General features: G+C 62.3%; 52 protein-coding genes. 24 read left to right on the forward strand and 28 right to left on the reverse strand.

The window, feature by feature from the left end; translation table 11 throughout:
- Nucleotides 1–98 precede the first annotated feature (98 nt).
- Nucleotides 99–3221 carry a PVC-type heme-binding CxxCH protein gene (locus IAE77_RS14335; protein WP_294227622.1) on the reverse strand — a complete coding sequence of 1041 codons (3123 nt, stop codon included), beginning with the start codon at nt 3219–3221 and terminating at the stop codon, nt 99–101.
- Nucleotides 3218–4735: a hypothetical protein gene (locus IAE77_RS14340; protein ID WP_294227623.1), complete on the reverse strand. Its 1518-nt coding sequence runs from the start codon at nt 4733–4735 to the stop codon at nt 3218–3220. The genes IAE77_RS14335 and IAE77_RS14340 overlap by 4 nt, the downstream gene beginning before the upstream one ends.
- A gap of 35 nt (nt 4736–4770) precedes the next feature.
- Here IAE77_RS14340 and IAE77_RS14345 point away from each other — a divergent pair, with 35 nt between their 5' ends.
- Nucleotides 4771–5655: a polyphosphate kinase 2 family protein gene (locus IAE77_RS14345; RefSeq protein WP_294227624.1), complete on the forward strand. Its 885-nt coding sequence runs from the start codon at nt 4771–4773 to the stop codon at nt 5653–5655.
- Nucleotides 5656–5708: 53 nt separating this feature from the next.
- Here IAE77_RS14345 and IAE77_RS14350 read toward each other — a convergent pair whose 3' ends face one another.
- A complete protein-coding gene (locus tag IAE77_RS14350; RefSeq protein WP_294227625.1) occupies nt 5709–8624 on the reverse strand; it encodes a PVC-type heme-binding CxxCH protein in 2916 nt (971 codons plus the stop codon).
- Nucleotides 8625–8889: 265 nt separating this feature from the next.
- On the opposite strand from IAE77_RS14350, the gene IAE77_RS14355 reads away from it, so the two are divergent.
- On the forward strand, nt 8890–9180 hold the full coding sequence (locus IAE77_RS14355; RefSeq protein ID WP_294227626.1) for a hypothetical protein: 291 nt from the start codon (nt 8890–8892) through the stop codon (nt 9178–9180).
- Between the two features lie 91 nt (nt 9181–9271).
- The gene (locus IAE77_RS14360; protein WP_294227627.1) at nt 9272–10885 is read left to right on the forward strand and encodes an acyltransferase family protein; all 1614 of its coding nucleotides are present in this window, start codon (nt 9272–9274) and stop codon (nt 10883–10885) included.
- Here the strand turns inward: IAE77_RS14360 and IAE77_RS14365 are convergent.
- Nucleotides 10848–12308 (reverse strand): hypothetical protein, encoded by a 1461-nt coding sequence (locus tag IAE77_RS14365; RefSeq protein WP_294227628.1) that lies wholly within the window; start codon nt 12306–12308, stop codon nt 10848–10850. The genes IAE77_RS14360 and IAE77_RS14365 overlap by 38 nt on opposite strands.
- 28 nt (nt 12309–12336) lie before the next feature.
- Nucleotides 12337–13764, reverse strand: coding sequence for a Gfo/Idh/MocA family oxidoreductase (locus IAE77_RS14370; RefSeq protein ID WP_294227629.1), 1428 nt, complete (start codon nt 13762–13764; stop codon nt 12337–12339).
- Between the two features lie 158 nt (nt 13765–13922).
- Between IAE77_RS14370 and IAE77_RS14375 the strand changes: the two genes are divergently transcribed.
- Genes IAE77_RS14375 through IAE77_RS14385 form a run of 3 tightly spaced genes read left to right on the forward strand, consistent with a single transcriptional unit; the run spans nt 13923 to nt 17007 of the window.
- Nucleotides 13923–14879 (forward strand): ABC transporter substrate-binding protein, encoded by a 957-nt coding sequence (locus tag IAE77_RS14375; RefSeq protein ID WP_294227630.1) that lies wholly within the window; start codon nt 13923–13925, stop codon nt 14877–14879.
- A 26-nt stretch (nt 14880–14905) separates the two neighbouring features.
- On the forward strand, nt 14906–16303 hold the full coding sequence (locus tag IAE77_RS14380; protein ID WP_294227631.1) for a histidine kinase: 1398 nt from the start codon (nt 14906–14908) through the stop codon (nt 16301–16303).
- Nucleotides 16300–17007 (forward strand): response regulator transcription factor, encoded by a 708-nt coding sequence (locus tag IAE77_RS14385; protein ID WP_294227632.1) that lies wholly within the window; start codon nt 16300–16302, stop codon nt 17005–17007. The genes IAE77_RS14380 and IAE77_RS14385 overlap by 4 nt, the downstream gene beginning before the upstream one ends.
- Before the next feature lie 180 nt (nt 17008–17187).
- On the opposite strand, the gene IAE77_RS14390 is transcribed toward IAE77_RS14385, so the two are convergent.
- Nucleotides 17188–42585: an autotransporter-associated beta strand repeat-containing protein gene (locus IAE77_RS14390; RefSeq protein ID WP_294227633.1), complete on the reverse strand. Its 25398-nt coding sequence runs from the start codon at nt 42583–42585 to the stop codon at nt 17188–17190.
- Between the two features lie 392 nt (nt 42586–42977).
- Between IAE77_RS14390 and dnaG the strand changes: the two genes are divergently transcribed.
- Together dnaG and rpoD are read left to right on the forward strand one after the other, a co-directional pair.
- Nucleotides 42978–44834, forward strand: a complete 1857-nt coding sequence (gene dnaG, locus IAE77_RS14395; RefSeq protein ID WP_294227634.1) for a DNA primase — start codon at nt 42978–42980, stop codon at nt 44832–44834.
- Between the two features lie 133 nt (nt 44835–44967).
- Complete coding sequence (gene rpoD, locus IAE77_RS14400; protein ID WP_294227635.1) at nt 44968–46734, forward strand: RNA polymerase sigma factor RpoD; 1767 nt, start codon at nt 44968–44970, stop codon at nt 46732–46734.
- A gap of 12 nt (nt 46735–46746) precedes the next feature.
- Here the strand turns inward: rpoD and IAE77_RS14405 are convergent, their stop codons facing one another.
- The 9 genes from IAE77_RS14405 to IAE77_RS14445 form a co-directional block, all read right to left on the reverse strand.
- Entirely contained in the window at nt 46747–47097 is a 351-nt protein-coding gene (locus IAE77_RS14405) for a gamma-glutamylcyclotransferase family protein (protein ID WP_294227636.1), read from the reverse strand.
- Nucleotides 47094–47792 (reverse strand): hypothetical protein, encoded by a 699-nt coding sequence (locus IAE77_RS14410; protein WP_294227637.1) that lies wholly within the window; start codon nt 47790–47792, stop codon nt 47094–47096. Before IAE77_RS14410 ends, IAE77_RS14405 begins: the two co-directional genes overlap by 4 nt.
- A 42-nt stretch (nt 47793–47834) precedes the next feature.
- The gene (locus tag IAE77_RS14415) at nt 47835–48560 is read right to left on the reverse strand and encodes a MauE/DoxX family redox-associated membrane protein (RefSeq protein ID WP_294227638.1); all 726 of its coding nucleotides are present in this window, start codon (nt 48558–48560) and stop codon (nt 47835–47837) included.
- 68 nt (nt 48561–48628) lie between these two features.
- Entirely contained in the window at nt 48629–50575 is a 1947-nt protein-coding gene (locus IAE77_RS14420; RefSeq protein ID WP_294227639.1) for a heavy metal translocating P-type ATPase, read from the reverse strand.
- A gap of 71 nt (nt 50576–50646) precedes the next feature.
- Complete coding sequence (locus tag IAE77_RS14425; RefSeq protein WP_294227640.1) at nt 50647–51087, reverse strand: hypothetical protein; 441 nt, start codon at nt 51085–51087, stop codon at nt 50647–50649.
- Complete coding sequence (locus IAE77_RS14430) at nt 51084–54221, reverse strand: efflux RND transporter permease subunit (RefSeq protein ID WP_294227641.1); 3138 nt, start codon at nt 54219–54221, stop codon at nt 51084–51086. The genes IAE77_RS14425 and IAE77_RS14430 overlap by 4 nt, the downstream gene beginning before the upstream one ends.
- 4 nt (nt 54222–54225) lie before the next feature.
- The gene (locus tag IAE77_RS14435) at nt 54226–55338 is read right to left on the reverse strand and encodes an efflux RND transporter periplasmic adaptor subunit (RefSeq protein ID WP_294227642.1); all 1113 of its coding nucleotides are present in this window, start codon (nt 55336–55338) and stop codon (nt 54226–54228) included.
- A complete protein-coding gene (locus IAE77_RS14440; RefSeq protein ID WP_294227643.1) occupies nt 55335–56540 on the reverse strand; it encodes a TolC family protein in 1206 nt (401 codons plus the stop codon). Before IAE77_RS14440 ends, IAE77_RS14435 begins: the two co-directional genes overlap by 4 nt.
- Nucleotides 56541–56646: 106 nt before the next feature.
- A complete protein-coding gene (locus IAE77_RS14445; RefSeq protein ID WP_294227644.1) occupies nt 56647–57096 on the reverse strand; it encodes a hypothetical protein in 450 nt (149 codons plus the stop codon).
- 96 nt (nt 57097–57192) lie between these two features.
- Between IAE77_RS14445 and IAE77_RS14450 the strand changes: the two genes are divergently transcribed.
- Nucleotides 57193–57690 (forward strand): hypothetical protein, encoded by a 498-nt coding sequence (locus tag IAE77_RS14450; RefSeq protein ID WP_294227645.1) that lies wholly within the window; start codon nt 57193–57195, stop codon nt 57688–57690.
- Nucleotides 57691–57692: 2 nt separating this feature from the next.
- Here the strand turns inward: IAE77_RS14450 and IAE77_RS14455 are convergent, their stop codons facing one another.
- The 4 genes from IAE77_RS14455 to zwf are packed head-to-tail and all read right to left on the reverse strand — an operon-like array spanning nt 57693 to nt 62371.
- Nucleotides 57693–58874 (reverse strand): 3-dehydroquinate synthase, encoded by a 1182-nt coding sequence (locus tag IAE77_RS14455; protein WP_294227646.1) that lies wholly within the window; start codon nt 58872–58874, stop codon nt 57693–57695.
- A gap of 56 nt (nt 58875–58930) precedes the next feature.
- Nucleotides 58931–59797, reverse strand: a complete 867-nt coding sequence (locus IAE77_RS14460; RefSeq protein WP_294227647.1) for a UbiA family prenyltransferase — start codon at nt 59795–59797, stop codon at nt 58931–58933.
- Between the two features lie 3 nt (nt 59798–59800).
- Complete coding sequence (locus IAE77_RS14465) at nt 59801–60811, reverse strand: glucose-6-phosphate dehydrogenase assembly protein OpcA (protein ID WP_294227648.1); 1011 nt, start codon at nt 60809–60811, stop codon at nt 59801–59803.
- Nucleotides 60812–60829: 18 nt separating this feature from the next.
- Entirely contained in the window at nt 60830–62371 is a 1542-nt protein-coding gene (gene zwf, locus IAE77_RS14470) for a glucose-6-phosphate dehydrogenase (RefSeq protein ID WP_294227649.1), read from the reverse strand.
- A gap of 290 nt (nt 62372–62661) precedes the next feature.
- Here zwf and IAE77_RS14475 point away from each other — a divergent pair, with 290 nt between their 5' ends.
- The 3 genes from IAE77_RS14475 to msrB all read left to right on the forward strand — a co-directional run bounded on the left by IAE77_RS14475 (nt 62662) and on the right by msrB (nt 66623).
- Nucleotides 62662–63297: a sigma-70 family RNA polymerase sigma factor gene (locus tag IAE77_RS14475; protein WP_294227650.1), complete on the forward strand. Its 636-nt coding sequence runs from the start codon at nt 62662–62664 to the stop codon at nt 63295–63297.
- Nucleotides 63298–63413: 116 nt separating this feature from the next.
- Nucleotides 63414–65957: a bifunctional serine/threonine-protein kinase/formylglycine-generating enzyme family protein gene (locus IAE77_RS14480; protein WP_294227651.1), complete on the forward strand. Its 2544-nt coding sequence runs from the start codon at nt 63414–63416 to the stop codon at nt 65955–65957.
- A 69-nt stretch (nt 65958–66026) separates the two neighbouring features.
- Nucleotides 66027–66623, forward strand: coding sequence for a peptide-methionine (R)-S-oxide reductase MsrB (msrB, locus tag IAE77_RS14485; RefSeq protein ID WP_294227652.1), 597 nt, complete (start codon nt 66027–66029; stop codon nt 66621–66623).
- 13 nt (nt 66624–66636) lie between these two features.
- Here msrB and IAE77_RS14490 read toward each other — a convergent pair whose 3' ends face one another.
- Together IAE77_RS14490 and IAE77_RS14495 are read right to left on the reverse strand one after the other, a co-directional pair.
- A complete protein-coding gene (locus tag IAE77_RS14490) occupies nt 66637–67182 on the reverse strand; it encodes a hypothetical protein (RefSeq protein WP_294227653.1) in 546 nt (181 codons plus the stop codon).
- A gap of 30 nt (nt 67183–67212) precedes the next feature.
- On the reverse strand, nt 67213–67740 hold the full coding sequence (locus IAE77_RS14495; RefSeq protein WP_294227654.1) for a DUF5069 domain-containing protein: 528 nt from the start codon (nt 67738–67740) through the stop codon (nt 67213–67215).
- Nucleotides 67741–67865: 125 nt separating this feature from the next.
- On the opposite strand from IAE77_RS14495, the gene IAE77_RS14500 reads away from it, so the two are divergent.
- The 5 genes from IAE77_RS14500 (at nt 67866) to IAE77_RS14520 (ending at nt 77022) form a co-directional block, all read left to right on the forward strand.
- A complete protein-coding gene (locus IAE77_RS14500; protein WP_294227655.1) occupies nt 67866–68513 on the forward strand; it encodes a sigma-70 family RNA polymerase sigma factor in 648 nt (215 codons plus the stop codon).
- 69 nt (nt 68514–68582) lie between these two features.
- Complete coding sequence (locus IAE77_RS14505; RefSeq protein WP_294227656.1) at nt 68583–72164, forward strand: PVC-type heme-binding CxxCH protein; 3582 nt, start codon at nt 68583–68585, stop codon at nt 72162–72164.
- Nucleotides 72165–72261: 97 nt separating this feature from the next.
- The gene (locus tag IAE77_RS14510; RefSeq protein ID WP_294227657.1) at nt 72262–73179 is read left to right on the forward strand and encodes an alpha/beta hydrolase; all 918 of its coding nucleotides are present in this window, start codon (nt 72262–72264) and stop codon (nt 73177–73179) included.
- Nucleotides 73180–73260: 81 nt separating this feature from the next.
- The gene (locus IAE77_RS14515; protein ID WP_294227658.1) at nt 73261–74391 is read left to right on the forward strand and encodes an aminotransferase class V-fold PLP-dependent enzyme; all 1131 of its coding nucleotides are present in this window, start codon (nt 73261–73263) and stop codon (nt 74389–74391) included.
- Nucleotides 74392–74433: 42 nt separating this feature from the next.
- Nucleotides 74434–77022, forward strand: a complete 2589-nt coding sequence (locus IAE77_RS14520) for a VWA domain-containing protein (protein ID WP_294227659.1) — start codon at nt 74434–74436, stop codon at nt 77020–77022.
- A 1-nt stretch (nt 77023) separates the two neighbouring features.
- Here IAE77_RS14520 and IAE77_RS14525 read toward each other — a convergent pair whose 3' ends face one another.
- The 3 genes from IAE77_RS14525 to gpmI are packed head-to-tail and all read right to left on the reverse strand — an operon-like array spanning nt 77024 to nt 79400.
- Nucleotides 77024–77344 carry a phosphotyrosine protein phosphatase gene (locus IAE77_RS14525; RefSeq protein WP_294227660.1) on the reverse strand — a complete coding sequence of 107 codons (321 nt, stop codon included), beginning with the start codon at nt 77342–77344 and terminating at the stop codon, nt 77024–77026.
- A 3-nt stretch (nt 77345–77347) separates the two neighbouring features.
- Nucleotides 77348–77827, reverse strand: coding sequence for a hypothetical protein (locus IAE77_RS14530; RefSeq protein WP_294227661.1), 480 nt, complete (start codon nt 77825–77827; stop codon nt 77348–77350).
- A gap of 22 nt (nt 77828–77849) precedes the next feature.
- Nucleotides 77850–79400, reverse strand: a complete 1551-nt coding sequence (gene gpmI, locus IAE77_RS14535; protein ID WP_294227662.1) for a 2,3-bisphosphoglycerate-independent phosphoglycerate mutase — start codon at nt 79398–79400, stop codon at nt 77850–77852.
- A 155-nt stretch (nt 79401–79555) separates the two neighbouring features.
- Between gpmI and IAE77_RS14540 the strand changes: the two genes are divergently transcribed.
- Nucleotides 79556–80968, forward strand: coding sequence for an N-acetylmuramoyl-L-alanine amidase (locus IAE77_RS14540; RefSeq protein WP_294227663.1), 1413 nt, complete (start codon nt 79556–79558; stop codon nt 80966–80968).
- Here IAE77_RS14540 and IAE77_RS14545 read toward each other — a convergent pair.
- Both IAE77_RS14545 and ribD read right to left on the reverse strand, forming a co-directional pair.
- Nucleotides 80965–81504 carry an HAD family hydrolase gene (locus IAE77_RS14545; RefSeq protein WP_294227664.1) on the reverse strand — a complete coding sequence of 180 codons (540 nt, stop codon included), beginning with the start codon at nt 81502–81504 and terminating at the stop codon, nt 80965–80967. The genes IAE77_RS14540 and IAE77_RS14545 overlap by 4 nt on opposite strands.
- The gene (gene ribD / locus IAE77_RS14550) at nt 81501–82571 is read right to left on the reverse strand and encodes a bifunctional diaminohydroxyphosphoribosylaminopyrimidine deaminase/5-amino-6-(5-phosphoribosylamino)uracil reductase RibD (RefSeq protein ID WP_294227665.1); all 1071 of its coding nucleotides are present in this window, start codon (nt 82569–82571) and stop codon (nt 81501–81503) included. The genes IAE77_RS14545 and ribD overlap by 4 nt, the downstream gene beginning before the upstream one ends.
- A gap of 96 nt (nt 82572–82667) precedes the next feature.
- Here ribD and IAE77_RS14555 point away from each other — a divergent pair, with 96 nt between their 5' ends.
- From IAE77_RS14555 to IAE77_RS14565, 3 genes are all read left to right on the forward strand, one after another.
- A complete protein-coding gene (locus tag IAE77_RS14555) occupies nt 82668–83663 on the forward strand; it encodes a type II secretion system F family protein (protein ID WP_294227667.1) in 996 nt (331 codons plus the stop codon).
- Nucleotides 83664–83794: 131 nt separating this feature from the next.
- Nucleotides 83795–84880: a recombinase RecA gene (gene recA / locus IAE77_RS14560; RefSeq protein ID WP_294227669.1), complete on the forward strand. Its 1086-nt coding sequence runs from the start codon at nt 83795–83797 to the stop codon at nt 84878–84880.
- Between the two features lie 41 nt (nt 84881–84921).
- A complete protein-coding gene (locus tag IAE77_RS14565) occupies nt 84922–85365 on the forward strand; it encodes a hypothetical protein (protein ID WP_294227671.1) in 444 nt (147 codons plus the stop codon).
- 4 nt (nt 85366–85369) lie between these two features.
- Here the strand turns inward: IAE77_RS14565 and IAE77_RS14570 are convergent, their stop codons facing one another.
- Complete coding sequence (locus IAE77_RS14570) at nt 85370–85840, reverse strand: RNA pyrophosphohydrolase (RefSeq protein ID WP_294227673.1); 471 nt, start codon at nt 85838–85840, stop codon at nt 85370–85372.
- A 15-nt stretch (nt 85841–85855) separates the two neighbouring features.
- Nucleotides 85856–86371 carry a peptidoglycan endopeptidase gene (locus IAE77_RS14575; RefSeq protein ID WP_294227675.1) on the reverse strand — a complete coding sequence of 172 codons (516 nt, stop codon included), beginning with the start codon at nt 86369–86371 and terminating at the stop codon, nt 85856–85858.
- A gap of 91 nt (nt 86372–86462) precedes the next feature.
- Here IAE77_RS14575 and IAE77_RS14580 point away from each other — a divergent pair, with 91 nt between their 5' ends.
- The 3 genes from IAE77_RS14580 (at nt 86463) to IAE77_RS14590 (ending at nt 90894) form a co-directional block, all read left to right on the forward strand.
- Nucleotides 86463–87389 (forward strand): ThuA domain-containing protein, encoded by a 927-nt coding sequence (locus IAE77_RS14580; RefSeq protein WP_294227677.1) that lies wholly within the window; start codon nt 86463–86465, stop codon nt 87387–87389.
- Nucleotides 87390–87467: 78 nt separating this feature from the next.
- Nucleotides 87468–89510, forward strand: a complete 2043-nt coding sequence (locus IAE77_RS14585; protein ID WP_294227679.1) for a carbon starvation CstA family protein — start codon at nt 87468–87470, stop codon at nt 89508–89510.
- 148 nt (nt 89511–89658) lie between these two features.
- A complete protein-coding gene (locus IAE77_RS14590; RefSeq protein WP_294227681.1) occupies nt 89659–90894 on the forward strand; it encodes a PQQ-binding-like beta-propeller repeat protein in 1236 nt (411 codons plus the stop codon).
- Nucleotides 90895–91698 lie beyond the last annotated feature (804 nt).

A 91698-nucleotide genomic window follows, 5' to 3' on the forward strand; every position in this document is an offset into this window, starting at 1 on the left:
CTTCCGTCATGCAGCCCAGGGTTCGCAGAACCCTGGGATTCCAGCCAAGAAGCCCTGTTTCTCAAGAGCGAACCCCAACGGGGTTCCGTCCATTGCCGCTACCTCCCCAATCCCGCGAGATACGCGATCAAATCCCGCAGTTCCTCCCGCGTCATATTCATGATCAGCCCCTCGGGCATCAGCGAGCCAGCCTCCTGCTTCTCCGCGATCTGCGCCGCTGTGAACCGGCTCGTCTGACCGCTCGCCAGCTCTCGCAACTGCATTTCGCCCCCCGCCTCGCTCACCTTGTAGCCTTGCAGCTTGCGACCGTCCTTCAGCGTCAACGTCGTCGCCACATAGCCTTCTTTGATCTGCCGGTTCGGCCACACCACGGCCTCAATCAAAAGCTCAACGGGCACACCACGGCCCACCGCATCGAGTTCCGGCCCCACGATGCCGCCCTGCCCGCCGATCTTGTGACACGCGATGCAGCCGGACAGCGGCGCATTGAAAACGGCGTTTCCCTTCACCGCATCGCCATGCGCCTTCACCTCCGCCGCCAAAGCGTTCACCCAGGCCGCGTCATAGGAGGGCACCACATTCTTCACGCCCAAAATCTTCCCAAACGCCGTCGTCAGCACTGCATCACCACGCCCGGCTGCCGTGAGCGTCGTCATCGCCAGCTTCGCCGCTTCCGCCGAGCACGGCTTTTCGTCCAAGGCATTCGCCAGAGCGCCCAGAGCCGCTTCACGCGACAAAAGCGGCACCAGCCACGCCCGCATCGTCTCCGCATCAGCGATGCTCGAAAGCGACGCCGCAGCCAGTTGCCCCGCCACCACCGGCTTTTTCTCCGCCAGCACCGTCAAAGCCGCCGTGCGCACCGCCCACAACTGTTTGGCATCCTTCGCGAAGCTCTCAAACGTCTCCACCGGCTCGCTCATTCGCGACAGCGCCATCAATGCGGGAGCGCGGACGCCCTCGTCCGCTTTCAATGACTGGCGGAGGAGGGCCTCCGCACTCCTGAGCTTCCACGCGCCCGCCAGCACACACGCCAATGCCTTCTGCGCTGCGCCGCCGCTCTTCAACAACTCCAATACCATTGCCTCGCCGCCCTCTGGCATCTTCCCGGCACGCTGAGCCGCCGCTGCGGCCAAATCCTCCAGCACCGCCTGATCCTTCACGCCCAGCTTCAGCGCCATCAGCATGTCACCCGGCTCGCCTTTGCGCACCAGCGCCGCCACCAGCCCACGCCGCGTCTCAGGCGACATCGACTCGCCCTTCTGCGCCAACATCGTCCGCACCACGCCCAGCAACTCCGCGCTGCCCTCCTTCTCCACCAAAAACGCCAGGTGCTTCGGCGGCAGCGAGTTCAAAATCTCAAACGGCGGCTTCTTCCACTGCGGTGCCGTCGCATGCACCGCCAGCCACAACGCTCGCTCAATGAAACTGTCCATCGGTTTGTCGAGTACCTTCAAGGCCACTTTGATGGCCTCGGGTGATGGAACCTTCGCTGCTGCGACAACGGCTTCGAGGCGGACAATCGGTGAGTTATCTGCAACGATAATATCTAGCCATCTTAAAGTGAGTTCTGCACCACCTCCACCACCAAGTGAGTGAACCATGTATGGGCGACCAATGTAAAAATTGCCAAATCCCATCAAGGTGTAATCAAAGGCCCATTCTTCTGCAATTTCATCGACCCTGCGTTCAGCAACCCCGATCTCCTCCTGATTACCTTTCCATGACGGAGTAACATTCCCGAACTCAGACTTGTCCATGGTCGCAATTCGTGCCGATTCGACAGAAAGCTCCCCTCTAAAAATTTTCTCAGTGAGCAGTCGCTGAGCCTGATAACTCAGCCATCGATCTTCGCATCGCAGGAGTGGAGCGAGTTGCTTGCCAGCAACTTCTGCTATTGCTGAGTTGCCCTTCACAAGCCCTTTCCCCTTCGCCACCACCCGCCAAATCCGCCCATGCGTCGCATCCCGATTCGGATGCCGGAAGCTGGCCTGATAGTGGCCGATGATCGGGTCATACCAGTCGGCGACGTAGAGCGCGCCCTCGGGCCCAAAACGAATGTCGATCGGCCGGAAGGCGACGTTGTCGCTGGTGATGAGCGCGGGCTGCTCCACGGCCTCCATGCCGCTGGCGAATTCGCTGTGCGGGATGAGCTTGTGGCGATACACCGCGTTCTCAAAGAAGCCGCCGGTGATGACTTCCTCCTGCATCGACTCCGGCCAGTGCGTGTTCCCCACGATGTCCACGCCGCAGAACTTCCGCAGGCCGTCCGTCTTGATGATCTGGCCGCTGTAGGGCAGTTGAAAGCGCTCCAGCAGGAAATGCGGGATGCCGTGGCGATTGGAAACTTGCGAGTCCTCTTCCAGCGAGGTGCTCACCTCCATCGGCCGCGCCCAGAACATGCCCGCCGCGCCTGCGACCATGATCGGCTGGCCCCATTTCGTGAAGGCCGTGCCCCAGGCGTTCGCCGGCATGCCGGTCGGATACGGATTCAGCCGGCCGCTCTTCGGATAGCAGTGCCAGAAGCCCGCGCCGTAGAGCGTCTTCGTGCCATGCACCGTCGTCACGCGTGAGTAGCAGTGCAGGCCCTGATGCATCACCAGCGCGCCATCGGGTGCCCAGATGAAGCTGTTCAGGCACTGATGCGTGTCCCCCGTGCCGAAGCCGCTAAAGACCACCTCGCGCCGGTCCACGCGATCATCGCCGTCGTCATCGTGCATCAGCCAGAGCTTCTCGCCCTCGCCGACATACACCGAGTGGCCATTCGACGACTTCACACCCGGATCACGCGGTGCCAGTTCCAGGCCCATCGGCTGGCTCAGTCCGCCGGTGAAGACCGTGTTCTTGTCGGCGCGACCATCGTGATCCGTGTCCTCCAGAATGATGATCTTGTCGTCCGACACCGTCCCTGGCTTCGCCTGCGGGTAATCGCTCGTTTGCAGCACCCACAAGCGCCCGCGCTCATCCCATCGAATCGCGATCGGATTCGGAATCCCGTCCGCCTCGCTCGCAAACAAGTTCACCTCGAAGCCATCCAGCACCTTGAACGATTTCAACCCCGCCTCCGGCGAATGATCCGTCGGCGGCTCACCGACCGAGATGCCCTTCTTCGCCGACTGCTGCCCAAAGGCGATGCCCACCGAGAGGAGCGCGGGAACTCCTGCCCGCCACAAAGCACTTCCAACTGCGGGCAACAGTGCGCGCGCTCCCTTAAGGTACTTCATGGAAGCTTCCCTCCCAGATCGTTCGCCAGTTTCCATAGCTCGTTCTCCTTCGCTTCGATCAGCGGTTTGAATTGCTCCACCTCACCCGGAAACCAGCGCTGCGTCGGATCGGTGTGATCTCGACTGCTCGGCTGTGCCGTGCGGTCTCCATGCAGAAATGCCCAGTTCGCCGGACGCCAGTAGCGATGCCACAGCCCGTTCTTCTCGCCGATCAATGTCCTCAATCGCTCATCCGGGGCTTTCGCATCGCCACCCCAGAGCTTCGCCACACGCATCCCGAGCTGTGCCGCGCCTGCGACAGTCAGAGTCAGTCCATCACGAGTCGATCCCGGCTTCAAATCGCCATCTTGAGCCGCAAACAACGCCCCATGTGCCTTCGCGACCTCCGCCATCAGCGCCGCATACTTCTTCAAAGTCGCGTTGTGCTTCGACAACTCACCTTCGAACGAGGGCGGTTCCAGCAGCACCAGTCGCGGCGTCACTTCCGCACACAACGTCACCAGTTTCTCCAGCGCCGCACGAAACTCCGCCAGTCCGGCCTCGCCGCGCTCCAAGCACTCCTGCCGCCCAAACATCAGCATCGCCGCGGTAGAACCAGAGCGCACGAGTTGCTGCTTCAAGCCACCAAAGTTCATCGGACGATCCTGTCGAAACACCGTGTCCGCCTCCCAGGCCAGACTGCGGACCTTCACGCGACTGCCGGGAAACTGCGTCAGCATCAGCGCCTCCATCGTCCCCTCCTCCATCATCGCCACCGCCTCCGTGCCACCGAGCACGGCCACGACTTCCTCCGTCATCAGCTTCATCGAACCCGTGAACGGCTCCAACTTCGGCTTCAAACCTGTCATCGGTGCCATCGCCGCGAGTTCGAGAATTTCCGGACGAGTCAAAGCGCGATTGTAGAGCCGCAGATTGGCGATCTGGCCTCGTTTGAGAACTCCAGGCAGCAGAAACTCCGCCTTTTTGAGTTCGATGGTTCCGGGGGCCTCTCTCCATGCCTGCACCTCGACTCCATTGGTCCACAGACCCGACAACGGTTGTCTGACGTCACGTTTAATGTTGACCACAACATGCTGCCAAGCCTTGGCAGCGTCGAACGACGGCGCAGGAATAATCGTGGGATTCCATTCGCGTCGAAACAGGAGGCCCCTCTCCGGCGGCGCATCAAAGCGGAGGAAGAAACTCTCATCCACCGTCATCCAGAGAAAATCCAAAGCATGATCGCCTCCAGGATAACCTTCCAGACGCAGCATGAACGAAACCGCAAAGTCTCCCAGTTTCATTCCATCGGCTGGTTTTGGCAGTGCCAATGGATCATCAAGTAACATCGGCATCAACTCATCCCACTTCGCCACCAAGCCCGCCTGCAAATCCGACACATCACCACTCACCTGCGCCGTGACGCTGCTGGTGAGCAGGAGAGTGATCCCGAGGAGGCAACGATTGAGCATATAGCCGACAAAACTCGCACCGTGGCGGCCTTCTTGCAGTTCGTTCTGTTCATCGTCGGGCAATGCTGTTATGCCTGACGTGTTCCCCTTTCTCCCTCATGAAGCTCAAGATCGATCTCGAACAATTTCGCGTGCCCGATGGCAAACCGTTTCGCATCAAGAAGGCGAAGACCAAGGTGAAGGATGTCTATCAGGATGACGCGCACTACGAATCGCTCATCGCCGAGTTCCGCACGGAGATCGACGACCTCCAGCAGAAGATGTATGCGCAGAACCGTCAGGGGCTGCTGCTGGTGTTTCAGGCGATGGACGCCGCCGGGAAGGACAGCACGATCAAGCATGTGATGAGCGGCGTGAACACTCAGGGAGTCGAGAGTCACGCCTTCAAACGGCCCACGGACGCGGAGCTGGACCGTGACTTTCTCTGGCGCACGACGCGTGTGATGCCGCCACGTGGCCGCATCGGCATCTTCAACCGCAGCTACTACGAGGAGGTGCTCGTCTGCCGCGTGCATCCGGAGATCGTCACCCGGATCCAGCGTCTGCCGGCTGAAACGACCAGAAATCTGAAGAAACTCTTCGCCGACCGTCTGAAGGACATCCGCAACTTCGAGTCCTACAGCCATCGCAACGGCATCCGGGTGGTGAAGTTCTTCCTGCACGTGTCCAAGGCGGAGCAGAAGAAGCGTTTCCTCACCCGCATCGACACTCCGAGCAAGAACTGGAAGTTCGAGGAGGGAGATGTGAAGGAACGCGGCCACTGGAAGAACTACATGGCCGCCTATGAGGACGCCATCCGCACGACCGCCACGGAGGAATGCCCCTGGTATGTCGTTCCCGCTGACGACAAGAAGAACATGCGCCTCATCGTTAGCGCCGCGATCCTGGCCGAGATGAAGACGATGAAGCTGAGGTATCCAGAGCTGCCGCCGGAGCAAAAGAAGCACCTCCAGGCCGCAAAGAGAATGCTGCTCGCGGAGTGAGCCTAGCATGGGCTTTCCAGCCCGTGATCCGGACACGGACAGGAATGTCCGTGCTACTTCAAGCTCCGCAGCCACGCCACGAGGTCCAGAAGCTCGCTTTCAGGCATCGTCTGGTCGAGCCCCATGGGCATGAGGCTGGTGATGAGGGTCGTATCACCAGAGATCTGCTGATGCGGGATGTTTTTCTCCTGACCGGCGATGTCGAGGACGAGGAGGCCTTCGGCGGTGTGGGATTTAATGACGCCGAGGGTCTGCTGGCCGTCGCTGGTTTCGATGATGTGGGCCTCGTAGTCGCGGGCGAGAGTGTTCGACGGGAAGAGGATGCTTTCGAGCAAGTCACGCTCGGTGCGGATGGTGCCGATGTGGGAGAGGTCGGGGCCGATGGCTCGGCCGGTGTCGCCGATCTTGTGGCAGGCGATGCAGGTGCCTTTGCCGGCTTTGAAGTGTTTTTCACCATTCGCGGCGTTGCCGCTGGCGATGACTTTGTCGGCGAGGGGGCCGAGCTGGCGCTTTTTGGCCTCGGTGGCGGCCACGGCGGTGTTGTAGGCGGGCAGGATAATCGTCTCAAAGATCTCCGGCGGCAGATCCGCGAGAGCGGTGCGGTATAAACTCTCCTGCTGGCTGGCGATGGCCGGATTCTTCGCGATCTCGCGGGCGAGCGACTTCACGATCTCGACGTCTTTGTGACGCTTGAGCAGTGGCAGCAGCGTTTTGAGCTCCACCGGGCCCACAGTGGCAAACAGCGGCGCGATTTTCTCAACCTGTTCCTTCGGCATCGGCCCGGCTGCTAGCATGCCTGCAGCCTGAATCTTCGCTGCGGAAGACGACGCGGCATCGGCGAGGACGTTTTTGACCATGTCGAAAGTCTCACCGTTGAGTTTGACCGACTTCGCCGAGTCGAGTGCCTTCAAGCGGATGGAAAGCGGGCGCTTCGTGTCGCTAGCGATGGCTTGGAGCGCATCATCAAAGTGCGGCGATTTCAGTTTCTTGATGGCGTCGAGAACGAGCGGCGTGGGAGCGTCGGAGAGGAGTTTGTCGAGCAGGGGGAGCCAGGCGTCGTTGCTCACACCTGCGGTTTGAGTGGCGAGGATGTTTAGAGCGGTTGATACCTGTCCCTTTTCATGGCCTTCCAGCATGTAAGTGAGGTCTGATTGCAGCTCAGAGTCAGCAAGCGAGGAAGCAATCAGACTTTCGAACCGTTGTTTGTTGCGCAGGCTCGGTGAACGAAAATGATCCACAATTTTTCTGGCTAGCTCTGTGCCGAGTTTCGGATCACGCTCCAAAACCGTGAATGAAGCTTCGATCAGAGGCTCCGACAAAGAGGATAGCCCTCCCAGTAAATAATCCTTGAATCGATCTGAACGGAGACCAGCGGCGTCTGCCACTAACAGGATGCGAGACATGTACCGATCGGATCCTGCGTCCCCCCATTTGATAATATAATCTGGACTTTTGGAGTTGGGATCGCTGTGTCTCAACCAAGCGCTAAAAAAGTAGCCGTCGATGTTGTTACGATACAGTCTTGCAGCAGCGAGTGTAACCGCGTGCTGCAATGATGAATCAAGCTGCGAGGCGAGCAACTTTTGCATTGCCAAGTCTATTTCTGGGCTGGAGGTCGGTGACTGTGCCAGTAATTGACACGCTCTGATGCAGACATGCGGGTTGGATGAATTGAGCTGGGCGACGATTGATTTGAGATCAGTTTTGCCAACAGAAGCATCCGCGCTTCTGGAAGCGAGCGGGGCAGCATTCGGTTTCTTCGGCTTGATGCGGTACACGGCACCGAGGAGGTCGGATTTCGCCATCAAGCTGCTCGGGCAGCCGATGCGGAACCAGCCACCGGTGTCGATGAGGAGGAGGGAGCCGTCGCGTGGGTCCTCCATCACGTCGGTGAGGTGGATATCAGGGTTGTGGAGTTTGAGAAATTCGTTTTCGACGGCCTTGTAGGTGCTGCCGCTGGGGGTGAGCTCCATGCGCACAAGGCGCTGGGTGTTGAAGTGAGTCACCATGAGGTTCTCGGTTCTTGGTTCTTCGTTCTTGGTTGGATAGCTCCTCCAGAAGCAGCAGCCGCTGACGGCGACGTGGCCGAAGTTGTACATGACGGGCATGGTTTCGAGCGTGCGCGGGAGGTGGGCGATGGCTTTGAGCTGGTCGCTGCGCTCGTAAACGCCGCCGTAGAGCCAGTGGATGATCGTGTCGCCGCGGGGCTGGGTGTAGTAGAGGTTTTGCACGCCGATGATGTCGCCGCTGCGGGTGAAATCGACTTCGACGGGGTTGTCACCGCAGCCGAGCGAGTGCCAGGCGACGTCGCTGCCGTCCGGTTTGCAGCTCCAGATGCCGCAGGCGAGCGAGGCATCGACGGGTGTGCCGTCTTTCTGCTTCACGTCGTGGCCTTTGCGGCCGTGGCACCAGTAGAGGCGGCCGTTCGGATGCAAAAACGGGCCGTGGATGTCGGCGGCATTGCCGGTGTAGTCGAAGCCGGTGACGACCTCCTCGCGCTTGTCGGCCACGCCGTCGTTGTCGGTGTCCGTGAGCTTCCAAATCGACGGCGGGGAGCCGACGTAGAGGCTGCCATCGAGCCAGCACGCGCCTTGGGGAAAGGTCATCTTGTCGGCGAAGATGGTGCTCTTGTCGAAGGCACCGTCCTTGTCGGTGTCTTCGAGCATGAGGACGCGATTCGGCGGATTCTCTTCGAGCTGCTTTTTGTTCCAATTCACGCCCGTGGCATCGCCGACGAACAGACGCCCTTTGTCATCGAGGCAGCCCATGATCGGATGCGTGACGAGCGGCGACGCGGCGGCGACCTCCAGCGTGTAGCCGTCTTGCAGGTCGTGCTTGGGCAAAGCCAGCGTCGATTTGCCCGTGACGACGACGGGGCGCCTAGCGCTGTCTGGAATGGTGTTGCCTTTGTCCGGCGGCAGATCGGCGGCGAGGGCGGGGAGAGCGAGGAGGCAAAGGAAACGGCGCATGGAGCCAATACGGCATGAAGTGCTGCAAACTATGCGGCCAAGGCGGTTTTGGCCCCTCACCCCAGCCCTCTCCCCGAAGGCTATGATTGATAGTAGTCACGTCCTCGGTGGGGAGAGGGAGATGGCTGTCAGGCGGCCGCAGCGCGATTCTCGTCTTCCACGGAGAGTTCATCTCGACGCGGCTGAAAAGCTGGATTGACCTTGTTTGAGCGCATCACATAAACTTCACCTTATGACGACAACCTTTCCGACCGAAGACATGAGAATGGAGCGCAGCGCCGCATTGGTGCGGATGCGTCAGCATCAGCGTCGGGAAGAGATTCGTCTGCGTCGTGAAATGGACCTGCCGATCTGGCGTGACTGGATGTTCTGGCTGGGCGTTTTCCTCTTCGGAGCCAAGGTCAGTCACGACGGCGTGGTGATTTCACCACCCGCATGGTCTTTGGGGATCATCATCATGATCGTGGCTCTGGACCGTGTCTCGCGCCGCCGGTCACGGGCCGCACGAGAGCTGGAGGAGCTTCGCAAGGGCGACGGGTTGCTGCCAGACAAGTAACCTGCCGGTGCTTGGGACCGTGGCATAAGCCGGAGAGGAAGCGCACGAAGCACGCAACCAACGCTGCGCCTCGTCGTTTACCCCGCTTTTCATGGAAATCCCGTCCACCTCCGCCCGCCGTCATGATCTGGATGCTTTGAGGGCGTTTGCGATGCTGCTGGGGATCGCCCTGCATGCGGCGCTGTCTTTCGCGGGCGGGCCGTGGATGGTGCAGGACTCGCGCACGAGCGGTGTGTTTCATCTGCTGATCAGCGCGGTGCATGGCTTTCGCATGCCGCTGTTTTTTGTGCTGAGCGGTTTCTTCACGGCGATGCTGTGGCGGCGGCGCGGGTTGCGGGCGCTGGTGAACCATCGCTTCAAGCGTGTTTTCCTGCCCCTGGTGCTCGGCACGGTGACGATCGTGCCGCTGATGCACGTCATCGGGGGATTTGCGATGAAATCCGCCGCCCGGGAGGCAGGCTCGGGCCCCATGACCCTGTGGAAAGCCGCCGCGGCCGGCCAGACGGAAGAGACGGCGGGCTTCATCGAGCGAGGAGCCGATGTGAACGCGCCCGATCCTGCCATGGGCGTGACGCCGCTGACCTACGCGACATTGTTCGGGCATGAAAACGTGGTGAGGCTGCTGCTGGCACGTGGCGCCGATCCTCGGCTCACCAATCGCGATGGCGGCACCGCGCTGCACTCGGCGGCGTTTCTCGGACGGGCGAACATCGCGCGAGAACTGCTGAAGGCGGGAGCGGATACGACGATGACGAATGAACGCGGTGAAACGGCGCTCGACGCGACGCTGGCGGACTGGGAGATGACGCGGTTCATCACGCAGATGCTGAAAATCCCGGTGGAGGAGAAAGCGCTGGCGCAAGGTCGCGATGAAGTCCGTGCCTTGCTCGGCGGCGGTCCGGTGGAGCCGAAACGGCGTCCACTCCTCGGACTGTGGCTGTTTTTGACGCGCGCACCGATTTTCAGCCACCTGTGGTTCCTCTGGTTCCTGTGCTGGATGGTGGCTGGATTCGCCGTGTGTGCGTGGATTGCCAGACGGATTGGCTGGCAGGCAAAATATCGCGGCTGGGTAGCCTCAAGCTGGCGGCACGTATGGCTGCTTCCACTGACTTTCGTGCCCGCGTGGCTCATGGGCCGTGCGTTACCTGTTTTCGGCCCTACGACGTCCGCCACACTGCTGCCGCCGCTGCCGCTGCTGGCCTATTACGCGGTGTTTTTCGGCTTTGGCGCGTTGTATTTCGACAGCGGGGATGAAGAGGGCCGTCTGGGCCGCCGCTGGCGGTTCACACTGCCTCTAGCGCTGCTGCTCGTGTACCCTGCGGGACTGGCCGCGACCCACGGCGGGCCGCAAATGCGCCTCATCGCCATCATTCTCCAAGTGATCTACGTCTGGATGATGAGCGCGGCCATGATGGGCCTCTTCCGCCGGTTCGTGGCCCAGGAGCGGCCGTGGATCCGCTATCTGTCTGACGCGTCGTATTGGATGTATCTCGCACACCTGCCGCTGGTGCTGGCCGCGCAGGTGTGGATGCGGGAGTGGGCACTGCCTGCGGGTGTGAAATTCATCCTGATCTGCGCCGGCGTGTTTCCGCTGCTGCTGGTGAGCTATGAGCATCTGGTGCGCTACACGTGGATCGGCGCACTGCTGAACGGGCGGAAGACTCGCACTACAGCCGCCGCACTTCCTGCACCTCAAGACCTGTGAGCTTCCATTCGCCGTTGTTGGGCGTGATGGTGACGCGGGCGTTGTAGATGTTCACGCGGGGATGGCTGTGGCCCCAGTGGCCGACGATGCCGCGGGCCATCCAGTTGCAGTCAGCCACGAAGCCTACGCCCTTGGGATTGCGATCCACCTTGTCCACGTTCGCGGAGAATTCAGCGATGGTCACGCGGGTGCCTTCGCGGCCTTCGAGCGTGAGAGCCTGGATGGTTTCGAGGTAGAGTTTGCGCAACAGCTCGCCATCCACACTGCGGGCGAGCACGTCGTAAACCTCCGACTCGCTGTGGTGATCGAAGGCGCGATACACATTCCGCAGCAGCGGCGTGACGATCTTCCGCGCGTCCTCCACCTGCGTGATCTCCGGACTGGCGGAACCGGTCTCGATGGGGATCACGAGCAACTGGCTCATCAGCACCGCGCCCAGCAGCCAGACGGCGGCGTAAGGCAGGCTGCCGCCGGGCAGCTTGTGATCCTTGACCTTGAGGTAGATGTAAAACACCAGGCCCATGACCAGCCACACGATGCCTCCCAGCGGCAGACGCATGGGCTGGGGCACCTCAAACTGCGGCACCGAGGCGAGCGGCGCCGGACGTGGGAGGCGGCCTTGATTGCGCCAGCGATAGTGTTTCACGGCGGAGTGAATCTCGCTGTTCTCGCTCGCCGGGCCGAAGAAGGCGCGCACCGGCAGTTTTGTGACGCCTGGAATCCAGCCCTTCCAGGTGACATCGAGTTCCTGCGGCCCAGGCGGCGTGGCAAACTCCCAGATGAAGCCGAGCATGGCCTGATTGAGCGCCACGTCCTCGTCGTCCTTCATCGGCAGGGTGTTTCCGGGCACACCCTTGATCACCGCCACGACCGGCTGCGGCACGGGCAGCGGACCATCGCCTGCGGAGAGCTGGCACCACTCCGCCGCCCGAGGAGCCGCCTTTTCAACGAGCTCCTGCTGCTGCTGCGGAGTCAGCGCCGCAGGCGGCGTCTGGCCGGGCGAAAGCCACTCCAGCATCGAAGCCGCATCGAACAGCACTTCAAAGCGCGTCTGATAGGGCTCCACATAGAGGTAAGCCTGCGCGACAGGCCCGGTGAGCAGCACGGAAGCTTTTTCCGGCAGGGGCGGAGGAACGGGCGCGGTCGGAGCAGCCGGTGGTGCCGGCTCCGCCATCTTTGGCTCCTCGGCCCTGACGGGAGCCGCCTCTTTTGCCGGTGCGAGCGAGGGCAAAGTCTCCAGCGGCTTGAGCGGCCCGATCTTGATGGTCTCGGCGGGCTGTTCCGCCGGCGACTGCGCCCGGATGACGGCGGCCGTCAAAAGCAGGAGGCAGAGAAGCAATGACGAATGTCGAGCGACGAATGACGAATGGCGGTGACTGGTCACAGCTCGTTCGTGTTTCCGATGGTGGGAGGCCTTGGTCATTCGGCGTGCGTGTTTCGTCGTTCCAAGCTCACAGCGTCCACGGTTTGCGCCATTCCTTGGAGAGCAGCTTGGAGGCGGCGGCGTTGTCGGCGATGGTCTCGGTCTTCGGATCCCACTTCAAAGCCGTGCTGCCGCTGCGGAGGGCGATGTTTGCCAGATGGGCGATGCTGATGCTGCGATGCGAGACTTCGATCGGCGTGGCGGTCGGTCTGCCGTCGTAAATGCAGGAGAGGAAGTTGTCGGTGTGATCCTTGCTCTCGTAGAGGTGGATCTCGTCCTTTCCAGCCTTGTCGCGGAGGATCTCCGGGCTGCTGGAGGTGATCTTGCCACGATTGACATAGATCCACTTGCCGTCGTCGCCTTCAAACATGACGCCGACGTGGTCGAAGGGCTTTTTGCCGGAGGGAGCGCCCAGAGAGGCCTCCACTTCGGGCATGAGCTTGTGATCCGGGCTGGCCACGTGCATGACGACGCCGTTTTCATACACGCACTCAAAGGTGAACGCGGTGGCGGTGTTGTAGAGCGCGTCCTTGTTCATCGTGCCGGAGACGTTTTTGATCTCGACAGGGCCGGTCAGGTCGGTGCCCATGCCCCATTGAGCGATGTCGATGTGATGCGCCCCGAAGTCGGTGATCATGCCGCCGGAGAAGTTGAAGTTGTGACGCCAATTGAGCGGCAGAAGCGCCGGGCGGTAGTCGATCTGCTCCGCCGGGCCAAGCCACATCTCATAGTCGAAGTCGGCAGGCGGCGGCGCGGGATTGATCTGATCGGCCATACCGTTCCAGTTGGAATGACCGCCGGGCAGTCCGACGCGCACGCGCTTCAGCTTGCCGATGCGGCCGTTGCGAACCTGTTCGCAGGCGAGGCGGAAATACACGTCGCTGCGCTGCTGGCTGCCCGTCTGCCAGGTGATGCCAGCCTTGGCCACTTCATCGCTCATGAGGCGACCTTCGGCGATGTTCAGCGCCAGCGGCTTCTGGCCGTAGATGTGCTTGCCTTTGCGGGCGGCATAGACGGCCATGTAGGCATGCCAGTGGTCGGGTGTGGAGACCTGCACGGCGTCGAGGTCTTCCTTTTCCATCATCTCGCGGAAATCAGCATACGCGGTGCAGACTTTGGCCGGTTTGTTGGCCGCCTTTGAGTAGTGCTCGTCGATGATTTTCTTCCCTGCCTCACGACCGCCGGTTTCCTTGCCGTCGTAGCCGTAGTGGCCGTATTCCTTCATCGGATCGGCCACGGCGATGACCTGGCACTTGTCGTTGTTCAAAAAGGAAGGCGTCCAGTCGCCGGCGATGGTGCCCCAGCCGATCGCGCCGACGGTGATGCGCTCCGAAGGTGCCGGACGGCCGCCTTTGCCCAGAGCGGTGGCCGGAATGATGGTGGGAAAGCCCAACGCGGCGGCACTGCGGGCAAGAAATCGACGACGGGACGAGGTGAAAGGCTGGCTGGTTTGCATGGTGGTGGTGTTATAACGAACGCCCCGGGGCGAGGCCAGCAAAGAAATCTGCGGCATGAAAACCGCTGTATGGCGCGACATGAACGTGAATCGAGGTGGACACACGGTGCCCATCTGGCGCATGATGTCGAAGAAGTGCGATGGATGACCGCAAACCCATGATCAAACAAACCGCAGTGCCGTTGTGCGCTTTGCTGATGATGCTGGGAGTGGTGCTGATTCCGCGGGATGCGGTGAAGCCGCGGATGAAGGTGGCTCTGAGCGTGTGGCCGGGTTCGGAGCCGCTGGTCCTGGCCCGTGACAGCGGAATGTTGAAGGGACAGACCCGAGTTCTGGAAATGCCGTGGGCATCCGCCGTGACACGCGCCTTTGATGACGAAGTGGTGGACGTGGCGGTCATGACCCTGGATGCCGTGTGCCTGCTACGGGCCGAAGGGCATCGCCTGAGAGTGCTGCGAGTGCTGGACCAGTCCACTGGCGGCGACGCGCTGATCGCCCGCCAGCCGATCAGCACCTTGAATGAGTTGCGCGGCAAGCGGGTGGGCGTGGATTTCCAAGGGACTGGAATGTTTCTGCTGATCAATGCCCTGGAACAGGCCGGAATGACCCTGCGTGACATCGAGACCGTGCCGCTGATCCAGCCCGAGATCGAAAGCCTGTTTGCCAAGGGCGACATCGACGCCGCAGTGGCCTCAGAGCCATGGCTGAGCCAGGTCAGCACGGAAGGCACGAGCCGTTTGTTTGATTCGAAGGCACTGAAGACGCCGATCTACCGCCTGCTGGTGGCATCCGAGCAGGCGGGGGGGCAGTTCCAGCCTGAGATTCGCGCATTGATCAAATCCATGGAGGTGATGACCGCCCGTTTGCGCAGCGGCGGCCGGTTCGAAGGCGCAGGCGCGGTGTTGCAGCGGCAGAAAGTCCCGCTGCCGCAGTTCATCAGCGGCCTGGAACGGTGGCACGCGCTGAGCACCGAGGAAAACATGGCACTCATGGCAGGCGAAAAGCCCCGGCTGGAGGAGCTGGCCCGCGAAGTGGCGGCGCAGTTGCTGCGGCACGGGCTCATCCCGGGCCCGCTGCCGGCGGAAACTTGGATCGACCTCCAATTCCTCCAATGAGCACGACGATGAAACCCGCGCGATCCATGACAGGACGCATCACCCTGATGATGCTGATGTTCGGCGTGGTGATGATCGTGGTGAACCACTGGTGGACACGCACCTGGATGACGGAACGGCATCTGGAGAGGCTGCGGGCGGAGGCTGCGGAGGCTGCCAGCCCGCTGTCCGGCATCATGCAGCACCTGTTGCGTCGTAAACAGGAAAGGGCGGCGGAGCTGGAGATGTCCTATGCGGCGCTGTCCCCCCGTGTCGATCTCGGCCTGGTGTGTGACCGCAACGGCAAGGTGAGATTCTCCACGCAACTGCAATGGCGCGGCCTCAACATCCTGCAGACGCCCCTGGCGAAGGACTGGCCGCAGATCCGGAAGGTGCTGGACGCGGAGCGGTCCATCGATGTGTGGGGCGCGGACCAGCAAAGCCTGGTGGTGGCGTCCCGCTTCTACGAAGGCTACGACGCGGCGAGCAAGGGCGCGGTGGTGATGCGGTATGACTACACCCACGAGCTGGAGCAACTGCGCAGCGACTCCGTGCATGACTTTCTGGCGCATGTGGGCGTGCTCGGGGCGCTGTGCCTGCTGCTGTGGCAGGCGCTGGACACTCTGTTCCTGCAACGGGTGGCCAAACTGCTGGAATGCTTTCGCGGAGCCTCCTCCAAGGGCGGCACGCCGGCGACACTCGACGGCAGCGACGAGCTGGCGCTGATCTCGCAGGAGTTCGCCGACACGGTGAAACAACTGCGTGAGGCCGAGAACATGCTCCTGGAGGCCGCGGAGGAGGAGCGCCGCCGGGTGGGCAGGGAGCTGCACGATGACCTGTGCCAGCGGATCACCGCCACGAAACTGAAGGCCGAGGTGGTGCATGAGCTGGTGCCGCCGGAACGACAGCAGGAGTCCGAGCTGACACGGCAGCTCGCGGAAGAACTCACGGAGTCCGCGGTGATCGCACGCAGCATCGCGCGCGGCCTTTCTCCCGTGGGACTGGAGCAGGACGGCCTGGCTGACGCGCTAGAAGACGTGGCGCTGTTCGTGCGAAAGTCCTACGGCGTGCGCTGCACGGTGGAATGCGATCGCGTGGACCGACTGCTGACGGACAACGCGCAGGAGCTGCTCTTCCGCATCGCGCAGGAGCTGGTCGTGAATGCCAGCAAGCATTCGAAGCCGGCCAGCATCAGCATCGAGGTCAAGGTGCTGCCGGATCATGTGAGCCTGGAGGTGGCGCATGATGGCAGGCCCTTCGAGGAGGCCCCAGCAGGCTCCGGCAACAAGGGAATGGGCCTCCATCTCATGAAACAGCGGCTGCTGACCCTGAACGCCAGGCTTCAGCGGCAGGTGCGTGCCGGCACCCCGGAAATCTCCATCGCCGCGGTACACATTCCGCCAAACCGTGCGAATAATCCCGCCACCACTTCCCCACCACCATGACCAGGACAGCCACCTCCCTTCCAGCATCCTCGGCTTCAGACAAACCGTGCATCCGGGTGGCCATCGTGGACGACCATGCGATGATGCGCGAGGGCCTGAGGCTGTTCATCGACCAGACCGGCTACATGCGCTGCATCTGGCTGGCCGGTGACGCGGCCGAGGCGGTGCGCATGGTGGGCGAGAACGCTCCCGACGTGCTGATCGTGGATCTGACGCTGCCGGACCGCTCCGGACTGGAGCTGATGAAGGACCTGCGCCAGTTGTGCCCGCAGATGCCCATGCTCGCAGTGTCGATGCACGATGAAAAGCTCTACGCGCAACGGGCCCTCAAGGCCGGTGCCCGTGGCTACGTGATGAAAAGCTCCCCGCACAAAGTGCTGGCCGGGGCGATCCGGCGCGTGCTGGCAGGCGGCATCGCGGTGAGTGATGAAATGTCCGACGACATCCTCAAGACCTTCGTCACCGGGGCTCCGGCCGCCACATCGACCAAGGACGGCATTTCTGAACTCAGCGACCGGGAGTTTGAGGTGTTCCGCCTGATCGGCGCCGGCCGAAACACCGGCACCATCGCCGAGGCACTCAGAATCAGCGCCAAGACGGTGGACGTGCACAAGCTCAACATCCGCACCAAGCTGGGTCTCAAAGATGGCAACGATCTGACCTATTTCGCCATCCGCTGGGTCGAAGGGCAGAAGAACCGCTGACCCCGGATTCCGAGCTTCCACGGGGCGGGAACGCCCCGGCTACCCGGCTACGCGGAACACCCGAAGCAGTGCTGAAGCCCCGTGTGATCGAGATCTCCGCGGTGATACTCCGACAAACAACAGGGGCTGGTGAAATCACCAGCCCCTGAGTCTTTTTGAATTTGGCGGACCTTGTGCGGATCAGATGCCATTCCGACGGCGACGGCGGAAGAACAGCCCCAGGAGGCCGAACAGCACGAGGAGCATGCGGGATGGCTCCGGAACCACGACCAGGATGCCGTAGGTCGAGAACGCCGAGGTGTCCCAAGCGAAGTTCAGACTGGTCAGGTCAGGAAGAACGAAGTCGCCGAACACACCGCCGGAGGTGAATCCGGTCCCGGCATTGAATCCGGACGCCGAAACGGAGCCCCAGTCGAGCAGGTTGAAGACCTGGCCGTAGCTGTAGGTCATGGTGCCGTTCTCGATGACCTTCACCGTGCCATCCAGCGTCATCGCACCTGTGACATTGATGAAGTCATGGTTCGTCGTGGCCGTGGGAGCCACGTTCCAGGTGCTCAGTGCCGTCGATTCCGCGGCGAACAGGGTGCCGGCATCAGCATAGTCGGTGGAGTTATAGACATAGTGTCCATCCACGAAGGTGAGAACATTGCTGTTCGTCGAGGACGAGATCTGCAGTTCGGTGGTGGCTCCGGAGGTCAGGATCAGATCCTTCGTAGCAATGGTCGTGCCGACAGTGAGGCTGCCGTTTTGATTGATGCCGGTCGCAAAACCGTCTCCAGGACGCAGTGTGGCGGTGCCGTTGATGGTGGTGCTTCCCAGCACCGTTCCCGTGCCGCCGAGGATGGCGGAGTTGTTCACGTTCACCGCTCCCGTGCCGGTGGTGGCACCAGTGCTGGCATTGTCACCCACTTGGAGAGTTCCCTCATCGACCGTGGTGGCACCGGTGTAGGTGCTCGCACCAGCCATCACCCAGGTGGCGGAGCCGTTCTTGGTCACGGAGGTGGCACCGCCGTTGTCGGTCACGGGAGCCGCGAGCGTGTTGCCATCGATGTTGGTGCCGGTGAGGGTCACCGACCGGGCACCCGAGCCGCTCATCGTCACGCTCGTGCTGGTGAACACCATCGCGCTGCCGCTCGCGCCTGACGCATCCAGCGTGGCACCAGCCGTGCCGATGGAGAAGCTGCGATCCGTGGTGCCGTTCGAGGCCCCGGTGCCGATGTAGCTGAGCGTGCCACCATTGATGACCAGATTGGTGGCGGCGCTGGTCGAATCACCAATGCTGCTGGCCTGGCCCCCATTCGCCAGTTTCGTGACCTGGAGTGTGCCGGCGCTGATCGTGGTGGAACCCGAGTAGGTGCTGGTCGCGGCGGTGAAACGCAGCACACCGGCACCCGTTTTGGTCACACTGTCTCCAGCGCTGCCCGCGCCATCATCGATCGTGGCGGTCACATCGACTTCGGCATTGGATCCAATGACCGTGGTGCTGTCGCCAACGTTGAAGGTGCGGTTGACAGCGCCTGGAAGTGCGGTGCCGGCCGCCGTGCCGCCGAGGGAGAGGCTGCCGGAGATGACGGCACCATCGGGATTGTTGGTGGCATCATAGATCACGCCGCCGGCCATGAGAGTGAGCGTGCCCGCACCGGTCTGCACGGTGGAGACGCTGCTCGTGGCCCCAGAGATCGTCAGGGATGCGATGCCATCGTTGAAGCCGTTCAGATTCAAGGAAGCCGTGGCACCGGAAGGATTGAGCGTGACCACCGTGCTGTCCGGCAGGACGTTGTTCGCGGCGGAGGTGATGCCGCCAGCCGTGATGGTGGTGGAACCACTGTAGGTGTTCGGGCCGCCGAGGGTCAGCGTGCCAGTTCCCTGCTTCACGAAGTTGAGCGCGGAACCCACGTTGTTGGTGATGGCACCACCAAAGGCGGTGTTGCTCGCGTCGCCGACCGTCAACGTCACGGTGCCCGTGGTGAGGGAACTGGTGATCAAGCCGCCGGTCGTGCTGCTGTTTCCAGCCAGGGAGGCGACGGTCGTATTGACGCCGTTGAGGTCGAGCGTGCCACCGCTGCTGACAGTGAGAGCGGAAGCAGCCGGGATGCCCACCGTGGTGCCGGTGGCGATCTTGAGCAGGCCGCCGCTGACGGTGGTGGCGCCAGCATAGGTGTTGCTCAGGCCCGTGCTGCCGATCACCAGAGTGCCGTTTCCAGCCTTGCTGATGCCGCCATTGCTGACCACACCACCCAAAGTCGCCGTGACCTGCGGGCTGGTCACGGTGATGGTGCGGACGGCGCCACCGAGGTCCACCGTGCCGTTCAAGGTGATGTTGTGGGTGGTGGTGGTGCCTCCGAAGGTGAAGTTGCCATTCACCACCACGGCATTGGCCAGCGTGCGGGCAGCCGTTCCGGCAAGAAGAGTGGTGCCGCCGGCGATCGTCAGCGTTCCCGTGCCAAGCGGGCCGCTGGTCACCGTGCCGCCCACCGTGTTCGGGGTGGAGTCGAGGTTCACGATGAGCGAACCAGCGTTGAGTTGCACACCATCCGTGAACGTGCTGGCTCCCGAGAGGACCAGCGAGCTGGTGCCCGCCTTGATGATGCCCGCGGGCGTGCTGCTCATCGTGTTCTGAATCACGCCGCTCATGATGAGGCCCATCGGAGAGCTGCCATTGACGGTGATCGTCTTGCTCTGGCCGTTCAGCTCCAGAATCGAGGCGATGGTCGGCGTGGAGGCATAGTTGTCATTCGTGGCGGTGATGGCGCCGTTGATGAGGATGGTGCCACCCGTGACAGTCGGTGTGGCGGTGCCGCCGAAGTTGTTGAACGTGAGGGACTGGAACGTGTTCTGGGTCAGCAGAGTCAGAACGCCGCCTCCATTGATGGTGATGTTGCTGGTGGATGCGATCGTGCCATTCATGGCGCTGACCTGCGTGGCATTGGCGTTGTTGAGGATCAGATTCCCCGGCACCTGGATGCCACCGAGCTGTGTCGCGGTGCTGCCGATGTTGAGCGTGCCCTGATTGACCACCGTGTCACCCGTGTAGGTGTTGGAGAAGTAGGGCAGCGGCGAGGAGAAGCTCACTGCCGAGCCGTTGGTGATCGCGGCGATGGTGGCGGTCGAGAGGGTGACCACGTTGCCACTGATCGAAGCGATCGTGGTATTGTTGGCGATTCCCGGGGCGGTCACGGGCATTCCGACGGCGAGACCGGACGCGCTGGCGACCGTGATCGTTGTGGCACCGCTGGCGGCAGCCGCGCCGAGCGTCGTGGCGACGTTGGCGTTGTAGTTCGCGATCGGCGCTCCGAAGATCAGGTTGTTCGCACCATGGGTGGCCGTCGCATTGACCGCGGCTCCGGTGGTGGCGTTGACCAGGGTGATCGTGGTGCCGCTGATGGTGCCGACCACCGTGTTCTGCGGGATGCCGACGCCCTGCACATACATGCCCGCCGCGATGCCGGCAGCCTCGGCGGTCGTGGCCATCGTGATGGAGCTGCTGCCACTGGTGATGGAGGCGATCGCCGTGCGACCGATCGCAGGCGTCACACCGTAGTAGGCGTTGGCAGCGCCCGTGGCGCTCGCATTCTGAGAAAGAGTGATGGTGTTGCCATCGACGATGCCTGCGACCGTCGTTCCCGAAGGAATGCCCGGGCCCTGGACCGGCTGACCGACGAACATGCCGAGGCTGGAGAGCACCTTCACGGTCGCGCTGCCGCTCGTGGTCGAACTGATCACCGAGCGCTCCACCGGAGCCGTGAACGAGGCAGCGGTGACCGCGCCAGTGGTGACGGACGACAGGGTGATCGTCGCTCCGATGCCGCTGCCGGAAACGGCGGTGACATAGGTGTTGGCAGGGACGCCGGTGCCGGTGACCAACTGGCCGACCACCAGACCTGTGGCCGTGTTGAGCGTCAGTGTGTTGCTGCCGCTGGTGTTGGTGACCGAGACGTTGGTCTGGGTGGCGATCGGCGCAAAGAGCAGCGTGGCGGAGCCGTTGGCGGTGGCATTGGCCGAAAGCGTGACCGTGGTGCCGGAAACGCTCAGCACCGTGGTGTTGGCGGCCAGCGTGCCGGTGCTGCCGACCGCGGTGGTCACCACCATGCCAGGATAGACATTCGTGCCGGCAGGAACCGTCACCGTCGCGGAACCGCTGGTCAGCGTCTGATTGGCGAACACCTGCGTCGTCGGTGCCGTGAAGGTCTGGTCAGCGTTCGTGCCAGTGCCGGTGCCGACATTCTGGCTGATGGTGAAGGTCGTGCCGCTGTTGATCTGCGTGACAATGGAGGACGCCGGGATGCCCATGACCGTGGCTGCGAAGCCCATGCCCACCACCATGCCGGGAACGCCGGCGGCACCGGTGCTGTTCGCGCCAGCAGATGTGATCAGAGGATTGGCGGAGGTGGTGGAATCGAACTCGATGCGAGGTTCCGCGCGCAAGGTCACGGTGGCCCCGCCAGACTTCACAAAGTTCACCGCACCGCCGCCGTTGTTCTCAAGACGGCTCAGAAGGAGGGTGCCACCGTTGTTGGCGAACATGTACATCGTCGAATTCGCCGCCGTGCCGGCCGTCATGCGTCCATTGAGGAAGTTGACGCCGACGCCGTTGTTGTTGGTCAAAATGCCGCCCGTGGCGATGGTGACCAGTTGATCCATCGAGCGCATGGTCAGTCCGTTCGCCGTCGTCGCGGTGTTGGTCGTGTTGCGGAAGGCCCACGAGTTGATCGTGCGGCTGGTGATGTCCGACACGCTCCCTGTCGTGCTGATGTTGTCGGCTGCGACACCGGCGGTGATCGCGTTGGCGGAATAAGCTCCGAACGGCGTCTGTCCATTGTTGCTGAAGCCCAGGTTGCCCACGCCGAAGGCACCGGTGATCGGATCCACGGTCGAGCGGTAGCTGGCCCAATCCGCGCCGTTCACCACTGCCCAGCCACCAATGATGCTGTTGGTCAGTGTCGGTGCCGAAGTGATGACGATCTGAGGATTGGCCGCCTGGTTGAGCATGGCGGTGTTGGATGCGTTCACCAAGGTGCTCACCGGACCGCCAAGATTGCCGCCGTTCGTCGTGAAGTTGATGGTGGATTGAACTGCGTTGCCACGGGTCAGGCTGGGGATGGTCAGCACCGAGCTGGAGCCGGAGGCTGAGCCCGTGCCGAAGATCTGGTTGAGGATGACGTTGGCACCACCGTTGATCGTCACCGCGCCGAGCGTCTGGGTGTCGTTGATGTCAGCCGCCAGGAAGGCCAGCGTGCCGCCCGTGAGGCTGATGGCATTCGAACCGACGCGGGAGGTGCTGACAATGCCCAGACCGGTGTTGTCCAGGGTCAACTGGCCGAACGGCACGTTGATGGTGCCCGTGACCGCCAGCGTGGCGCTGTCGCGGAGGACAAGCGAGCCACCACGGATGGTCAGATTGCCGGTGCCGAGGTTGTTGCTGGCGCTGACGAGTGTCAGGCTGTTGGAGCCCTGCTTCTCGAAGTTGATGTTTCCGCCGGAGATCACACCGGAGAAATTGATGGCGGTGTTGTCCTGAACGACCAGCAGGGTCGCGGTCGAGGCATTGCTGTTGGTCACCGTGCCAGCGCCATTGGCATAGGTGTTCAGCGTGTTCTGCGTCAGCCTCCGAACGGCCTGGGAGTTGCCATTCAGGTCAAAGGTGCCGCCATTGACATTGAGATCGGCGACCGTGGCGACCGTTGCAGTCGGAACGACCAGGAGCGGGTTCAGTCCCAGGCCCGCGCCGAGCTTGAAGGTGCCGTTGTTCACGGAACTCGCTCCTGTGTTGTAGCTGCGTGCATTGAGCGTGGCCGTGCCGTCCTCGGACTTCACGATGCCGCCAGTGCCCAGGATCGTGCTGCCCACGGTGAAGGTGGTGGAGCCACCGATCACATGGAAATGCACCGGATTGGCCGCGCTGGTGATCGAACCGCCGGCGATGCCGGTGTTGCCAGCATTCGCGATGATGCCGCCGCTGCTGATCGTGAGCGTGTTCAGGGCGCCGTTCAGGCCATGGAGCTGGCCGTTCGGGCTGTTGGTGGCCGTGAGGCTGCCGCCACCGAAGTAGGAGAAGCCGCCGCCGCTGTTGAGCGTGAGGCTCTGGATGGTGGTGGCCTGCTGGATGATGTTGGCAACGGCGCTGACGAAGTTGGCGGTGCTGGTGGCGCCAAATGTGATGCGCTGGGTCTGGGCACCGCCGGTGGTGGCCGCGCTGAGGGTGACCGTGTTGCCGGAGATGCTGCTGATCAGGCTGTTGGCGGCGATTCCAGTGCCGCTGACGGCCATGCCGACGAACAGACCCGAAGCGTCAGCCACCTGGAGGGTGGTGGAGTTGTTCATCGCCCCGAGAAGGACCACACCGGTCCCTGTCGTGGAGGAAAGCAGGCTGCGGTATTCAGCAGCGGTCAGCAGACGGTAGCCGTTGGCGTCGTGCGTCACAAAGCCACCCGTCGCATTGCTGGAATCAATGCCCAGGATGTCCGGACGGATGCCGTTGGTGACGGAATTGGCCACGGCCGGGTTGGTGCCCACCAGCGTCGGCGTGGAGGCGATCACATTGACGCGATTCGCCCCAGCAGCGCCGCCGCCGAGCGTGCCACTGCCCGCATTGAGGATGAGGGAGCCGTGGTTGGCCGAACTCTGAGCCGTCATGGTGCCCAGGCTGATGCGGGTCTGGTTGCCCGTGTTCTGGGTCAGGTTCCACAGGCTCTGGCCGGCCACGTTGGTGACGGTGTTGAGCGTCTCCACGATGGCCGCCGAACTGCTGCCCTGGTAGTTGAGGACACCGCCACGATTGTTCAGCACACGGTCCGCGCTGCCGCTCTGGATCGAGCGGTTGCCGCCGAGACGGTCGGCAAGCGCATTGGCACCATTCAGGGTCAGGACACCGCCTTCACCGAGGTTGGTGGTGACGAAGCCGAGCTTCCCGGTGGCCTGGTCGAGCACGACGGCGTCTCCCAGGATGGTGAGAGTGCTGAGCAGGTTGCCCGAGCTGTCACCAGTCAGCGTCCAGTCGCCGGAACCGATCTTGGTCACACTGAGCAAACCGGTCGTGTATTCACTGGTGAACGTGCCCGCGAACGTTCCTGCGGAGCTGTTGCCGGTGACGAGCGTGCTGCTCGCCTGGGGATTGAAGTTCTTGATCACGGAATTGCTCACCCCGCTGATGGTACCGATGGCGGTGTTGTTATTACCGCGCATGTCCAGGATCGTTCCTGCGTTGGCGAGATTGATCGTCGTGTTGGCATAATTGGACGCGCCGCCGCCTGTGTTGGTTCCCAGCACCAAGGCTCCAGCGTTGATGTTCACCGCCAGGATCTGGTTGCTGTAACCGCCGAGCTGCAGGACGCCCGGTCCTTCCTTGTTGATCGTACCAGTGCTGGTGATGTTTGAATTGATGGCCAGGCCGATCTGCTCATTCGACTGACCGGCCGTGCCCTGCACAGCGGTGAGTCCGCCCGCCACCTGCGCCACCGTGATCGTGGCGGTGGAAGGCAGGCTGAGGCGGCCATTGAGGGTCGGAATGACCCGGACGTCATCCAGAGAGGTGGCGCTGATCGTGTCCGCCGTGTTCGTCAGGGTGAGTGTGCCGCTGCCGGTGAGCACCGCCGCGCCGCCGCTGATGCCGCCCTGCGAATTGAAAACCAGCTTCGAAACCGTCTCATTGAAGCCATTGAGATCCCAGGCCGTGCCGCCACGGACAGTCACCACCGCTGTGTCGGCGATCTGCTGGCTGCCGAGGTTGCGCACCGTGGAATTGGCCACCGTGCCGGTGTCAACACCGGACGCATCACCGCCCGTGAGAGTAAGATTGCCCGTGATGGAATTGCCGGAGCCGGTCTGGTTGTCCAGCAGCAGGATCACGCCATTGGAGAAGGCATTGCCGCTGTAGGTGTTCGCATTTGTCAGGCGGATCGCGGCACCACCGACCGTGCCGCCGGAGGTGAAGACCGGATTCGTGGTGCCGGTGATATCCGCGTTGACCGTCAGTGTGTTCGCTCCGTTGTGGATGAAGAACTCGCTGGCGTCGGAGGTGATTTTACCACGCACCGCCGTGGAACCGATGGTCCTGGCGGCATTGTCTGAGCCGGAAAGCAGGCCGCCTGCGGCGAGCGTCAAAGTATCGCCCGCAGCAGCGAAGTTCACCGTGGAAGCGGCTCCATTGAGAGTCAGCGTGTTGATGGTCAGACCGCCGGAGGGAACGACCTGTGTTCCATTGAACCGAACGTTGCTCGTGGAAGTGGCGGCGGCCAGGGTGGTCGTCTGCTCGAGCAGATTCAGGCCGCGAATGCCTCCAACGGCTTCATAAGTGGCAAACTCCAGATTTCCACCGGCCGTGGTGCCATTCGTCGTGTTGACGAGCGCCCAGGCTCCCAGGATGCCGGCTGTGTTGGTGGTCAATGCGGTGTCCAACGCGTAGAAGAACGGATTCGCGCCGACAACGCCGGAACCGGAGACAAAAGTGATCGTCGAGTTGGCTGTGCGGGTGAAAGCACCTCCGAGAACGACTGTGGCCTGGCCGACACCGGTGTTGCCGGGGTTGGCGCGGATGATGGAACTGCCGCCAACGAGCGACAGATCGCCAAGCGTCACCGATGCGACAGTGCCGGAACGGCTGATGAACTCAAACGCTCCTCCATCGAGTTCGAATGCCACATCGTCGGAGATACGATTGCCCATGCCCTGGATGCCTGAGTCATCCCAGCGCAGGAGGGAGTTGCGGATGCTGATTGTGTCACCTGCCGCCATGCCGGAGAGCCGTCCTTGATCGACCAAAGCTGTGATGCTTCCCATCAGTGTCAGGTTGCCCGTGAACTGATTGTTGTCGCGCATGGTGAGCTGGGTGCCGCCGGTCTTGATGAAGTTCAGCGCACCATTGATCTGGCCGGTCCAGTCACGGGCAGCGTTCACCGTGGTGATGAAGGTGGCCAGGCTGCCGCTGTTGTTGATGATGCCGCCGCTGCCCACGGTGCTGTTGCGGGAGAGCAGGTCGCCGAAGATCTGTGAGTTGCCGTTGAGTTCGAGGACGCCACCAGCCGTGATCACCAGAGCGTCATCATTGTCGCCCGTGGTAGTCGCGTTGATGGTGGAGGTGCCAAAACGGTAGAACAGCGCGTTGTTCGGTGCTGCATCTGCGATCTCCAAGGTGCCCAGGTTGATCGAGGTGGTACCGGTGTAGTGGTTGCCGCTGGTTGAAGCGAGAACCAGCTTGCCATTGCCAGCCTTGGCAAGACCGCCGGTGGTCGGAGCCACGCGGCCGCCCAGAGGGACGTCCAGCGTCAGCGTGGTGGCGGAATCATAGGTGTGAATGCTCCATGGTGTGGTGGCAGTCGTGGTAGTGAGAGTGCCTGTGCCGGTGATGGACGAACTGGTCTTCGCAAGGATGCCGCCGGATTCAATCTGGAGGTTGCGGAAGGCATTCACGGTGAACGGCCCGGTGCTCTCAAAAGTGAGCGAGTTGATGCTGTTGCTGGTGATGCCAGTGACGGCAGCGCCCGAGTTCAGGGCACCGGTCACGCGGACGTTGTCATTGTCGCCGAAAGTGGTCGCCATCTCCGTGGTCGGATTCAGCGGGCGCAGCCCGTTTGAACCGGCGTCATATGTCAGGAACTGGGTAGTGGTGGACGTTCCCGTGCTCGTGGAGGAAATGTCGCCCACGGCCCAGGGGAGCACACGCATTTCGATGCCGCTTGTGTCCGCCTGCCCCAGGATCGTCTGGAAGTTCGTCGGCGCGGTCAGCGTGGCGAGGATGATGTTTGTGTTCGTCGCACCGGTGCCCTGCCCGAGCGCGTCACCACGGACAAACGCCGTGGCGAGGTTCGCGCGTGCGAAGGTGCCCGTTCCCTGGGTGGTGATGCGCAGATTGGCTCCGTTGTTGTCGAGTGTGATGAGATTGTGGCCGGTGTTGAAGCCGATCTGCACGTCGGTGGCCAGTGTTTCGTTCACGGCGGTGCTGGCGTTGCCCATCAGTTCCAGATGCCCGCCATTGAAGGTGAGCGTGCGGCCGCCCAGGCGGACGCTGCTGGCAGTTCCGCTATTATCGAGCGTCAGGCGTGTGTCAGGCAGGAGCAGGCCGCCCGAAGCGGTGAAGGTGCTGTTGTTCAAGGTGATGGTGCCCGCGTCACCCAAGGTGCCGGCGCCGCTGGCGATGATGCGGCCCAGATTGATCGTGGTGGCGTCGTAGGTGTTCGCAGCCGTCAGGGTGATGGTGTTGTTGCCGACCTTGGTGAGCGTCTGATTGCCGCTGATCACGCCGCTGAAGGTGATTCCCCCGCCCTGCGTGACACCGCTGAGAGCATTGACATAATTGCTGCCAATGCTGGTGGCAGCGCCGAGGGCAACGGTGCCCGTCCATGTGGCTGCCGTCGTTGAGGTGTTGATCACCGCTCCCTGTGAACTGACGGTGCCGTTTCCAGTCAGGGTGCCAGAGCCGCCGTAGCCAGTGCCAGAGACGGTCAGGCCCTCACCGGTGATGGTCTGGCCATTCAGGTCGAGAACTGCGCCGCTGACAATCGTGGTGGCCGTCGCGGTGGCGCCAAGCGCACCTGCGTCGCCAAGCTGCAAGGTGCCGAGGGCGACAGAAACCGGCCCCGCAAGCGTCGCGGCATTGTTCGCACCCAGAATCATCGTGTTCGTGCCCGTCTTGGTCAGGGTCGAGCCTGCGGCGGATGTGATCGTGCCGCTCAGCGTCATGTCGCCATAACCGCCGATGGAGGTGCTGCTTCCCAGCGTCAGCGCTCCGGAAAGTGTGACGGCGGCAGCGTTGCTGTTCCACAGGGCGCCATTGAAGTTCGTGGCCAACGCGGCATGTCCCGCGCCGTTGAGCGTCAGCGCCTTGCTGATCGAGAATCCGTTCACGTCCAGCATGCCGGAGGAAGCAGCGGCGAGGTTGGTGATGGCGCCGCCTGCCGTGGCGTTCTGGGAGATGGTGATCTGCGACGCACTGTCCACGCTGACGATGTAAGCACCTGCGGGAATGTTCGTGCCGGTGACCGCCATGCCCTGCTGGAGGGTGGTAGTGGAGGTGATGCCGGTGATCACCGCCGAACCAGCGACTGTGGTGCCATTCTGGGCGGCCACCGCGGCATTGCTGACAGTGACGACACCTGAAGGCAGCGCACCCTCGTGATTCAGCATCACGGTGCCGCCCTGGATGGCCAGATCACCCGTGAAGGTGCCCGCTGTGGCATTGTCAGCGCCAAGGATGAGGGTTCCCTGGCCGGTCTTGATCAGAGCACCGCTCGCACCGACGCCTGTGATCAGGCCCGTGCCGCTCTGGGTGATGGCACCGATGAGATTAAGCGTGCCGGCGCCGGAAGTCGCCATGTTCGTGGTGGCGAGGATGACTCCCGTGCCAATCGTGGTGGGAGCGGCCGAGCCGAACCAGCCGGTGCCAAAGCTGCCGTTGCTGCCGTTGACGATGTTGAGCACGGAGCTGTTGCCCAGCGTGAAGGTCTTGGAAGGATCGATGACCGCACCGAACTGCGTGCCAAAGGTGTCGATCGTCGCCGTCGTGCTGGCCGCGAGCGAGTAATCGTTGTTGATGATGGCCGCGCCGTTGAAGCCGTTCGATGCCGTCGGAGCCGCCGTGGTGTAATACAGCTTCGCCGATGAAACCGTCTGCACGGCGTTGCTGGTGTCGGGACCGGAGTAAAGCAGGCGGAAACCACCGCCGGACGCCGCATTGGCAGCCTTGTACACGATGGAGTGGTAGCCAGCGGACAGGGTCGTGGTGACGGCCGTCGCATCGGTGAAGCCGTGGCCGAAGGTGTCACTGGAGATGGCATTGCCGTCGATGTAGAGCGTCATGCCATCGTCCGAGCCGGAGCGGAAGGTGTACTGCCCGGCCGTGGTGACTTCCAGGAAGCCGGAGTAGGCGGCGGTGCCGTTGACGAAGGTGCCCGACGTGCTCACAGGACGGTTGGACATGCCGCCATCGGCGATCAGATTCGCGACAAAGCCGGAAGCGGAGAAGCCGATGCCTGCGGACTGTGTGGAGACAACTGCCGCCGGAGCGGTTCCCAGCACGGAGAAGGAGCCGTTCAATCCACCGCTGGAGTAGCCAAAGCTGAGCATGTTGGCCTCGGTCAGCACCGCCGTCTGCACACCCAGCGGATAGCTGCCGTTCAGGACGATTGGATTCGTGGCGAGAGGGGTCGTCGTCCCGATGGACACGAGGTCAGGGAACACCAGGCTGCCCTGGCCGACATTGATGGGCTTGTCACCCGAGTAATTGAACACCACTGCCGTCGAACCGGCAGCCACGTTGATCTGCGGCACGGCACCGCCGGCAGCGTCACCACTGACGTTCAGGAGGCGCAGGACGTAGCCGTTGGCGCTGCTGACGTTGAGGATCTGGCCGCCATTGATCGTGATGTCCGCCACTTCGACGGTGTTGAAGGAGTTCGCGCCGTTGTTGCCGACAAAGAGGTTCGCTGTGGCCAGCGATCCGTTGATCACGATGTTGTTGGCGTATTGAATCAGGCCGTTGCTGCCCGTGCCGCTGTTGGTCAGGGCCAGAAGGCCGCCGTCATTGATCGTGGCCACCGTTCCGGTGAAAACAGGAGCCGTGCTGCTGCCGTTGAGGCCGGCGAGAGCCAGCGTTCCCGCATTGACGATGACACCGCCGGTGAAGGTGTTGTTGTTGCCCAGGATCAGGGTGCCCAGACCTTCCTTGGTGATGCTGTAGCCGTTGCCAGCGTCATGCAGGAGCATGTTGAGGGACAGCGTGGCTTGCGGTGCCTCCACGTTCACAGTGGTATTGCCGGTCAGCACGGAGGTGACGTTGTTGCCGTTCAGAGCCAGGCTGTTCAGGCCCTTGTAGGTGATGGTGGAGCCTGCGAGCGTGACTTCATTCTGCAGCGTGAAGGCACCCGTGGAGGCCAGATACGTGCCTGCGGCACCGATGGTCAGCGCACCCGTTCCCACAGGGCCGTTCGTCAGCCCGGTGACCAGGCCGGTGACGGCGTCCCGCGTGCCGGTGCTGCTCGCACCGATCGCGAGCCCGCCAGCCTGCACATTGACGCCACCGCCAAACAGGCTGGCGCCGGAGAGCTGCAGCAGGCCGTTGCCAGCCTTGATCAGGCCGGTGGTGCCCACGTCAACCGAGCTGCTGATCGGTGCGCTGATGTTCAGCGTGGGGGTGACATTGGCCACGGTGGTGTTTCCGTTCACCGTGACAGGATTGATCGTGAGAGTGCGGGTCGTGCCATTCAGATCCACAGCCACGCCACCCGTGCCTGCGCCTGAGATGGTGGAAACAGTACCCACGTTGCTGGAACTAGCGGTGATGTTGCCATTCAGGGTAAGGATGCCGGTGCCCGTGGTGATCTGCGGGGCAGTGCTGCCGCCGTTGTTGTCGAAGAGCAGTCCAGAAACCGTCTGGCTGAAGTTGTTCAAGCTCAGAGTGGCATACTGGCCGCGGAGCACTGGCGTGATGCCAAAGTGAATCTGGTTGCTGGCTTGCAGGCGGACGGTGCCGCCGTTGATGATGAGAGAGTCAGCGACATTGGCCGCGAGCGGGATGGCAGAGTTCCCGGTGCTGCCGTCCGCACCGACGACCGCGAGATCCACGAAACCGTTGCTGGCTCCATTCGTGGAGTTCACGACAGTGCCTCCCGTGTAGCTGTTCTGTCCATTGGTGATGCGGATAGTGCCCGTGTTGTAGCCTGTGAGAAGCACGCGCAACGCGTCAGCCCCATTGTCCACGATGCGCGAATTGAAAGTGAGAGGGTTTGCCGTGGCTGCCGTGACCACGACGTGAAGATCATCCGCGACACTGTCCGACGTCCCGCCCGCAGTGAGCCTGCCGTTGTCCACCGAGGCACCGAAATCCACGTTGAAGTTGCCCGTCTTGATGATCTGACCAGCGGTGAGATTCATCGTGTCGGTATTGGCGGCGAAAGTCAGGGTCTGCGTCACGCCGGAGTTCAACACCAGGGCGTTGAGGTTCAGTCCTCCAGCAGGCAGCGCCGGGATGGCCGTTCCCACCTTGTAGTTGCCCGTGGGATTGCTCGCGGTCGGGAGCACGGTGCCGTCATAGCCCTGATAGCCAGGCTGGTTGAGCGGGGCAAGGCCTCCTGCGGCATTGCCGGAAGTGGGAGCCACATAGCTCACCAGATCCGCGCCGCCATTGTTGATCCACGGAATGATCCCGTTGATCATCAAGCTGGTCCCATTGGCGATGATCAAGCGGCTGGCGCTGCCCATCTGTCCGGTGGGATTGTTGATCAAAAGCATGCCGCCATCGGAGGTGTGCGTGAGATTGCCAATCGTCAGCACCGTGGATCGAATCGAGCCATTCGCGCCATTGGTCACCTGGATGTTGCCGCCACCGGCACCGATCGTGACATCGCCCAGGGTCTCGGTCACATTTGCCATGTCGCGTCCGTTCAGGATGAGCACGCCATAGGATTGCAGGGTGATGTCGGCCGCGTCATTCACCCGGTCGGACATTTCCATCGTGCCGGAGTTGGTGATGGTCAGCCCGCCGCCACTGAGGATGATTTCATCAGTGCCGGAAATCTTCCCCTCATCGGTCAATGTGAGGGTCGCCCCGTTGATGAGTGTGGTGCCGGTGTAGGTGTTGTCACTGCGCCAGGTCGTGCTGCTGCCACCGGATTTGTTGAAATACAAGCTACCCTGGATGCTGCCGCCCCAGTCGCCTGTCGCATTGTGGGAGGCGATGAAAAGGTTGCTGCCGGTGACGATCCCGCCAGCTCCGGCGAATGCGGTGGCGTTCGGAGAACGCAGTTCGCCGGTCATCTGGGCATTGGCGCCGAGATTGAGCGTCGCTCCCGGTCCAACGGCCAGCAACTGGCCGTTCGTGCCGCCCTGCACACCCTGCCAGAGGGTGTTTTCCCCGCCCGCCAGCGTCACGGTGCCGCCCAGAATGGTGAAATAGTTCGCGCCCGTGGTGAAGAACTGTTTTGTGTTAAAAGTCAGATTACCGCCGAGGCCCTTCGTGACGTTGCTGGAGTTCCACATCGCAGCGTTCACAGTCAGATCAGCGCCGGTGTCCACCAGCAGGCCGCCTTCCACCGAGGTGTAGGTGATGGCCGTGGCGGCTGTCGGCACCGTGATCGATCCAAGGAAGATGGCCGGAGCGGAGTTGGTGGCGACAAGGGCCGCGCTCCCGATGGTCTGGCCTGTGCCGGTGGCGAGGATGTTTCCAGAGGTGAGGGCAAGCTGGGTGCCGCCGGACGTGGCGAAGACGACATCGGTGCCGTTGCCGGTGATCTTGAGGGCGTTGATGTTGCGCAGGTTGAGACCCGGATTGCTCAGGGCGCTGGTGTCGCCAGAGACGAGGTAAGTCGGAAGGGCGCTGTAAACGCCGGAGACGTTGGAGGCATTGAGGCCGTAGGCGGTGCCGCCATTGACGTTGGTGAATGTCAGATCCGTGCCCGCACCAGTGCCATCGGAGGCCGTGTAACCGGAGAAGGCCGTGATCGCCGGTGTGGAGCCGCCATAGGTGGCGAAGTTCGTGCCGCTGGCATCCTTGACCACAGCGCGCTGGATGATGCCGGTGGTGGCCGGGGTCAGCGTCGGCGCGGTGGTGAACACGATGCGGTTCGTGGAGGAGTTCAGCGTCTGATCGCTGGCGAAGGTGAGCACGGAGCCGCCGTTGACCACGTTGGAGGCCAGACTCGCAAACGTCAGTGTCGCGTTGGCCGTGCCTGTATTGTTCAGCGTGATGGTGTTCGCGCCCCAGGTGGACGTAAGAGCGCCAAACGCCTGCGTGGAGCCCGAGGTTTCGTTGGCCGTGAACGTGAACCGGCCTGTGGCGAGGTTCATGGTTCTTCCCGTGCCGCCAAAGCGGGCCAGCGACGTACCCGTGTCATCGACATTCAGCAGGCCGTTGTTCTGCACGGTGATGTTTCCGCCGGTGGCCGTGAACTGGCCGGCTCCGCTGACATTGAAGCTGCCCTGTGTCACGGCGATTGCCAGACCCGTGGTCTGCGCGGTGGTCCAGTTCAGCGAACCGGTTCCGATCTTGGAGATCGTCACGCCCGCCGTGCCGATGCTGCCATTGATATTGATGACACCTGTGCCCACGGCGTTGAAGGTCGGGCTGTTCGAGAGACCGAGACCGCCGATGTTCAAGGTGGCGCCATTGGCGGCGCCGAAAGTGACCCCGACGCTGGCCGTGTTGGTGATCGCTCCGCTGATGGTGTTGGACCCGCTGGAGGAGAAGACGCCACCGGTGTTGTTGATTCCCGTGGGTGCTCCAGCGCTCGTCGCCGCCATGTTGATGGCATTTGTGAGCGTGATCCCGCCTTCCAGCCAGAGTGCCGCACCCGCGGCCGCAGCACCTGGATTCAAGATGATCTGGCCGGAGCCGAGGTCATTCGCATTATCAACAACGATCAAGCCACCTGCGATGGTCGTCGTGCCCGTGCGCAGAGTATTGTCCGCGTCGATGCGCAAGGTGCCGAGGTCGTTCTTCTGCAACGCGTTGCCTGCGCCACCGGCGAAGGCAGTGGTCAGAGTCAAGGTGGCTCCAGGAACCACATCAATGCCCACGGTGGCTGCGTTGAGATTGAAGGTGCGGGCGGTGGAGAAAGTGCTGGTGGCACGGAAGCCCTGGGTGCCGCTGTTGGCGCTGAGACGGATCACGTTGCTGGCATCCCCTAGTGCCCCGTCACTGCCGGCGGCGATGATGCCACCGGTCACGTCGATGACGGTGCCGTTGCCACCGAAGCTGTTGGTGGCATTTCCCAGCTTCATGGTGCCGTTGCCCGATTTGGTGAGCACCACGGCACCCGCTGTGGTGGATCCCCCAGTGACCTGGCCGCTGATCACCATGGAATCGACCAGATTGGAGACCCTGGCACCCCCGGCGACATTGAAGACCGGCGCTGATCCGGCAACCACGGGTGTCAAGGCCACCGCACCGGTCACATCCAGGCCATATCCGTTGTTGGCGGTCAGAACGACGCCATTGGACACATTGGAAATGCTGGCGGGAGTGATGATCTTGTTCACGGCCTGGTTCCAGAGCGCCGACTGGCCTGCACGGCCGATGATGAGGCTTGGCGGAGAGGTCAAAGTGAGGGCTCCAATCGAAATCACATCATTCTGCACGTCGCCATCGCCATCATGGAGGATGCCGAGGGTGCCGCCGTCGTTCAGCGTGATCGGAATGGCCGACATGCCCATGAGATTGACCGTCAGGCTGCCCAGCCCGGTCTTGGTGATGCTGGTGATGGACGACGCGTTGGTGAACTGGCCCACAAGCGCGGCGGTCAGGTTCGGATTGTCCACCGTGATGCTCAGCGCACCTGTCGGAGTGGTGATGGTGCCATTGAGAGTGGCAGTCACGTTTGTGCCGGTCGTTGTGTTCCGGAAAATCGGTGATCCTTGGAAAACCACCGGGTTGAAGATGGTGCGGGAGGTGTTGTCGAGGAACAACGCATTGCCTGAAGCAAGGGTGAGCGCTCCTGTGCCGAGCGGGCCGCTGGTCAGGCCATTGGCGGAGACCCCGGTGCCGGCGGTCACGCCCGTTGGCACACTGCTGGCACCCAGAACAATGCCGCCGGAGGCACCCGTGGTGGTCACGCCGCCGGTGAAGGTGTTCGCGCCGCTGAGTTGCAGAAGGCCATTGCCGCTCTTGATGATTCCAGCCCCGGTGCCTGCCAGGACCGCGCTGATGTTCAGGGTCGGCTGGTTGATGGTGTAAACCTGCGTGCCGATCTGGATCGGGGCGATGCTGAAGGTGTTCGAGCCGGAGGGCAGATTGATCGTGCCGTCCTGGATGATGGCCGTGTTGGCCGCATTGGCGCTCGTGGCGGTGATGGAGCCGCTGGTGAGGTTCAGCACGCTGGTTCCCGCCGTTCCCAGGTCGAGTGTCGGAGCGCCTTCACCACCGACGTTGTTGATCGTGATGCTGTTCAACGTGTTGGTGTGCGCACCATAGGTGAAGGTGACACGGCCGTTGATGGTGAGATCGGTGGTCGCCGCGACAGCCCCGGCGGCAGTCGTGGAGTTTACTGTGACACCGGTGCCAGTAACACCGCCATTGATGGTCAGACCACCTGCTGGAATAACCACATCGCCTGCCGTGGTCGGGCTGATGTTGACGGTGCCCTGATTGATGACCGTGCCCAGCGAATAGGCATTGGGAGCTGTCAGGGTGAGGGTGCCCGCACCTGATTTGACAAGCTTGGTGGCACCGGAGATGACCGAGTTGATCGTGGTGGTGCCCTGGTTGTTGTAAACCACCAGTTCACCGATGCCGCTGGTCAGAATGCCGCGGATGGCCGTGGTGCCGATGTTGGTGGCGTTGTTGACGTTGGCACGCAGGAGACCGCCCAAGGCCAGATTGAGAGTGTCACCGGCGTCCTGGAAGTTCACATCCACGGTGAAGGCTCCACTGATGCGCAGCAGGTCGGTGGTGGTGATGCCGGAACCCAGCAGCATGGACGAGGCGGAAATCGCATTGATGTCCGTGATCGCACCACTGGCGAAGACGCCGGTCAGCGGCGCCACGTTGCTGCCATTGATCCCTTGAGTGGTGTAGGGAGTGAAGCCCGCCATGCCGATGGCGCCCAGGCCATAGGCGCTGTTGTAGGCGGCAAAGTTGTCACCGCTGTGAATCGCCCATGCGCCAAGGACATCCGTGCTGTTGAGGACCGTCGGAGCAGCCGTGAAGAAGATGCGGGAATTGTTACCCTGCGTGCCCAAACCCGTGCCCCCAGAGGTCAACGTTGAACTCGATGTGAAATTGATGGTGGTGCCGTCCGAGTGGGAGAGGCTGGCAAAAGTGGCCTCCGCAGAAACGAAGGCACCCGCCGTTCCCGTGCCGCCGGTGGCCACGATGACGGTGTTCGCTCCCTGGGCGGAGGTCAACGCCCCGAAAGTCTCCGTGGCATCGGTGTTCACGCGGCCCTGATATTGCAAGATACCGCCACGGAGGTTGATGCCTGCGGCGTCTCTGAGACGGTTGTTGTTCTGGATCACCAGGCTGGCGCTGTTGTCGAGGATGAGGGTGCCGTAATTGACATCCACGCCGGTGATATTGAGCAAAGTGCCGTTGTCACGGAGGCTGGTGGTGCCGCCCAGGATCGTGAGAGCGCCGGTGACTGAGCTGGCATCAGACAGCACCAAAGTGCCGCCGCCGACACGACCCAGGTTCATGGTCCCGGTGATCTGGCCGCCAAAACTGCCACCCCCATTGGTGACAAACAGCGGAGTTCCTGTCGCATTCGTGAGTGTGCCGGCAGTGCCAGGCAGTGCCGAGCCGAAGCTGCCGAACGCGCCCGCATACTGGATGTTTCCATTGAGGTTCAATGTGGCGCCGACATCGATATTCACAGCACCCACGGTGCCGGTGCCTGCCGCAAAGAGGGTGTTCAGACCGCCAACAAGCTTGAGCGTGCCGCCGCTGACAGTGGTGGTCGTGTTATGGAAGGAGACCGTGTTCAGGTTCATCTGACCGGCGCCGGTCTTGTGAATCGTGTTGGTGAAGGAAGCGTTGACATCCAACGTGGTCGTCGGGTCCACCTGGATGAAGCCCTGGTTGGTCTGGATGATCTGCGCAGCGGTGATGGTGTTGTCGCCACCGGTGTTGAGGATGTTCGAGGAAGTCAGCGTCAGAGTTCGGCCTGCCGTGCCAACAGTCAGTCCGTCCCCGTCAATCTTGATCGCGTTCAGCGTGCGGTTGCCAGTGAGGGCGGCGTTGGCGGTCACCTCCAGGGTGTCAGTGCTGAGAGCGGCGTCGAGGTTGTTCGAAACATTGTAGCCTGTGAACACCTGGAGACCGTTGCTGTTCGCAGAGACGCCGTCATGGTTGTAACTGACAAAGTCACCCGCGATCATCACCCGGGGAACGATGCCGCTGGTGGCGGGAGAGATGCCAAGACCGGTGGCAGTGGTGAAGAAGATCTTGTTGTCCACACCCAGGCCGTTAACACCAGAGACATCAAGCTGGGCGGTGCTGCCAGTGAAGGTGACGCCCGAGAAGGTGAGGCTGTTGTTGCCGCTGCCGCTCATGTTGAGGCTGCTGGCACCAGTGACGGTCAGGGCTCCGGCGGTCTCGCTGGTGGTGTTTCCGATGAAGTCCAACGTGCCGCCGGCCATGGCGATGGCACCGGTGTTGAAGAGACGGTCATTGTTGTTGGTCACAGAGTTGTCGAGGCGCAACGCTCCCTCGGCGTTGGTGGCAAAACTGCCGGCCGTCCAGGCGCCGCTGGCTCCCGAGAGCACGATGGTGCCGCGGTTGACGGTGAGAGCACCCGTGGCGTCGTTGGCGTTGGTCAGAGTCACAGTGCCTGTGCCGGACATGGCGAGCCCTTGAGCTCCGGTTCCGGTCGTCACCTTGCCCGTGATATCGGTGTCGCCCGAGCCGGTGAGCGTCAGGGTGGCAGCGGCGCTGTTGGTGACATTGCTGGAGATGGTGAGCCTGGCCCCGCCGGAGAGATTGTTCATCAACAGGCGGCTGGCGCTCATCGTGGTGGTGGCAGCACCGAATTCGATGCTGTTCGTGCCGCTGATCTCCGGCACGTTGTCTCCGATGGTGATCTGGTTGGTGATCTTGCTGGCACCAGTGAGCGCAGTGCTGGCCTGAAGGACGCCGCCATGAAGGGTGAAGTTCGGCGAGCTGAGAGCGTTCACCGCGCCGAGGATGACAGTGCCCTGGCCGAGCAGGTTCGCGGTGCCAGTGTAGCTGCTGGCGGCATTGAGGGTGACGCTGCCGCTGTTGGAAAGGCGGATGTCGAGCGAGGTCGGAGAGGCCGCCGCGCTGTTCTGGATGGCTCCGCCAAAAATCGTGGCCCCCGTTCCCCGGATGCTCAGAGTGCGTGCGGTGGTGTCACTTTGAAGGCTGAGGAAGCCATTGGTGATGTTCAACGTGGCTCCTGCTTCAAGAGTGTTGCTGATCGTCCACGGGTTGCCGGAGACACCACGCAGAGCCTGGGTGCCCAAGGTGATGCTGTACTGGCCGACGAACTGTGCCTGCGTGTTCGCGGCGATCTGGGTGATGTTGTTGATCGTCAATCCGGCGCTGTTGGTGGCGAAGATGCCGGCGTTGGAGATGGTCAGGACGCCAGTGGAGATGGCGCTGCCACTGGAACCCGTCGTGGTGCCTGCGATGCCGAGGAAACCGGAGTTGACGTTGGTGCCGCCGGTGTAGGTGTTCGCGCCGCTGACCACCCAAGTGCCACCATCGGTCTTCTGCAGGGCAAGCAGGCTGGTTCCGTTGTCCGTCAGATTGGCGGATATCTCGTTCCGGTCAGTGTTCCAGCCGCGCAATTCCAGGAAGTAGGTGAACGCCCCGGTGTTGCTGTTGGTGATGTTGGTCAGCACCAGGGGCCCGGAGCCGGAAGCGTCAATTCGATGAGTCTGGCTGGCCGAAAGCGTGGTGGCCAGCGAGATCGGACGCGTGGCGGTCTCCCCGGGGCCCGTGTAAACCAAGGCGTTCAGTGTCGCGTTGGAGTTGAAGATCAGCGTTCCACCGCTGGCCCCGAGGGAACTGGCGGTGGTGCCGGTGGCGTTTCCAATCGAGGAAACGATCAGGCCGCCAGCGGTGATGGTGGTGTTGCCAACATAGGTGTTCGAATTGCCGAGATAGAGCGCTCCGCCGCCAGTTTTTGAAAGGTTGCCGCCTGTCCCACCACCGATGACACCGGAGATGATGGCGAAATCGAGACCGGTGTTGCCATTGTCATCGACCTGGATCGTGCGGGCGGCGGTGCCGAGGTTGATGTTGTTTCTCAGTTCGACATGCGCAAGGGCTGTGGAGGAATTGAGGATCAGAGTGCTGCCGGTGGTGGGCGCGGTGCCGAGGGTGAAGGTGGCCGTGCTGCCGCCGGACTGCAGATCCACAATGAGCGGAGCGGTGCTGGCAGCGAAGCCGAAGGTGCCCGTGGCATTGATGGTGCTGGTGCCTGCGGTGGCGGTGAGGGTACGGTTGAAGGTGCCGCTGGTCTGCACCAAGCCGCCATTCATCGTGATGTGCGAGCCCGTGCTCACGCCGATGCCTTCCACAAACTGGAGCGCACCGCCTGTGATGGAGGTGGTCCCCGTATAGGTGTTCGGCGTGGAGGAATCGGGATTGAGAATCCAGAGGCCGGTCCCTGCCTTGGTCAGGGAGAGCGCCTCGTTCGCGTTTGGATTGTTGATCAGACGGAGACGCATCACGTTGTCGCCGATCGAGCTTCCCTGCAGCGTGATAAGGCGGGTTCCCGAGCCGCTGAAGGCCACGGCGGCTGTGTTGCTGAAAACGAGGGAGGCATTGTTCGCCGCGCCGGCGGCAGTGACGATCTCATTGCCATAGGTGGGGCTGGAATCGATGGTGCCCGCCCCCGCCAGGGTGAAGAGGCGGTTGGTGCTGACCGACTTGGCCCCGATCGTGTCGTAAATGGCCGTGGAGGAACCCACGTAGGTCAGTGTGCCGCCATTGAAGATCAGACTGGCCGCGTTGGTCGCATTGCTGGTGGCGTCACCCTTGCCGATGCCGCTCGCGACACCGATGTCGGCGAGATTGTTCACCTGGAGCACCAGATTGCCTGCTGTGGTCTTCGCCAACGTGGTGCTGCCCGTGTACGTGTTCAGGCCGCTGAAGGCGAACGTCGTGGTCTGCCCGGCGGTATTGTTCGCGGTGGCCAGGCTCACATTGGTGACACCGCCTCCTGAACCATTCTCAATGATGCCGGAGAAGACCCCGGCGACGCCGTTGGTGGTCACGCCGTTGCCAACGCTCAAGGTGGAGACACCTCCAGCCGAGCTGGTCACCAGCCCGGATCCATTGAAAGCGCCCACCGCCGTGCCAGTGGACTGGCCGAAAAGATCAAGGGTGCCCCCCTGGCGGATGACCAGGCCCTGGTTGTTGGCACCCAGTTTTCCACCGCTGCCGATGCGGAGGATGCCTTCATTGATGGTGATGGCTCCCGTCTGGGCATTGCTGCCGCTTGTCAGGATGAGGGTGCCCGCACCGCTCTTCGTAAGGCCGCCGGTGGTGGTGCTGGTGATGGGTGCCTGGATGTCGAGGGACGCCCCGTCAACCACGCGAACCACGAGATCGCCCGAGCCGCCCGAGGTGACACCGGTGCCGCTGAGAACGCCACTGCCGCTGGACTGGATGATGCCGCCCGGCGTGTTGGCCGCCGTCTGGATGGTGAGCAACCCGGTCTGGGTGATGGTGTGGCTGCCAGCGATCTTCAGGGAGGAGACGGTGAGGGCCGCTGAGCTGGTGCCGCCGGAGACAAGGTTATGGCTCGCCGCCGTGAGCGCGGCACCAGCAGTGACGAAGCCGGCGTCTGGAGTGCCGGCCGGAGCATACACAGGTGCACGGAGCGTGGTGCCAGCGCCCGAATAAGCGAAATCGCTGCCGCCATAGTAGAGGCCCGCGTTCACGAAACCGGACGTGCCGGTGATGTTCACCGTTCCAGTCGTCAACACATTGGCGACGGCTCCCGCCGTGCGGGTGCCGAAGGAACCGAAGGTGAGCGCTGCCGAACCTCCGGATCCAGGCCGCACATCGATCACTCCACTGCCGGCAGTGAGGGTGAGCGCACCAACGGCTTCCGTGCTCGCGTTCGCCCCGTCACCGAAATACTGGAAGGTGCCGCCTGCCACCTGGTTGCCACGCAGGGCGTCCACATTGAACTGGATGGCTCCAGTGGCATCGAGGACATTGCGTGAAGATCCCGAGAACGTGTCCTGGACCCGCAGGGTGCCGCCTGTGACAATCGTGTTCCCAGTGTAGGTGTTGGCACCGGACAGCACCCAAAGGCCATTGCCGGACTTCTGCACGGTGGTGGCGGCCGTGTTGTTCGGAATCACTGCGGAAATGGTGTTCGCGTCCTGGTTTTCACCACCCAGGTAGAAGTTCTTGGCCGCCGTATTGCCAACGGTGAGGTTCGGGACCACGAGAGCGGAGGTGGCCGTGCCAGCCTGGTTCGCCAACAGGATGCTGACCGCGTTGTTCAGATTGAGAGTCTTGTTGGTCCAAGTCTCGCCCGCGCCGGTGGTGGTGTCCCCGATGAAGCTCAGACCACCACCGCCAAAGACGACCTGGCCGGAGCCGGATGCCTCATTGAGCACCTTGAGTGTGCGGATCACCAACATGCCATCGTTCACATTGGTGGCTCCTGTGTAGTTGGATGACGTGCCCGAGGCTCCTTGCAGCATGGTCAGCGTGCCGGAACCCGCCTTGGTGAAAATATGCGCGCCAGCACCATTGCTGTTGATGCGTCCGTCGATTGTCATGTTCCCGGTGGCCGTGGCCGTGAACGTGCGGGCCGTGCCGTCGCCGATCTGCACGACGCCAAGGAAGTTGAACAGGCCGTTCGAGTTGTTCGTCAGCGCGACGTTGTTGTTGCCGTTCCCGCCGACGCTGGTGGTCGAATTCGTGCCGATGGTAATGCCGTAGCCATTGCGACCGTTCAGGGTGAAGGTGCGGCTGACGCCATTGAAGGCAAACGCACCGAAGGTAATGTTTTGGTTGAGCTGGGTGCCGTCGAAGCTGCCGATGGCGTGGTCGGCAAGAAAGGTCAGATTGCCGTCCATCGTGGTGCCTTTGGCGCTGAAGCCGCCCGTGTCGGCCGGGGCCACACGCAACTCCAGCGTGCCGCCGTTACCGCGAATGGCGCTTGCCGTGGTTCGGAACCCCAACGCAGATGCAGTCGCGACACGCACGGTGCCGGAGTCAATGCGCACCTCGTTGTCAAAGGTGTTGTTGGCGTTCTGCAGCCACAACGTGCTGGCGTGGAGGTTTCCGGTCTTGTAAAATCCGTTGGTGGCCGCCGCACCGAGCTGGGTCACGGGTGCCTCGAAAATGAAACTGCCGTTGCCGTAAAAGATGTTCGACTGCCCGCCGCCCAGAGTGACCTGCCCGGTGAAAGTCTGGATGCCGGTGGAACTGATGACACGGTTCTCCGCCACGGCGCCCAGCAGAACATTGCCGGAGAAGGTGTTGAAACCGTTGACGACCAGCGCCGCTCCGACGTTTTGAGAGCCGCGCCCCCCGATGCTGAGGTTGCGATCAAAGGTCGTGGTGGCGAGCTGACCAGGACTGTAATAGAGCGTGCCCCCGCCAAACTGCAGGCTGCTGATGCCTGTGACGGCCACCGTGCTCGTCCCCGTGCCGAGTTGCCCCATGTTGGAGATGAACACCGTGCCGTTCTGCACCGCCATGGGACCGGTGTAGCTGTTCGAGTTGTTCGTGAGCGCGAGGTTCCCGGTGCCTGTTTTGATGAAGCCCTCCGCGCCGGCGAGGATGGCGCTGATGGTTGCCTTGTTCCCGGGCCCGTTGACCTCGATGACCGGAGAAAGATCACTGGTGGTGGCGAGCGTCAGTGTCTCGGTGCCCGTCGGCGTGATGGTGTAGCCTCCGCGATTGAACCGCAGTCCTCCAGCAATGATGCCCTCTCCCAAGGTCACCATGCCTGCGTTGCCGGTGAAAACCGCCAGGTTGTTCAACGAGTTGTTCCATGCCGTGAGCGGATTCGTGCCATCCCACCAGTTGCTGGTCGAAGTGTCCCACGTGCCAGCGCCGCCCAGATTGAGCCCGCTGGTCGAATTTCCAGTGTCAGAAGCATCAGTGTCCCAGTAAAACGTGGCTCCGCGTGTTTGGACGGCCCAGAGGGGGAACAGAAGCATCAGAAGAGATGCGACCGGGCGTCCGGCGCGACGGCGCAGACAATTGAGCAAGGGGCTGGATTGATTCATCGGTTGGCTGGCTGGCTGAGGCTGGTGGGAGACACGACTGACAGCGCCGGAATGCAGTGGCGGGAGCTGCAAAAAAGACGGCTGGTCAATCGCTCTCCATTTGAGCTAAAACCTTGATTTAGAGCCATTGGACGAACTCTTGCAGTTGGGTAAGCAGGCCCGGTTTCGGCCGATAAAATGATCCTTTGTGACTGATAAAGACTTTATTTATCACCCATGCCACCAGCATGCCTCTCTCCCCCTTGACCAGGCCCCCGAGACCACCTTTAGCACCGCTCGTTTGATCGGTTGCGGCCCGCGCACGGCTCAACACACTCGCCATCATGCCGCGCATCCCGGAGGAGACCATCCAGCAAGTTCTTGCCGCCACTGACATCGTGGCGCTGGTCGGTCGTTCCGTGAAACTGCGGAAGGCAGGCACGAACTACCTCGGCCTGTGCCCGTTTCACAACGAACGCACGCCGTCGTTCAATGTCAGCCCCTCGCGCGGCACCTACCACTGCTTTGGCTGTGGTGCGGGCGGTTCTGCAATCCGCTTTGTGATGGAGCACGACGGCATGTCGTTCATCGAGGCCGTCAAACGCCTCGCCGACGCGGCAGGCATCCGCGTGGAGGAGGAAGTCTGGGATGCGAACGCCGAGGCGGAGGCGAAACAGCGCTCCCTGCTGCTGCGGGCGAATCGAGAGGCGGCGGAGTGGTTTCACCTGCTGCTGATGAAGCACAAGCTGGCTGCTCCAGCCCGCGACTACCTCAAATCTCGCGGCATCAACGCCGAGATGGCGAAACGCTGGCAGATGGGCTACGCGCCGCAGAGCACGACGTTTTATCGCGAGTGGATGGCGCAGAAAAAGCTCCCGGAACGCGTGATGGTGGACGCTGGCATCTTCGTGCAGCCTGTGGAGGACGACCACGGCCAGATCGGCCGCGCCTACGCCCGGTGGAGGCATCGCCTGATGTTCCCGATCCGCAATGACAATGGCGATGTCATCGCCTTCAGCGGCCGCATCCTCGACAAGGACCAGAAAGGCGGAAAATACGTCAATTCTCCCGAGACGCCGGTCTTCACGAAGAGCCGCGTGCTGTTTGGCTTCGACAGGTCGAAGCGCTTCATCTCGAAGGCCGACCAGGCCATCATCTGCGAGGGCCAGATCGACATGATCATGGTGTTTGAAGCTGGATTGCAGAACGTCGTGGCCGGACAAGGCACGGCCTTCACCGAACTGCACGCCAAGATGCTCAAACGCGTCTGCAACGAGGTCGTTCTCTGCTACGACAGCGACAATGCCGGCCGCGAGGCCACGGAGAAGGCCTTCCGCATCCTCTCGCCGCAGGGCATCAACGTCCGCGTGGCCGCCCTGCCGCAGGGCGAGGACCCGGATTCGCTGATTCGAAAGGACGGGCCTGATGCGCTGCGAACCATCGTCTCCGACGCGCCTGAGTTTCTGGAGCACCAGATCCGCCTCCTGCGTGGCAGTGCGAAGGGGAACAGCATGGTCGAACGCGTCCGCATGGCCGAGCAGGTCGCCAGCGCGATCAGCATCTTCACAGGCGTGGCGCAACGCGTCGCCGCCGTGAACAAGGTGGCCAAACTGCTCGAGATCACCGAGGAACAGCTCAACGGCATGGTGAAAAAGGCGGCGGCGGAGCAGAAAGCCGACGCGAAGAAGCCAGAAGGCAAAAATGGCACCGCCAACGTGGCGGACGAGGCGCGGAAGCTGCTCGCCTCCCAGCACAAGACCGCCGTGCTGCTCTGCCAGATGGCTTTGAACGATGCCGAGGTGCTCCACTGGCTGCGGGAGGCCGATTGCGAGGACATGCTCCGCGAGGTGCCGGGCACGGAGTTGCTCGCCCTGCTGGCACGCAGCCGTTACAACCCGCTGGATGACACCTCCCAGCTCGTTTTCATGACCGGCCTCGAACGCCACGAGGAGGCGGCCTTTGCGAAGCTGCAGGCACAGCCCCGGCCGCCGGGCGGGCTGGACGATGCGAAGCAGGCGCTCTACACGCTGGAGATCGCACGCCTGCAAAATCTGATCCAAAGCACGCAGGCGAAACTGCGGCAGGCAGGCCTTTCCGAGGCAGAGATGGAGCGGCTCCAGCAGCAGGTCGTGGAACTCACCGCCCAGAGGAAAGAATACCTTGACCGCATGAAGGGCAACCCGAATAGTCCGCCTCCCTGACCGACGCAGCTCCCGGACCCCCGTGGCATGTATGGCCGTCCCCAAAAAACATCACAACGGTTCCCACTCTTCAGCCTCAGCGAGCAACGCAAGTGCCCCCCGTGTCACTGCGGGCGCAGGGGGTGAGCAGCCCGTGAAGCGCGGTCGTGGTCGTCCCCGCATTCATCCGCCGAAGGAGAAGCCCGCTGTCGTGCTCGGACCTGACGGACTGCCGGTGAAACGCCGCCGCGGACGCCCGCCGAAGGGCGGCTATGCCGGCGGCATCACGCAACTGGCCAACACCACCTACGACGACATTCATTCCCCGGATGTGCAGGCCCGCCTGCGCGAGCTGATCCGCACCGCCCGGGAGCAGGATCACCTCACCTGGGACGACATCAATGACGCCCTCCCGTCAGGCTTCGTCACTCCAGACCTGATGGATGCCCTGATCACCCGCCTGCGTGCGATGGAGATCAAGATCATCGACGAGGCCGAGGTCGATGGCATCACCGGCCGGGCCGCCGCCGCACGAGGGCGTCCTGCGCCTGAGCGCGACGCCGCCTCCCGCGCCGACGTGCTGGACGATCCGGTGCGCATGTACCTGCGCCAGATGGGCCAGGTGCCGCTGCTCACCCGCGAGCAGGAGATCCAGATCTCCAAGCGCATCGAAAAGGCCGATCTCAGCATGCGCCAGTGCCTGCACACGATCGGCTTCATCGGTCATGCTTATCTCCAGTTCGCCGAGGCTCTGAGCAATGGTGTCGAGCGCTTCGACCGCCTCGTGAGCGACCGCAAGATCGACGAGCGCGACCTCTACTTCAAAAAGCTCAAGCCGTTGCTCGAACAGGCACGGGCCACGCACGAGAAGACCACGAAGGCCTTCGTCGCCCTGTGCAATGCCGGTCCGCGCAAACAAGCCGCCTGTCAGGAGGAGTTCGAATCGCTGCGCTCCTCGTTCTTCCGCCTCTGCGAGAAGTTCTACTTCAAATCGAAGATCGCCGAGGACTTTGTCACCCTGCTGCAGCAGCGCCTCGTCGAACTCGGCGGCCTGGAGAAACACCAGCGTGAGCATCCACGCAGCGAGGCTCCGAAAGAAGCCATCCGGGCCTTCGAGCGCGAATCGTGGATGACGGCGGCCGACTACCGCACGCTGATCACCGACACGTTGAAGCACGTCAGCGACTCCACCCGGGCCAAGACGGAAATGATCGAGGCCAACCTGCGTCTGGTCATTTCCATCGCCAAAAAATACACGAACCGCGGCCTGTCCTTCCTCGACCTCATCCAGGAGGGGAACATGGGCCTCATGCGTGCCGTGGAGAAGTTCGAGTATCAGCGCGGCTACAAATTCAGCACCTACGCCACGTGGTGGATCCGCCAGGCCATCACCCGCAGCATCGCCGACCAGGCCCGCACCATCCGCATCCCGGTGCACATGATCGAGACGATCAACAAGCTGATGCGCGTGCACAAACAGCTCCTGCAGGAGCTCGGCCGCGATCCGACGCCGGAGGAAATCGCGGAGGAGATTCACCTGCCCGTCGAACGCGTGAACGCCGTTCTCCGCCTCTCCCAGCAGCCCGTCTCCATGCAGGCCAAGGTGGGCGAAAGCGATGGCGACAACGAATTCGGCGACTTCATCGAGGACAAAGAAGCACGCGATCCGATGGAGCTCACCGCCATGAATCTGCTGCGCGACAAGCTCAAGGACGTGCTCGACACGCTCAATCCGCGCGAGCGCGAGGTTCTGGAGCAGCGCTTCGGCCTCGGCGACGGTGCCGGCCGCACGCTGGAAGAAGTCGGCAAGCAGTTCCAGGTCACCCGCGAACGCATTCGCCAGATCGAGGCCAAGGCTTTGCGCAAACTGCGCCACCCCACGCGGATTCGCAAACTGGGCGGCTTCTTCGGCGCCAGTTGATCTCCGCTTGCCTCACCAGCACGCGCCCACATCCCGCCGTCCTTCGACACTGCGCAGGTAGAGATAGCCTTCGACACGTTGATCTGCGAACTCGCCTTCAAGTTCCACCGGCACGCGTTCGTATTCGCCGCCGTCGATGTCCTCCAGCACATCAAGTTTCGCCAGACCCGTCAGATCGACGTCCCAGACCTCGCCCACGATGGCAATTCCAGGCTCCGACCGGATCATTCCGGGATAACCACCGAGGTCAAACAGGCGATAGATCGGTTTCGTGCGCGCTTCAGCGATGAACCGCTGCTTTTCGATCCAGCCGTGGTTCTCGCGACCCCGTTTCAGCGTGCCATAGACAAACACAAGCGTCATCCCAGCACATCCTCCCGGTCGCTGAGCCATCCAGGCAGGCCGTAGCGCTTCTGCACCAGTTCCTCGGCGCGTGCTGCAATCTGCGGCGGCAATTCCTCGACCACCGTCACCTCTTTCGCGATTCCAGCGGCCCAGCGGGTCCAAAAATCCGGCGGCATCACGACTTGCTGCACGCTGCCTTGATGCAGCAGGCCCAGCTTGCCCCGCCGCTGCCCTGCCCCGGCGATTTTCACCTTTCCACGCACCACGTCATGCAAGGCGGGCGCCACAAAGCAAAACGCGTCCTCGATCAAATCATCCGGCCCGGCCAGACGGCAGCCGGCCATCCCGGCGGCATTCAGCCCTTCCGCCAATGCGGCGTGGATGAGCTCATAGCTGTCCAGCGGACGCGTCTGCGCCCAGGCGTGGGCCGCAGGCACGATCACTGAATAGGTTTCATCGTTGTCGTGCAAAACCACGCCGCCGCCGGTCCAGCGCCGCACCACCGGCCAGCCGGGCAGTGCATCGCCAAGTTTCGTCAGGTTTTGAGCGTAACCGATCGACACTGTGGCACGATCCCAGTCATAAACGCGTACCACTGGCGCGTCTGAATTCTCCAGCCAGGCCTGATCCACCGCCATGTTCCACGCACCGTCATGCGGAACCGGGTCCAGGTGCAAAATGAGGCGGTCAAACAGGGGCGCGGAGCGAATCACGCGACATCATCGCTTGCATTCGGCTTTGACGCAAAAAACATCTCAATGCGCGAGCAAGAGAGCCGCCACAGCCATGGCGAGCATCAATCCGTCCTCCACAATGGTGACGGTGGACATGGGAAGATTGAAGACCGTGCCCAGGCAGGCGCAACGGATCGATTGCTTCGACAGCACCGCCTTCAACACCCCGGTCAGACTCACGGCCATGACAACGGCGGTCACGCCATTCACCACCTGCGGCTGCCAGTCGGCCAGATAAGCCAGCCCAAGGGCCAGTTCGATGAAGGGATAAACGATGCCGTAGGCGGGCACGGCCCGCGCCACGAGGTCGTAACTGCGATACGCGTCACTGAAGCCGCGAAGATCGAGCATCTTGAAAAATGAGAACGCCACAAAGAAGCCGCCCATGAACAGCCGCATCGCCGTCATGGCCTCAAACCGGCCGCTGGAGGCCATCACCACGCCGATCACGCCCAACAGGTAGGCCAGGAGCAGCAACAGCGGCCGGTAGGTCTGCGCACCCTTCTCCGGTTCCCCGGCAGAGGATTTGGGATGTGCGTCGGCCACGTGATACTTCTCCAGCGGCTTCAGCCAGTCGTTCATGCCCTCGTCATCCAACGATTTTCGCGTGCTGATCCGCGCTTCCGGCGGTTTGAGCGTCACCTCCGCCTCCGTGATGTCCGGATGCTCCAGCAGACGCCGCGTGATCTTCTCCACGCACTTGGCGCAGGAGAGACCGGCCAGGGGGAATGTTTGCGGGACAGCCATGGTTTCAGGCAGGTTACGAATAGAAAGCGGCACCTGCATGCGGATGATGCCGCCGTCAGAGCGGCTCCTCATCGCAGCAGCCGCAGGGCGTTGGCGATGACCAGCAGCGTGGCTCCGGTGTCCGCCAGAATGGCCAGCCACAGGCTGGTGTGGCCGGTCAGCGCCAGGAGAAGGAAAACCGCCTTGATGACCAGGGCGAAGGCCACATTGAACTGAATGACCCGGAGCGTGCGCCGGCCGAGCACCACGGCGTCTGCCACGCGGGTGAGATCATCCTGCATCAGCGCCATGTCCGCTGTCTCGATGGCCGTGTCACTGCCGATGGCTCCCATAGCGATGCCGACGCTGGCCCGTGCGAGCGCCGGGGCATCGTTCACGCCATCGCCGATCATGCCGACGTGATGATGCACGGCCATCAGCCGCTGGATGTGCCCGATCTTCTGTTCCGGCAGCAGATCGCCATGCGCCTCGTCGATTCCCGCCTGTCGTGCGATGGCATCGACGGTGCGTTGGTTGTCACCGCTGAGCATGACGACGGGCGACACACCGGCCTCATGCAGCAAGGTGAGCGCGCGGGCCACCTCCGCACGCACGGCGTCGCCGATGGCGAAAATGGCGAGCACCGTTCCCGCGCAGCCATCATGCGGCGTGTGGCCGAGAATGGCGAGTGATTCGCCACGCGACTCGATCTCCGCGAGCCTGGCCTCGATCTCCGGGCTGCACACACCGAGGCCATGCGCCATCGTGTGATTGCCGATGAAATGTGGGTGGCCGTCAATCACCGCCGTCGCTCCACGGCCGGTCACGGATTGAAAGCTGGAAACTTCCGGCCATTCGATCTTCCGCTGTTTCGCGGCCGTGATCACCGCCTGGGCCAGTGGATGCTCTGAATGCGCGTCGATGGCAGCGGCCAGACGCAGCGCTTCATGCTCCGTGAGGCCCAACGGAATGACGGCGGTCACCTCCGGCCTGCCATGCGTGATGGTGCCGGTTTTGTCCACGGCCAGCGCCCGCAGCTTTCCCACGGCCTCCAGATAGGCACCGCCTTTGATGAGGACGCCCCGCCTCGCGAGCGCGGTGATGCCTGAGACGATGGAAACGGGCGTGGCGATGACCAGCGCGCAGGGACAGGCGATCACCAGCAGCACGAGGGCGCGATAGGCCCAGGCGGACCACGCAGCGTCGGTGAGCAAGGGCGGCAGCACGAACACCAGCAGCGCCACGATGAAAACCGCAGGCGTGTAGATGCGTGCAAACCGGTCGATGAAGCGTTGCGTGGGCGCTTTCTGCTCCTCCGCCTCCCCCACAAGCTGGATGATGCGTGCCAGCGTCGATTCCGTGGCCTTTTTCGCCACTTGGACGACGAGCGAACCTTCGCCGTTGATCGTCCCGGCGAAAACACCGTCACCGGCCTGTTTTTCCACCGGCACAGACTCGCCAGTGATGGGCGCCTGGTTCACGCTGGAGCTGCCGCTGAGCACTTTTCCATCCAGCGGGATGCGTGCGCCGCTGCGGATGCTGATTTCCGAGCCCACGGCCACTTCAGCCGCCGCCGTCTCGGTCACTGATCCGTCAGCACCACGCACGAGAGCAGTCTCCGGGGCGAGTTGGAGCAATGAATCAATGGCACGTCGGGCGCGGCCCGCGCTCCAGGACTCCAGCAACTCCGAAAACGCGAAGAGGAAGACCACGGTGGCGCCTTCCGCCCCTTCCCCGACCAGCCAGGCGCCCGTCACCGCCACGACCATGAGCAGGTTCATGTCGAGGCGCCGGTCTTTCACCGCGTTGAAGGCCGGCGGCACGACAAGCAGGCCGCCTGCGAGCGTGGCGAGGGCGAAACAGCCCTCGTGCAACGCTCCGGGTCCAAGATTGAGCCAGCGGAAGGCCAGCCCGATGCCCAGAAACAAGCCCGACGCCACCACCAGCGCCTTTTGCGGCAGCGACGTCTCATCATGGCCATGCTCGCAGGAGCTGCATGGCCGTGAATGAGGGTCGTGGCGGCGCTCTGTGCTCATCCCGGTTCAAAGCCAGTTCGTCGCCGCCTGACCGGATGGGCTGGACTATTTTATCCCGGACTGCGGCAGCATCACTGCTTTCCTTCCTCCTTCTTGCACTTGCACAGCCATTCCGGCTCCTTGCATTCCTCGCAGGTGGCGGTGTTGTATTCAAAACGCGCGGTGATCGTCTTTGAGTCCGGAGTGTTCTTGTATTGCAGGATCAGCCACTCGCCTGCCTTCACCAGAGGCAGGGCAAACCCCTTGGCATCCTTCTCCACAGCGAGTTTTTGCGGCGAACTGCGATCTCCCGTCGTCGCTGTGAGAGTCTGCTTGTCCGTCGCCACGGGTTTCATGTCCTTGTCGAGGAGAGCGATGTGATACTTGCCATCTTTGACGGTGACCTCGCCATGCATGGTCTCGTCCTTGCTGAATTCGAGGATGCGTCCGCCGTTCGGGCCGAGTTCGACGCCTTCATGGCCGAAGGCGAGGCTGCTGATGAGTGTGACGAGGAGGATGAGTCTGGTTTTCATAGGGTGTGTGTTTGGACGTGTTTGAGGGCGGCCTTCCGGCCAAAGAGGTAAAAAACAGCAGGCGTGATCATGAGGTCCAGCAGCGTGCTGCTGACGAGACCGCCGACGATCACCACCGCCACGGGATGCAGAATCTCCTTCCCGGGCTCGTTCGCGGCCAGCAGCAGCGGGATCAGGGCGATCCCGGCGCTCAGCGCCGTCATCAGCACCGGCACCAGCCGTTCCAGCGTGCCGCGCACGATCATCTGCCGCGTGAAGCCTTCGCCTTCATGCCTCATCAGATGCAGATAATGGCTGATCATCATGATGCCATTGCGCGCAGCCACACCGCCCACGGCGATGAAACCGACGATGGTGGCGATGCTGATGTTGTCGATGAGCAGCCAGGTCAGAAACAGCCCGCCCATGAGCGCCAGCGGGATGTTCAGCATCACCTGCAGGGCCAGTGACAGGCTGCGGAAGTAGCCGTGGAGCAGAATGGTCACAGCAAGCAGCACGAGCGTGAAATAAAACGCGATTCGCCTGGCCGCGGCCTCCTGCGCCTGGAACTCGCCCTCAAATCGGATGAAGTAGCCCTCCGGCAGCCGCAGCTTCTCGTTCACCGCCGCCTGCCAACGCCGGACAATGCCTTCCAGATCGCGCATGGAGCTGTTCGCGCTGATCACCATGCGGCGCTGGGTGTTTTCGCGATTGATGACATTCGGCCCCCTGCCCTCGCGGATGTCGGCCACCAGACGCAGCGGGATGCGCTGGCCGCTGTCGGTTTCGATCAGCAGGTCCCCCAGTTTCTCCGGCGAATCACGCAGGGCTTCAGGCAGGCGAAGCACTAGATCGACCGTGCGCTGGCCTTCACGCAACTCAGTGACGGTCTTTCCACCGAGCAGAGCCGAGACTTGCTCATTGAGCGCTCCAGGCTGCACGCCGTAAGCCACCGCACGCTCCCGATCGACTTCGATTTTGATCTGCGGGATCGAGACCTGCGCCTCCAAGATCACATCTGTGAGACCGGGGATGGTTTTCGCGATGTCACGCACTTGAGCGCCCCTGTCACGCAGCACGGTCAGATCCGGACCGAAGATCTTCACCGCGATCTTCGCTGAAACGCCGCTGAGCATGTGGGACAGACGATGCCCGATGGGCTGGCCGATGTTCAGGAAGGTGCCGGGGATTTTACCCAGCTTCTCGCGGATCTCGGCAAAGACGGCCTCCCTCGGCCGTCCTCCTTCGTGAAACTCAACGTCGAACTCATTCACGCTCACAGGCATGACGTGATCATCGCGTTCGGCACGTCCGGCCCGGCGGCCGACGCTCTTCACGCCATCGATGTTTTGCAGCAACTGCACACCGACCTCGCCGATCTCATTCGATTGCGCCAGCGAGGTGCCTGGAGCACTGGCCAGCGAGATCGTGGCGCTGCCTTCATTGAATGCGGGCAGGAATTCCTTTCCCATGATCGGATAAAGCAGCAACGATCCGACCAGCAGCACGCCCGCCAGTGCGATCACGAGCAATGGGGCTCCGAGGGCCAGTTTGAGGAAAGTGCGCTCCACGAACCACTTCATGCCGCGCACGACAAACGAATCGCGATGTTGGAGTGGAGCCTTCAGGCGATCTGGGGCGTCGTCGAATCGGCTAAAGCCTGGACTCCAACTTAACAAAAGAGAGCACAGAACGGGAATGACCGTCAGCGAAACGACAAACGACGCCGCCATGCTGGTGATCGTGGCGATTGCAATCGGCGTGAACAGGTGCCCTTCGATGCCTTCGAGCCCGAAAAGGGGCAAGAACACGAGAATGACGAGAACCGTGGCGTAGAGGATCGAATTCCGCACCTCGCCGGACGCGCTGGCGATGATGTCGAGCCGGATCTTGGACGGACTCTCCCTCAACCGACGCCAGACGTTTTCCACATCCACGATCGCATCGTCCACCACCATGCCGATGGCCACAGCAAGGCCACCGAGCGTCATGGAATTCACGCTGACGCCGAACGCTTTGAAGGTCAGTATCGTCACGGCAAACGAGAGCGGCATCGCCATCAAGGTGATGAAGGTGGTGCGCAGATTCAGCAGGAACAAAAACAGGATGATCGCGACCATGATCGCACCATCGCGGATGGCCTCCTCCAGGTTCCCAATCGCATGCTCGATGAAGTCCCCCTGCCGGAACAAGATCTCCGCACTGACGCCCGGTGGCAACGTGGGACGCAACTCGGCGAGGGCTTCCTCGATCTGCCGGGTGAGTTTGAGCGTGTCAAAACCGGGCGCTTTGTCGATGCTGAGCACCACGCCCATCGTTCCGTTGACGCTGGCATCGCCACGCATCGTCTGCACTCCATGAGCAAGTTGCGCGACATCACTGATGAGCACCGGACGATCACCCACGGTCTTGATCACGGTCTTGGCGATGTCTTCCAGCCGGGTCGTCATGCCGAGATTGCGCACCATGATCTCCCGCGGACCGGCCTGGAGATAACCACTGGTCGCATTGCCAGCCGCGCGACCCACCGCAGCCTCGATCTCATCAAAGGTGACGCCAAAAGCCGCGAGCCGGTTGGGATCCGGCTGCACCTGGATCTGTTTCACGCCACCACCGATGGTGAGCACCTCCGCCACCCCGCTGATGCTTTGCAGGCGACGGCGGATCGTCCAGTCCGCCAGCGTGCGGAGGTCCATCGGCGGAACCTTGCCATCCTCGCTGCGCAAGCCGACGAGCAGGATCTCGCCCATCAGCGATGAGACCGGTGTCATGCCCGGTTTTGCGCCCTTCGGCAGCGTGTTCAACGCCGCCTGCAAACGTTCCTGCACAAGCTGCCGCGCCCGATAGATGTCCGTGCCCCAGGCGAACTCCGCGAACACGAGCGACAGGCCCACATCGGAGTTTGATCGCAGGCGGTCCAGCCCGCCCACGCCCTGCACCGCGGCCTCAATGGGCTGGGTGACCAGCGTTTCGACTTCCTCCGGCGCCAGGCCCGGCGCTTCGGTCAAAAGCGTCACGGTGGGCTTCGTCATGTCGGGAAGCACCTCGACAGGAAGCTGCGTGAGCGTCTGATAGCCGAACAGCAGCGTCGCCAGCGCCGTCATGAGAACGAGCGGCCGGTGATGCAGCGAGAAACGGATGAGCGAGTTCAGCATGGCTTCAATGGGCGGCAGCTTTGCGGTTCAGGACCATGCTCACGATCAACAGCACCAGCAGCAGTCCGGTGGTGCTCGCAAAAAACGTGGTCAGCATGTTCCAGCGGCCTGCATCGTGATCGTCATGCTCATGGCCCTCGTGACCGGCCGCAGCGATCTGCTCCTTGGTCATCTCAGTGCCGTCTTCATTGTGCGGATGACCGTGTGCCGCATCCATCGCCTCTTTGAGCGAGACACTCCCCTTCCCCGCAAAGCCCAAAGAGTAGGCACCACGCGTCACCACCTCATCCCCTGGCAGCAGACCCTGGAGCACCTCGGCAAAACGGTCGTTCTGCGCCCCCAGCACCACGGGCACTTTGACGAAGGCGTGCTTCAGTTCGTAGTCCTTGATGTAAACGAAGTGTTGCGACGCATCCCCCTGCACCGCGGAACGCGGGATCGACATCACGTTCTCACGGTGGCTGACGACGATGCTGAATTCCGCCCGCATCCCCGGCCGCAGCAGAGCCTCCGGATTGGCCACGTGGAAAGCCGCCTCGATTGTTCCTGTCGTCTCGTCAGCCACTGTCGCGATGTGGGCAATCTTGGCTTCAAACACGCGCTCTGGCAGCGCATTCACACGGATGTGCGCCTGCAATCCGGCGGCCAGCCTGCCTGCGAGGTGCTGCGGCACGCTGGCGACGGCTTCCACCGTCTCGAGATTGACGATTTCGATGAGGGAACTGTCCGGTGTGACCGGCTGTCCCTGCACGATGTCCACTTTCGACACCATGCCATTGATGGGAGCCTCCAGCTTGATCACTGGCGGCGGATCTCCCGGCTGGCGGCTTTCCACCCAGGCCACCTCGGCCCCCACATCGACCTGCTGATGCGGAACGACGAGAACGGAGAAGGCACGCCCGGGAATGCGGCTGCTGACGATGGCTTTCTTCCCAGGAAGCACCTCGATGTGCCCGAGGGCGAAGACGGTTTCCTCGAACGAGGTCTCCTCAGCCTCGGCGAATTCGAGCCGCAGGTGCTTCACGCTCGTTTCATCGAGAATGACGGTGTTCGCGGCACGATCAGGCTCGGCGGCGGCGATGAGGAGCGGAGTGAGTAGAAAAAGGAACGGCTTCATGGCTGCGTGGCCCCCGTGGCGGATTCGTAGCGGATGCGGGCGAGGTGGAAGTCGCGCACGGCATCAAGCGTGGCGGCTTCGAGCTGGAGGCGCTGATCGCGGGCGCGGAGGACGGTGAGGAGGTCGGTCTGACCGGACTCGTAGGCTTTTTCGAGCTTGCCAGTCTGCTCGATCACGAGCGGCAGCAGTTTGTCTCGCGTCTCGCGGGCCAGATCCACGTTGGCCTGCATCTCCTTGCGTGCGGTATCGGCCTCGCTGGCGATTTGTTTGCCCAAAGCCACCGTTTCGAGCCTCTGACGCCCGGCGGAGGCGTTCTTCTCAGCGATCTCGCCTTGATTGCGGTTCCAGAACGGCAGCGGAATCGAAACGCGGAAGCCGATGTAGCCCGTGCGCTGGTAATTCGAGCCCTGCACGTGCTGCTGCTCCGGGCCGCCGACAACGCCGACACTCACGTCCTGCAGGCGCTTCGACCGCGCGAGCTCGACATCCGTCTGCGCGGCCTGCGTTCTCGATTGGGACAGGCGGTAGTCCGCACGTTGCTGCCAGGGAATGAGCCCGGGCATCACGAGTTCTGGCAGACCACCGGTGATGGTCAGATTTTCCTGCGGTGCGATGCCGAGCATCGGCTTCAACTGGCCGAGCAGACGAGCTCGTTGCGTGTCGAGCTTCTTGCCCTCCACGATGAGACGTTGCGCATCGAGCTGCGCCTGGGCGGCATCCAGCGGTGAGAACTCGCCCTTCTCCGCACGGTTCCTGGCGAATTCGGACAGCTTGGTGGCCAGACCGCCCTGCTGCTGGCGCAGTGCCCGCTGCTGATCGAGCGCGATCAGCTCCACCGCAAAGCCTCGCGCTTCGGCAATGAGACGCCGTTCAACATCACGCACCTCCAGCTCGGCGGCAGCGACGAGCTGTGCCGAAAGCTGTTTCTCCAGGCGCAGACGGCGCGTGACAGGAAAGGACTGCTCGAAGGAGAACTCGCCAGCCGTCGGACTCAGCCGGCTTTCCGTGCGATAGTCAAAGCCGAGCCTAGGATTGGCGAGGCGGCCGCTGCCGAGCTGCCGCCCGCGAGCCTCCTCGATGGTGAACCAGGCTGCTTTGAGCATGGGATGATGGCTGCGGACGCGGGCGGGGATTTCAGCCAGCGGCAATCCGGCCGCGAAGCCGGTGGCGGGCAGACAGGAAAGAAGAATGAGGCGCAACATGGCGGGAAAGAGTGAGGAATGCGGGACAGGCAGGCATGGCGGTGCGCCACGCGTGCGATTGCGTCAGAACCGCCGGAAATCGTGTCCGGCGGCGGCTTCCCGCTTCTCAAACCCTCAAGGAGATGACCTGCGCGATCCTGCGCGGCCATTCGTGAGCCGGCAGGCTTCGTCGTGGCGGCGTTTCAGGCGCACGACGCACGCCAGCCAGCGCCAGACGGCAGCTTTTCTCCAAAACAAGCGTTCCGATCACATCAAACTGCGGAGAAATGTCCGGCGTGGCATCCTGCTGATGCTTGGCGACGAGCGAATCCACCACGGCCGCATGTTCGTGCCGGTCGCCAACGTCCTCCTCATCATCGTGAGCCGGTGCGGGCTCATGCTCCTCCTCATGGCAGGCGGCAGAATGCGGTCCATCGCAATGATCGACCTGGCTGAGACGCTCCACCCCGCCGCAATCGCACATGAAACCGCGATGCAGGCCGAACGTCTGCGCCCAGCCAATCGCGAGAAGCGCGAGCAGGCCGAGGACAAGCCGGTGATGGCGGAGACGAAGCATGGCGGCAAGCATAGTCCACATCGACGGTCTGCCGCAAGCTTCGATTCAATCCAGCCCGCCGGACAGTTCGCCCGGACGTCTCACGTAATGGGTGACATGAGCAGCTTCCGCCTCCGCCCGCACTTCACGCACCGGCTGGACATGAACGTCGAGCAGGCCCGGTCATGGCTGGAGAGCGGCATGCGTGAGCACGCGGAACGCTGCGAGGTGAAAAGCTTCCCCGGCTACCTCAGCCTGCGCATTCTGGAGTCAGAGCAGCATTACTGGTCTCCCCAGCTTCAGCTCAGCCTCGATCCTGATGGGGATGGTGCGCTGGTCACCGGCACCTACGGGCCGAACACGAACCTGTGGTCCTCATTTGTGTATGCGTATCTGATCCTGGCCTCGGCGGCGCTGTTCTCAGGCATCCTCGGCATGTGCCAGTGGTGCATCGGCCAGACGCCGTGGGGCCTGTGGATTCTCGGCCTCGCCCTGACCATCGCCGCCGGGCTCTACATCTCCGCCCAGATGGGGCAGAAGCTAGGCGCACAGCAGACTTTCCAGCTCCATTGCGTGTATGAGGCCGCCATCGGCCGCGAAGTCGCCATCTCGTGACGTCACTCCTGACGCTTCTTCAATTCGACGAGCGCATTGAGGATCTTCACGCGGTTCATCTCATGAACCTCGATCTTCTCGCCGATCTTCGGCACCAGAGTCACGGTCAGTTCACCGCCCAGGTGCTCGCGGAATTCTTCGAGGCCTTCGAGGATGACCGGTTCGCCGCTGCGACCGTTGTCGAGCAGGTGCGGCGAGTAGGTGGCGAATCCGATGCGCTCGATGAGCTGGAGCACGCGTTCGCAGGTTTCGGCATCCAGAATGCCCTGCATGCGTGAATAGACGAGATCGACGGCCATGCCGATCGCCACGGCCTCGCCATGGCTGACGGAGAACTTCGAGATCTGCTCCAGTTTGTGCGCGGCCCAGTGGCCGAAGTCGAGCGGGCGGGCGGAGCCGAGCTCAAACGGATCGCCACCCGTGGCGATGTGCTCCACGTGCAGTTCGGCGCTGCGTTGGACGACTTTTTCGAGTGCTTCCTGCTTCAGCGCGGCCAGATCGTCCGCCATGGCTTCGATTTGCTCGAAAAAGACGCCGTCACGGATGAGCGAGACCTTGATCGCCTCGATGATGCCATTGCGGCGTTCGCGAGGTGGCAGCGATTCGAGGAACGCGAAGTCGTTCACCACCGCGTAGGGCACGGCGAAGCTGCCGATCCAGTTCTTCTTGCCGAAGAAGTTCACGCCGTTCTTCACGCCGACACCGCCATCGCCCTGCGACAGCGTGGTGGTGGGGAAACGCACGTGCCGGATGCCGCGATGCGCCGTGGAGGCGGCAAAGCAGACGAGATCCAGCACCGCACCGCCGCCAATGACGAAAACGTAGCTGTGACGGTCGAGCGCGGCCTCATTCATGGCGTCCCAGCAGCATTCGACGAGGCGCAGGTCGTTTTTGCATTTTTCCCCGCCAGGAATCACCACCGGCATGTCCACCAGCGTGAACGCGTCGGCATGCGCCTCGCCGTAACCCACGATGTCATCCAGCAGGTCACGATTGGCATTGGAGACGGCCTCATCGACGAACACGAGCACGCGCGGGCGCTTGTGCGGATGGTCGAGGGCGATGAGATCGCGGAGGGTGTTGTTTCGCGCCACAAAGACATCCCGCGAAAACAGAATGCGGTGCGTGTGTTCGAGCCTGATTGTCTTCTCCAGCATTAACGGGGATCGGTTCTTTGCCTGCAAGACGGTTGGAGGTCAAAGGGAAAGGCCAAACGGGACGCCAAAGCGCGTTCTTGCGCTCACGTCGCGGCGATCCAGCGCTGCCAGAGGCGCAGCAAGGGAGCCAATGCAGCAAAAGCCAGGGCCAGAGGCACGGAGACCGCGGCGACAGCCAGGGCATCCACAACGGCAATCCCCGCCAGCAGAAGGCCGACCGCCCGGCCGATGTGAGGGCCGCCTCGGCGCAAAGTGTTGAGCGCATGAAGCACCCACAGGGCAAAGACAATGAGGATGAGATACTGCCACTCGTCCCCCCCTCCAATCACCACCCTGGTCACACAGAGGACGCCCGGCTGAATCAATAGAATCAACGCGGTCAGTGAGGAGAGGAGCGGCAGCACGCCCTTCTGCTTGTGCTCCAGCCTTGCCGCCAGGGTGATGCCCACCACGTAACTTCCCAGCGCCAGAGCAGCCATCAGCACCGCATAACCCGGCTGTCCAGGCACGGAGGAAGCCGCTGAAGCAGCCATCAAGTAGAGCAAAGCACGGCAGGCGCCCATCACCAACACGGAGCCCGCCCAGGGCTTGTGATACAGGTCATAGAACAAAATGGCGGCCACCAGACCGAGTGTAGTCCCGACTTGCGCTCCATGGAGGCAGGCGATGACAATTCCCGCCGCCAAGAAGCCCCCACCGACGCTCCAGGCCATTCCCAACCCCACCTGCCCTGCCGGAATCGGCCGCTCTTGGCGATGCTCGCGGTCGAATTTCACATCCGCCGCGTCATTGAGGATCATGCCGCCGGTGTAGAGCAATGAACCCGCGAAGATGAGCCAGTAGAGGCGTGCATCCGCCCACTCACCGCCTGCGAGCAGCCATGCGGCGGTCACATTCGTCCACACGGTGGGCAGATTCGAGATGCGGGCGAGCTGGAGCCAGGGTTTCATCCGTCACTTCAGCATGGCACGGATGAGCGGGAGCATGCCCGAATAGAGCGTGCTGCCACCACGGCGGGAGAGCTGTTCGTTGACCAGCTCGGCATCACTGTCCGCATCGGCAGGGAGGAGTTCCTTGTGCTCGTGCTGGCCGCAGGAGGTGCAGACGTGAACAAAGGACGAATCGCAGTCGCGCCGCACATCGCCACGCACGCCTTCTCCTTCGAGAATGAGGCGTTGCAGGGCCGGCCCCGTGTCTTTTTCGATCAATTCGAGCTCCAGCGACATGTCGAGCCGGCGGTTGATCCACGCGGCGAGGAGCAGCGCGGTCATGCGCTGGCCTTTGAGATGCGTGATGGTCAGTTTGCGCAGCTTGGAGAGGTTTTGCAGCGCATTGGCATCCTGGAAGCATCCAGCCAGGGCTGTGCGCATGAGGTGGGAGCGGGTCCAGGCGAGGTCACGGACATCAAACCGGGCGGTCTCCTCACCCAAGGCGGCCAGGAGCGCGTCGAATTGAGGCGCGGGGTCGCTCCAGCGGGCGGAATCGATGATCAGCGTGTCGATGCGGGAGTAGAAGCGCTCGTGGAAGTGCTTCGTGATGTCCGCCTGCCACCACACGACGAGCGGGAGGTCGGAATTGAGGTGGGCGAAGACGATGTTCTGCACCTGCGTGGCATCGCCGCCTTCCAGCACAAAGCTGATCTGCTCGCTGCACACGGCCTGCCTGCCGTGATAGGGACGGCAGAGGGCCTGAATCCAGGCGCGGGCACGCGGCGGCTGCGCCTCAGGCAGCGCCAGGATCAGCAGGGCGCGGCAGGAGTGCTCCGCCGCGACGCGGTCGAGCAGGGCGTTGTCATCAGCCAGCACGGAGCTGTCCTCGGTGTAGATCGCCAGATTGATGAGTGAGGCGCGGGTCTTCGCCTCGTCGTTCTCCCACAGCTTCTTCAACTCGCTTTCGATGCGCGAGATGGGCGTTTCCAGGCCGAGGCGGCCGAGGTCGGAGTCTTTGAGTGAGGACGCGGCCATGATCGTCTGCATTCCAGGTTAAAGGAGCCGCCATTCGCGGCCGTCCTGCCGGAGCAGGTCGTCCGCTTCCTTCGGCCCCCAGCTTCCCGCCGGATATTCGCGCATGGGCGGTGGATTGTCCGTCTTGTGCCAGGCTTTTTCGAGCTCGTCGATGAACTTCCACGCGTTCTCCACCTCGTCGCGGCGGGCGAAGAGCGTGGCATCACCGGCCATGGCGTCGAGGAGCAGGCGCTCATAGGCCTCCGGGCTGGCCTTGCCGAAGCTGCTGCTGTAGCGGAAGTCCATCTTCACCTGCTGCATGTTCATCGCCTGCCCCGGCTGCTTGCACAGGATGCGCAGGGCGATGCCCTCATCCGGCTGGATGCGGATGACGAGGGTGTTTTCGCTGTTCTTGATGAGATTGTTCGTGGCGAAGGGCACCTGCGGCGGCTTTTTGAAGTGCACGCTGATCTCGGTGGCCTTCTTCGGCAGTTGCTTGCCCACGCGGATGTAAAACGGCACACCCTGCCAGCGCCAGGTGTCGATGAACAGACGCAGGGCGACGTAGGGCTCCGTGTTTGACTGCGGATTCACCCGGTCCTCCTGCCGGTAGCCCACACGCGGCACGCCATCGACGCTGCCGGCGGTGTACTGGGCGCGGATGACGTTTTTGCCCACGGCTTCGGGTCCGATGAGGGGCCTCAGCGCACGGATCACCTTCACTTTCTCATCACGCACGGAGTCGGCGCTCAGATCGGTGGGCGGCTCCATCGCCACAAGGCTGAGGAGCTGGAAAAGGTGGTTCTGCACCATGTCACGCAGCGCACCTGCGGTGTCGTAGTAGCCACCGCGACCGCCTTCCATGCCGAGATTCTCGGCACAGGTGATCTGCACGTGGTCGATGTAGCGGGAGTTCCAGTTCGGCTCGAACAACGCGTTGGCGAAGCGCAGCACCATGATGTTCTGCGCGGTCTCCTTGCCGAGATAGTGGTCGATGCGGTAGGTGTCTTTCTCCTCGAAGGTCTCGGCCACCACATGGTTCAAAGCACGGGCGCTGGCCAGATCCTTGCCGAAGGGCTTTTCACACACCACGCGCGCCCATTTGCCGCCGACGCCTTCATTCAGCCCTGCGGCACGGAGCATCTCCAGGATCGATTTGAAGGCCTCGGGAGCGGAAGCGAGGTAGAACAGGCGGTTTGCCGGAGCACCACGTTCCTTGTCGAACTCGTCGAGCAGGACGCGCAGTGACTTGTAACCGTCGAGGTCCTCGAACTCGCTGCGGTGGTAGTGGATGCACTGCGAAAAGCTGCTCCACAGTTCCTCGTTGTGGCCCTGGCGGCTGTTTTTGCGGTTCCCGGCCTCCAATTCAGTGCGGAACACCTCGTCCGTCTTGTCGCGACGGGCGAAGCCGACGACCTTGAACTGCGGCGGCAGGTCGCCACAGGCGGCGATGTTGTAAAAGGCCGGGATCAGTTTGCGATTCGTCAGGTCACCGGTGGCACCGAAGATGACCACGGTGCAGGGCTCCGCACGGTGGCGGGAAATGAGGGTTTCTTGGAAGGGATTTTCCAGATCGGACATGGTTTTGAAGCAAAGCTCGCGCCACCATTGCAGCGCGTGAAGCCAGACTAGCCTCTCGCCTCGTGATGGCAACCTGCGATGCGCCACGCCACCTCCGCGTTGGATGAAATCACTTCATCGCGCGGATGAACAGCGCCGATCACGGACCCCGCCGCAAAATGCACGGCTCTATCGCCGAATTTCGCAGTGTCGCGGAGGTTTCAATGGTTTGACACGGCCGCTCAACCGCTGACAATCAGCGCCCGATGAGCAAAGCGGCGCCAGAACCCGAGATCCAGGTCCCGGAAGACGTGAAAAAAGAAAAGGGCTTGTGGGAGAAAACCCGCAAAAGCCTGATCGAGCGTCTGAACAACTGGGAAGACCAGCGCACCTGGAACGAGTTTTACCAGACTTACTGGCGGCTGATTTTCAGCGTGGCCACCAAGGCAGGCCTGACCCGCGAGGAGGCCTTTGATGTCATCCAGGAAACGATCATCGCCATCGCCCGCCAGGTGCAGAAAGGGCAGTACGATCCCCGCGCCGGCTCGTTCAAGGCCTGGCTGCTGCAAATGACGCGCTGGCGCATCCTGGATGTCTTCCGCGCCCGCAAACGCCAGCCTTCGCTGGCCGACCAGGGCAATGCGGACACGGAAGACACCAGCACGCAGATCGTGGACCGGCTGTCCCAGGACAAGGACAACATGCTGGAGAAGATCTGGGACCGCGAGTGGCGTGACAACATCACCGCCGCCGCGCTCGAACGCGTGAAGGCCAAGGTCTCGCCCCGTCAGTTCCAGATTTTCGACTGCTACGTCATGAAAGGCTGGGGCGTGAAGAAGACGTCCGAAGCCCTCGGCATCAACGCGGCGCAGGTGTACCTGGCCAAGCACCGCGTCGGCGCTCTCGTGAAGAAAGAGGTGCAGGCGCTCGAAAACACGATGCTGTAGCGCAGGCGGCGTCCGGAAAGGCGGCCCTGGGGCATGCACGCGAGTTTCAATGCCCCGAACGGATTGCTTGAGAAGGCCGTTTTTGATGGGAGACTTCCGCGCGTTTGAACCAGCCCATGCCGGCCGGCTTCAACCAGCGCACCTCCCACGCCAGCCTCATGAGCGATCCTGACGCCCTGCCAGCCGCACTTCCGCACTCGTCCGTTCACGCCGACGCAGCGGATCACGTGCCTGCGGCCCAGGTGGTGGAAGACGTGGATCACCGGGACTCCACCCGCAGCGTGGAACTGCCCGCGCCTCCGATCTCCCCACCGACGGTGAAGCCGCGGGCGAAAGCGCAGCGTGAGAAAAACGGGCCGCCCTCGCACCGCGATGACATCGTCATCCCCGACTACACGCTGCTGAAACGCATCGGTTCCGGTGCCTACGGAGAGGTCTGGCTGGCACAGAGCGTCACCGGCGCCTTGCGTGCCGTGAAAATCGTCTGGCGTGAGGACTTCGAGCTCACGCGCACGTTCCATCGCGAATTCCAGGGCATCCAGCAGTTCGAGCCGATCTCCCGCGGTCATCCCTGCCTCGTGCACATCCTGCACGTGGGCTGGAATGAGGAACGCGGCTTCTACTACTGTGTGATGGAGCTGGCCGACGATGCCGAGGACGGCGCGAACATGACGGATGTGCAGACCTACGTCCCGCGCACACTCGGCACGGACATGAAGCGCCACGGACGCCTGGACCCGTTCTTCTGCCGCGACGCGGGCGTGTACATGGCCGACGCGCTGCATTACATGCACAACCACGGTCTCACGCATCGTGACATCAAGCCGTCGAACATCATTTTCGTCGGCGGCGTGTGCAAACTGGCCGACATCGGCCTCGTCGCGGCCTTTGGCGAGCGCACCTTCGTCGGCACCGAGGGTTTCGTGCCGCCAGAAGGCCCCGGCACGCCGCAGGCGGACATCTACAGCCTGGGCAAGGTGCTCTATGAGATGAGCAGCGGGAAGGACCGCATGGAATTCCCGGAAGTGCCCGACAATCTCTCCGATGAGGAGTGGCCCTTCTGGCTGGACCTCAATCGCGTGATCTGCCAGGCCTGCGAATGCGATCTGGACCGCCGGTTTGCCACTGCGGCGGAGTTTGCCGAGGCTCTGCAGCACGTCGGCGACAAGAAACCGGAGAGCTTCATCCGCCGCTTCAGCCGCGCGGCGATCTTCACCACCGTCGGTTCATTTCTCCTCGCCAGCGGTCTGGTCATGGCCAGACACCAGCGTGAATGGGCCTACACCATCCCGGTGCCGGTGAAACCGCCGCCCGTGCTACCAGCACGGCCGCAGCCGCCCACCCCGGGCAAACCGTGGCAGAACCGTCTCAAGCAGTGGTTCACCTTCAAAGGAGACCGCCACGTGGCCGATCTGCCGCTCGATGCCCTGCTCTTTCGCAATTTCCTCGACGCCACCTATCGTGCCGCCGAGTACGAAGTGACGCCGTTCACACTCCCGGACAAGACCGTGCTCTACGCAGCGGTCATTCCCGCGCCCGAGGCGGATGCCTTTTGCTCATGGATGACGGCCGCCGAGCGGCAGACGGGCCGTCTGGGCGCCGGTCACGAATATGTTTGGCGCACGGCCAACGTCCCGCGGCCTCCAGGAGCCTCTGCTCCAAAGCAGGGTCACAGCGCCATCCGCTGCGAGATCGTCAGCGTGAAATTTGGCAGCCTGAACATCGCCAGCACGCCTTCCGGAGCCGATGTTTACGACGGGGAACGCCTGCTGGGCCGCACCCCGCTGGCACTGCCCAAGGTGCGTGCCGACAGCTTTGACTACGAAGTCAGTCTGCCAGGCTACAAGCCCGAACACGTCAGCGGAAAGCTGAAGGAGAAGCAAAGCATCAGCTTCAATCTGCGCCTGAAGGCCACCGGCGCGGTCGTTTTCGGCAAAGCCTGGCAGAACAGCCTCGGCATCAAGTTTGTGCCGCTCGGAAAGGCGATGCTCGCCAGCACCGAGACACGGCGCAAAGACTTCGCTGAATTCGCGAAGGCCACAAATCAACCGCCCGTCGATGGCCGGGTGCTCGATGCCGGACCGGACATGCCTGTGACGATGGTGAACCGCTCCGAGGCGGAACAATTCTGCCGCTGGCTCACGGATCGTGAGCGTGCGCAGGGTTTGCTCGAACCTGACCAGGAATACCGCCTTCCGAGCGACGACGAATGGAGCATGGCCGCCTATCTTTCCCGCGAGATCGGCGCCACGCCGGCCGACCGCAACATGCGCATCGAAGGCATCTACCCCTGGGGCTTCATCTGGCCGCCACCAGTGAAGTCAGGCAACTTCCTCGACAAAGCCGCCGACAACACCGCCAAGAAGGCCATCCCGGGCTACAACGATGGTGCCGCAGGCGCGTCCGCCGTCGGCTCCTTCCGTGCCGATGGTCGTGGTCTGTTCGATCTCTCCGGCAACGTCTGGGAATGGGTCTCCGATTCATGGAAGGACATTCCCGACCAGGGAGTGCTGCGGGGCGGAGCTTACACCACGGCGGAACGCCAGGAACTGCTCGCCTCCTATCGCCGCCAGTCCGCCGCCGCCGACCGTCACGTGGACGCCGGATTCCGCATTCTCCTCTGGAACATCGGTCAGGCAGCTCGTGCGGATGAAGATTGAGCCGCCGGGGCCATTGCGGGAATAAGCAATCTTCGCCCGCCCTCCCACGTATCAGATGCTCCCAACGCCATGAAACTCCGTCTCGCCCTCTTTTCCGCCCTCCTCGCCGCCTTCTGCATCGTAAAGGCCGAAGACAAGCCCAAAACCGATCCCAAAGCCATGCCCCAGCCCGAAATTGTGAAGACCGATGACGAATGGAAGAAGCTGCTCACCCTCGAACAATACGAGGTGACCCGCCAGCGTGGCACCGAGCGCCCCTTCGGCCACATTTACGAGGAGTTCGAAAAACAGGGCGAAGGCACCTACTACTGCGTGTGCTGCGGGGCCGAACTCTTCACCTCCAAGGAAAAATTCCACTCCGGCTGCGGCTGGCCGTCATTCTATGACTCGTCGAAGGCCAAAGGCGTTCTCGAAAAGCCCGACAACAGCCACGGCATGCGCCGCGTCGAAACCGTCTGCAAGCGCTGTGGAGCGCATCTCGGCCATGTGTTTGAAGGCGAAGGCTTCAAAACACCCACCGACCGCCGCTTCTGCATCAACGGCATCGCCTTGAAGTTCGTCCCCAAAGGCGGCGAAGCTCCGAAACTCCTCGAAGTCAGCTCAGATGCCGTCCAGAAAAAGAAAGACGAAGTCGCCAAGGAAGGCGGAGTCGAGGTGAAGAAGTGAAGCTGATTCCGGCTCAACGTCTGATGACACCGTAAGCCGTCGCCAGCAGCACGACCGTCACTCCCATCAGCATGTAAACCCAACGTGCTGGTCGGGTTCGCATCAGCGGAGTCAGACGGATGACATCCTGATAGTCCGCGCTGAATACTCGCCGCGTTTTTGCGCTGAGGAGGTAGCGAAGCACTGCTGCGTGGATGATCACATCGGCCATGCCTCGCGGAAAACGGGCAAGGCCCACCAGGATCAGAAATGCCAGCCCGAGGCATGTCCCTCTCCACGCCCATGGTTTGAGAAAGCAAAGCGCCCCTCCGAACAGCAGCGGCAGCGCCGTTGCTGCCACCTTGAACGCCGACAGCCTGAAAACACCAAAGACATCGCTCAAGATGCGGCCCATCATCACTTGGGCCGCCACATTCAGCACCCCGGCGAACACGATGAGCACGCCCACAGCTTTCAGGTGAGACTCCGTGGGCAGGTTTTCCCGCCTGATCCGTGCTGCGTCCGGATCATCCTCCAGCACCTGAGATCTTGGCGCTGCATACGGATTGAGTTCGTCCATGGGAAAGCAGCTCCGGCTGCACGTCACGGATCAACCCTTCCCCGTCTTCACAAAGTCGATGATCTTGCGGTCATCGTCGCTCGCAGCCCACGTCACTCGCAGAAAATCAGCCGGGTGAATCTGGTGCTGGGTGAAAAAGGCACGATCTCCGCCGCAGCCATACATCGTGTCCGGATCCATTTCGCCCTTCAGCTTGGCACGTGCCTTCACGATCAGACGCGGCAGCCATGGAATCCCGTCCACAGCGGCCGGTTTGGGCGGCAGTTCGCTCGGCGGCACCGTTTTGCCGGTGAATTTCCCCTCCATCACCACCTTGAAGTAATCACGACGCACCGCAGCCACGAGCAGCGCCGTCTCCAGCGTCGGCCCCTCCGCTCCGTAGCGGCAGTGATCGTCCACAAAGTCGAAAAACTCCTGCGTGGTGTGCCCGATGGAAGCCAGAAAAGCCTTGTCGGCCTCGGTGAACCATTTTTCGGCCCGTGTGTCGCCTGCGCGGTGCAGTTTGGCGCAGCGTTCGAAGAGTTCGCGGAAGGTCGTGTCCCAGGTTTGATCGTTCATGGCCGTGGATGCTAGCGGCGGCATCTTGCACGTCAAACAATCGCATGCGCAACCATTCCGGGCCGCATGAGTTTACAGCCCTCATGTTTCCCGCTAGCATGGCGGTTCCCTTTCCCGCCTTTCGAATGCCCCAACCGGAACGGATCGCTCCCACACCGCCCGCGACTGCTGATGCAGACGCGGTCGATGAGTCGTCCGACCAGGAAAACGTCCGCCTCATGCTCCGTGTGAAGGAGGGCGACATGAAAGCCTTCGAGCGGCTCGTCGAACTGCACCAGAACGCCATCGTCGGCACCGTCGCACGCATGCTGAACAACGTGGACGACGCGCACGACATCGCGCAGCAGGTCTTCATCCGCGTGTGGCGCAGCGCCCCGCGTTACGAACCCACGGCGAAGTTCACCACCTGGCTCTACACCATCACCCGCAACCTCGTCTTCAACGAGACACGCCGCCGTTCACGCCGCAAGGAAGTCAGCATCGAGCAGGAGAACGAGGACGATCCGCCGAAGCACTACGCCGACCACAGCGTCCCCGGCGCGGACGAAAACCTTTCCAAGGCCGAGTTCCACGACGCCCTCGACAAAGCCATCGCCGCGCTGCCGGAAAAGCAGCGCATGGCCGTCATCCTTCGCGGCCGCCAGGACCTGCCATACGAGGAGATTTGCGGCATTTTGAAGATGTCGCTGCCCGCCTTGAAGAGCCTCCTCTTCCGCGCCCGCAATGACCTGCGCAAACACCTCGCCAATTTCCTCGGCGAAGACGTGGGATAGGAGCGCGGACGCCCTCGTCCGCAAAAATGGCTTGGCGAACAAGGCTGCCCGCACTCCCATGGGCGCACCATGCGCCTCCTCAGCCTCCTGTTCCTCCCCACGCTCGCCCTCGCCGCGCCGAAGCCTCTCTTCCGCTCGCCGGTCATCGACACGAAAACGCCGAACCACAGCGTGGACATCGACGTGTCGCTCGACGGCGCGAAGGAGCTCTTTCTCGTCGTCACTGATGCCGGAAACGGCTTCACCGCCGATTGGGCGGATTGGGCGGAGCCGCGGCTCGTGCTCGCGGATGGCAGTGAGAAAAAACTCACCGAGATCGAGTGGAAATCCGCGCAGTCCGGCTGGGGCGGCGTCCGCGTTAATGCCAACGCCGAGGGCAAAGAGCTGCGCAGCGCCGGAAAGGGCATCGAATACGGCCTCGGCACGCACGCGAACAGCGTCATCGCCTTCAACCTGCCTGCGGGCACGAAGCGCTTCAAAGCCCGCGGCGCACTCGATGAAGGCGGCACGAAGCAGGGAAACAGCAGCAGCGTCACCTTTAGCGTCTTCACCGAAAATCCCGGCCCCATCGCCGCCAGCGACAATAACACCGCCGCGCACGAGCCGGAAAACGCCACGCAGCAGCTCGACGTGCATCCCGAGTGCATCGTGCAGCTTTTCGCCAGCGAGCCCATGATGCTCTCGCCCGCCAGCATCGACATCGACCACCGCGGCCGCGTCTGGGTCTGCGAGGTCGTGAACTACCGCAAGCACAACGGCGAACGCGCCGAGGGCGACCGCATCCTCATCCTCGAAGACACCGATGGCGACGCGAAGGCCGACAAATCCACCGTCTTCCATCAGGGCGCGGACGTGAACAGCGCCCACGGCATCTGCGTGCTCGGCAACAAAGCGCTCATCTCCTGCGGCGACGACGTCTTCTGGCTCATCGACGACAACGGCGACGACAAAGCCGACCGCAAAGAGCTCATGTTCACGAAGATCGGCGGCGCTCAGCACGACCACGGCATCCACGCCTTCCACTTCGGCCCCGATGGCCGCCTCTACTTCAATTTCGGCAACGCCGGCAAACAGCTCTGCGACAAGGACGGCAACCTCATCACCGACATCCACGGCGTGAAGTGCACCAATCAAAACAACCGCCCCTACCAGCAAGGCATGGTCTTCCGCTGCGAACTCGACGGCAGCAACGTCGAGCTGCTCGCCTGGAACTTCCGCAACAACTGGGAAGTCGCCGTCGATAGCTTCGGCACCCTGTGGCAGAGCGACAACGATGACGACGGCAACAAAGGCGTGCGCATCAACTACGTCATGGAGTTCGGCAACTACGGCTACTCCGACGAAATGACCGGCGAAGGCTGGCAGGTCCCGCGCATCGGCTGGGAAAGCGAGATCCCGCAGCGTCACTGGCATCAAAACGACCCCGGCGTCGTCCCGAACATGCTTCTCACCGGCGCAGGCAGCCCCACCGGCATGCAAGTCTATGAAGGCGATTTGCTCCCCAGCATCTTCCACGGCCAGCCCATCCACTGCGATGCCGGCCCCAACGTCGTCCGCGGCTACATCACCCAGCCCGACGGCGCCGGCTACAAAGCCGAGATCGTGAACCTTCTCGACGGCAGCCAAAACCGCTGGTTCCGCCCCAGCGATGTCGCCGTCGCCCCCGATGGCTCTTTAATTGTCGCCGACTGGTATGACCCCGGCGTCGGCGGCCATGGAATGGGCGATGTCACGCGTGGAAGGTTGTTCCGCGTGACGACGAAGGCCGGTTTGAAGTTTCAGGTTCCAAGTTTCAAGTTGGAGACGGCTGAAGGTGCCGTGGAGGCTTTGAAGTCTCCGAATGAGTCCGCGCGGTATCTTGCGTGGCAGGCTTTGAAGAAGCTGGGTGGCCGCGAAGCTCTCACCAAGCTCTTCGAGGACGTCAAAGCTCTTCCTCATCACCGGGCGCGTGCGCTGTGGGCTTTGCAAAGTAATTCAGGGCTTCAGCCCGCTAACCCGTCCAAAGGCCAAAACGCCAACGAATCGGCCTCATCACCCGCCGACGAGCTAAAGCTCCAAAGTACATTGGCTGCCGCCCTCACCGACAACGATCCCAACCTCCGCATCACCGCCCTCCGCGCCGCCCGCCAGCTCTGGCAGCAAAAACAGCCTGAGAAGCTCCGCGAAGTCATCCTGAGAGCCCTGTTCAAAGACGAAGGTGATTCAGTAGTAGCACCAGCATCTCTGGCTCGTGAGACAGCTATCGCTCTTCGTTTTGATCCAAGTGAAGATGCCAGCGGCATCTGGGTTACACTCTGGCGGAGAGCAAAAGTGGAAGACATATTTATGTACGAAGCACTGGCGATCGGAGCAGCCCTTAGCTGGAAGCAAAGGATTGATTTGCTAGGAATTCCTCACATGACAGGAAAGGGTGATGAGAAGCAGCTACATGCCATCTTAGCGCGATCCAGACTGCCTGAATCTGCTGAATTCATTTCAAGCATGCTGGATGGTTCGAACGACCAAGAAATAACAGCGCTTGTCGGAACATGGGTTTCAGCCAACAAACTGCACCTCCTCCGCGCCCTCCAACTCCTCCAATACCACCACCGCGAAGAAGTCTCCAAAGCCGCGCTGACCATCTTCCTCAAAGCAGACCCCGAACCGGCTCTCGCGGCCACCGCTTTGCTCGACCGCAATGCCATCGCTTCGAATCCAGAGGCCAAGACGCGGTTGGAGGCGCTTTTGAAGCCGGTGATCGGCAAGGCGGACTTTGTGGCCTTGGTCGAAAGGCTCAACCTGACGGGGTTTGAGAAGGAACTGCTCGATTTCATCAGCGCGAACCCGAACGCGCCGGAGTCGGTGAACGCGGCGCGGCTCATCGCGGCGAATCGCGATGGTGCGCTGCGCTTTTTGAAGGATGCGGACGCGAAATCGGCCAAGGCGCTCATCGCGGCGCTGGGTCGCGTGAGCGATCGCGCGGCGGTGGCGGTCATGAACCAGCATTTCTGGCCGGAGAAGCGCGAGGACGTGCGCCGCGTGCTCATCGACGCCCTCGCGCTCAGCGGCGAAGGTGGTCGCGCCATCCTGAAATGGCAGTCGGAAGGCAAATTGCCGCCGCAGTTCAAAGATCAGGCCGCTCTCGCGCTCAGTCGCAGCACCGATGCCGGTTTGCGCGATCAAGCCGCCCGCGAGCTTCCGCTGCCCGCGGCGCAAGGTCTGGCCAATTTCCCCAAACTGCCCGAACTCCTGAAGCTGAAGGGCGATGCCGCCAAAGGCCAGGCCATGTTCATGCAGGCCGGTTGCGTGGCCTGCCATCGCGTCAAAGGCCAGTTCATCGACTTCGGCCCCGATCTCACCCAAATCGGCGCGAAACTCAGCCAGGACGGCCTCTTCACCGCCATCCTCTACCCCAGCGCCGCCATCGAGCACAGCTTCGTCGGCCAAAACGTGACGACGAAGGAAGGTCAAGCCGTCATGGGCTACGTCGTGAGTGAAACGGATGCCGAACTCACGCTCCGCATGGCCGGTGGAGCGTCCACCACCGTCAAAAAGGTCAATATCGTCAAGAAGGAGGAGCTGAAGGACTCTTTGATGCCACCCGGCCTCGCGGGGGCGATTGGTCCGCAGGGTTTGGCCGATCTCGTGGCGTGGTTGCAGCAATTAAAGTAGCCTTGTTGCTGTGCAACAAGGCCGCGCCTGTTCCACAGGAACAGGGCAACTTTGATAGCGCAACATCTCCCCTTCCCCCATCGTTTCACCACGCACCATGCGCCTCATCCTTCCGCTGCTCTTCGCCCTCTCACTTCCCGCCGTCGCTCAAAGGGCCGGGAAAACGAAAACCCCGATCAAACTGACCGACGCCGAGGTCGCGACGAAGGAAGTCGTTTACAAGACCACGCCGCAGGGTGAGCTGAAGCTGCACGTCTTCTCACCCAAAGGCGAAGTCCAGATCGCTGCGCTGCGTCCGTGCGTCGTGTTTTTCTTCGGTGGCGGATGGAAGAGCGGTTCCTACCTGCAATTCGTGCCGCAGGCCGAATACCTCGCCAGCCGTGGCATCATCGCCATCAGTGCCGACTACCGCATCGCGAACATTCACAAGACCACGCCGGACAAGGCGGTGGAGGATGCAAAGAGCGCCATCCGCTGGGTGCGCGGCCATGCGACCGAGCTTGGCATCGATCCTGACAAGGTCATCGCGGGTGGCGGCTCCGCAGGTGGACATCTCGCCGCCTGCACGGCGCTGGTGAAAGCCTACGACGCCGAGTCCGATGACAAGTCCATCTCCGCAAAGCCGAACGCGATGGTGCTCTTCAACCCCGCCATGAACATCGCCACGCTTTTCAAGCAACGCGACACCGGCGACAGCCCGATCACGCTCGACATGGCCGAGGCCATCACGCCGAACAATTTCGTCAGCAAGGACACGCCACCGGCCATCCTGTTCTTCGGCACCGCCGACAAACTGAAGGCTGGCGGCGACGAATACATCAAAAAAGCCCGCGAACTCGGCCTGCGCGCCGAGATGTGGGCAGCCGCCGACATGCCGCACGGCTTCTTCAACCGCGCGCCTTGGATCCAAGTAACCGCGAAGAAGATGGACGAGTTCCTCATCTCCCTGGGCTATCTCGGCGGAGATCCGACGATCAAACTGCCGGAGAACGCGCCGGAGTTGAAAGCCGAGTAGCGCTGGGTGCTTATGGAGTGGCGACGATGCGTCGCCTTTCCCGCCTTGCTTTGGCGACGATTCGTCGCCATTCCATAGCCCATGCTCACCGACACCTCCCGCGCCGCCGATTTCCCCAGCCTGAAAGGCATCCATTACCTCAACACCGCCGCGGAGAGCATCCCGCCGCTGTGCGTGAACGAGGCGGTGACCGAATACATGCACCACAAGTCGCTCGGCATGCGCGGGCGCGACTTCCACTTTCCCCGTGTCGAGGAGTGCCGCGAGATCACCGCGAAGCATCTCGGACTGACCACGGACGAGGTTTCCTTCTGCTCCTGCAGCTCCGAGGCTTACAATCTGCTCGCGTCCGCGCTCGATTTGAAACCTGCAGACGAGGTGGTCGTCACGGATCTCGACTTCCCCGCCGGCGCCACGCCCTGGCTCACCGCACCGGAGCATTCGCGCCCTGTCTCGCGTCTGTGGCAGAACCGCGATGGTGCGCTGAACCTCGTCGATCTCGCCTCGCTGCTGAATGAGCGCACGAAACTCGTGCAGGTCAGCCTTGTGAGCTTCTACAACGGCCACCGCATCGGCTACGCGAAGCTGCGTGACCTGGTGCGCCTGCACGCACCGAACGCCGTGCTCGCCGTCGATGTCACGCAGGCGCTCGGGCGAGTCGTGCTGGATTGCCAGGACGCCGACATCCTCATCTCCAGCACGCACAAATGGACGCTCGGCATCCACGGCGGCGGTGTCATCGGCATTCCAAAGAAATCCGCCGCCCGTCTCACCACGAAGGCTGGCGGATGGTATCACCTGAGCAACGCTTTCGATGCTGATCGCTTCGAAAACGCCCGTGTGAAGCCAGGTGCGCTCAGTTTTTCTGTCGGAATGCCCAGCTTTGCCGCGCTCTACGCGCTGAATGCCTCGCTGCGTTACCTCGATCAAATCGGTGTGGCAAAGATCGCCGCACATGCCGATCCGCTCGTCGCACGAGTGCATGCGGGCTTGAAGGAACTAGGCATCGCGCCGCTGTGCTCGGCACAGCCCGACAACCCGAGCGGCATCGTCGCCTTCCGTCACGAAAACACGACGAAGATCAATGAGGCGCTGCTGGCGCAAAACATCCACGTCATGCACCAGGTCGGGCGCATCCGCATCGCCCTCCACGGCTACAACTCTGCGGAGGATGTCGAGAAGCTGCTGGCGGCGTTGCGAAGCGAGCTCTAAAAGTGATTCAGGGCATTCCTGCCCTGAATCGCAAACCTGACCTTGGACTGGGAATCACCAAAACTCCTTCTGCTCATCCTGCCGGCGCTAGCGCTGCTGCTGTGGATCGAGTCGCGTTCGTCCCATCCGCTGTCGGGTCTGCGGAAGCGGCTCTTGCTGGTGGCACGCGCCATCGCTGTGATGCTGGCCATCGCCGCCCTGGCGGGTCCCGCACGTGTGACACAGACGGGACGCAAGGCGCTGGGCATCATCATTGATGCCAGCCAGAGCATGGGCGCTGAAGGTCTTGCCAAAGTGAACGACGAAGCCATGCGCGTGCGTCGGGCTCTAGGCAGTGACATCGACTCCTTTGTGGTGCAGCTCGGCGTGCAGCCGGAGTTGATGCCTGAAGCAAGCACTCCGGCGATGCGGGCGGATTGGCAGAAAAAAAACGGTGGAGACAGCCACTACGCTGCCGCCATCGAGTATGCGGAGGCGATGTTTCCGCCTGGCGTGAGCCGGAACATCCTCATCATTGGAGACGGCCATGAGACACGCGGCAGTTTGCTCACCGCCGCACGCGAAGCGGCCGTTTCCGGCATCAAACTGCATGCGCTGCCCGTTTCCGGTCCGCGCAGGCCGGATGCGCGCATGATCGCGCTGACGCCGAACCGCACACGCTTGTTTGAAGGCGCCAGCTTGAGCCTGAAGGCCGTGTTTGAGAGCACCGTCGCAAGCAGCGGCACGCTGAAGCTCTACGAGAACGGCATCGAGGTCGAAAAGCGGCCCGTCACGCTGAATCCGGGCGCTTCGCAGGAGATCAGCTTCACGCGCACGCCTTCCACACGGAACACGTTTCAATATCGCGCTGTGCTCGAAGGCATCCAGGGCGACACGCTGCCTGGAAACGACAGCGCGCTGGCGATTGTCGATGTGCGCGGACGTTTGCGGCTGCTTTACATCGAATCCGACGCCGGTGAGGCCCGTTACCTCATGCAGGCGATGGAAAAGGAGGGCATCGAGCTCGATCTGCGCCAGCCGGGCAATCTCGCCATCACCTTTGATCAGCTCAGTGGTTACGATGGCGTGATTCTCTCCGACGTTCCCGCGCATCAACTGGGCGATCCGCTCATGAATGCGCTGCGTGATTACGTCGATAAACTCGGCGGCGGACTCGTGATGCTTGGTGGGCCGGGTTCGTTCGGCGTGGGCGGCTATTATCGCACGCCCATCGAGGAAGTGCTGCCTGTGCGGCTCAAAGCACCGGATGAAGAAGAAAAGCAAAGCGCTGCTGTCGCCCTCGTGATCGACCGCTCCGGCTCGATGGCTGGCGAAAAGCTCGAAATGGCCAAGAGCGCGGCGATTGCGACGGCGGAGGTGCTGGGCCATAACGATTCGCTCGGCGTGTGGGCCTTTGACTCCGATGCGCATGTCGTCGCACCGATGACGCGACTGACTTCAACGAACGCGGTGTCAGGTCAGATCGCCGCCGTGGCCTCGGGGGGCGGCACGAACTTGCAGCCCGCGTTTCAACTCGCGCGCGAGGCGCTGCTGCGCACGAAGGCACGTGTGAAGCACATGATCATCCTCACGGATGGTCAGACTGCGGGTGCAGGCTACGAGCAGCTCGCCGCTCAATGCCGCGGCGAAGGCATGACGATTTCCACAGTGGCGATCGGCGAAGGCTCGCACGTGGCGCTGCTGCAGGCCATCGCCTCCAGCGGCGGCGGACAGGGCTACACGACGCTCGATGCGAGCGGCATCACGCGCATCTTCACGCAGGACACGCTGATGCACACCGGGCGCATGATCCGCGAGGAGCCGTTCACGCCGGAGTTGAAGGAAAAACAGCCGATTCTCGCCGGATTCGAGAAGTGGGACTCACCGGCCTTGCTCGGCTACGTGAAGACGACGCGCAGGACCTCCGCACAGGTGCCTCTCGTCACCGAAACGGGCGATCCGCTGCTCGCGCACTGGCGATTCGGCCTCGGCAAGGCCACTGCATTTACTTCCGATGCAAAAAGCCGCTGGGCATCGCTCTGGATCGCACGCTGGAAAGATTACGGCCGCTTCTGGTCGCAGGTGCTGCGTGAAACCGCCCGTGCGCCGCAGGGACGACTCATGGATTTGTCCACACGCATGGATGGCGATGACGCGCGCATCAGCGTCGATCTTCTCGCCGATGCAGGGACACGCGCCAACAACGCCGTCGTCGAGGCGGAGGTGTTTCACGTGGCTGCGGACGCCCTCGGTGCGGCGATGAAGCCGGTGCAGAAGCTCACGCTTCGCCAAACTGCGCCTGGAACGTATGAAAGCAGCTTCCAGCCAACGCAGACCGGCATTTACCTCATCCGCGCCCAATCAGGCGCCGAAATGGTGACCACCGGGCTCGTTCACAATCCATCATCGGAAGCCAGCCTTGGCACCGTGAATGAATCGCTGCTTCAAGAGTCCGTGAAGATCACCGGCGGGGATTACCTGAGTGATCCCAAGCGATTGCCGAACCTCGAAACGACCAAAGCCATCCAGCACGAGGAACTGTGGCCTTCTCTGCTCATGTTGATGCTGCTCATTTTCCTCATCGACACCGGCATCCGCCGCTGGGAGCACGTCGTCGGCCTGTGGCAGTTGATCCCGCTGAAGAGAGCCTGATTCACGCCAGCAGCGGCTCCACGCTGGCCTGGATCAGCTCGATGAGCGCCGGGTCCATGAACTCATAGTCATCCGGGATGTCCAGCACCTCGACGCGAAGGTCGTGAAACACCTCCGGGAAGTCCTCCCGCAGCTTCCGTTTATGGGCGGCCTCCATGACGAGCACCAGATCCGCCCAGCGCAGCAGCTTCTCCGACACCCGCCGCCTTGCCGAGGCACTCACGCCCGCACTGCGCACCTCCACCCGCGGATCATTTTGATACACCGCCTCCGCCGTCGGGCTGCGCCAGTGGTTGCGGGAGCAGAGGAAGAGGAGACGCATGGTTTAATCGGGCTCAGCTTCAAACGGCTGCCATTGGAATTCGATATCGTCTGCCTCGATTAACCATCGTGCACCGGAGGTCCATTCGATCTCATGCAGCAGGTTTCCATTCGTAGAGAGTCGGAACTCGTCATAGCGCCAGTCTCCCAAGCCTCCATTCAACTCCGACGCATGGATGTTAAAGCTTATCAAACGAGGGTAACGCAGCAAAAGCTGTCCATCGTGGTAAGCGCCCAACAGCGTAAGCACAGCGGAGTTGTCACGCTTCGGGCCAGATGCGGTCGCCCCCTCGGTGATTTTGAATTCTTGAAGCCAGGCGTCGTGCGGACAGTGATGACAACGGAAGTCATACCACTCGGCCGACAACGCGAGCTTCATCGCGCCCGGTGGCATCCGGTCGCGAACAGATTCGATGTACTCCTCATATCGCCTCCAATATCCTTGGAAGTCCTTGTCTCGTTGCTCGGAGAGAAGAAAGGACATGGAGACGACGCGAGGTGGCTGCTTACTTCCTGACCAACAAGCTCTTCCCCGTCATCTCCGCGGGCTGCTTCACGCCGAGCATGTCGAGCAGCGTGGGCGCGATGTCGGCGAGGATGCCGTTGTGGACGGTGTAGTTCGCGGCGTCGGCGGCGACGTAGATGCCGTGGACGAGGTTCGTGGTGTGGGCGGTGTGCGGGGAGCCGTCGGCGTTGCGCATCTGCTCGCAGTTGCCGTGGTCGGCGGTGATGAAGAGCTTGCCGCCGAGTTCGAGCACTTTTTCCACGATGAGCTTCACGCCGAAGTCGATGGTCTCGCAGGCATGCACGCCGGCCTCGACGACGCCGGTGTGGCCGACCATGTCGGGGTTGGCGTAGTTCATGATGACGGCGTCGTATTTCTCTAACTGGCGCAGCACTTCAAAGGTGAGGTCCGGAGCGCTCATCTGCGGCTTCTTGTCGTAGGTGGGCACTTCTTTGGGCGAAATGGCCAGGTAGCGATCCTCGCCAGGATTCGGCTCCTCGACGCCGCTGTTGAAGAAGAAGGTGACGTGCGGGTATTTTTCCGTCTCGGCCGCACGAAGCTGCGTGAGCCCTGCGGCGGCGATGGTTTGCCCGAGGTTGTTGCTGAGGCTTTCGGTGCCAAAAATCACACGAGCGCCGAGATCGACGTAAGTCGCGTCATACTCGGTGAGCGTGTAGTAACCGGTCTTCGGCGTCACTTCGCGGTCAAAGCCGACGAAATCGGCCTTCAGGAAGGCCTCGCTGAGCTGGCGGGCGCGGTCGGCGCGGAAATTGAACCACAGGATGACATCGCCATCGCGGATGCGCTGCTCGTTGGCATTGGAAAAAATCATCGGCTGCATGAATTCATCGCCGCGCGGGTCTTTCGGATACGCAGCCTGCACGGCGGCGCTCGGCAGATCCGTGCGCACTTCACCGCGACCGAGCACGATGGCATCCCAGGCGAGCTTGTTGCGCTCCCAGCGCTTGTCGCGGTCCATCGCGTAGTAGCGACCGATCACCGTGGCGATCTTCGCGCCGCTCGGCTTCAAATCGGCTTCCAGCTTCGCCATGTAGGCCGCACCGCCGGTCGGCGAGGTGTCGCGACCATCGGTGATGGCATGCACCATCAAATCGGTGACGCCCGCAGCCTTCGCGGCATTGCACAAAGCGGCGAGGTGATCCTGATGCGAATGCACGCCGCCATCGCTGATGAGGCCGAGGAAGTGCAGGCGCTTGCCTTTCGCTTTCTCGAAGGCTTCCACGAGCACGGGCATCTTTGCCAGCTCGCTATCGCGGATGCTCTTATTGATCCGGGTGAGGTCCTGATAGACGATGCGGCCCGCGCCGAGGTTCAGGTGACCGACTTCGCTGTTGCCCATCTGGCCTTCCGGCAGGCCCACGTCTTCGCCGCTGGCGCTGACGGTGCCGCGAGGATACGTGGCATAAAGATGATCATGAAACGGCGTCTTCGCGAGCAGCGTGGCATCGCCATTGGCTTGAGCTAGAGCTTTGCCGCCGGGATTGATACCCCAGCCGTCGCGGATGATGAGAACAACAGGTTTTTTGGCCATAAGAAACGGGATGTGTCTGCGCTCCATCCCCTAAATCCCCCGGAGAATCAAGGTCAACAGCGCGAAAGACAAGGCCGCTCAGAACGTTTGCGCCGGGGCCCGACCCGGACTATAAAAATGGCAGTCATTCCCCCGACCTTCGTCGCCCATTCGTCATGATCATCGGACCGCATTCCAAAATTCCCCGGGCTGCCATCGCCATCCTTGTGGCCGCCTTGGGCACCGCGTCGGCTGACATCACCCATGCCGAGGACGGCAAGCCGGGCTTCTTCAAGAAGCTTTTCGGCGGCGGCAAGGAGGAAACTCCTCCTGCGGCAGAGACGAAACCGGCCCCGAAGCCTGCTCCTGCCACGAAGCCGAAGTCTGAACCGGCCAAGACCACCTCCACGAGCGGCAAACCACCACGAGTGATCATCACCACCACCGGCGGCGGCGCGAAGAAGAAGGTGGAGCTGAACAAGCCGGCGACTTCAACTTCATCCAAAGCCACCGCCAAGACCCAGCCGCAACCGCAGCCGAAAACCGAGCCGGTCAAAGACGTGACGTCCACGGCACGCCGTGGCGAAGGCGAGTTCAATTCCGATGCTGGAGACCGGTCCTCCTCCAGGTCCGAGGCAGTGACGGTGCTTCCTGCCAACGGCGGCTGGCAGATCGTGAAGATCGGCGGACGCGACTACGTGACCGCCGAAAGCATCCGGAATTTCTACAATCCGGTCTATGGCTTCAACACTTTCCGGCTGCAGGGCACCCACTTCTGGCTGGGGTCCTCCAAGCTGATCCTGAAGGCCACTGTCGGTTCCCAGGAGATGCTGATCAACAACATCAAGTTCATCCTGAGCTTTCCCGTCCAGGAGCACAACGGCCAGGTGCTCTTCTCCCGGCTCGACCTGTGCAAGCTGATCGACCCCGTGCTGTATCCCAGCCACATCCAGAACGCTGAATACTTCGACACGGTGGTCATCGATGCCGGCCACGGCGGTCACGATGCTGGCGCGCGTGGCGTCTATGGCTACGAGAAGGACTTCGCCCTCAAAATGGCATCCGCCGTGGGCGCCGCCTGCAAGGCCCGCGGCTTCAAGGTGGTTTACACCCGCAGCACGGACACCTTCATCACGCTCGGCGGCCGTGTGGCGATCGCCAACCAGACGCCCAAGAGCATTTTCCTCAGCTTCCACTTCAATTCAGGTGGTTCCGCCGCCACGGGCATCGAAACCTGGGCGCTCACCCCGCAAAACGCCGCCGCCACGATCTCACGCGGCGGTGGCTTCAACGCCAACGGCGTCACTGGGAACAAGCAGGATTCGGCGAACATCGCGCTAGCCACCGCCGTGCATGCGAGCGTGATCAGCCGCTTCAAGTTCGTGGATCGCGGCATCAAACGTGCTCAGTGGAGCGTGCTGACCGGCTGCAAACGCCCGGGAATTCTCTTTGAGGGCGGTTTCGTCACCAACGGCCAGGAATGCCTCCTCGTCGCCTCGGATTCCTATCGCCAGCAGGTCTCCGCCGCGATCGGCGACGCCGTGGTGAACTATCGCAAAGCGCTCGAATCGGCCATGGCGAAGCGCTAAACCGCTGGAAGCCGCGCCTCCAGCAGCGCTGCGAGTTGCGATGTGTCTTCGAGGGTGACGTCGGCGGCCACTTTCGGCTCGTGGTGGCTCAAGATGCGGACTGTGCGAGGCACGCCGGCGTTGACCGCCATCTGGACGTCGCGGTCGTGATCGCCGATGAGCCAGCTTCGGCTCAAATCAAGGCCGTGGTCCGTTTCGGCACGCACAATCATCTCCGGGCTCGGTTTGCGGCAGGTGCAGGTGCCGGAGAGGTGGGTGCAGGCATAGATGCCATCGAAAGCAGCCTGATGTGCCGCCAGTTCCGCCTGCATGCGGGCATGAATGTCGTCCAGGGCAGCCTGCGTCATGAGCCCCTTCCCCACGCCTTGCTGACTGGTGACGACAATCGTTGCGTAGCCCCTGGCTTTGCACAAAGCGAGCGCCTCGACGATTCCCGGTGCGAGATGAAAATCCTCCCAGCGCAGCACGTAGCCCGCGCCGGGCGACACATTCACGACGCCATCACGGTCAAAGAAAACGGCGGGGCGTCCATTCATGAAGAGGATGAGGTTTCGCCCGGCCAAAGCGGAAAGCCATGCACGAGCACGTTGTCCCCCATCGGCCGGACGGTGACGTTTTGGAGCTCGACGGAATGTGGAAGCTGGGGACCGGCCAAGGATGGACGACCGCCACCGCACAGCAGCGGCGCGATGTACCAAAACACCTCGTCCACCAGGCTTTCCCGAAAGGCCTGCCCGAGCACGATGCCGCCGCCTTCGATCAAAACAGCCATCACACCGCGTTTGCCGAGGTCCTGGAGCACTTCAGGCAGATCGACGCCATGCATGACCAGCGTGCGGTCTTTGAACTCATCGGTCAGCAGGTGCGAGTGCGGCGGAATGTCGCCACTGCGGGTCAACACCACGCGCCAGGGCTGCACCTTCCCGCTTCCAGAGCTGCCATCACGCAGATTGAGCTGCGGATTGTCCTTCCGCACGGTTTCGGCACCCACGATGATCGCATCCACGCGCAGCCGGAGCCTGCGGCCATGCGCACGGGCGGCGTCGCTGGTGATCCACTGGCCTTCACCGGCCGGCCGGGTCAGCCGGCCGTCGAGGCTCTGGCCTGCCTTGGCAATGACATAAGGAATCCCGGTGGTGATCCACTTGGTGAACGGCCGGATCAAGGCCTTGCACTCGGTCTCCAGCACTCCGGCGACGACTTCGATGCCTGCGAGCAGGAAAATGTCCCGGCAGCGGCCTGCATGCCTGGGATTGGGGTCATGCGCTCCATAGACAACACGTTTGATCCCGGCGGCTTTGATCGCCTCTGTGCAGGGCGGCGTGCGTCCATGCGTGCAGCAGGGTTCGAGCGTGATGTAAATCGTCGAACCCGGCAGCAGCTTCGCGTTCACCTGCCGGGCGTCTCGGATCGCCTCCACCTCGGCATGAGGATTGCCTGCTTTGCGATGAAATCCCTGCCCGATCACCTTCCCCTGCGCCACAATGACCGCGCCCACAGGCGGATTCGGGCTCGTGAGACCGACACCACGCTGCGCCTGGTCGAGAGCGAGATGCATCCAGCGCTGGTCTGGCGTCTCGTTTTTGTCAGAGGGCGGCGGCATGTGGGAGGCAGGCACCATAGGCACGGCTTCGCGGTGGAGAAGCAAGAAGTTTGTGCTCGCCCTCCTGAGAGCGGCGGCGTTAGTTTCACGCGCAGCATGAAACTTTCGGAAAAAGCCCTGCTCTACCGCGAACTGGCCAAGCTGGTGGGCTCGGATTTCCACCTCGACCGCTCGATCAACCTGCTGCTCAAACAGAAGCCATCTCACGCGCGGCAAACCTGGCTGCTCGGACTCCAACGCGGGCTCAGCGAAGGCAAGAGCGTGACCGAATCGCTCACCAGCGAATGTGGCAGCTCCACTGGTGCCCTGGAACTCGCCCTCATCGACGCCGGGGAGCGCAGCGGACGTCTTGCGGATGGCTTCAGGCATCTCGCTCGTTATTTCGAAGCTTGGGACGTGGCGGTGCGCCAGGCGCTGGGTGCAACGCTTTACCCGCTGGTGCTCGCTCACCTCGGCATCGTGCTGCCGGAGTTGCCCGCCATCGTCACCGCCTCGCTGCAAGGCGAGCCGTGGTCGCTGCGGGCGGTTTTCATGCCGCTGGCCGTGCTATGGCTGATCTTGTTGAGCTCCTTCCTGCTCTGGCGCTGGCTGTCACGTCTGGGAGCCACATCGGCTGCGGTCGATGCCTGGCTGGGTCGCATCCCGCTGATCGGCAGCGTGCGCAGGCATTGGGCGCTGGCCCGCTTTGCCCAGGTGTTTCACGCCTGCCTGCTCGCCTCCATGCGCATGACGGAATGCATGACTCTCTCCGGTGCCGCCTCGCACAGCGGCGTCCTGCGCCGAGCGTCGCAGGATGCGGCGCAACGGATCGCAGCCGGTGCCACCATCGCCGGGGCGATGGCAGATGTGCATGGTTTCCCGCTCCTGTTCGTGCATGGCATGGCCACGGCAGAGGAAACCGGCACGCTGGACCACGAAATGAACCGCTGGGCCGCCGCCGAGACCATCGAGGCCGGAGATTCCATCCAGCGCGCGGCCTTGTGGCTGCCAAAGATCGCCTACGGCATCGTGGTGCTGTATGTGGCTTATCGGATCATCGACATGGTGGCTGGCTACTACGGCGGCATGCTGAAACAGATCGACGCAATCTGATCTCCGGCGAAAAAGCCGCAGCGGAGGGCAAATAAATCGCGTCCGACCGTGAAAATGCTTTACCCTGCTGCCGAATTGCGCTTTCTGTTCGCCCGAACAGCTTTCATTCACCACCCAACACCACTCCCACCATGGCCAGAGCCCCCAAAGAATCCGCCGCAGAGCCGAACACGAACAAAATCGCCGAGGCCCGCGCCCGGAACCTCGATCTGGCCATCCAGCAAATCCAAAAGGACTACGGCGAAGGCGCCATCCTCCGCATGGGCGAGGAGCAGAAGACCGACATCGCGGTCATCCCCACCGGAAACCTGCTCATCGACCAGGCACTTGGCATTGGCGGCTTCGCCCGCGGCCGTATCATTGAAATCTACGGGCCGGAATCGTCTGGTAAAACCACGCTGACTCTCACCTGCATCGCCCAGGCGCAGAAAGCCGGCGGTCTGGCCGCCTTCATCGACGTGGAGCATGCCCTCGATCCCAATTACGCACGCCGCCTTGGGGTGAAAATGGACGAACTGCTCGTCTCCCAGCCCAGCAGCGGTGAGGAAGCCCTGCGCATTTGCGAGACGCTGGTGCGCTCCAATGCACTCGATGTGGTCGTCATCGACTCCGTGGCCGCCCTGGTCACCCGCCAGGAACTCGAAGGTGAAATTGGCGACAGCACCGTGGGTGCGCAAGCCCGCCTGATGAGCGCCGCCCTGAGAAAGCTGACCGCCATCATTTCCAAAGCCCGCACCTGTGTCATCTTCACCAACCAGATCCGTGAGAAGATCGGCGTCATGTTCGGAAACCCCGAAACGACCCCGGGCGGCAAGGCGCTCAAATTCTACGCCAGCGTGCGCGTGGACATCCGCCGCATCGGAGCGATCAAGACCACCGACGGCACCGTCACCGGCAACCGGACGAAGGTCAAAGTGGTGAAAAACAAGCTCGCACCGCCTTACACCGAGGCTGAGTTCGACATCATGTACAATGAGGGCATCAGCAATGTCGGTTCCCTCCTCGATCTGGCGATGGATTTTGACATCCTGCAGAAACGCGGCTCGTGGATCAGCTACAAGGGCACCCAGCTCGCCCAGGGCCGTGACGCCGCGAAGGAAGTCCTGCGCAACGACGCCACCGTGTATGGCGAGATCGAGGCCGCCGTGAAGGAGAAACTGGCCGAAAAGAAGGGCGACCTTCCTGCGAAGAACGGCGCTTCCGGCTCGGATGAGTGACCCGGCCGCCGCCAGCCTCCTCGTTTGACTTTCGCTGCGCCGTGCGCCTCCTTCCGCGGTCACTCTCCGCGATTCGTATGGCTAAGCACGGCCAGCAAAAGCAGGAATCCTCCGCGAACGATGCCCAGTCGAAGAGCGGTGGCAGGCAGGCTGTCGTCGAGCTCTGCGAGGTTTCGACCCGTGGCTTGGTATTCTGGACGCGGCATCGATTTGACATCGGAGCCGAGGTCCAGGTCCGGATTCATCGTTCCACGCTGCCTGCGGCACTGCAAAACGACGCTGGCAAAACGGAGGAATGGGTCACACTGAAAGGCCTGGTGGTCGAATGCCCGGGCCGGCGGCGTGAGGATGGATCATCCGGCTTCCAGGTGTCGCTGCTCATCGAGGACATGGCCGCCGCCTGTGCCGGGAAACCCACCGTCCGCTCCACCATGCGCTGGATCGAGACGCCGCTGCCCTGGATGAGCCGGTTTGGCCTGAACTGAGGCCTCAAACGAACTCGACGCTGAAAAAGTCGAGCATCACCTGCCGGTAAACGCTCCGCTTAAATTTGGGCACCCAGTCCAACTGAAACTCGGACGGCTTGATCCATTTGAAGCTCGCGAATTCGCGATGCGTGGCATCCAGGTCGAAATCCTCGTCAGCGCCGGCAAAACGACAGAGAAAGTAGGTCTGCTCCTGGCCGCCGTAGATGCCGTATTTCAGCCGTCCTTTGGCAAAGGCGTAACGGTAGCCATCACGGCGCTGCACAATCTCCAGCAAGCCACGTTTCACGCCGATTTCCTCCTCCAGTTCGCGAAACAGGGCTGTCTCGGCATCCTCGCCTTCGTCAATGCCGCCCTGCGGGAACTGCCACGCGCCTTTGATGTTGATGCGCTCCGCCACAAAGATGTCTCCATTCGCCCGCTGGAGGATGGCGGCGACGTTCGGTCGATAGACGATGGCTTCGGCGGGAATCATGACGTTTTCAGCAAATCACAGGCCAGACGGATGACGCATCGTGTAACCCTTGGTCGGTCGCGAGCGGCTGCTCCAGCGCGGGCCGTCACTCGTCCGGTCATTGTATCCCGTGTCCAGCCGCAGGCCGGCGATGGTGATGAAGACATGGCCCTTGCGGGCATACACGGTGATCCACTTGCCTTCTCCACTGCGGCCAAAGCCGCGGAACGCGCCTGAGACGGTCGGTTCATCCAGCTTTCCGGCCGCGTGCAGCACATACGACACAGTACCGGAGCAGTCATAGGCGCTGTCTTCAAAGCGGCCGTGACCGCCGCCACGGCGGTAAGGCTTGGTGCAGATGCGGTTCCCGGCGGAGATCGCACGCAGGACATCCGCGGGGGCGTTCGCAGGCGGCACAGCCCTGCCGCCGATGATGATCGCCGTCTTCCCCGGCGCATACTTGTACTCCCACCGGCTGCCCGCTTTGGAACCGCACTGGCACAGCAGCACACACAGCACTGGCAGCAGAAGAAAAACGGGAGGTCGGGACATGGGCCGGCCATCGTACGCACGGCGTTGGAAATGACAAGGCGCGCAACACCGTCTTGCCTTGTTTTCAAAGTACCGCCAGAATCTCCGTCCCATGTTCCGCCGTCTCGCCGCCCCACTGCTCCTGGCTGCCGCCGTTTGCGCAGCCGCCTTCTCCGCCCCGTCCGCCAAGCGCAAGATCCTCTTTTTCACGAAATCCAGCGGCTACGAGCACAGCGTCATCTCGTGGAAAAACGGCCAGCCAAGCCACGCCGAAAAGGTGCTGCTGGAACTCGGAGCAAAGAACGGCTGGGACTTCGAGTTCTCGAAGGACGGCTCCAAGTTCAGCAAGGACTACCTCGCCCAGTTCGACGCCGTGTTCTTCTACACCACCGGTGATCTTTGCAGTGAAGGCACCGACAAAAACCCGCCCATGTCCCCTGAGGGCAAGCAGGCGCTGTTCGACTACGTGAAGGCCGGCAAGGGTTTTGTCGGCACGCATTCCGCCAGCGACACCTTCCACACCAACAACGAGTCGCAGAAAGGCCCCGACCGTTATGTGAACCATGGCGACAAGGCCGATGCGTATGTCCGCTTCCTCGGTGGCGAGTTCATCAAGCACGGCAAGCAGCAGGACGCGAAGAACACCGTGACCAACGCGAAATTCCCCGGCTTCGAGAAAGTCGGCGCGACCTACGGCTTCATGGAGGAGTGGTACTCGCTGAAGGACTTCACGCCGGACATCCACGTCCTCAGCGTGATCGATGCCCCGGCCATGGAGGGCAAGGAATACGAACGCCCCGCTTACCCCAGCACCTGGGCACGCAAGGAAGGAAACGGCCGCGTCTGGTACACCGCCATGGGGCACCGCGAGGACGTCTGGACCAACCCGATCTTCCAGGACATCCTCATTGGCGGTATCAAGTGGGCTCTTGGCGATGTCGAGGCTGACGTTTATCCGAACCTCAAGGAAACCGCGCCCGGCGCGATGACCAACCCGCCTTACGTCGCCCCGCCGCCGCCGAAGCCTGAAAAAAAGTAGTCCAGTTGCGCCGCAACTGGTCCTTCTAAATCACATCAAACCTCCAGTTGCAGCCCAACTGGACTACTCTTCAAGCTCATGCCCAAACCACTGCAAATTCTCATCTGGATCGCCATTTCCGCCCTCGGAGCCGGCGCTGTCGCCTTTTCCGCGCTTCACAAAGGCGAAACCATCAATGCGCTCTGGCTCGTGGTGGCTGGTTTGTGCTCGTTTGCCGTGGCGTATCGCTTTTACAGCAAGTGGCTCATGACAAAGGTGCTCGTGCTCGACTCGCATCGTGCCCCGCCCGCCGTGACGCACAAAGACGGCAAGGATTTCGTACCGACGAACAAGTGGGTTGTCTTCGGTCATCATTTCGCCGCCATCGCGGGACCGGGACCGTTGGTCGGGCCGGTGCTTGCGGCGCAGTTTGGTTATCTTCCGGGCATGCTGTGGATCTTGATCGGTGCCACGCTCGGCGGTGGCGTGCATGACGCCATCGTGATGTTTGCCAGCATCCGCCGCGGCGGCAAGTCCGTGGGCCAGATGCTGCGTGAAGAGGTGAATCCGGTCGTTGGCATTGTCGCGATGGTCTCCATCCTCGCCATCATGACCATCCTGCTCGCCGTTTTGGGCCTCGTGGTCGTCAAAGCGATGGCGGAGAGCCCCTGGAGCCTCTTCACCATCGCCATGACCATCCCCCTGGCTCTCATCATGGGCGTGGCCCACACCATGTTCAAAGTCAGCGTCCGCAATGTGACCATCTTCGGCATTGTTGGACTTCTCGTCAGCGTGTGGGCCGGCAGCCGGCTCCATGAATGGGGCATCGAAGGCTGGTTCGACCACAAAGGCGAGTGGCAGGCCAAGGCGATCATGATTTATGGCTTCGCGGCCTCCGTGCTTCCGGTGTGGATGCTCCTCGCGCCGCGAGACTACCTCAGCACTTTCATGAAGATCGGTACGGTGGCCGTTCTGGCAGTGGCGGTCATCTGGGTGGCTCCGGAACTGCACATGCCGAAGCTCACCAAGTTCATCGACGGCACCGGCCTCGTCTTCGCGGGCACGGTGTTCCCGTTTGTGTTCATCACCATCGCCTGCGGTGCCATCTCCGGCTTCCATGCGCTCATTTCCTCCGGCACCACGCCGAAGCTGCTCGATAACGAGTCGAACATCCGCAGCGTCGCCTACGGCGCGATGGTCACCGAGATGCTCGTGGCCCTCATGGCGCTCGTCGCGGCCTGTGCGCTTCAACCCGGCGAATACTTCGCCATCAATGCCGGCATCAACAAGACCATGGCTCCCGAGCAGGTCGTCAGCACGGTCACTGCGGCAGGATTCCCCGTCACCGTCGCCGGCATGGACAAGCTGGCCGCTGACATTGGAGAAAAGACCATGTTTGGCCGCGCCGGCGGTGCGCCGACCTTCGCCGTCGGCATGGCGCAGATGTTCGCCCGCGCCTTTGGCGAGAGCTGGATGAGCTTCTGGTATCACTTCGCCATCATGTTTGAGGCCCTCTTCATCCTCACCACCATCGATGCCGGCACCCGTGTGGGCCGTTTCATCCTCCAGGACTTCCTCGGCGGCATCTGGAAGCCGCTTGGCAACACCCGAAGCCTGCCCGCCAACGTCTTCGCCAGCGCGTTGCTCGTCGCGAGCTGGGGCTACTTCCTTTATCAAGGCGTGGTCGATCCGCTCGGCGGCATCAACACGCTCTGGCCGCTGTTTGGCATCGCCAACCAGCTCCTGGCCGTGATCGCTTTCTGCCTCGGCACCACCATCCTCATCAAGATGGGCAAGGCACGCTACCTCGCCGTCACCGCCATCCCGCTCGTGTTTCTCATGAGCGCCACCTTCAGCGCCGGCTACATCAAGATCTTCGACAAAGACCCGAAGATGGGCTTCATCGCCGCCGCCAAGTTCTTCGGGGACAAGGTCGCCGCCGGCGGCACCCCGCAGCAGATCAAGGAATGGGCCGCGCAGCAGTTCAACTTCACTGTCGATACGGTTGTCACCGCCTTCTTCCTCGCCGCCGTGGCCATCATCTTCCTCGGCTGCCTCATGGAGTGGATCAAACTCCTCAGCGGCTCGAAGAAGGCCGTGCTGCATGAGGAAGCCTACGTGGCGCTGCCGGAAGGAACGTGAATGTCGCGTCAGCGTCCTGGAGTGCTCCAGCCCTCTGGAGCTTTCCGTGAACCTGGAGACTTTCGAAAGCGCCGGAGGGCCGGCGCACTCCAAAACGCTGACGCGTTCTTTGCAAACGCCCCGCTTCTCGCCGCGTTCTTTGCGCGCCATGCGCACCACTCTCGCCCTTCTCCTCTCCACTTCCCTTCTCTCTGCTGCTGACTGGACCGAATTTCGCGGCCCGGGTGCCCAGGGGCATTCCGATGCGACAAACCTCCCTCTGACCTGGAGTCCCACATCAAACATCGTGTGGAAGACACCCGTGGCCGGGGTGGGCTGGTCATCGCCGGTGGTGGTCGGCACGCGCATCTTTTTGACCTCGGCCGTGTCCCTCAGTGGCAAGGAGGAGGCCACGGCGGACCGTTCGCTGCGCGTGATCTCGCTCGACGCGACGAATGGCAAGTCCTTGTGGGATGTGGAGCTGTTCCAGGCCAAGTCACCGCGGGCACATCGCAAAAACAGCCACGCCAGCCCAACCGCTGTCTTTGAGGACGGACTGCTCTACGTCCACTTCGGCCATCTCGGCACCGCCTGCCTCGACGCGGCCACGGGCGAGACCATGTGGGCCACGCAGGAGTTCGCCTATTCGCCCGTGCACGGTAATGGCAGCAGCCCGGTGCTCTGTGAAGACCTGCTCATCTTCTCCGCCGACGCGGAAAAGGAACCGAAGGTCATCGCCCTCGACAAAAAGACCGGCAAACAGCGCTGGGCCTTCGCCCGTCAATCGGACGCGAAGAAGAAATTCTCCTTCTGCACGCCGCTCCTCATCGACGTGAACGGCCAGAAGCAGCTCATCACCCCCGGCAGCGGCGTGGTGAACTCGCTCAATCCAAAGACCGGCGAGGAAATCTGGCGCTGCTATTATGGCGAGGGCTATTCCGTCGTGCCGCGCCCGGTTTACGCGCACGGCATGGTGTTCGTCTCCAGCAGCTACGACAAACCCGTGCTCAAGGCCATCAAGGTGGACGGCAAAGGAGACGTGACCGAGACGCACGTCGCCTGGACCATCGACAAGGCGGTGCCGCACAATCCCAGCATGGCCGTCATCGGCGATGAGCTCTACTTCGTGGCCGACAACGGCATCCTGACCTGTGCCGACGCCAAAACGGGCGCCATTCACTACTCCGAGCGCTGCACCGGCCCGATCTCCGCCTCGCTCCTCGCCGCCGATGGCAAACTCTACCTGCAGGACGAAAAGGGTCTTGGAGTCGTCGTGAAACCCGGCAAGACCTTCCAAATCCTCGCCCAAAACGACCTCGGCGAGCGCTCCCTGGCCTCCTACGCCGTGATCGATTCCGATCTCCTCATCCGCACCGAGGGGAATCTGTATCGGATCAAGAAGTGAGTTCGTGGGGGACCGTTTGACCGTCGGGGGTCGTTTCAAGAGCGCCGCGGCGATGATAGGGGTAGGAACGGCGCGTTGACCGCGCCGCCCCTCCCTCCAAACCGGACAGGCGGTTCTACCGCATCCGGCTTTCCAGTCGGAGATTGACTGCCTCAAGGATTGCTCCTCTCGATGGCAGACAGTTCATGACGCCAGAGGACGCATGAGGCAATCCATCCGCCAGCAAGCCTTTGTTTTGACTCTGTTCTGCACTCGCGACTTTGCTTCCAAAGCAGGTTGTTGACCTTGCGCCGATCAGCCCAGAGGGCACTAACGCAATGTTTGTGGCTTCGTCTCCACGCCTTTGAGTTCTCCTCCCTGCACTCCTTCGCTCCACGGTCGTTACCCGCTTCATCGCTACTATGGGTGCTCTGACTCCCGCACGGCTGCTTGGCGCAGTCCTCCCCCACGGGTCTCCTGTGTTTACGGCACGTTCCTTCCCTGGCATACGACCACCAACCACCCAAGTCTGCCCCGCCACAGGTTCCGTATCTCCCGTCGCGGACTGGTGCGCGGACGCACCAGGGCTTCGCCATTTGCTAGCAGGCTCGCCGTTTTGTAACTGAGGCCGAATCGTGTTCACTTTTGTTGTCGTCTGTCAGGTTCGTTCCTTTCGTTGCTCTCCACCCCGCCTCACGGCGACGCAGTTACTTCAAGTTCTCACCCAGAACACGGTTCCAGATGGCCGAGGTCTTCCACCCCGGAGGATCGTGACGCTCCACAGCGCACTAGCGCGGAATTCCGATTCCGCGAAGGCACCGACTC

Origin of the sequence: Prosthecobacter sp. (genome assembly GCF_014879935.1) — a bacterium.
Lineage (GTDB): Bacteria > Verrucomicrobiota > Verrucomicrobiia > Verrucomicrobiales > Verrucomicrobiaceae > Prosthecobacter.

Coding starts and splice junctions, on each gene's coding strand:
- IAE77_RS14335 (WP_294227622.1), bottom strand. CDS start 3,221: ATGAAGTACCTTAAGGGAGCGCGCGCACTGTTGCCCGCAGTTGGAAGT.
- IAE77_RS14345 (WP_294227624.1), top strand. CDS start 4,771: ATGAAGCTCAAGATCGATCTCGAACAATTTCGCGTGCCCGATGGCAAA.
- IAE77_RS14350 (WP_294227625.1), bottom strand. CDS start 8,624: ATGCGCCGTTTCCTTTGCCTCCTCGCTCTCCCCGCCCTCGCCGCCGAT.
- IAE77_RS14355 (WP_294227626.1), top strand. CDS start 8,890: ATGGAGCGCAGCGCCGCATTGGTGCGGATGCGTCAGCATCAGCGTCGG.
- IAE77_RS14360 (WP_294227627.1), top strand. CDS start 9,272: ATGGAAATCCCGTCCACCTCCGCCCGCCGTCATGATCTGGATGCTTTG.
- IAE77_RS14365 (WP_294227628.1), bottom strand. CDS start 12,308: ATGACCAAGGCCTCCCACCATCGGAAACACGAACGAGCTGTGACCAGT.
- IAE77_RS14370 (WP_294227629.1), bottom strand. CDS start 13,764: ATGCAAACCAGCCAGCCTTTCACCTCGTCCCGTCGTCGATTTCTTGCC.
- IAE77_RS14375 (WP_294227630.1), top strand. CDS start 13,923: ATGATCAAACAAACCGCAGTGCCGTTGTGCGCTTTGCTGATGATGCTG.
- IAE77_RS14380 (WP_294227631.1), top strand. CDS start 14,906: ATGACAGGACGCATCACCCTGATGATGCTGATGTTCGGCGTGGTGATG.
- IAE77_RS14385 (WP_294227632.1), top strand. CDS start 16,300: ATGACCAGGACAGCCACCTCCCTTCCAGCATCCTCGGCTTCAGACAAA.
- IAE77_RS14390 (WP_294227633.1), bottom strand. CDS start 42,585: ATGCTTCTGTTCCCCCTCTGGGCCGTCCAAACACGCGGAGCCACGTTT.
- dnaG (WP_294227634.1), top strand. CDS start 42,978: ATGCCGCGCATCCCGGAGGAGACCATCCAGCAAGTTCTTGCCGCCACT.
- IAE77_RS14405 (WP_294227636.1), bottom strand. CDS start 47,097: ATGACGCTTGTGTTTGTCTATGGCACGCTGAAACGGGGTCGCGAGAAC.
- IAE77_RS14415 (WP_294227638.1), bottom strand. CDS start 48,560: ATGGCTGTCCCGCAAACATTCCCCCTGGCCGGTCTCTCCTGCGCCAAG.
- IAE77_RS14420 (WP_294227639.1), bottom strand. CDS start 50,575: ATGAGCACAGAGCGCCGCCACGACCCTCATTCACGGCCATGCAGCTCC.
- IAE77_RS14425 (WP_294227640.1), bottom strand. CDS start 51,087: ATGAAAACCAGACTCATCCTCCTCGTCACACTCATCAGCAGCCTCGCC.
- IAE77_RS14430 (WP_294227641.1), bottom strand. CDS start 54,221: ATGCTGAACTCGCTCATCCGTTTCTCGCTGCATCACCGGCCGCTCGTT.
- IAE77_RS14435 (WP_294227642.1), bottom strand. CDS start 55,338: ATGAAGCCGTTCCTTTTTCTACTCACTCCGCTCCTCATCGCCGCCGCC.
- IAE77_RS14440 (WP_294227643.1), bottom strand. CDS start 56,540: ATGTTGCGCCTCATTCTTCTTTCCTGTCTGCCCGCCACCGGCTTCGCG.
- IAE77_RS14445 (WP_294227644.1), bottom strand. CDS start 57,096: ATGCTTCGTCTCCGCCATCACCGGCTTGTCCTCGGCCTGCTCGCGCTT.
- IAE77_RS14450 (WP_294227645.1), top strand. CDS start 57,193: ATGAGCAGCTTCCGCCTCCGCCCGCACTTCACGCACCGGCTGGACATG.
- IAE77_RS14460 (WP_294227647.1), bottom strand. CDS start 59,797: ATGAAACCCTGGCTCCAGCTCGCCCGCATCTCGAATCTGCCCACCGTG.
- IAE77_RS14465 (WP_294227648.1), bottom strand. CDS start 60,811: ATGGCCGCGTCCTCACTCAAAGACTCCGACCTCGGCCGCCTCGGCCTG.
- zwf (WP_294227649.1), bottom strand. CDS start 62,371: ATGTCCGATCTGGAAAATCCCTTCCAAGAAACCCTCATTTCCCGCCAC.
- IAE77_RS14480 (WP_294227651.1), top strand. CDS start 63,414: ATGCCGGCCGGCTTCAACCAGCGCACCTCCCACGCCAGCCTCATGAGC.
- msrB (WP_294227652.1), top strand. CDS start 66,027: ATGAAACTCCGTCTCGCCCTCTTTTCCGCCCTCCTCGCCGCCTTCTGC.
- IAE77_RS14490 (WP_294227653.1), bottom strand. CDS start 67,182: ATGGACGAACTCAATCCGTATGCAGCGCCAAGATCTCAGGTGCTGGAG.
- IAE77_RS14495 (WP_294227654.1), bottom strand. CDS start 67,740: ATGAACGATCAAACCTGGGACACGACCTTCCGCGAACTCTTCGAACGC.
- IAE77_RS14500 (WP_294227655.1), top strand. CDS start 67,866: ATGCCCCAACCGGAACGGATCGCTCCCACACCGCCCGCGACTGCTGAT.
- IAE77_RS14505 (WP_294227656.1), top strand. CDS start 68,583: ATGCGCCTCCTCAGCCTCCTGTTCCTCCCCACGCTCGCCCTCGCCGCG.
- IAE77_RS14510 (WP_294227657.1), top strand. CDS start 72,262: ATGCGCCTCATCCTTCCGCTGCTCTTCGCCCTCTCACTTCCCGCCGTC.
- IAE77_RS14515 (WP_294227658.1), top strand. CDS start 73,261: ATGCTCACCGACACCTCCCGCGCCGCCGATTTCCCCAGCCTGAAAGGC.
- IAE77_RS14525 (WP_294227660.1), bottom strand. CDS start 77,344: ATGCGTCTCCTCTTCCTCTGCTCCCGCAACCACTGGCGCAGCCCGACG.
- IAE77_RS14530 (WP_294227661.1), bottom strand. CDS start 77,827: ATGTCCTTTCTTCTCTCCGAGCAACGAGACAAGGACTTCCAAGGATAT.
- gpmI (WP_294227662.1), bottom strand. CDS start 79,400: ATGGCCAAAAAACCTGTTGTTCTCATCATCCGCGACGGCTGGGGTATC.
- IAE77_RS14540 (WP_294227663.1), top strand. CDS start 79,556: ATGATCATCGGACCGCATTCCAAAATTCCCCGGGCTGCCATCGCCATC.
- IAE77_RS14545 (WP_294227664.1), bottom strand. CDS start 81,504: ATGAATGGACGCCCCGCCGTTTTCTTTGACCGTGATGGCGTCGTGAAT.
- ribD (WP_294227665.1), bottom strand. CDS start 82,571: ATGCCGCCGCCCTCTGACAAAAACGAGACGCCAGACCAGCGCTGGATG.
- IAE77_RS14555 (WP_294227667.1), top strand. CDS start 82,668: ATGAAACTTTCGGAAAAAGCCCTGCTCTACCGCGAACTGGCCAAGCTG.
- recA (WP_294227669.1), top strand. CDS start 83,795: ATGGCCAGAGCCCCCAAAGAATCCGCCGCAGAGCCGAACACGAACAAA.
- IAE77_RS14570 (WP_294227673.1), bottom strand. CDS start 85,840: ATGATTCCCGCCGAAGCCATCGTCTATCGACCGAACGTCGCCGCCATC.
- IAE77_RS14575 (WP_294227675.1), bottom strand. CDS start 86,371: ATGTCCCGACCTCCCGTTTTTCTTCTGCTGCCAGTGCTGTGTGTGCTG.
- IAE77_RS14580 (WP_294227677.1), top strand. CDS start 86,463: ATGTTCCGCCGTCTCGCCGCCCCACTGCTCCTGGCTGCCGCCGTTTGC.
- IAE77_RS14585 (WP_294227679.1), top strand. CDS start 87,468: ATGCCCAAACCACTGCAAATTCTCATCTGGATCGCCATTTCCGCCCTC.
- IAE77_RS14590 (WP_294227681.1), top strand. CDS start 89,659: ATGCGCACCACTCTCGCCCTTCTCCTCTCCACTTCCCTTCTCTCTGCT.